This is a genomic window from Dactylosporangium maewongense (assembly GCF_039531485.1).
Classification (GTDB): domain Bacteria; phylum Actinomycetota; class Actinomycetes; order Mycobacteriales; family Micromonosporaceae; genus Dactylosporangium; species Dactylosporangium maewongense.
The window spans coordinates 1-111,849 of the sequence record NZ_BAAAQD010000014.1 but is presented as its reverse complement, the minus strand read 5'-3'; the positions used below and the strand labels follow the sequence as shown (position 1 = coordinate 111,849).

At 71.7% G+C, this 111,849-nt stretch carries 107 protein-coding genes, 2 tRNA genes and 1 pseudogene (1 of these 110 only partly in view); 62 read left to right on the top strand and 48 right to left on the bottom strand.

What is annotated here, in order from left to right:
• The 3 genes from ABD332_RS32380 to ABD332_RS32370 form a co-directional block, all read left to right on the top strand.
• Window positions 1–762, top strand: the 3' portion of a protein-coding gene (locus tag ABD332_RS32380; protein WP_344506139.1) for an ABC transporter permease. The gene continues 204 nt to the left of window position 1, outside the view; only the last 762 of its 966 coding nucleotides appear in the window; the start codon falls outside the window, past its left edge; it ends in the stop codon at window positions 760–762.
• On the top strand, window positions 759–1,766 hold the full coding sequence (locus ABD332_RS32375) for an ABC transporter permease (protein WP_344506138.1): 1,008 nt from the start codon (window positions 759–761) through the stop codon (window positions 1,764–1,766). Before ABD332_RS32380 ends, ABD332_RS32375 begins: the two co-directional genes overlap by 4 nt.
• Window positions 1,767–1,958: 192 nt before the next feature.
• A complete protein-coding gene (locus tag ABD332_RS32370; protein WP_344506137.1) occupies window positions 1,959–3,236 on the top strand; it encodes a nitric oxide synthase oxygenase in 1,278 nt (425 codons plus the stop codon).
• A gap of 1,215 nt (window positions 3,237–4,451) precedes the next feature.
• On the opposite strand, the gene rocD is transcribed toward ABD332_RS32370, so the two are convergent.
• The 3 genes from rocD to ABD332_RS32355 form a co-directional block, all read right to left on the bottom strand.
• Entirely contained in the window at window positions 4,452–5,663 is a 1,212-nt protein-coding gene (gene rocD, locus ABD332_RS32365; RefSeq protein ID WP_344506136.1) for an ornithine--oxo-acid transaminase, read from the bottom strand.
• Entirely contained in the window at window positions 5,660–6,451 is a 792-nt protein-coding gene (gene ddaH / locus ABD332_RS32360) for a dimethylargininase (RefSeq protein WP_425552322.1), read from the bottom strand. The genes rocD and ddaH overlap by 4 nt, the downstream gene beginning before the upstream one ends.
• Before the next feature lie 248 nt (window positions 6,452–6,699).
• Window positions 6,700–6,915, bottom strand: a complete 216-nt coding sequence (locus tag ABD332_RS32355; protein ID WP_344506134.1) for a hypothetical protein — start codon at window positions 6,913–6,915, stop codon at window positions 6,700–6,702.
• Window positions 6,916–7,057: 142 nt separating this feature from the next.
• Here ABD332_RS32355 and ABD332_RS32350 point away from each other — a divergent pair, with 142 nt between their 5' ends.
• Genes ABD332_RS32350 through ABD332_RS32335 form a run of 4 tightly spaced genes read left to right on the top strand, consistent with a single transcriptional unit; the run spans window position 7,058 to window position 9,068 of the window.
• The gene (locus ABD332_RS32350) at window positions 7,058–7,432 is read left to right on the top strand and encodes a hemerythrin domain-containing protein (RefSeq protein ID WP_344506133.1); all 375 of its coding nucleotides are present in this window, start codon (window positions 7,058–7,060) and stop codon (window positions 7,430–7,432) included.
• Between the two features lie 22 nt (window positions 7,433–7,454).
• The gene (locus tag ABD332_RS32345) at window positions 7,455–8,054 is read left to right on the top strand and encodes a nucleotidyltransferase family protein (RefSeq protein ID WP_344506132.1); all 600 of its coding nucleotides are present in this window, start codon (window positions 7,455–7,457) and stop codon (window positions 8,052–8,054) included.
• 10 nt (window positions 8,055–8,064) lie between these two features.
• Window positions 8,065–8,310 carry a hypothetical protein gene (locus tag ABD332_RS32340; RefSeq protein ID WP_344506131.1) on the top strand — a complete coding sequence of 82 codons (246 nt, stop codon included), beginning with the start codon at window positions 8,065–8,067 and terminating at the stop codon, window positions 8,308–8,310.
• Complete coding sequence (locus tag ABD332_RS32335) at window positions 8,307–9,068, top strand: metallophosphoesterase family protein (protein ID WP_344506130.1); 762 nt, start codon at window positions 8,307–8,309, stop codon at window positions 9,066–9,068. Before ABD332_RS32340 ends, ABD332_RS32335 begins: the two co-directional genes overlap by 4 nt.
• A 15-nt stretch (window positions 9,069–9,083) precedes the next feature.
• Here the strand turns inward: ABD332_RS32335 and ABD332_RS32330 are convergent, their stop codons facing one another.
• Window positions 9,084–9,902 (bottom strand): RNA polymerase sigma factor SigF, encoded by an 819-nt coding sequence (locus ABD332_RS32330; RefSeq protein WP_344506129.1) that lies wholly within the window; start codon window positions 9,900–9,902, stop codon window positions 9,084–9,086.
• A gap of 212 nt (window positions 9,903–10,114) precedes the next feature.
• On the bottom strand, window positions 10,115–11,374 hold the full coding sequence (locus ABD332_RS32325; RefSeq protein WP_425552321.1) for a glycosyltransferase: 1,260 nt from the start codon (window positions 11,372–11,374) through the stop codon (window positions 10,115–10,117).
• Window positions 11,375–11,618: 244 nt separating this feature from the next.
• Here ABD332_RS32325 and ABD332_RS32320 point away from each other — a divergent pair, with 244 nt between their 5' ends.
• Entirely contained in the window at window positions 11,619–14,129 is a 2,511-nt protein-coding gene (locus tag ABD332_RS32320; RefSeq protein ID WP_344506127.1) for a SpoIIE family protein phosphatase, read from the top strand.
• A gap of 1,082 nt (window positions 14,130–15,211) precedes the next feature.
• On the opposite strand, the gene ABD332_RS32315 is transcribed toward ABD332_RS32320, so the two are convergent.
• Window positions 15,212–15,820, bottom strand: a complete 609-nt coding sequence (locus ABD332_RS32315) for a hypothetical protein (RefSeq protein ID WP_344506126.1) — start codon at window positions 15,818–15,820, stop codon at window positions 15,212–15,214.
• A 169-nt stretch (window positions 15,821–15,989) separates the two neighbouring features.
• On the opposite strand from ABD332_RS32315, the gene ABD332_RS32310 reads away from it, so the two are divergent.
• Together ABD332_RS32310 and ABD332_RS32305 are read left to right on the top strand one after the other, a co-directional pair.
• Entirely contained in the window at window positions 15,990–16,223 is a 234-nt protein-coding gene (locus ABD332_RS32310) for a hypothetical protein (RefSeq protein ID WP_344506125.1), read from the top strand.
• On the top strand, window positions 16,220–16,459 hold the full coding sequence (locus ABD332_RS32305) for a hypothetical protein (RefSeq protein WP_344506124.1): 240 nt from the start codon (window positions 16,220–16,222) through the stop codon (window positions 16,457–16,459). Before ABD332_RS32310 ends, ABD332_RS32305 begins: the two co-directional genes overlap by 4 nt.
• Here ABD332_RS32305 and ABD332_RS32300 read toward each other — a convergent pair.
• Together ABD332_RS32300 and ABD332_RS32295 are read right to left on the bottom strand one after the other, a co-directional pair.
• A complete protein-coding gene (locus ABD332_RS32300; protein WP_344506123.1) occupies window positions 16,428–16,835 on the bottom strand; it encodes a hypothetical protein in 408 nt (135 codons plus the stop codon). The genes ABD332_RS32305 and ABD332_RS32300 overlap by 32 nt on opposite strands.
• Window positions 16,836–16,993: 158 nt before the next feature.
• Window positions 16,994–17,635, bottom strand: a complete 642-nt coding sequence (locus ABD332_RS32295) for a hypothetical protein (RefSeq protein WP_344506122.1) — start codon at window positions 17,633–17,635, stop codon at window positions 16,994–16,996.
• Between the two features lie 60 nt (window positions 17,636–17,695).
• On the opposite strand from ABD332_RS32295, the gene ABD332_RS32290 reads away from it, so the two are divergent.
• From ABD332_RS32290 to ABD332_RS32280, 3 genes are all read left to right on the top strand, one after another.
• On the top strand, window positions 17,696–18,484 hold the full coding sequence (locus tag ABD332_RS32290; protein ID WP_344506121.1) for a phosphatase: 789 nt from the start codon (window positions 17,696–17,698) through the stop codon (window positions 18,482–18,484).
• Between the two features lie 115 nt (window positions 18,485–18,599).
• On the top strand, window positions 18,600–19,634 hold the full coding sequence (locus ABD332_RS32285; RefSeq protein ID WP_344506120.1) for a S1 family peptidase: 1,035 nt from the start codon (window positions 18,600–18,602) through the stop codon (window positions 19,632–19,634).
• A 58-nt stretch (window positions 19,635–19,692) separates the two neighbouring features.
• Window positions 19,693–22,794 carry an AfsR/SARP family transcriptional regulator gene (locus ABD332_RS32280; RefSeq protein WP_344506119.1) on the top strand — a complete coding sequence of 1,034 codons (3,102 nt, stop codon included), beginning with the start codon at window positions 19,693–19,695 and terminating at the stop codon, window positions 22,792–22,794.
• On the opposite strand, the gene ABD332_RS32275 is transcribed toward ABD332_RS32280, so the two are convergent.
• Window positions 22,776–23,567 carry an ABC transporter permease gene (locus ABD332_RS32275; RefSeq protein ID WP_344506118.1) on the bottom strand — a complete coding sequence of 264 codons (792 nt, stop codon included), beginning with the start codon at window positions 23,565–23,567 and terminating at the stop codon, window positions 22,776–22,778. The two genes, ABD332_RS32280 and ABD332_RS32275, sit on opposite strands and share 19 nt — an antisense overlap.
• On the bottom strand, window positions 23,564–24,517 hold the full coding sequence (locus tag ABD332_RS32270) for an ATP-binding cassette domain-containing protein (protein ID WP_344506117.1): 954 nt from the start codon (window positions 24,515–24,517) through the stop codon (window positions 23,564–23,566). The genes ABD332_RS32275 and ABD332_RS32270 overlap by 4 nt, the downstream gene beginning before the upstream one ends.
• A gap of 144 nt (window positions 24,518–24,661) precedes the next feature.
• On the opposite strand from ABD332_RS32270, the gene ABD332_RS32265 reads away from it, so the two are divergent.
• From ABD332_RS32265 to ABD332_RS32255, 3 genes are read left to right on the top strand one after another with little or no spacing between them, the layout of a single operon-like run.
• On the top strand, window positions 24,662–25,117 hold the full coding sequence (locus ABD332_RS32265) for a cysteine dioxygenase (RefSeq protein WP_344506116.1): 456 nt from the start codon (window positions 24,662–24,664) through the stop codon (window positions 25,115–25,117).
• On the top strand, window positions 25,114–25,500 hold the full coding sequence (locus ABD332_RS32260; RefSeq protein ID WP_344506115.1) for a rhodanese-like domain-containing protein: 387 nt from the start codon (window positions 25,114–25,116) through the stop codon (window positions 25,498–25,500). The genes ABD332_RS32265 and ABD332_RS32260 overlap by 4 nt, the downstream gene beginning before the upstream one ends.
• Window positions 25,501–25,504: 4 nt before the next feature.
• On the top strand, window positions 25,505–25,783 hold the full coding sequence (locus ABD332_RS32255) for a Smr/MutS family protein (RefSeq protein WP_344506114.1): 279 nt from the start codon (window positions 25,505–25,507) through the stop codon (window positions 25,781–25,783).
• Here ABD332_RS32255 and ABD332_RS32250 read toward each other — a convergent pair.
• Window positions 25,780–26,376, bottom strand: coding sequence for an AMIN-like domain-containing (lipo)protein (locus tag ABD332_RS32250; RefSeq protein ID WP_344506113.1), 597 nt, complete (start codon window positions 26,374–26,376; stop codon window positions 25,780–25,782). The two genes, ABD332_RS32255 and ABD332_RS32250, sit on opposite strands and share 4 nt — an antisense overlap.
• Before the next feature lie 126 nt (window positions 26,377–26,502).
• Window positions 26,503–26,883, bottom strand: a complete 381-nt coding sequence (locus ABD332_RS32245) for a DUF6401 family natural product biosynthesis protein (RefSeq protein WP_344506112.1) — start codon at window positions 26,881–26,883, stop codon at window positions 26,503–26,505.
• A 152-nt stretch (window positions 26,884–27,035) separates the two neighbouring features.
• Here ABD332_RS32245 and ABD332_RS32240 point away from each other — a divergent pair, with 152 nt between their 5' ends.
• On the top strand, window positions 27,036–29,360 hold the full coding sequence (locus tag ABD332_RS32240) for a M28 family peptidase (RefSeq protein ID WP_344506111.1): 2,325 nt from the start codon (window positions 27,036–27,038) through the stop codon (window positions 29,358–29,360).
• A 1,333-nt stretch (window positions 29,361–30,693) separates the two neighbouring features.
• On the opposite strand, the gene ABD332_RS32235 is transcribed toward ABD332_RS32240, so the two are convergent.
• The 3 genes from ABD332_RS32235 to ABD332_RS32225 all read right to left on the bottom strand — a co-directional run bounded on the left by ABD332_RS32235 (window position 30,694) and on the right by ABD332_RS32225 (window position 33,193).
• Window positions 30,694–31,917: an LCP family protein gene (locus ABD332_RS32235; RefSeq protein WP_344506110.1), complete on the bottom strand. Its 1,224-nt coding sequence runs from the start codon at window positions 31,915–31,917 to the stop codon at window positions 30,694–30,696.
• A gap of 62 nt (window positions 31,918–31,979) precedes the next feature.
• Window positions 31,980–32,105, bottom strand: a complete 126-nt coding sequence (locus tag ABD332_RS32230) for a hypothetical protein (RefSeq protein ID WP_344506109.1) — start codon at window positions 32,103–32,105, stop codon at window positions 31,980–31,982.
• A 110-nt stretch (window positions 32,106–32,215) separates the two neighbouring features.
• Entirely contained in the window at window positions 32,216–33,193 is a 978-nt protein-coding gene (locus ABD332_RS32225; protein WP_344506108.1) for an isopenicillin N synthase family dioxygenase, read from the bottom strand.
• Window positions 33,194–33,255: 62 nt separating this feature from the next.
• Here ABD332_RS32225 and ABD332_RS32220 point away from each other — a divergent pair, with 62 nt between their 5' ends.
• The 3 genes from ABD332_RS32220 to ABD332_RS32210 all read left to right on the top strand — a co-directional run bounded on the left by ABD332_RS32220 (window position 33,256) and on the right by ABD332_RS32210 (window position 35,158).
• Entirely contained in the window at window positions 33,256–33,498 is a 243-nt protein-coding gene (locus tag ABD332_RS32220; protein WP_344506107.1) for a helix-turn-helix domain-containing protein, read from the top strand.
• Window positions 33,498–34,046, top strand: a complete 549-nt coding sequence (locus ABD332_RS32215) for a Clp protease N-terminal domain-containing protein (RefSeq protein ID WP_344506106.1) — start codon at window positions 33,498–33,500, stop codon at window positions 34,044–34,046. The genes ABD332_RS32220 and ABD332_RS32215 overlap by 1 nt, the downstream gene beginning before the upstream one ends.
• 134 nt (window positions 34,047–34,180) lie before the next feature.
• Window positions 34,181–35,158, top strand: a complete 978-nt coding sequence (locus ABD332_RS32210; protein ID WP_344506105.1) for a winged helix DNA-binding domain-containing protein — start codon at window positions 34,181–34,183, stop codon at window positions 35,156–35,158.
• Between the two features lie 1,294 nt (window positions 35,159–36,452).
• Here ABD332_RS32210 and ABD332_RS32205 read toward each other — a convergent pair.
• Window positions 36,453–37,583 (bottom strand): FAD-dependent oxidoreductase, encoded by a 1,131-nt coding sequence (locus tag ABD332_RS32205; RefSeq protein WP_344506104.1) that lies wholly within the window; start codon window positions 37,581–37,583, stop codon window positions 36,453–36,455.
• Between the two features lie 88 nt (window positions 37,584–37,671).
• Between ABD332_RS32205 and ABD332_RS32200 the strand changes: the two genes are divergently transcribed.
• Both ABD332_RS32200 and ABD332_RS32195 read left to right on the top strand, forming a co-directional pair.
• Entirely contained in the window at window positions 37,672–38,262 is a 591-nt protein-coding gene (locus ABD332_RS32200; protein ID WP_344506103.1) for a TetR/AcrR family transcriptional regulator, read from the top strand.
• A gap of 10 nt (window positions 38,263–38,272) precedes the next feature.
• Window positions 38,273–39,121, top strand: a complete 849-nt coding sequence (locus ABD332_RS32195) for an NAD-dependent epimerase/dehydratase family protein (protein ID WP_344506102.1) — start codon at window positions 38,273–38,275, stop codon at window positions 39,119–39,121.
• 94 nt (window positions 39,122–39,215) lie between these two features.
• Here ABD332_RS32195 and ABD332_RS32190 read toward each other — a convergent pair whose 3' ends face one another.
• Window positions 39,216–40,376 (bottom strand): hypothetical protein, encoded by a 1,161-nt coding sequence (locus ABD332_RS32190; protein WP_344506101.1) that lies wholly within the window; start codon window positions 40,374–40,376, stop codon window positions 39,216–39,218.
• Window positions 40,377–40,565: 189 nt separating this feature from the next.
• On the opposite strand from ABD332_RS32190, the gene ABD332_RS32185 reads away from it, so the two are divergent.
• From ABD332_RS32185 to ABD332_RS32120, 14 genes are all read left to right on the top strand, one after another.
• The gene (locus ABD332_RS32185; protein WP_344506100.1) at window positions 40,566–42,236 is read left to right on the top strand and encodes a GspE/PulE family protein; all 1,671 of its coding nucleotides are present in this window, start codon (window positions 40,566–40,568) and stop codon (window positions 42,234–42,236) included.
• A 46-nt stretch (window positions 42,237–42,282) separates the two neighbouring features.
• Window positions 42,283–43,368: a type IV pilus twitching motility protein PilT gene (locus tag ABD332_RS32180; protein ID WP_344506336.1), complete on the top strand. Its 1,086-nt coding sequence runs from the start codon at window positions 42,283–42,285 to the stop codon at window positions 43,366–43,368.
• Window positions 43,369–43,532: 164 nt separating this feature from the next.
• On the top strand, window positions 43,533–44,612 hold the full coding sequence (locus ABD332_RS32175; RefSeq protein ID WP_344506099.1) for a type II secretion system F family protein: 1,080 nt from the start codon (window positions 43,533–43,535) through the stop codon (window positions 44,610–44,612).
• Window positions 44,613–44,711: 99 nt separating this feature from the next.
• The gene (locus ABD332_RS32170) at window positions 44,712–45,212 is read left to right on the top strand and encodes a prepilin-type N-terminal cleavage/methylation domain-containing protein (protein WP_344506098.1); all 501 of its coding nucleotides are present in this window, start codon (window positions 44,712–44,714) and stop codon (window positions 45,210–45,212) included.
• A gap of 107 nt (window positions 45,213–45,319) precedes the next feature.
• Entirely contained in the window at window positions 45,320–46,096 is a 777-nt protein-coding gene (locus ABD332_RS32165; RefSeq protein ID WP_344506097.1) for a prepilin peptidase, read from the top strand.
• A 20-nt stretch (window positions 46,097–46,116) separates the two neighbouring features.
• Window positions 46,117–47,142 (top strand): type IV pilus assembly protein PilM, encoded by a 1,026-nt coding sequence (gene pilM, locus ABD332_RS32160; RefSeq protein WP_344506096.1) that lies wholly within the window; start codon window positions 46,117–46,119, stop codon window positions 47,140–47,142.
• The gene (locus tag ABD332_RS32155; RefSeq protein WP_344506095.1) at window positions 47,139–49,298 is read left to right on the top strand and encodes a PilN domain-containing protein; all 2,160 of its coding nucleotides are present in this window, start codon (window positions 47,139–47,141) and stop codon (window positions 49,296–49,298) included. Before pilM ends, ABD332_RS32155 begins: the two co-directional genes overlap by 4 nt.
• Window positions 49,298–49,843 carry a type 4a pilus biogenesis protein PilO gene (gene pilO / locus ABD332_RS32150; RefSeq protein ID WP_344506094.1) on the top strand — a complete coding sequence of 182 codons (546 nt, stop codon included), beginning with the start codon at window positions 49,298–49,300 and terminating at the stop codon, window positions 49,841–49,843. The genes ABD332_RS32155 and pilO overlap by 1 nt, the downstream gene beginning before the upstream one ends.
• Before the next feature lie 7 nt (window positions 49,844–49,850).
• Complete coding sequence (locus ABD332_RS32145; protein ID WP_344506093.1) at window positions 49,851–51,545, top strand: putative Ig domain-containing protein; 1,695 nt, start codon at window positions 49,851–49,853, stop codon at window positions 51,543–51,545.
• Complete coding sequence (locus ABD332_RS32140) at window positions 51,542–52,141, top strand: hypothetical protein (protein ID WP_344506092.1); 600 nt, start codon at window positions 51,542–51,544, stop codon at window positions 52,139–52,141. Before ABD332_RS32145 ends, ABD332_RS32140 begins: the two co-directional genes overlap by 4 nt.
• The gene (locus tag ABD332_RS32135; protein ID WP_344506091.1) at window positions 52,138–53,655 is read left to right on the top strand and encodes a ricin-type beta-trefoil lectin domain protein; all 1,518 of its coding nucleotides are present in this window, start codon (window positions 52,138–52,140) and stop codon (window positions 53,653–53,655) included. Before ABD332_RS32140 ends, ABD332_RS32135 begins: the two co-directional genes overlap by 4 nt.
• A 105-nt stretch (window positions 53,656–53,760) precedes the next feature.
• On the top strand, window positions 53,761–54,510 hold the full coding sequence (locus tag ABD332_RS32130) for a phosphatase PAP2 family protein (RefSeq protein ID WP_344506090.1): 750 nt from the start codon (window positions 53,761–53,763) through the stop codon (window positions 54,508–54,510).
• 16 nt (window positions 54,511–54,526) lie between these two features.
• Entirely contained in the window at window positions 54,527–55,414 is an 888-nt protein-coding gene (locus ABD332_RS32125; protein WP_344506089.1) for a methyltransferase domain-containing protein, read from the top strand.
• A complete protein-coding gene (locus ABD332_RS32120) occupies window positions 55,414–55,959 on the top strand; it encodes a VanZ family protein (protein WP_344506088.1) in 546 nt (181 codons plus the stop codon). Before ABD332_RS32125 ends, ABD332_RS32120 begins: the two co-directional genes overlap by 1 nt.
• Here the strand turns inward: ABD332_RS32120 and ABD332_RS32115 are convergent.
• Both ABD332_RS32115 and ABD332_RS32110 read right to left on the bottom strand, forming a co-directional pair.
• Window positions 55,891–56,784 carry a hypothetical protein gene (locus ABD332_RS32115; RefSeq protein ID WP_344506087.1) on the bottom strand — a complete coding sequence of 298 codons (894 nt, stop codon included), beginning with the start codon at window positions 56,782–56,784 and terminating at the stop codon, window positions 55,891–55,893. The two genes, ABD332_RS32120 and ABD332_RS32115, sit on opposite strands and share 69 nt — an antisense overlap.
• Window positions 56,781–57,293, bottom strand: coding sequence for a SigE family RNA polymerase sigma factor (locus ABD332_RS32110; protein ID WP_344506086.1), 513 nt, complete (start codon window positions 57,291–57,293; stop codon window positions 56,781–56,783). Before ABD332_RS32110 ends, ABD332_RS32115 begins: the two co-directional genes overlap by 4 nt.
• Window positions 57,294–57,368: 75 nt before the next feature.
• On the opposite strand from ABD332_RS32110, the gene ABD332_RS32105 reads away from it, so the two are divergent.
• The 5 genes from ABD332_RS32105 (at window position 57,369) to ABD332_RS32085 (ending at window position 62,369) form a co-directional block, all read left to right on the top strand.
• Window positions 57,369–59,420: a M3 family metallopeptidase gene (locus ABD332_RS32105; RefSeq protein ID WP_344506085.1), complete on the top strand. Its 2,052-nt coding sequence runs from the start codon at window positions 57,369–57,371 to the stop codon at window positions 59,418–59,420.
• A gap of 112 nt (window positions 59,421–59,532) precedes the next feature.
• On the top strand, window positions 59,533–60,162 hold the full coding sequence (locus ABD332_RS32100) for a hypothetical protein (protein ID WP_344506084.1): 630 nt from the start codon (window positions 59,533–59,535) through the stop codon (window positions 60,160–60,162).
• Window positions 60,163–60,229: 67 nt separating this feature from the next.
• Window positions 60,230–60,931 (top strand): FadR/GntR family transcriptional regulator, encoded by a 702-nt coding sequence (locus tag ABD332_RS32095; RefSeq protein WP_344506083.1) that lies wholly within the window; start codon window positions 60,230–60,232, stop codon window positions 60,929–60,931.
• Window positions 60,928–61,755: a sterol desaturase family protein gene (locus tag ABD332_RS32090; protein ID WP_344506082.1), complete on the top strand. Its 828-nt coding sequence runs from the start codon at window positions 60,928–60,930 to the stop codon at window positions 61,753–61,755. The genes ABD332_RS32095 and ABD332_RS32090 overlap by 4 nt, the downstream gene beginning before the upstream one ends.
• Window positions 61,752–62,369 carry a lysoplasmalogenase gene (locus tag ABD332_RS32085; RefSeq protein ID WP_344506081.1) on the top strand — a complete coding sequence of 206 codons (618 nt, stop codon included), beginning with the start codon at window positions 61,752–61,754 and terminating at the stop codon, window positions 62,367–62,369. The genes ABD332_RS32090 and ABD332_RS32085 overlap by 4 nt, the downstream gene beginning before the upstream one ends.
• 8 nt (window positions 62,370–62,377) lie before the next feature.
• Here the strand turns inward: ABD332_RS32085 and ABD332_RS32080 are convergent, their stop codons facing one another.
• Complete coding sequence (locus ABD332_RS32080) at window positions 62,378–62,569, bottom strand: hypothetical protein (protein ID WP_344506080.1); 192 nt, start codon at window positions 62,567–62,569, stop codon at window positions 62,378–62,380.
• 128 nt (window positions 62,570–62,697) lie between these two features.
• On the opposite strand from ABD332_RS32080, the gene ABD332_RS32075 reads away from it, so the two are divergent.
• Both ABD332_RS32075 and ABD332_RS32070 read left to right on the top strand, forming a co-directional pair.
• A complete protein-coding gene (locus ABD332_RS32075; protein WP_344506079.1) occupies window positions 62,698–63,732 on the top strand; it encodes a sensor histidine kinase in 1,035 nt (344 codons plus the stop codon).
• On the top strand, window positions 63,729–64,391 hold the full coding sequence (locus ABD332_RS32070; protein ID WP_344506078.1) for a response regulator: 663 nt from the start codon (window positions 63,729–63,731) through the stop codon (window positions 64,389–64,391). The genes ABD332_RS32075 and ABD332_RS32070 overlap by 4 nt, the downstream gene beginning before the upstream one ends.
• 25 nt (window positions 64,392–64,416) lie before the next feature.
• On the opposite strand, the gene ABD332_RS32065 is transcribed toward ABD332_RS32070, so the two are convergent.
• The 4 genes from ABD332_RS32065 to ABD332_RS32050 form a co-directional block, all read right to left on the bottom strand.
• Window positions 64,417–65,397 carry a DUF1996 domain-containing protein gene (locus ABD332_RS32065; RefSeq protein WP_344506077.1) on the bottom strand — a complete coding sequence of 327 codons (981 nt, stop codon included), beginning with the start codon at window positions 65,395–65,397 and terminating at the stop codon, window positions 64,417–64,419.
• Window positions 65,398–65,464: 67 nt separating this feature from the next.
• Complete coding sequence (locus tag ABD332_RS32060) at window positions 65,465–66,103, bottom strand: LuxR C-terminal-related transcriptional regulator (protein ID WP_344506076.1); 639 nt, start codon at window positions 66,101–66,103, stop codon at window positions 65,465–65,467.
• Window positions 66,100–67,272 (bottom strand): sensor histidine kinase, encoded by a 1,173-nt coding sequence (locus ABD332_RS32055; protein WP_344506075.1) that lies wholly within the window; start codon window positions 67,270–67,272, stop codon window positions 66,100–66,102. Before ABD332_RS32055 ends, ABD332_RS32060 begins: the two co-directional genes overlap by 4 nt.
• Complete coding sequence (locus tag ABD332_RS32050) at window positions 67,272–67,931, bottom strand: hypothetical protein (protein ID WP_344506074.1); 660 nt, start codon at window positions 67,929–67,931, stop codon at window positions 67,272–67,274. The genes ABD332_RS32055 and ABD332_RS32050 overlap by 1 nt, the downstream gene beginning before the upstream one ends.
• Before the next feature lie 165 nt (window positions 67,932–68,096).
• On the opposite strand from ABD332_RS32050, the gene argS reads away from it, so the two are divergent.
• Window positions 68,097–69,815 carry an arginine--tRNA ligase gene (gene argS, locus ABD332_RS32045; protein ID WP_344506073.1) on the top strand — a complete coding sequence of 573 codons (1,719 nt, stop codon included), beginning with the start codon at window positions 68,097–68,099 and terminating at the stop codon, window positions 69,813–69,815.
• Window positions 69,816–70,053: 238 nt separating this feature from the next.
• Here the strand turns inward: argS and ABD332_RS32040 are convergent, their stop codons facing one another.
• Both ABD332_RS32040 and ABD332_RS32035 read right to left on the bottom strand, forming a co-directional pair.
• A complete protein-coding gene (locus ABD332_RS32040) occupies window positions 70,054–71,649 on the bottom strand; it encodes a glycosyltransferase (protein ID WP_344506072.1) in 1,596 nt (531 codons plus the stop codon).
• Entirely contained in the window at window positions 71,646–72,803 is a 1,158-nt protein-coding gene (locus ABD332_RS32035; RefSeq protein WP_344506071.1) for a glycosyltransferase family 4 protein, read from the bottom strand. Before ABD332_RS32035 ends, ABD332_RS32040 begins: the two co-directional genes overlap by 4 nt.
• A gap of 411 nt (window positions 72,804–73,214) precedes the next feature.
• Between ABD332_RS32035 and ABD332_RS32030 the strand changes: the two genes are divergently transcribed.
• From ABD332_RS32030 to ABD332_RS32015, 4 genes are all read left to right on the top strand, one after another.
• A complete protein-coding gene (locus ABD332_RS32030) occupies window positions 73,215–74,561 on the top strand; it encodes a DUF1996 domain-containing protein (RefSeq protein WP_425552330.1) in 1,347 nt (448 codons plus the stop codon).
• Between the two features lie 91 nt (window positions 74,562–74,652).
• Entirely contained in the window at window positions 74,653–75,813 is a 1,161-nt protein-coding gene (locus ABD332_RS32025) for a sensor histidine kinase (RefSeq protein WP_344506069.1), read from the top strand.
• Complete coding sequence (locus ABD332_RS32020; RefSeq protein ID WP_344506068.1) at window positions 75,810–76,457, top strand: response regulator; 648 nt, start codon at window positions 75,810–75,812, stop codon at window positions 76,455–76,457. The genes ABD332_RS32025 and ABD332_RS32020 overlap by 4 nt, the downstream gene beginning before the upstream one ends.
• 161 nt (window positions 76,458–76,618) lie before the next feature.
• A complete protein-coding gene (locus tag ABD332_RS32015; RefSeq protein WP_344506067.1) occupies window positions 76,619–77,287 on the top strand; it encodes a carbohydrate-binding protein in 669 nt (222 codons plus the stop codon).
• Between the two features lie 867 nt (window positions 77,288–78,154).
• Here ABD332_RS32015 and ABD332_RS32010 read toward each other — a convergent pair.
• From ABD332_RS32010 to ABD332_RS32000, 3 genes and pseudogenes are all read right to left on the bottom strand, one after another.
• Window positions 78,155–79,519 carry a DUF1996 domain-containing protein gene (locus tag ABD332_RS32010; protein ID WP_344506066.1) on the bottom strand — a complete coding sequence of 455 codons (1,365 nt, stop codon included), beginning with the start codon at window positions 79,517–79,519 and terminating at the stop codon, window positions 78,155–78,157.
• Window positions 79,520–79,633: 114 nt separating this feature from the next.
• Window positions 79,634–80,280, bottom strand: a pseudogene (locus ABD332_RS32005) (response regulator).
• Between the two features lie 11 nt (window positions 80,281–80,291).
• Window positions 80,292–81,512 carry a sensor histidine kinase gene (locus tag ABD332_RS32000; protein ID WP_344506065.1) on the bottom strand — a complete coding sequence of 407 codons (1,221 nt, stop codon included), beginning with the start codon at window positions 81,510–81,512 and terminating at the stop codon, window positions 80,292–80,294.
• An 85-nt stretch (window positions 81,513–81,597) separates the two neighbouring features.
• Here ABD332_RS32000 and ABD332_RS31995 point away from each other — a divergent pair, with 85 nt between their 5' ends.
• From ABD332_RS31995 to ABD332_RS31985, 3 genes are all read left to right on the top strand, one after another.
• Window positions 81,598–82,302 (top strand): helix-turn-helix transcriptional regulator, encoded by a 705-nt coding sequence (locus tag ABD332_RS31995; RefSeq protein ID WP_344506064.1) that lies wholly within the window; start codon window positions 81,598–81,600, stop codon window positions 82,300–82,302.
• 1,187 nt (window positions 82,303–83,489) lie between these two features.
• On the top strand, window positions 83,490–83,828 hold the full coding sequence (locus ABD332_RS31990; RefSeq protein ID WP_344506063.1) for a VOC family protein: 339 nt from the start codon (window positions 83,490–83,492) through the stop codon (window positions 83,826–83,828).
• A 126-nt stretch (window positions 83,829–83,954) separates the two neighbouring features.
• A complete protein-coding gene (locus ABD332_RS31985) occupies window positions 83,955–85,334 on the top strand; it encodes a UDP-glucose dehydrogenase family protein (RefSeq protein WP_344506062.1) in 1,380 nt (459 codons plus the stop codon).
• A 48-nt stretch (window positions 85,335–85,382) separates the two neighbouring features.
• Here the strand turns inward: ABD332_RS31985 and ABD332_RS31980 are convergent, their stop codons facing one another.
• The 5 genes from ABD332_RS31980 to ABD332_RS31960 all read right to left on the bottom strand — a co-directional run bounded on the left by ABD332_RS31980 (window position 85,383) and on the right by ABD332_RS31960 (window position 88,058).
• Entirely contained in the window at window positions 85,383–85,940 is a 558-nt protein-coding gene (locus ABD332_RS31980) for an RICIN domain-containing protein (protein ID WP_344506061.1), read from the bottom strand.
• A gap of 138 nt (window positions 85,941–86,078) precedes the next feature.
• Complete coding sequence (locus tag ABD332_RS31975) at window positions 86,079–86,606, bottom strand: hypothetical protein (RefSeq protein WP_344506060.1); 528 nt, start codon at window positions 86,604–86,606, stop codon at window positions 86,079–86,081.
• Between the two features lie 2 nt (window positions 86,607–86,608).
• A complete protein-coding gene (locus ABD332_RS31970; protein ID WP_344506059.1) occupies window positions 86,609–87,034 on the bottom strand; it encodes a YbaB/EbfC family nucleoid-associated protein in 426 nt (141 codons plus the stop codon).
• A gap of 14 nt (window positions 87,035–87,048) precedes the next feature.
• Entirely contained in the window at window positions 87,049–87,750 is a 702-nt protein-coding gene (locus ABD332_RS31965; protein ID WP_344506058.1) for a hypothetical protein, read from the bottom strand.
• Window positions 87,751–87,758: 8 nt separating this feature from the next.
• Complete coding sequence (locus ABD332_RS31960; RefSeq protein WP_344506057.1) at window positions 87,759–88,058, bottom strand: hypothetical protein; 300 nt, start codon at window positions 88,056–88,058, stop codon at window positions 87,759–87,761.
• Window positions 88,059–88,132: 74 nt separating this feature from the next.
• Here ABD332_RS31960 and ABD332_RS31955 point away from each other — a divergent pair, with 74 nt between their 5' ends.
• Window positions 88,133–88,486 (top strand): hypothetical protein, encoded by a 354-nt coding sequence (locus ABD332_RS31955; protein ID WP_344506056.1) that lies wholly within the window; start codon window positions 88,133–88,135, stop codon window positions 88,484–88,486.
• Between the two features lie 5 nt (window positions 88,487–88,491).
• Here the strand turns inward: ABD332_RS31955 and ABD332_RS31950 are convergent, their stop codons facing one another.
• On the bottom strand, window positions 88,492–89,004 hold the full coding sequence (locus ABD332_RS31950; protein ID WP_344506055.1) for a hypothetical protein: 513 nt from the start codon (window positions 89,002–89,004) through the stop codon (window positions 88,492–88,494).
• Between the two features lie 152 nt (window positions 89,005–89,156).
• Here ABD332_RS31950 and ABD332_RS31945 point away from each other — a divergent pair, with 152 nt between their 5' ends.
• The 4 genes from ABD332_RS31945 (at window position 89,157) to ABD332_RS31930 (ending at window position 92,265) form a co-directional block, all read left to right on the top strand.
• Window positions 89,157–89,864, top strand: a complete 708-nt coding sequence (locus ABD332_RS31945) for an SDR family NAD(P)-dependent oxidoreductase (protein ID WP_344506054.1) — start codon at window positions 89,157–89,159, stop codon at window positions 89,862–89,864.
• Between the two features lie 15 nt (window positions 89,865–89,879).
• Window positions 89,880–90,239 carry a YybH family protein gene (locus tag ABD332_RS31940; protein ID WP_344506053.1) on the top strand — a complete coding sequence of 120 codons (360 nt, stop codon included), beginning with the start codon at window positions 89,880–89,882 and terminating at the stop codon, window positions 90,237–90,239.
• A 109-nt stretch (window positions 90,240–90,348) separates the two neighbouring features.
• Window positions 90,349–91,149 (top strand): proprotein convertase P-domain-containing protein, encoded by an 801-nt coding sequence (locus tag ABD332_RS31935; RefSeq protein ID WP_425552320.1) that lies wholly within the window; start codon window positions 90,349–90,351, stop codon window positions 91,147–91,149.
• A 207-nt stretch (window positions 91,150–91,356) separates the two neighbouring features.
• Window positions 91,357–92,265: a carbohydrate binding domain-containing protein gene (locus ABD332_RS31930; RefSeq protein ID WP_344506052.1), complete on the top strand. Its 909-nt coding sequence runs from the start codon at window positions 91,357–91,359 to the stop codon at window positions 92,263–92,265.
• Between the two features lie 57 nt (window positions 92,266–92,322).
• On the opposite strand, the gene ABD332_RS31925 is transcribed toward ABD332_RS31930, so the two are convergent.
• Window positions 92,323–93,324, bottom strand: coding sequence for a hypothetical protein (locus ABD332_RS31925; RefSeq protein ID WP_344506051.1), 1,002 nt, complete (start codon window positions 93,322–93,324; stop codon window positions 92,323–92,325).
• The gene (locus tag ABD332_RS31920) at window positions 93,324–93,839 is read right to left on the bottom strand and encodes an RNA polymerase sigma factor (protein ID WP_344506050.1); all 516 of its coding nucleotides are present in this window, start codon (window positions 93,837–93,839) and stop codon (window positions 93,324–93,326) included. The genes ABD332_RS31925 and ABD332_RS31920 overlap by 1 nt, the downstream gene beginning before the upstream one ends.
• 254 nt (window positions 93,840–94,093) lie before the next feature.
• Here ABD332_RS31920 and ABD332_RS31915 point away from each other — a divergent pair, with 254 nt between their 5' ends.
• Window positions 94,094–94,426 carry a hypothetical protein gene (locus ABD332_RS31915; protein ID WP_344506049.1) on the top strand — a complete coding sequence of 111 codons (333 nt, stop codon included), beginning with the start codon at window positions 94,094–94,096 and terminating at the stop codon, window positions 94,424–94,426.
• 265 nt (window positions 94,427–94,691) lie between these two features.
• On the opposite strand, the gene ABD332_RS31910 is transcribed toward ABD332_RS31915, so the two are convergent.
• Complete coding sequence (locus tag ABD332_RS31910; protein WP_344506048.1) at window positions 94,692–95,027, bottom strand: hypothetical protein; 336 nt, start codon at window positions 95,025–95,027, stop codon at window positions 94,692–94,694.
• Here ABD332_RS31910 and ABD332_RS31905 point away from each other — a divergent pair.
• From ABD332_RS31905 to ABD332_RS31890, 4 genes are all read left to right on the top strand, one after another.
• Window positions 95,017–95,298 (top strand): hypothetical protein, encoded by a 282-nt coding sequence (locus ABD332_RS31905; protein ID WP_344506047.1) that lies wholly within the window; start codon window positions 95,017–95,019, stop codon window positions 95,296–95,298. The two genes, ABD332_RS31910 and ABD332_RS31905, sit on opposite strands and share 11 nt — an antisense overlap.
• A 534-nt stretch (window positions 95,299–95,832) precedes the next feature.
• On the top strand, window positions 95,833–96,981 hold the full coding sequence (locus tag ABD332_RS31900) for a Fic family protein (protein WP_344506046.1): 1,149 nt from the start codon (window positions 95,833–95,835) through the stop codon (window positions 96,979–96,981).
• Between the two features lie 204 nt (window positions 96,982–97,185).
• On the top strand, window positions 97,186–98,454 hold the full coding sequence (locus tag ABD332_RS31895) for an IS256 family transposase (RefSeq protein WP_425552319.1): 1,269 nt from the start codon (window positions 97,186–97,188) through the stop codon (window positions 98,452–98,454).
• Window positions 98,451–98,984, top strand: coding sequence for a GNAT family N-acetyltransferase (locus tag ABD332_RS31890; protein ID WP_344506045.1), 534 nt, complete (start codon window positions 98,451–98,453; stop codon window positions 98,982–98,984). The genes ABD332_RS31895 and ABD332_RS31890 overlap by 4 nt, the downstream gene beginning before the upstream one ends.
• 257 nt (window positions 98,985–99,241) lie before the next feature.
• Here the strand turns inward: ABD332_RS31890 and ABD332_RS31885 are convergent.
• Window positions 99,242–99,315 (bottom strand) — tRNA-Ile (locus tag ABD332_RS31885).
• Window positions 99,316–99,407: 92 nt separating this feature from the next.
• Window positions 99,408–99,480: transfer RNA gene (locus ABD332_RS31880), tRNA-Asn, on the bottom strand.
• Window positions 99,481–99,726: 246 nt separating this feature from the next.
• Between ABD332_RS31880 and ABD332_RS31875 the strand changes: the two genes are divergently transcribed.
• Window positions 99,727–100,074, top strand: a complete 348-nt coding sequence (locus ABD332_RS31875) for a hypothetical protein (RefSeq protein WP_344506044.1) — start codon at window positions 99,727–99,729, stop codon at window positions 100,072–100,074.
• 71 nt (window positions 100,075–100,145) lie between these two features.
• On the opposite strand, the gene ABD332_RS31870 is transcribed toward ABD332_RS31875, so the two are convergent.
• The 8 genes from ABD332_RS31870 to ABD332_RS31835 form a co-directional block, all read right to left on the bottom strand.
• Window positions 100,146–101,153, bottom strand: coding sequence for a sugar phosphate isomerase/epimerase family protein (locus tag ABD332_RS31870; protein WP_344506043.1), 1,008 nt, complete (start codon window positions 101,151–101,153; stop codon window positions 100,146–100,148).
• 357 nt (window positions 101,154–101,510) lie between these two features.
• Window positions 101,511–103,061, bottom strand: a complete 1,551-nt coding sequence (locus ABD332_RS31865) for a ThuA domain-containing protein (protein ID WP_344506042.1) — start codon at window positions 103,059–103,061, stop codon at window positions 101,511–101,513.
• Between the two features lie 196 nt (window positions 103,062–103,257).
• Window positions 103,258–104,436, bottom strand: coding sequence for a xylose isomerase (gene xylA, locus ABD332_RS31860; protein ID WP_344506041.1), 1,179 nt, complete (start codon window positions 104,434–104,436; stop codon window positions 103,258–103,260).
• Window positions 104,433–105,569, bottom strand: coding sequence for a Gfo/Idh/MocA family protein (locus ABD332_RS31855; RefSeq protein WP_344506335.1), 1,137 nt, complete (start codon window positions 105,567–105,569; stop codon window positions 104,433–104,435). Before ABD332_RS31855 ends, xylA begins: the two co-directional genes overlap by 4 nt.
• Window positions 105,570–105,650: 81 nt before the next feature.
• Window positions 105,651–106,706, bottom strand: a complete 1,056-nt coding sequence (locus ABD332_RS31850) for a substrate-binding domain-containing protein (protein WP_344506040.1) — start codon at window positions 106,704–106,706, stop codon at window positions 105,651–105,653.
• Window positions 106,707–106,844: 138 nt separating this feature from the next.
• Window positions 106,845–107,900 carry an ABC transporter permease gene (locus tag ABD332_RS31845; RefSeq protein WP_344506039.1) on the bottom strand — a complete coding sequence of 352 codons (1,056 nt, stop codon included), beginning with the start codon at window positions 107,898–107,900 and terminating at the stop codon, window positions 106,845–106,847.
• Entirely contained in the window at window positions 107,897–109,471 is a 1,575-nt protein-coding gene (locus ABD332_RS31840; RefSeq protein ID WP_344506038.1) for a sugar ABC transporter ATP-binding protein, read from the bottom strand. The genes ABD332_RS31845 and ABD332_RS31840 overlap by 4 nt, the downstream gene beginning before the upstream one ends.
• Complete coding sequence (locus ABD332_RS31835) at window positions 109,468–110,586, bottom strand: ROK family protein (RefSeq protein ID WP_425552318.1); 1,119 nt, start codon at window positions 110,584–110,586, stop codon at window positions 109,468–109,470. Before ABD332_RS31835 ends, ABD332_RS31840 begins: the two co-directional genes overlap by 4 nt.
• Between the last annotated feature and the right edge of the window lie 1,263 nt (window positions 110,587–111,849).

The window sequence follows — 111,849 nt, the reverse complement described above, 5'->3', positions numbered from 1 at the left end:
GTCATCGGCACCGAGGGCATCGACCTGTCGGTCGGGTCCGTGATGGCGCTCGGCGCCGCCCTCATCCCGCTGTACCTCGGGTACGGGATGGTCCCGGCGATCGTGCTCGCCCTCGTCGGCGGCGTGGTCGTGGGGCTCATCAACGGCGGCCTCGTCGCGTTCGTCGGCCTCCAGCCGATCGTGGCGACCCTCGCCATGCTCGTCGCCGGCCGCGGCGTCGCCCTGGTCGTGTCCAACGGCAAGTACAAGGACATCCGCGACAAGGACTTCCTCGCCATCGGCACCGACGCGTTCCTCGGCGTGCCCTACACGGTGTGGATCGCCGCCGTCCTCGCCGTCGTCGTCGGGTTCGTCGTCCGGCGGACCGTGTTCGGCCGGCGGCTGCTCGCCATCGGCGACAACCGGGCCGCCGCGCAGCTCGCCGGCGTCCCCGTCAAGCGGGTCCTGGTCGGCGTGTACATGATCGCCGCGGTCCTCGCCGCCGTCGCCGGCGTGATCCAGGTGTCCCGGATCGGCTCCGCCGACGCGTCCCGCATCGGCCTGCTCATCGAGCTGTCCGCGATCACCGCCGTCGTCGTCGGCGGCACGCCGCTGACCGGCGGGAAGGTCCGCGTCCTCGGCACCGTCGCCGGCGCGTTCCTCATGCAGCTGCTGACCGCGACGATGATCGCCAACAACCTGAAGGACTCGACCGCCCAGATGGTCCAGGCGGTCATCATCCTGGTCGCGGTCTACACGGCCCGCGAACGGAGGACCCGATGACCCTCGTCGCCGAACCCCAGCTCGAGAAGGCCGAGGCGGCCTCGCTGCGCACCGAGCGGATCGTCGAGCTCGTCCAGCGCCAGGGCGCCCTCGCCGTCCTCGGCATCGTGCTCGTCGTCGGTCTCGTCGCGTACGACAACTTCCGCAGCTTCGACAACGCCGCCACCATCCTCGTCTCGGCGGCGCCGGCGGCCCTCATCGCGCTCGGCATGACCTTCGTGATCATCACCGGCGGGATCGACCTGTCCGTCGGCTCCCTCTACGTGCTCGGCGGGGTCCTCGCCGCGTGGGCGTCGCAGTACGGCGTCGCCGCCGCGTTCGCCGTGCCGCTCGCCGTGTGCGGGGTGTTCGGGCTCGTGCAAGGGCTCGTCATCGCGTACGCGAGGCTGGCGCCGTTCATCGTCACCCTCGCCGGGCTGCTCGGCGCACGCGGGCTCATGCTCGCCCTGTCCAACGAGGGCGGCACCACGTACCTCGTGGACCCCGGCGCCTTCAAGGACTTCGGCAAGGGCGAGCTGCTCGGCGTCAAATACTCCGTCTACCTGGTCGTGGTGCTCTTCGTGATCGGCATGATCACGCTGTACCGCACCCGCTTCGGCCAGTCCGTCTACGCCCTCGGCGGCAGCGAGGACGCGGCCCGGCTGATGGGCGTGCGGATCCGCGGCACCCAGATCAAGGTCTACGTCCTGTCGGGGCTGCTCGCCGGCCTCGCCGGGGCGATCAACGCCGCGCGGCTCGGCTCCGGCGTCACCGTGCTGGGCACCGGCATGGAGCTCGACGCGATCGCCGCCGTCGTCGTCGGCGGGACCCTGCTGACCGGCGGCGCCGGCACCCTCGGCGGCACGATCGCCGGCGTCCTGCTGCTCCAGGTGATCCAGAACCTGATCAACCAGGACGGCAAGATCACGTCGGCGTGGCAGACGGTGATCAGCGGGGCGTTCATCGCGCTCGTCGTCGTCGCGCAGACCTACCTGGCCCGGCTGCGGCGGGTCGCGTCAGGCTAGCGTCCCGGCGCTGCACGGCGTCTCCGCATGGCACTCCGGTCGTCCTTTCGGCCGGGGTGCCATGCCGTTTTGCACCTTGCATTGCTGACTGCCCGACATGTTGCGCACACGGTGTGCGACTCTCACGATGGCCCGGCACACAACATGAACTCCTTGCCGCGTCGGGACCCCCGTCGGCGTTGGGAGGCCAGTATGAGTGTGCCTGGATACCGTGACATGCCAGGTCAGCAGTGGGATCCGCGGCAGCCCGTGGATACCCGCGAGGCCGAGGACTTCCTCGACCTGTTCCACCGGGAGAACCCGCAGCGCGGCGACGTCCGGGAGCGCCTCGCCCGCGTCGTCGACGAGATCGCCGAGACGGGCACGTACACCCACACGTACGCCGAGCTGGTCTTCGGCTGCCGGGTGGCGTGGCGCAACGCGAGCCGCTGCATCGGCCGGCTCTACTGGCGCAGCCTCGTCGTGCGCGACCTGCGCAAGGTCGGCGCCCCCGACGAGATCTTCGAGGAGCTCGTCCGCCACCTCCGCCTCGCCGGCCAGCGCGAACGCAACGTGATCCGCCCCGTGATCTCCGTCTTCGCGCAGCACGTCCCCGGCCGCGCCTCCGCCCGGCTGTGGAACGAGCAGCTCATCCGGTACGCCGGCCATCGCGAGCCCGACGGCCTGATCACCGGCGACCCGCGCAACACCCAGTTCACCGAGACCCTGCAGCAGTACGGCTGGCGGGGCAAACCGGACAACCCCTTCGACGTGCTCCCCCTCGCCATCGAGGGCCCCGGCGGCGACGTCAACCTGTACGACCTGCCCGAGCACGCGGTCTGGGAGGTGCCGATCGAGCACCCGACGCTGCGCTGGTTCGCCGAGCTGGGCCTGCGCTGGCACGCCGTCCCGGCGATCGCCAACATGCGCCTCACCATCGGCGGCGTCGACTACCCCCTGGCCCCCTTCAACGGCTGGTACATGGGCACCGAGATCGGCGCCCGCAACCTCGCCGACCCCGACCGCTACAACCTGCTGCCGGTCATCGCCGAACGGATGGGCCTGGACACCAGCACCGAACGCTCCCTCTGGCGCGACGGCGCCCTCCTCGAACTCAACCGCGCCGTCCTGTGGTCCTTCGACCAGGCGGGCGCCCGCATCAGCGACCACCACTCCGAGTCGGAGCGCTTCCTCGCCCACATCGCCAGCGAGGAACGCGCCGGCCGCGAGGTCCCCGCCGACTGGTCCTGGATCGTCCCCCCGATGAGCGGCTCCACCACCGGCGTCTTCCACCGCTACTACCACGAGGCCGACCAGCGACCCGCCTTCTACCTGGACTCCGAGGCCCGCGACCTCGGCCGCCGCGGCCGCTCCCCGAACACCGCCGAGCCTTCTGAAGCCCCACCCTCATGCCCGTTCCACGAACCCACCCCACCCGCCACACCCCCCGAACCCCGCGGCTGGTTCGGCCGCCTCTTCCACCGCCCCTGATTCCCTATCGGGGATCGGCTGTCAAGGCCCGGCGTGACCGGGCTGGTTTCCGGTCGGAGGATCGTTGGTGGGGAAGGTTGCCTCGTTTGTCCGCGCCTTGTGCGCGTGACCTGTCATGCCCTGTGTGGGCTTGCTGAGGGGCCTTCCCCGCCTTGGTCTTGCTGCTGCGGCGTCGGCGTCGGACGTCCTCGGTCACGGTCCACTGCTCGGCGATGATGCTCTTGGCCTGCCTGGTCGGGGGTGACCGGTCGGCCGTCGGTGTCGCAGATGACATAGGGCATGCCGCGGTGCATGACGGTCCAGAGCCGTTCAACGAGCCGCCCGGCGACGACGCAGAGGGCTTTGAGGCATGACGTGAGCGGCAGCGCGGCGTGGGCGGCAGGATCAGGCGGCGTGACGCGCGTAAGACAGCCGCTGATGACGGCGCAGCCCGGCCGGCCGGAGGCGTCGCCCACCACTCCCCGTTGCACGGGCCCGACACGCCGGCCACCCCCACGCCAACACCGCGGCTGATTCGGTTGCCTCTTCCACCGCTCCTGACACCTGCAGCAGCGCCTCGCGCGGACGAGCAGCGCGACGCGGCCGAGCGACGCGGCCGAGCGACGCGGCCGAGCGACGCGGCCGAGCGACGCGGCATGACATGGGCGGCATGACATGGGCAAGACGCCTGACGACGGCTCGGCCCTGGCCAGGCTGGCGACGTCGTCCACCGCCCGCCCGCACCACGAGCCCGAACCGCCGGCCGCTGTGTCGCTGTGGCCGAACGGCGCCCTCGTCGGTGGTGCGGGACCCACTGCCAGTCCTGCACTGCGGCGGCAGGCACTCCGCATCGCGGCTGGGCCGGGCGTCGCTTCCGCCGCACCCGACCGCCTGCACCTTCCGCCGCACCTTCCGCCGCACCCGATCGCCCGCAGCGGTGCGTTGCGCCGTGGCGAGCAGCGCGCCGGGCTATCGCGCGACACGCGCGCGATACGCGTGAGGCGGCCGACGAGTGCTGCGGCGAGCCGCGGGGCGTCGTCCACTGCAGGCGGCGAAGTCGACGTGACGGCTCGACGGTCCCGGTGACTGCTTCCTAGACCGTACCAACAGCCACCTAATCGATCTCCAATCCGGTAAGCAGAACAGTACCCTCCGCAACAAGAAGGCCGCCCCAGGTCAGATGCGGACCGGGGGCGGCCTTGAAACAGCGCAGGAAAGCGCAGGGAAGCGCGGGTGTCAGGACTTCAGGACGGCGTGGAGGGCGTCGACGGCGACGTCCACGTCCTCCGCGGTCACGTGCAGCGGCGGGGCCAGGCGCAGGGTCGAGCCGTGGGTGTCCTTGGCCAGGACGCCGCGGGCCATGAGGGCCTCGCAGGCCTGGCGGCCGGTCATCAGGGCGGGGTCGATGTCGATGCCGGCCCACAGGCCGCGGCCGCGGACGGCGGTCAGGCCGTGGCCGACCAGGGCGTTGAGCCGCTCGTGCAGGTGGGCGCCGACGGTCCGCGCGTTCGCCTGGAACTCGCCGGTGTTCAGCAGCGCGATGACGGCACGGGCGACGGCGCACGCGAGGGGGTTGCCGCCGAACGTGGAGCCGTGCTCGCCGGGGCGCAGCACGCCCAGGATGTCGTGCGAGGCGGCGACCGCCGACACGGGCACGATGCCGCCGCCGAGGGCCTTGCCCAGCACGTACATGTCGGGGACGACCGGCGACGAGGCGAAGGTCGAACCGGTCCGGCCCAGGCCCGACTGGACCTCGTCCGCGATGAACAGCACGTTCTTCACGGTGCACACGTCGCGCACGCCGGGCAGGTAGTCCGGTGGCGGGACGAGGACGCCGGCCTCGCCCTGGATGGGTTCGATGAGCACGGCGACGGTGGTGTCGTCGATCGCCGACGTGAGGGCGTCCAGGTCGCCGTACGGCACGATCCGGAACCCGGGCGTGTAGGGGCCGTAGTCGGCGCGCGCGTCGGGGTCGGTGGAGAAGCTGATGATCGTGGTGGTGCGGCCGTGGAAGTTGTCGGCGGCCACGACGATGGTGGCCTGGCCGTCGGGGACGCCCTTGACCTTGTAGCCCCACTTGCGGGCCACCTTGATCGCGGTCTCGACGGCCTCGGCGCCGGTGTTCATCGGCAGGACGAGGTCCTTGCCGCACAGCGCGGCCAGCTCCTCGCAGAAGGGGCCGAACTGGTCGTGCACGAACGCGCGGCTGGTCAGCGTGATCCGGTCCAGCTGGGCGTGTGCGGCGGCGATGAGCGCCGGGTGGCGGTGGCCGAAGTTGAGCGCGGAGTAGCCGGCGAGGCAGTCCAGGTAGCGGCGGCCGTCGACGTCGGTGACCCAGGCGCCCTCACCGGAGGCGATGACGACGGGCAGCGGGTGGTAGTTGTGCGCGGTCCAGCGCTCGGCCTGGTCCAGGAAGGGGCCGGTCGACGAGGAAACAGCGGTGGTCATGCGCGCACCTCCAACGTGCAGCACTTCGGGCCGCCGCCGGCCTTGTGCAGTTCGGACACGTCGACTGGCACCGGCTGGAACCCTTTCGACGCTAGCTCCCGCGCGAGGCGGGTGGCGGCGGATGGCAGGACGACCCGGTGGCCGTCGCTGACGGCGTTCAGGCCGAGGACGGCGGCGTCGTCGGCGGTCGCGATGACGGCTTCGGGGTACAGGCGGCGCAGCACCGCCTGGCTGCCCGGCGAGAACGCGCCCGGGTAGTAGGCGACATTGGTCGGCGACAGGACGGTCAGCGCCGTGTCGAGGTGGTAGTAGCGCGGGTCGACGAGCTGCAGGGTGATCACCGGCCGCCCGAAGAGTTCCTGCGCCTCGGCATGCGCGGCGAGCTCGGTGCGCAGGCCGGTGCCGGCGAGGAGGTGCTCGCCGGCGAGGAGGATGTCGCCTTCGCCCTCGTTGATGCTCTTCGCCGGGTGGACCTGGAACCCGTTGCGCTCGAACCAGGCGAGGTAGGCGGGGCCTTCGTCGGCGCGCTCCGGGTGGCGGAACTGCGCGCCGTAGACGACCCCGTCGACGACGGTGGCGCCGTTGGCGGCGAAGACCATGTCGGGCAGGCCGGGCACCGGGTCGATGAGGTCGACGGTGTGGCCGAGCGACAGGTAGAGCTCGTGCAGCCGGGTCCATTGCGCGACGGCGAGGTCGGCGTCGACGGGCGCGGTCGGGTCCATCCAGGGATTGATCGCGTAGTCAACGGCGAAGTGCGTAGGTCGACACATCAGGTAGCGACGGCTCATGCGATCCAACGTAGGCGCCGCCCGCCCGGCGTTCCATTGCGGAAAGCTGCTTCTTGCCGGCGTTTTCCTGTCTTGTACCGCGATCAGACGGCGATTCGTTGCGCCCAGAACCAAGCGGGACCCGAACGGGACCCGTGCCGGGTGGCCGGGACGGGCAGCCGGCACGCAACCGCGCAGCCGCGCAGCCGCCGCCCCGCACCCGGCGCGCAACCGCGCAGCCACCGCCCCACACCCGGCACGCAACCGGCTCAGCGCAGCTCGCGCCAGTCGCCGGGCTGGGCGAGCAGGCCGGAGACGCAGTCCATCGCCGGCTCTTCGGCGTCGAACTCGTAGGTGCGGGAGCGTCCGTCGGCGCCGCCTTCCCGCGACTCGACCCACCAGTGGCCGGCGTCCTCGAAGAGATAGACGTCGCGGCGGGCGAGCCGCCCCCAGGTGCCGTTCCACCAGTGCTTCCTGCGCTCCATGAGGAGACATTCGAACACACGTACCAAGGCAGATGGAAGCCCGCCCCGCTGAAATCGATCAGGTCTGCTTCGTGACGGTTAGCCGGGTGGCGGGCAGGGTACGCCAACGCATGCCTGTGCCACGGAATCTGGGGAGCTGACCATGGAGCAGGACCTCATCGGCCTGCTGGTCGGCGAACACCGCCGGCTCGAGTCGCTGTTCGCCGAGATCGAGACCGCGCGGTCGCCGGCCGCCCGCCGGAGCGCGCTGGACGCCGCCGTCACGATGCTGGCCTCCCACACGGCGACCGAGGAGCGGCTGCTGCACGCGCACCTGCCGGCGGAGCTCGCCGACTACGAGGCGGCCGAGCACCGGCGCATCGGCGAGCTCGTGGCGCGACTGACGGAGCTCAACGACGTGGATCCCGCGTTCGGGATGCTGCTGGCGGCGCTCCTGGAGGCGGTGCGGGAGCACGTACAGGAGGAGGAGACCGAACTCTTCCCGCGGCTGCCGCAATCGGTGCGTGTGACGGAATGACCAGACGGGTAAGCCGTTCTGCATGGCAGTTCCGGAGGACAGGCAGCCGCTGATCGCGACGCTGAAACGTGCGGCGTTCCACTTGAAGGACGCCGGCATCCCGTTCTGCCTGGCCGGCAGTTTCGCCGTGTACGCGCGGGGAGGCGAGTCCGTCGACCACGACATCGACTTCCTCATCAAGGCCGAGGACGCGGAGCGGGTCCTGACGGCGCTGGCGGAGGTCGGGTTCCGCGGCGAGGTGCCGCCCGAGGGCTGGCTGGTGAAGGCCTGGGACTCGGTGGAGAACGAGGACAACCTCATCGACTTCATCTTCTGCCCGGTGCAGCGGCCGGTCACCGACGCGACGCTCGCCGACACCGACGTGATCGCCGTCAACGCGTGCCACATGCCGGTGCTGTCCGCGACCGAGCTGATGATCCACAAGGTTCTGACGTGGTCGGCGCACTACTGCGACTACGCGCGCGGGCTGCCGGTCGCGCGGTCGCTGCGGGAGCAGATCGACTGGCCGCGGGTGTACCGGGAAACGGCCCACTCGCCGTACGCGCATGCTTTCCTGTTCTTGATCGACCGCCTCGGCGTCATGTCGCTGGACGAGACCAGCGCCCTCGCCGCTTCCCTGTGAGGAGGCACTCGTGATCATCGACCAGCACGTCGAGAGCGAGCTGCACCAGCTGCTCATCGAGGACGCCCGCATCGCCGAGCAGGGCATCCGGGTGGTCCGCACCGAGGACGGGGTCAGCCTCGTCGGTGAGGTGGAGAGCGCCGAACGCCGCGACCTGATCTGCCAGGTCGTCCACGAGACGTTCCCGGACCTGCCGGTGCACTGCAACATCGGGCTCACCAGGGTCAACGAGCCGCAGGACGTGGAGGAGCTATGACGTTCGACGAAGGCAGTGTCAATGGCAGTGTCAGAGTCGCCGCGGTCGGCGACGTCCACCTCGACGCGGACGTCCTCGGCCGGTACCGGCCAGCGCTGGAGCACATCGGCGACAAGGCCGACATGCTGCTGCTCGCCGGTGACCTGACCCGGCATGGCACCGCCGACGAGGCGCACTGCGTCGCGGAGGAGTTCGGCGGCCTGGCCGTGCCGGTGATCGCGATCCTCGGCAACCACGACCACCACTGCGACCAGCCGGCCGAGGTGACGAAGGTCCTGGAGGACGGCGGGATCACCGTCCTGGAGTGCTCCGGCACGGTCCTGGACGTGGACGGCGTGCGGGTCGGGGTCGCCGGCACGAAGGGCTTCGGCGGCGGGTTCGCGGGCGCGTGCGCCAGCGAGTTCGGCGAGCCCGAGATGAAGGCGTTCACCCGGCACAGCCGCGAGCTGGCCGAGCGGTTCGGAGCCGCACTGTCGGCGTTGGACGCTGATGTACGGATAGCGCTCACCCACTATTCGCCGGTCCCCGAGACACTGCTGGGTGAGCCGCTGGAGATCTACCCGTTCCTCGGGTCGTACCTGCTCGCGCAGGCGATCGACGCGACACCTGGGGTCGGGCTGGCCGTGCACGGGCACGCGCACGCGGGGTCGGAGCGGGGGACGACGCCAGGCGGGGTGCCCGTCCGCAACGTCGCCCACCCGGTCATCAAGCAGGCCTACAACGTGTACCAGCTGTCGTCGGTACTGACGCCCGCCTAGCTCCCGGGAGGGGCGTCACAGCGGCGTGACCAGTGCGCCCCTCAGGTGGGCCAGGGCGTGGGCGAGCAGGCGCGACACGTGCATCTGCGAGATGCCGAGCCGGTCGGCGATCTGCGTCTGTGTCATGTTGCCGAAGAACCGCATCGCGATGATCTTCTGCTCGCGCTCCGGCAGCTCCGCGATCAGCGGCCGCAGCGACTCGCGGTCGTCGACGGCCTCCAGGTCGCGGTCCATGCCGCCGAGCAGGTCGGCGAGCTCGGGGCCGGCCTCCTCGTTGCCGGTCGGCGCGTTGATGGACAGCGCTCGGTACGCGTGCCCGGACTCGATGCCCTCGATGACGTCCTCCTCGCTGACGCCGAGCTTCTCCGCGAGGTCCGCGACGGTCGGCGAGCGGCCGAGCCGTTGCGCGAGGTCACCGGACACCTTGGAGATCTCCAGCCGCAGCTCCTGCAGCCGGCGGGGCACCCGGACGTCCCAGCCCTTGTCGCGGAAGTGCCGCTTGAGCTCACCGACGATCATCGGGATGGCGTAGCTGGTGAACACGACGCCACGCGTCGGGTCGTAGCCGTCGACGGACTTGATGAGCCCGACGTTGGCGACCTGGGTCAGGTCGTCGAGGGGTTCGCCGCGGTTGCGGAACCGGCGGGCGAGGTACTCGGCGAGCGGCAGGTGCAGCTCGATGACCCTGGCCCGGATCCGGTCGTGGTCGGCGCCGCCGGCGGGCAGCTCGCTCAGCAGCGCGAGCAGTGCGCGCGCTTCGGTCTCGAGGTCCTTGTGGTTGGCGCGGTGGCGGGCGCGGGGCCGCGGGGCGGGGCGGTGGACGGTGGCGGTCATGGGGGAACCCCCTGCCTGCTGCCGCGATCCGTCCGCCCTTGGGTGCGGGCAGCGGTCACGGGAGAGATTTCGCCGGCAGACGCCCTGGTCTCGAACGTCCGGCGCGCAACCCGGCACGGCGACCGCGACTGGTTTGACGGTCGAGCCAATCAGCCGTTCAGCTGATGTTGCGGGTCATACAAACGTACGCCTGTCGCCCTGTGATGACAAGGCTACGAAGAGACGTCGGTGAGGGCCTCGTCGTCGGCGTCCGCGTCGCTGTCGGCGTCGCCGGTGCCGCTCTGCCCGGTCACCGCCCGGTAGATCCGCTCGACGTCGGTCGCGGTGCGTTCCCAGGTGTACCGGGAGCGAACCCGGTCGATCGCGGCGCTGGCGTAGCTCATCCGGCGCACCTCGTCGCCGAGGAGCCCGCGCAGCGCGGACGCCATCGCCGGCACGTCCCGCGCCGGCACCAGCAGCCCGGTGACGTTGTCGATGACGCTCTCGCCGATGCCGCCGACCTCGTACGCGACGACCGGCACACCGCAGGACATCGCCTCCAGGGGCGTGAGGCCGAACGGCTCGTACCACGGCGCGCAGGCGAGCACGTCGGCGGAGCGGTACCAGCTGGGCAGGTCCTGTTGAGCGACGGCACCGATGAGCCTGACCCGGTCGCCGACCCCGAACCGGTCGGCGAGCTCCATCAGGCGGCGGGCCTCGGGGTCGCGGTGGATCCGGTCCGGTGCGGGCCCGCCGACGACGACGAGCTCCGCGCCGGGGACCCGGCGCAGCGCCTCGACCAGGTCCGCGAAGCCCTTGCGCGGCACGAGCGGCCCGACGCTGAGGATGCGGCGCATGCCGGGGCGCAGGTGGTCGGCGCGGGGACCGCTCGGCGCGAACACCTCCCCGTCGACGCCGGACGGCACGACCACGGTGTCGGACCGGCGGATGCCCATCCGGCCGAGCTCGACGACCTCGTCCTCGCACTGCGCGACGACCCGGTCGACCATCGTGCCGAGGGTCCGCTCCAGGCCGATCCGCGCCTCGGGGCTGGCGTCGCGGTCCTTCAGCATGCGCCGCTTGACCGTGCCGAGCCCGTGGTACGTCTGCACGACCGGGATCCGGTGCTCCGCCGTCGCGGTCAGGGCGGCCAGGCCGCTGAGCCAGAAGTGGGCGTGGATCACGTCGGGGCGGGTCGCGTCGCCGCGCCAGTGGGCGGCGAGCCATCGCCCGAAGTCGCCGACGTGCGGCAGCAGCGCGTCCGCCGGCAGCTCCTCGACGGGGCCGGCCGGCACGTGCTCCACGGTGAACCCGGCGCCCGTCATGACGACGTCGTCGGGGGCGGCGGCGTCCCGGCGGGTGTAGACCCGCACGTCGTGCCCGCGGCGCCCGAGGGCCTCGGCGAGGGCGGTGACGTGGGTGTGCTGGCCGCCCGTGCCCGAGGTACCGAGCGCCAGGGGGCTCGCGTGTACGGACACGATCGCGATCCTCAAGCCGCACCCGCCCGCGGCGAAGACGCCTGTTGCACTGCGCGCACCTCCACGTGGCCGACCGTGCTGACCTGCCAACGCCCCTACCCTGGCCGGTTGGTGGTAAACATCAACGGTCGAGTCGCAACCGGCTCGGGTGACTTCTAGGTCGGCTGCACGTTCAACTGCACAGGACCGGGATGTGGAGGGCATGGTGGCCAAGCCGTCGGGCACAGGTCGGCCGGGTGCGTCGACGCCGTCTGACGGCGTGGGCACCTCGACGCCTGAGGACACCGCGCCGTCTCGGGCGGCCTCGGCGCCGGCCGGTGGTGCTGATGGTGGCAGTGCCGAGCCGGCGGAGGCCCTCGCCGCGCTCGTCGCCAAGCTGCGGGCCGAGCTCACCGGCGTCCGCACCGCCATGCGGAACCGGGCCGTCATCGAGCAGGCCAAGGGGGTGCTCGTAGAGCGGCTCGGCGTCAGCCCCGACCAGGGGTTCGACCAGCTGGTCCGGCTGTCGCAGCGCACCAACATCAAGCTGATCGAGGTCGCCGCCGCGATCGTCGGCACCACCTCGCCCGACCCGGACGCCCCCGATGTGGTGAATCTCATCGACGACGAGCTGCGTCAGCACGTCGCGCGCAGCCGTACCCGTACCGCGGCACCCTCCGGCGTCCCCGCACCGGCCGCGGAGAAGCCCCGCCGGCGGGCCAGCCGCTCCCCCGAGGTCGAGGCGCTGCAGTCCCAGCACCAGCTGCTCAGCGCCCGGATCGCGGCCGCCCGCGGCTACGACGAGATCGCCGAGGTCCTCGGCACCGCGCCGACCGCGTGGCCCGCCCCCACCTCGATCATGATCACGCTGCTCGACCCGGACGGCGCGCAACGCGGCGTCGGTGCGTTCGGCATCCCCGGCGAGGTCCGCAGCCGCTGGTCCCGGATCCCCCCGGACCCGGCGCTGCCGCTCGTCGTCGCCGTCCAGGACGTCGAGACGATCTGGCTCGTCGGCGGCGAGGAGGTCACCCGCCGGTTCCCGGTGATGGACCAGCTGCCGTTCAACGGCGACACCGTCCTCGCCTCGCCGCTCATCTCCGGCGAGCGGGTGCTCGGCGCCATCATCATGAGCTGGGCCGAGGGCCTCCCCGACGGCGACGAGCTGCGGCGGTACGTGGCGGCCCTGCTCGAACCCGTCGCGCGGCAGGTCGACGCGCTCATCGGCGACGAGATCGCCAGCGCCTGGTTCCACGTCGAGGGCGAGGAGAGCGCGCAGGCCGCCCCGGCGCAGGTGTGGCTGCCGACCGTCGTCGACGTCCTGCACAACCCCGCCGCACTGCTGTCCCCGGTGACCGTCGACGGCCAGCTGGTGGACTTCCGCGTCGAGTACGCCAACGTCATGGCCAGGCAGGTCCTCGCCACCGCCCGGGTCGACCCCGACGAGGCGACGCTGCTCGCCGCCTACCCGACGCTCGGCAGCGCCACCCTGCTGCCGGAGTTCGCCCGCATGCTCCAGGACGGCCAGCCCCGCCGGCTGGAAGGCCTGCGGGCCGACCCGCGGGCGGACGGCGTGCCGACCACACAGTCGATCTCCATGCACGCCGTGCGCCTGTGGGACCGGGTGTTCGCGGTGTGGCGGATCGCGACCGAGGCCGACCTCCTGTACGACCAGCTCCTGCAGGCCGAGCGGATCGCCGGCGTCGGCTCGTTCTGCTGGGAGCTGCGCGACCCCGAGCCGCGCTGCTCACCGGAGCTGATCCGGCTCTTCCACGGCGGCCGTGACGCCGCCCGCGTCCCCGTCGACGAGCTCACCGCCAGCGTGCACGCCGACGACCTCCTGGCCGTCCAGGACGCCGTCCGCCGCACCGTCGTGGAGGGCAAGCACCTGCTCGCCGAGGTCCGCGGCGCCGGCCGGGTCAACGGCCGCCGCCTGCGCCTCACCGCCGAGCCGCTCTTCGACGACACCGGCAACGTCACCGCCGTGCGCGGCACCGTCCAGGACGTCACCGAGGAGCGCGCCATCGAGGCCCGCCTCCGCCGCGCCGAGGAGGCCCTGGCCGCGCAGCGGCACCGGGTCGCCGACGAGCGCCGCGCCGCCCAGGCCCTGCAGAAGGCGCTCCTGCCCACCGACCCCGAGCTCGGCCACATGGAAGGCGTCGAGATCTGCGGCCACTGCCGCTCCCCCGAACGCGTCGGCACCGTCGACGGCGACTGGTTCGACGCCACCTCCCTCCCCGACGGCGGCACGATCCTCGTCCTCGGCGACGTCGACGACCGCGGCCTGTCCTCCATGACGACGGCGGCGAGGCTCCGGTACGCGGTACGCGCCTACGCGGCCCTGGACATGACCCCCGGCGACATCCTCAGCGCCGTCAACGGGATGCTCTGCGCGATGGAGGTCGAGCACACCGCCTGCCTCGTCGTGGCCCGCTACTCCCCCACGACCCGCGAGCTCCGCTGGGCCGCCGCGGGCCAGGTCGCCCCCATCCGCTACACCGCCACCGGCCAGGGCACCGTGCTGTCAGGCCCCCTCGGCCTCCCCCTGGGCGAGGTCACCGAGATGCGCTACTCCGACACGACCGTGACGCTCGAGCCGGGCGACCGCGTCCTGCTCTACACCGGCGGCCAGGCCCGCGTCGACCGCCGCCGCGGCGGCGGCCTCGACCTCGTCCGCCGAGCCGGCGAACACATCGACCTGTCCAACTTCGACGCCGTCGTCACCCACCTCGTCACCAGCCTCAACATCCCCGACGACGAAGACGTCTGCGCCATGCTCGTGCACGTCCCCTGACCCACCTGGGACGCTTGTGCTCACATGGTGATACTGCGCTGGACGGGGGTTTGGGCGGGCGGGAGAATGTGGGAGGCGGCTATCGGGGGGAGGCAGCCTGTGCCACGACCATGTTTTTCGCTGGAAGCACCGGGCGCGGGGTCGTTGTGCCCGACCACCCGCGTCCCCACGCAGGCCGCACTGCTCGCCGCCCAGGCCGCCCGCCTCGCCACGCGGGCCTGTGAGTCCGCCCGCCGCCGCACGGACCGCCACCGCGCCAAGGCGGAGTTCGCGGCGGCTCGCGCACACGGCCTGGCCGCCCGCCACACCACGAAGCTGACCCGCCTGCGCAACGCCCGCGAGCCGGCCGCCGCAACCCCCTCCCCGACCATCCCGCCGCCGACAAGCCGCCCAACCGCGCCGCCCCCAGCACCTCCCACCACCCCGGACCCGCCAGCCACCACGCCGACAAGCAGCCCCCAGCCCCAATCCCCGCCGCCGCAACTGCCGCAGCCCATCCAGCACGCCCGAAGCCACCACCCACCGGACCGACACCACCGCCAACGAGTCGCCCGACCACGCCGCCCCTCAGCGCCAATCCGCCGGCCACCACGTCAACCCCAACAACAAGCAGCCGCGCCGTGCGCTACCGCACCACCCCAGCGCCTCCCGCCGCCCCGAACCCGCCGACCGCCGCGCTCACACCATGGACAAGCAGCCGCCCAGCTCCAAACCCCGCCGCCGCGACAGCCGCAGTCCTTCCCGCGCCTCCGAAGCCACCACCCACCGGGCCGACGCCACCGCCGACAAGTCGCCCGACCGCACCTCCCACCACCCCGAATCCGCCGGCCGCCACGCCCACGCCGCCGACGAGCGGGCGCCCGGCTCCGATCTCCACCAACTTCCCGGCTGTCCCGGGACTCCCAAAGCCGCCACTACCCAGCGCCGGGTCTCGGTCGTCCGGGAGTCGCGGCACCCATCCACACCTCGAGCCGCTGACGTCCGCCGGCGGCCGCGTGCTCCGCCATGCGTGGCGGGGGCCGCTGCTTGCCTCCGTCTCAGGTCGCGGGGGTGGCTCGTCCGCGTCGTGGTCTGGGGCGGGGTCAGGGGGTTCGGGAGTCCCAGGTCCAGGGGAGGTTGAGGTTGTCGAAGCGGCCCAGGGCGTCTCGGTGGCGGGCGGAGATGACGATGCGGTCGGGGCCGAGGTGGGCGAGGAGGTCGTCGTCGCCGTAGTAGCGGGTGTCCGGGGACGGCCAGTGCCACAGCGGGTCGTCCAGTTCGCGGAGGCGGAGCTGGACCTGGCGGAGGCCGTCGGGGTCCGGGGACAGGCAGACGAAGCCGTGCAGCGGGGTGTACGTGGCCTCGTAGACAGCGGCGTACACGAGAAATCTCGACAACGGCAGGCCGGTCTCGATCGTGTCGCTCTCCACGACGAGCGGGTCGGTGGGGCCGGGGGCGTACGAGTACCAGTCGTCGGTGCCGGACCAGAAGCGGACCAGGCCGGCGGACTCCGTGAGGTCGGCGGGGGCGAGCATCACGTGGTCGCGGCTCAACGGCAGGGAGTAGCGGGACGCGACGCGGTGCCAGTCGGCGAGCGCGGCGGGCAGGCCGGGCGGCAGGTCGAGGTCGCGGCGGGGGCGGTCGGGCAGGCCGTACCAGCGGGAGACGAAGCGGCCGAGGCTGTCGTCGGCGATCACGTCGAGCTCGTACACGCCCCAAATCATGCCCTGTGACCCACCGTTGCCCGTTCGCGACCAAAGCCCGGACGGCGGCTCGGCGGGGCGGTCGAGGCCGGGGCCGGGGCCGGGGCCGGGGCCGGCAGGACGCGAACACGAAGGCGACCGACACGGCGGCGGCGACCTGGGCAAGACCACCGAGGCGATGAAGACCGGCGCGATCGACGCCTTCTTCTTCTCCGGCGGCCTGCCCACCGGCGGCGTCACCGACCTGTCCACCACCAGCGCCGACAAGGTCCAGCTGCGCGGCCTTCCTCCGGAGCGGGATGCACGATGCCGGCGCGGACGCCCGCGGTGCGCGGCCGAGTGGGTGGGAACGCCCTCGACGGGCGCTGGTCCATGCGAGAGCGGCGCAGCGGACGGCGCGGTCAGGGAATGAGGGTTGTGGCGGGGCGTCAACGGGCAGCAGCGTCAACGGGCAGCAGCGTCAACGGGCAGCAGCTCGCCGACCTGCCGGCGGCGGGCCGCCGCGTCAACAGCGGCGGCGTCAACAGCGGCGGCGTCAACAGCGGCGGCGTCAACAGCGGCGGCGTCAACAGCGTCAACGGGCAGCGGCGTCAACGGGCGGCGGCGGGCGGGGGCGTCAACGGGCGGCGGCGCGGTGGTGGGCGATGATCGTGGACAGGGCGGTCTGGATCTCGCGGGCGGCCAGCTCGGCGCGGCGGAGGGACGCCAGGTCCTCGGCGTCCGCGGGGTAGAACGTCAGGCGGCCGTCCTCGTGCAGGGTCATCGGCACGTCGAGCCGGTCCAGGATCGCGGTGAGCAGCTCCTGGCCGTGGCGCAGCGTCGCGGCGGACCGGCGCAGGGCATCGGCGGTCGCGGCGGCAGCGGTCGGTGCGGCGCCGGTCGCGTCGGCGGTCGCGCGGCGGGAGTCATGCAGCCGCAGCGCCGCCTCGCGCATCGCCCGCCAGTCGCCGCGGACCCGCCACACGTCGTCGACCGTGACCGCAGCGGCCGTCGCGCCGCCGGCCGGAAGAGCCGTGACCGTCACCGCCGCACCTCCAACCGGAAGAGCCACCACAACCGCCGCCGACCGGAAGCCACCAGCTGGAGACCGCCGGACGCCGGGCAGCGCCGTCATGGCACCAACCGTAAGAGCCGCCCGGCACCCACCGGAAGCAAGATCTTCTTCCTGTGGATAAACCCCGGCTACTCGGCCCGGTCCTGCATCTCCCACAGGTGGTCCAGCACGTGCCAGGCGTAGCGGCGGGTGGCGTAGCGGCTGGTCCAGCCGTTGTCGGTGAGCGCCGAGCCGTCACTGGGGCGGCCCAGGACGGTGAGGATGTCCTCACGGAGCGCGGCGATCGCCTCCGTGTCGGTGATCGCCGGCTGCGGATGCTTGATGCCGATCTTGCGACCGTACCCGGCCTCGGCGCCGACGACGTGGTCGATCATCTTGTCGCGGTCCCGGCCGCCGCCGCGCGGGCCCTTGCGCAGCGAGGCGGGGGCGGTCGCGGAGAACGCCCCGAACGCCGCCCACGCGGCGGTGAGCAGCTTCTTCTGCCGGGTCGCGACGGCCCGGGAGACCGCGCGGCCGTCGGCGTCGGGGTGGGCGTCGGGGACGCCGAACTGGGTGGCGGAGGTCCCCGGGCACCGTTCGACGACCTTGAACGTCGGCGAGGCGGGGAACGAGTAGCCGGCCGCCGTCGCGATCGGCTCGTACCGCGCGCCGTACGCCGCGAGGGCCTCCAGCGCGTCGTCCTCGGTCTTCGCGAAGCGGCCCCAGCCCGGCCAGTCCAGGCAAGCCGCGAACACCTTCTTGTCGGTCACCTCGAGATACACGTCGGCCATGACTGTGACCTTAAGCCGCATTCCTCGGCGCCGCAGGGGTGCTTGCATACCATGGGTCACATGCCTGAGCTCGTGAGTTATCTTCGTGACGCACTTCTTGCCGGCGATGTCGAGACCACCCGGGCATCCAACCACGGCAACGCCGCGGCGTTCGCCGACGGACACGAGGGCTACCTGTTCGGCCTGCCGCCGCTGAAGACCTGGACGCTCGCCGAGGTGCTCGGCGTGATGGCCGAGCGGGTCGGCATCGACCCGGACCCGGAGCGGTCGACGGGCACGGACGTGATCGACCCGTACAAGACGGTGGCCGCGCTGGACAGGATGCGTGACCGGTTGCGGGAGGCGGCGCACCGCAAGGAACGCGTCCTGGTGGCGTCCGGCCACCCGGCCGGGATCGTCGAGGTGCACCTGGCGGTCGTGGTGGCGCTGCGCGCCGCGGGGTGCGAGATCCTGACCCCGGCGGCGGGCGCCCCGTTCGCGAGGCCGGGCCGGTATGACGGCCGCGAGTTCCCCCTCGCCGTGCGGTACATCGGCGGCGTGGCCATGGGCGCGGAGCGGGGCATCGCGATGTGGCACACGCACTCCCCGGACGGGATGCGGGAGATGCTGGGCGAGCTGGAGCGCACCGGACAACCCATGCCGGACCTGGTGTTCGCCGACCACGGGTTCGCCGGCGCGGCCGCCGCGGCGGGGCTCGACGTGGTGTCGTTCGCCGACAGCAACGACCCGGCGCTGTTCGTGGGCGAGGCCGAGGGGCGGGTCTCGGTGACGGTGCCCATCGACGACAACGTCCAGCCGCACCTATATGGGCCAATCAGCGCATACCTGCTAGAAGGGATAGCCGCTTAGTGATATGACACGGGTGCTATGGGGCAATTTGGACGAGATTCTTGTGCGCCTCCCCTGCCGATGACAGCATCGGTCGCGGCCGATATTCATCGGTACCGATACAGGGGAGGCTCACGTGAGACTCACAAGGTCCAGACTCCGTAGCGCCGCGGTCATCGCCGCGGGCACCGCCCTCGTCGCAGGCTCGGTCCTCATGCCGTCGCCGGCCCAGGCCGCGCCGCTCGGCAGCACCGACGCGCTCGTCTCGCAGCTCGGGCTCGCCACCGCCGGCTCGTACTGGGACGCCCAGCTCGGCAAGATGGTCGTCACCGTCACCGACGCCAACACCGCCAAGAGCGTCGAGGCGACCGGCGCCGTCGCCCGCAAGGTGAAGCACAGCGGCGTCGAACTGGCCCGCATCACCTCGACGCTCGACGCGAAGGTCTCCATCCCGGGCACCGCCTGGGCCGTCGACCCGGTCGCCAACCAGGTGGTCGTCTCCATCGACCCGACGGTGTCGCCCGAGCACGTCAAGACGATCGAGGCGACCGTCGCGTCGCTCGGCAGCGGCGCGAAGATCGAGCGGCTCCCCGGTGAGCTGCGGCCGACCATCTCCGGCGGCCAGGCGATCTACGCCGGCGGCTCCCGGTGCTCGCTCGGCTTCAACGTGGTCAGCGGCAGCACGTACTACTTCCTGACCGCGGGCCACTGCACCAACATCGGCGCGACCTGGACGACCAGCAGCGGCTCCGTCCTGGGCACCCGGACCGGCACCAGCTTCCCCGGCAACGACTACGGCATCGTCCGGTACGCCGCGGGTGTCGCCCACCCCGGCAACGTGTCGCTGTACAACGGCTCGTTCCAGGACATCACGGCCGCGGGCAACGCGACCGTCGGCCAGTCGGTGCGCCGCAGCGGCTCCACCACCGGCGTGCGCAGCGGGTCCGTGACGCAGCTCAACGCGACCGTCACGTACTCGCAGGGCCAGGTCAGCGGCCTGATCCGCACCACGGTCTGCGCCGAGCCCGGTGACAGCGGCGGCTCGCTGTTCGCGGGATCGATCGCGCTGGGTCTCACGTCCGGCGGCAGCGGCAACTGCAGCAGCGGCGGCGTCACGTACTTCCAGCCGGTCACCGAGCCGCTGAGCGTGTACGGCGTCAGCGTGTACTAAAGCACCCCGGGAAAAGCCCTGTGCCGCCCTCCACCCGGAGGGTGGCACAGTGGTGCGCATGCGGGTGGGCATGCGGGTCGGCATTCTGGGGCCGTTGACGGTCGACGTCGGCGGGCAGCCGGTCGACGTCGGCGGCGCCAGGCTCCGGACGCTGCTGATCCGGCTCGCCTGCGAGCCCGGCCGGCTCGTGTCCGTGGAGCAGATCGCGGTCGCGCTGTGGCCCGACGCCACCCCCACCGACCCCGCGAACGCCGTGCAGTCCCTCGTGTCGCGGCTGCGCAAGACCCTCGGCGGCGACCCGGCGCTGGTGTCCGGCACCGGCGGGTACAAGCTGGACCTCGCCCTCGACGACGTCGACGCCTACCGGTTCGAGCGGCTCGCCGCGGCCGGCAAGGCGCAGCTGCGTGACGGCGACCCGGCCGGCGCCGCGACGCTGCTCGCCGAGGCCCTCGACCTGTGGCGGGGCCCGCCGGCCGTCGACGACGCGCTCGCCGCCCGCTGGGAGGAGCTTCGGCTCGCCGCGACCGAGGACCACGTCGAGGCCGCCGGCCCGCGCGCACCCGGGCTGGTGGCGCGGCTGCGGGAGCTCACCGCCGCCCACCCGCTGCGGGAACGGCTCGCCGCCCACCTGGTCGAGGCGCTGCACGCCGAGGGCCGCCGCGCGGAGGCCCTCGCCGCGTTCGAGGAGTGCCGGCACCACCTCGCCGAGGAGCTCGGCGTCGACCCGTCGCCGCGGCTGCGCCGGGCGCACCTGCGGGCCCTCACCGACCGCCCCGCCGGCAACCTCCGCACCCCGTTGACCAGCTTCGTCGGCCGCGACGACGACGTCGACCGGCTGGGCACGCAGGTCCTCGACCGCCGGCTCGTCACGCTGGTCGGGCCCGGCGGCGCCGGCAAGACCCGGCTGGCGACGACGGTCGCCGCCCAGGACCCGCACGCCGCGTGGCTGGTCGAGCTCGCGCCCGTCGCCGAGGCCGCCGACGTGCCGGCCGCGGTCCTGCGCGCCCTGGACACCGGCGGGCAGCTCGAGCCGCCGCAGGTCGCCCGCCGCCTCGACGTCCCCGGCCGGATCGCGGAGCTGCTCGCGCCGACCGACGCGCTGCTCGTGCTCGACAACTGCGAGCACGTCGTGGCGGCCGCCGCCGCGCTCACCGAGGACCTGCTCGGCCGCTGCCCGAAGCTGCGCGTCCTGGCGACCAGCCGCGAGCCGCTCGGCATCCTCGGCGAGTCGCTGTTCCCCGTCGGGCCCCTCGCGGCGGACGCGGCGGTGCGGCTGCTGCGGGACCGTGCCGAGGCGGTGCGGCCCGGGTTCGAGGTGACACCGGCCGCGGCGGAGATCTGCCGCCGGCTCGACGGGCTGCCCCTCGCGATCGAGCTCGCCGCCGCCAGGCTGCGGTCGTTCACCGCGGAGCAGCTCGCCGCCCGCCTCGACGACCGGTTCCGGCTGCTGACCGGCGGTAGCCGCACCGCGCTGCCGCGGCACCGGACCCTGCACGCGGTCGTGGCCTGGAGCTGGGACCTCCTGGAGGAGCCGGAGCGCGAGTTCAGCGCCGCCATCGCGGTGTTCCCCGGCACGTTCGACGCCGAGGCCGCAGCGGCGGCGGCAGGTGTACCGGATGCCGAGCCGCTCCTGGACGCCCTGGTCGACCGTTCGCTGCTCCAGGTCCTCAACGACGGCACGGCGGGCGACACCGTCCGGTACCGGATGCTGGAGACGATCCGGGAGTTCGCGCTCGACGAGCTGGCCCGGGCCGGCCGGGCCGGACAGGTCAGGTCGGCGCACGCCGCGCACTTCCTCGCGCTCGCCGAGCGGGCCGAGCCGCACCTGAGGACAGCGGCGCAGGTCGACTGGCTGGCCCGGCTCCGCCCGGAGCGGGCGAACCTGCACGCGGCCGTCACCCACGTCTGCGACAGCGGCGACGCCGTCACCGCGTTCCGGCTCGGGGCGGCGTGCGCCTGGTTCTGGACGTTCGAGGACAACCACGCGGAGGCCGCGGCCCTGCTCGGCCGGATCCTCGCCGTCCCGGGCCAGGACCCGGCCGAGGTGCCGCTGGACGCGCGCACCGTCGTCTTCGCCGTGTACGTCATCAACAGCGGCTTCGCCGGGGACTTCCAGTACGCCGAAGGGCTCCTCGACGACCTCATCGCCCTGGCCGCGCGGGTGCCGCCGGGCACCGGCCACCCGTTCGTGTCCCTCGTCGAGCCGGTCGTGATGATGTTCCGCGACGACAGCGGCAACGGCGAGGCCGCGATCCAGCGCCGCCTCGCCGCGCCGGTCGAGCCGTGGTCGCGGGGCATGCTGCTGTCGATCCTCGGCCACCTGCGGGAGAACGACGGCGACATCGCCGGCATGCTCACCGCGCAGGAGGCGGCGGCGGTCGCGTTCCGGGAGGTCGGCGAGCGGTGGGGGCTGTCGATGACGCTCGCGTCGATCGCCGACGCGCGGGCCCGCCGCGGCGACCACCCGACCGCCGCGGCGCTGTTCGCCGAGTCGATCGAGCTGCATCACCAGCTCGGCGTGCACACCAGCGAGGCGTACCAGCGGATCCGGCTCGCCGCGCTGCGCCGCCACATCGACGGCCCCGCCGCGGCCCGCGCCGAGCTGCTCCGCTTCACCGAGGACCCGACGGTGCTGCCCCGGGACGCGTCCCACGCGCTGCTGGAGCTCGGCCACCTGGCCCGCCACGACGGGGACCTCGACGAGGCGGAGCGCTGCTACACGACCGCGTGGCGCAAGCAGGAGCACTCGCCGCTGGTCGCACCGCAGTACCAGGCGATCCTGCTGATCGGCCGGGCGCGGCTCGACCTGGCGCGCGGGGACCTGCCGGCGGCCCGGGAACGGCTGTCGGAGGCCCTTTCGCTGGCCGTACCGGCGAGAGACATGCCTGTCGTGGCACAGGTCGCGATCGGGTGCTCGGCGCTCGCCGCCGCCGCGGGGCTGCCGGTGACCGCCGCCGAGCTGCTCGGGGTGGCCCGCGCGATCGGCGGCGGCGACGACCTGTCCAACGCGGACCTGCCGCTGCAGGCGGCGGCGCTGCGCGAGGCCCTCGGCGACGCCGCGTTCGACGACGCCGTGCGCCGCGGCGCGGAGATGGACCGCGCCGCGGCGATGTCGCTGATCTCGGACCCCGCGCCGGCGGTTCAGGCCTTGCGGCGGTAGGCGCGGACGGCGAGCGGCGCGAAGACCGCCAGGATGCCCACCGACCACAGCAGGGTCTTGACCACGGCGTCGAGCACCGGCCCGCCGACCATCAGCCCGCGGGCCGCCTGCATCGCGTCGGCGACCGGGTTGACCTTCACCCACGCCTGCAGCCAGCCGGGGAGCGTGTTCGTCGGCACGAGCACGTTGGTGCCGAAGGTCAGCGGGAACATGATCACGAAGCCGAGGCCCTGTACCGCGCCGGGCTCCCTGACCAGCATGCCGAGCAGCACGAACATCCAGCTGAAGCTGAACGCCATGAACATCACCAGCAGGCACCCGGCCAGGACGGCCAGGGCGTTGGTCCCGAAGCGGAAGCCCAGGGCGTACCCGAAGCCGAGCATCACCACGATCGACACCACGAACCGGATCATGTCGCCGAGCACGCCGCCGATGAGGGGCGCGGACCGCCCGATCGGCAGGCTGCGGAACCGGTCGAACACGCCGGTCTTGATGTCGGTGTTGAGGCTGACGCCGGTCGGCGCCGACGCGAAGAGCACGTTCTGCACCAGCAGCGCCGGCAGCAGGAACTGCAGGTAGTCGTGCCGGGAGCCGGCGATGGCGCCGCCCAGCAGGTACACGAACAGGACGATGAAGATGATCGGCTGGAGCGTCACGTCGAGCAGCTGCTCAGGGGTGCGCATCGTCTTGATGAGGCTGCGCCGCGCCATCACCAGGCTGTGCCTGACCAGGCCGAACGGCCGTCCCGGCACCGCGGCCGTGAGCGTCGTCATGCCGCCACCTCCTGCTTCCTGTCCGTGCCCCGGGTGAGCGTGAAGAAGACCTCGTCGAGGCTCGGCAGGTGCAGGGACAGCTCGATGACGTCGATGCCGGCCTCCTCCAGCCGGCGGACCACGGTGCCGAGCGCTTTGGCGTCGTCGACCGGCACCGACAGCACGCCGCGCCCCCGCGACTCGACCCGGCCCTTCGAGATCGCCCCGAGGACCGCCTCGACCGTGTCGAGGTGCGCCGGGTCGGCCGGGCGGACGCTGATCGTCTGGCCGCCGACGATGTGCTTGAGCTGCGCCGGCGTGCCGTGCGCGATGACCTTGCCGTGGTCGATCACGGAGATCTCGTCGGCGAGCGCGTCGGCCTCCTCCAGGTACTGCGTGGTCAGCAGCACCGTGGTGCCCTCCCGCACCTGCGCCCGGACCATGTTCCACACGTCCTCGCGCTTCGCCGGGTCGAGGCCGGTGGTCGGCTCGTCCAGGTAGACGATCGCCGGCCGGCCCACCAGGCTCGCGGCCAGGTCGAGCCGGCGCCGCATGCCACCGGAGTACGTCTTGACCGGCCGGTCGGCGGCCTCGCTGAGGTCGAACTCGGCGAGCAGGTGGGCCGCGCGGCTCTTCGCGTCGCGTCGGCGCAGGTCCAGCAGCTGGCCGATGAGGACCAGGTTCTCGGTCCCGGTCAGGTCCTCGTCGACGGAGGCGAACTGCCCGGTCAGCCCGCTGATGCGGCGGACCTCGGCGGGGCGCTTGACGACGTCGTGCCCGCCGACGACCGCGGTGCCCGCGTCGGGGCGCAGCAGGGTGGCGAGGATGCGCACGGCGGTGGTCTTGCCGGCGCCGTTGGGTCCGAGGACCCCGAGCACGGTGCCCGGCTCGGCGGCGAGGTCCACGCCCGCGAGGGCGGTGGTGCTGCCGAAGCGCTTGACCAGGCCGGTGGCCTGGAAAGCGAAGGTCATGGTGGTGTTCCCCCTTTGGTGTGTCCTCCGCCAGGGTGCCTGACGCCGCTGTCATTTCGCGCACATCCGCCTGTCCCGTCGCGCACGGCGATCAGGTGTGGTACTAATTCCTACTAAGTAGATGCGAATACTGGAGAATCTGCGATGACTGTCGCTACCCGGACGGACCTGCTCTCCGTCGCACGCTGGCACGCTTCGGATCCTGCGGACTGGCCGATCGAGCCTCGTTACGATCCGCGCACGCGCTGGTACGGCAAGCTGTACGCCGCCGACGACCACGAGGTGTGGCTGCTCACCTGGCTGCCCGGCCAGGCCACCGACCTGCACGACCACGGCGGGTCGTCCGGCGCGTTCACCGTCGTGTCCGGCGAGGTCGTCGAGCAGACGGTGCAGGACGGGTCCCTGCTCAACACCACGATGTCCGCCGGGTCCGGGCGGCGCTTCGGCGCGCACCACGTGCACCGGGTCGTCAACGCCGGGGCACGGCCCGCGATCACCGTCCACGCGTACAGCCCGGCGCTCACGGTGATGACCCGCTACCGGTTGCACGAGGGGCGGCTTAGTGTGGAGGCCATCCAACAGGCGGGGGCGGACTGGTGAGCGGGCGTTCCATCGACGAGATCCTGGCGTCCGCCCGGTCGCGGCTGACCCGGGTGACGCCGGCCGAGGTGCCCGGGGACGCGGTCCTCGTCGACATCCGCCCAGCCGCGCAGCGGGCGCTCGAAGGGGAGATCCCCGGCGCGCTGATCGTCGAGCGCAACGTCCTGGAGTGGCGCTTCGACCCCCGCAGCGACGCGCGGCTGCCCATCGCCGACCGGTTCGACCTGCCCGTCGTCGTCTTCTGCTCCGAGGGCTACACGTCCTCGCTGGCCGCGGCCTCACTGCAGGACCTGGGCCTGCACCGGGCGACCGACCTCGCCGGCGGCTTCCAGGCGTGGAAGCGTGCTGGGCTGCCGGTGTCCGGCGGGCCGGTGTCAGACTAGGGGCGTGAAGCTCAAGCTGGACCTCCACGACATCTTCAACCGCCGCGGCGACATCGACCGCGCGTTGAAGGGGATCATCGACGAGGCGGTGGCCAAGCGGGCCACCCTCGTCGAGATCATCCCCGGGAAGGGGTCGGGGGCGCTGAAGAAGCGGGTCCTGCGCTTCCTCGACCAGCGCGAGATCAAGGCGCTGTACCACCGGGTGGAGAAGGACTCCGACAACTTCGGCCGGCTCTTCGTCCACTTCCGGTGGAACGAGTCCTCGGGTCGCGGCCGCCGCTAGACCCGTATGTCCAGTGCGACCACGTTCGTCCCGTCCGGGCGGGTGCTCTCCCCGTACCGGACCTGCGCGGTGCCCTCGACGCCGAGGCCGTAGCTGACGTAGCCCTCGTAGTCGCCGACCTGCTCGTAGCCCCGCAGGCGGCGGTAGCCGACGTCGCGCGGGCCGGTGCCGGCCTCGCTGCGCGCCGGGGTGAAGACGATGCTCAGCTTCGTGGTGCCGGGCAGGGTGACGGGGTCTCCGGAGCCGTCCCGCACCACCTGGCGCACGATCTGGAAGCTGTACGAGGGAAGCGGGCCCCTGAACGCGAACGTGATCCGCTCGTAGCCGTCGCCGGTGTGGTCACCGGCGCGCACCTCGACCAGGACCGGCACCAGGGGGACGGCCGGGTTGTGCGGGACGGTGACCTTCTGCGTCGGCTCCGTCCAGCTTCCGTCGGCCTTCTTGGTCGTGGAGGCGTTCGGCGTGGGGTTCGAGCGCTCCGTTGCGCTGGCGGTCGCGGCATTTGTGGGGCTTTTGTTCGCTCCTGTACCGGTGGCCTCCGGGGTACAGGCGGCGAGCAGGACGATCAGTGCGAGGGACGGCAGGCGTGTCATGGCACATCGACGCGCGTGCGGGTGGTTCGGTTGTCCGCTGCTGGTGGTTCGGTTGTCCGCTGCTGGTGGTTCGGTTGTCCGCTGCTGGTGGTTCGGTTGTCCGCTGCTGGTGGTTCGGTTGTCCGCTCAGAAAGCGTCCACCGCGTCCGCGAGGGAGCAGACCGCCACCAGGCGCAGGACGGTCCAGTCGGCGTCCTGCCAGTCGATGGTCTCCGGGGTCGGCAGCGGGCGGCCGTGCCGCTGGTGGACGGCGATGACGCTCCGGGCGTACCCGGCGAGGGAGATCGAGTCGACGGCCTTCCCGGCGGCGGTGATGCTCTGCCGGACCGCGGCGGCGTGCTGGTCGACCTTCGCCAGCAGGAACGGCTGCGCCAGGGCCGCCACCAGGCCGTCGACGCCGACCATCGCCATGACCTGGTCGAGGTGGAAGCGGGCGTCGAGCTCGGCGGTGGCGAGGTAGCTCGCGTCGAAGGCGGTCGGGGCGGCGGGGGTGAGTTCGTTGTTCATGGACGATGACGCTAGGCAGTCCGGAGGGCTTCCGGGCCCCCAACAACCATCCGGCACCCGTTCATGACCCACTGCACTCCGTTCGGGTCGTCGGACGCGGGTTTTTGTCGGTGGGGGCGTGCAGAATGTGCTCACCCCACAGGAGGCACACCTTGTCCGACCGAAGCTTCGCCGCACCGTCGCGGCGACCCCTTACGGCCGCGGCGGCCCTCGCGGTCCTGGCCCTGCTCGCCGTCCTCGGCATCGCCGACGTCCAGCCGCCGGCGCCCCGGTCCGCCTCCGCACCCGCCGGTGAGTTCTCCGCCGCCCGCGCGTTCACCCACGTCGAGCGGATCGGCCAGGAGGTGCACGTCACCGGCAGCCCCGCCGCCGACCGGGTCCGCGAGCACATCGTCGCGACCCTCACCGGCTATGGTCTGCGCCCCGAGGTCCAGGACACCGTGGGGGTCAATGCCGGCAAGTTCGGCGACGGCGGCATGGCCCGCGTGCGCAACGTCGTCGCGGTCCTGCCCGGCTCCGCCTCCACCGGCCAGGTCGTCCTCATGGCGCACTACGACTCCGTCCAGGTCAGCTTCGGCGCCAACGACGACGGCGCGGGCAGCAGCACCCTGCTCGAGGTCGCCCGGGCCCTGACGACCGGCGCCCCGCCGCGCAACGACGTCGTGTTCCTGTTCACCGACGCCGAGGAGGCCTGCCTGTGCGGCGCCGAGGCGTTCGTCAGCCGGCACCCCCTCGGCCAGAAGCCGTCCGTCGTGCTCAACTTCGAGGCCCGCGGCAGCAGCGGTCCCGCCGTCATGTTCCAGACCTCCGTGGGCAACGCCGACCTCATCGACGTCTATGCCCGCACCCCGCACCCGGTCGGCACCAGCCTCGCCGTCGAGGTCTACCGGCTGCTGTCCAACGACACCGACTTCACCCCGTTCCTGGCGCAGTCGCGGTTCACCGGCCTCAACACGGCCTACATCGACGGCTCCAGCGTCTACCACAGCCCGTTCGACCGGCCCTCGACGATGAACCGGGCCAGCCTCCAGCACCACGGCGACAACGCGCTCGCCCTCGCCCTCGCCCTCGGCGCCGCGGACCTCCCGCCGCTGCTGCGCCCCGCCGCCGGCGACGCGGTGTATTTCCCGTTCGCGGGCCTGCTGGTGCGCTACCCGGCCGCGCTCACCTGGCCGATCGCCGTCCTCGCCCTGCTCGCCGTCGCCGCCCTGGTGTTCCTGGCCCGCCGCCGCGGCCTCACTTCGGTCCCCCGCAGCCTCGCCGGCCTCGGCCTCGCCCTCGTGCCGCTCATCGCGGTCGCGGTCGCCGCCCAGTTGCTGTGGACGCTGCTGGTCGCGCTGCGCCCCGGCTATGGCGAGCTGCTCGACCCGGCCCGGCCCACCTGGTTCCGCTTCGGCGTCGTCGCGCTCACCGCCGCCGTCCTGCTCGGCTGGTATGCGCTGAGCCGCCGCCGGCTGGGCCCCGTCCCGCTGTTCACCGGCGCCCTCGGTCTGCTCGCCGTGCTCGGCCTGGTCTTCGCCGCGGCGATCCCCGGCGGCTCCTACCTGGTGGCGCTGCCCGCCCTGTTCGGCGCCCTCGCGGGGATCGCCGCGCTGTACGTGCCGCGCCCGTGGCTCGCCACTGCCGTCCTCACCGCCGGCGCGGGCGTCGCCGTGCTGATCCTCGCCCCGACCGTCGCCCTCTTCTTCCCCGCCCTGGGCCTCGCGACCGGCGCCGCCCCCGGGCTCTTCGCCGCCCTGCTCGGCCTCGCCGCCCTGCCCGCCCTGGAGCCCCTCTTCCGCCCCGCCGGCGCCGACCGGCACCGCCTGCTCGGCGCCACCCCCGCGCTCGCGGCGCTCGTGGTCGCGCTCGTCTGCACCACGACCGGGATGGTCACCGACCGTTTCGACGCGACGCATCCCGAGCCGACCCACCTCATGTACGCCCTGGACCGCGACACCGGCACCGCCCAGTGGGTCAGCCTGGAGCAGTCCCCGGGCGCCTGGACCTCGCGGTATGTCCGCGACCACCGCTCCCTCGACGAGCTCTTCCCCGTCCTGCCCGCCGGCGAGCTGTCCACCGGCCCGGCGGAGGCCGCCCCGCTGCCCGCCCCCACCGCCACCGTCCTGTCCGACACGACCACCGGCGACCGCCGCACCGTCACTTTCCGCCTCGCCTCCCAGCGCCCCGTCCGCTTCGTCTCCTTCTACGCCGAGCCGGGCTCCCACCGCGTCCAGCAGGCCACGGTCGCCGGCCGCGACGCCGTCCCGTTCCTCCCCGACCAGAACCGCTTCGGCGTCGTCTTCCACGGCCCACCCACCGACGGCATCGAGGTCACCCTCGTCCTGCAGGGCTCAGGCCCTCTGAAGCTCCGCCTGGTCGACGGCAGCGACGGCCTCGACACCCTGCCCGGCTTCACCCCCCGCCCACCGACCGTCGGCATCTTCGGCAGCCACTCCAGCGAACTCACCGCCGTCGCCGCCACCACCACCATCTGACCCACCCCCGTGGCCGCCCTTCTTTTTCCGGGGGGCGGCCCACCTCCCACCAACCTCGCCAACCGCCACTCCATCGCCCACGCCCGTCGCCGCCCCGACGGTCTGCCCTCCACCGCCGGCCGGGGCCGTCCTGTCCGACACGAACCCCCGCCCGGTCCCACAGGGGCCCGCTCCACTGAACCCGCCCTGCTCGATGGCAGGCCTCGACCCCGCCCGCCTTCACCCAGCCCGCCCACGCCCGGCACCACTCCGGCAAGGGCGGTAACGCCACCGCCATGGAGGCCACCCGCTCTCCTCGGAGACCTGACGCACCACGCGATCGACACCAGCTACGCCCTCAACACCCTGCCCGGCGCCACCGCCACGTCCCCCAGCATCGTTCGGCGGCCACTCCACCACTCGCTCCGTCGCCACCACGACCTGACCTCCACCGCCACGAACCCCGCCCGCCCCTCACTACCTGGCAAACCCCGGCTCCCCTGACACCCCGCCGGCTCGATGGCAGCGACGAGGCCTCGACACCCTGCCGGCTTCACCCATGCCGCCCACCGTCGGCAGCCTTCTGCAACCGCTTCAACGAACAGACAGCCACCGCCATCACGGTCCCGCTTCCTGGTCGCCCGTGTTCCCTCAGGTGCTGCCAGCTACCGCCCGCATCGTCGGCAGCCACCCAGCAAGCCCGCAGCGGCCATCACCACGTCCGACCCTCCGGCCGCTCTCGCTCTCTTGTCCCCGGCAGCCCGCCCGCGCCCTCGGGAGGGCTATCTCCTCGGCCGGCGTCGTCGGCAGCCAGTCCGGGACGGAAGGTGACACCGCCACCACCGCGATCTGGCCCCGTCCGCCACGCAGCCACTCCCCCGGTGCCACCTCGCGCATCGAGCCGCAGCCCGCCCCAAGGTCAGTGCTGCATCTCTCGACCGGATCACCAACTTCGCTCGACCGCCGTCCTCCGGGAGGAGCCGTCCGCGCTCGCCCGCCATCTGTGCGGCAGAGGCGTACACCTGCCATGCAGCACCAACTCCGCAGTTGAGGCCGCATCTGGTCCGTGTTCCGCCCCGAGCTCCGCCATCGCCACGCTTCGGTTGTCAAGCCGCCGGGCGGACGGGGCGTCGCGCTCCGGATGCCGGTCTTCGCGGACCCAGCTTGATCAAAGGACGGTTCTGGCCGTCGGCGTCGCCGGATCCGTCCTTTGATCATGAGCCCGGGCCCGGGCGCCGTCCGTGGGTGCTGGTTTCCGTGAACGGCCCGCACCCGCAAGGCCGGCCACCGGCTGCGGTGCGCACGCGCGATTCCCGCCGGGACCCGCCGCGTCAGTGGTGGGGCGGCAGGACGGTCAGCTGGAGATCAGGGCGGTGTGCTGGGACATGAAGTCCTGGACGGTGTTGGTGCGGATCGCGTCGAGCAGGGCGAGGGTGGTGGGGTCCAGGGCTTCGGCGGCCGGGTTCTGCGGGGACGAGAAGAAGGTGCCGTTGTTCGTCTTGATGGTCAGCAGGTTGTCGCCGGTGATGCCCTTCATGGCGAAGATCCAGTCGTCGAGGCCGATGCCGCCGGAGTCGATGGTCATGGACTGGCCGATGACGTCCAGGATCTTCTTGAGTTTCACGGGGTCGGTGAGGACGTCCTTGCTGAGGATCTGCTTGAACAGGGCCTTGATGAACTGCTGCTGGTGCCGCTGGCGGTCGTAGTCGCTGTTCGGGAGGGTCTCGCGCTGGCGGACGTAGTCGAGCGCCTGCCAGGGCTCCAGGTGCTGGAAGCCGACGTGGTACGTCTGCGGGGTGACACCGGAGATCGGGATGAGGGTGGTGCCGCCGGTGCCGTTGTCGCGCTGGAGGTAGGGGACCTTGGTCTCGCCCTTGGCGTCGTGACCGATGTGGACCGACTTGACCTCCTGATCGACGTACATGTCGACGCCGCCAAGGACTTTGACGACGTTCTGGAAGCCGGTGAAGTCGATGATGGCGGCGGCGTCGAAGGTGACGCCCCAGTTCTCCTTGATCGTGTTGGCGAGGAGAGTGACGCCGAACTTGCGCTGCTCCTTGCCCGTGGTGTCGAGGCCACCGATGGCGAAGGCGCCATTGATCTTGTCGTGGCCGCCGGCGTACGAATGCTTGCCGTTGTCGAACTTGGGGATCTTCACCCAGGTGTCGCGCGGGATCGAGACCAGGTAGGCGGAGTCGTGCGAGGCCGGGATGTGCAGGATGATGATCGAGTCGGAGCGGATCGCCTCGGACTCGTCCTGGCCGGGGCGGGGGTCGATGCCCATGAGCAGGATGTTCTTCTCACCGCTGATCGTGACGTGGCGGCCCTGCTGCTCGGCGGCCGAGACGATCAGGTCCTCCTGCTTGACGTTGCTCGTGGCGTAGCCGATCACGGCGTCCTTCGCCACGAACGCGCCGCCCGCGACGATCATCATGAGCGCGCCCGCCACCACCAGCGAGCGCGCCCACCACGGATCCTTGCGGGAACGCCGCAGCAAGAAGGCCGGGTCGTCGGCGAGATGCTCGTGGCGTTGGAACACGTCCCGCAGCTCCTGTTCGAGCGAGGCGTCGGAGGTCATACCCCCATGACGGAATGAAGGGCCCCGCTGATTGCGGTTTCTACGAAAAGACAGGAACCCGGTCAGCCGCCGACGACGAACACGCCGATCACGCTGAGCAGCACGAGCGCGGCGAGGAACACGAGCATGCCCTGCTCGCTGTCGAGGTTGGTGAGCTTGCGGGTCGTGGTCGGCGTCGGGGTGGTCATCGGGGGCCTCCTGTTGCGGTGTGGTGACTCAAACGGTAGGTACACCGTGAACAGGTTTGCTCCCGTCATCGTGCCAGCCCTCTGACCTGCGTTTACAAGCTTGCAAGGGTCTAACCGATGCGGGGTACCCCCTGGTGACGGGTATCCGCGAACAGCTCTGGAAACACCTTGCCCACCTTTGCTACCAGATACTCGCCGTACGTCCCGGTGAATGCCCGCAAATCCTGCCCGTCCCAGCGCGGGCCACCCTCGGAGCCGCCGGAGCTCGGCAGCGGCGGCACCTGCTGGGTGAAGTCGGGATCGAAGAAGAAGGGGAACGACAGCCGTTCGTTGCCACTGACGTTGCGGACCCGGTGGGGTGTCGAGCGGTACCACCCGCCGGTCATCCGGTCGAGCATGTCGCCGATGTTGCACACGAACGTGCCGGGGATCGGCGGGGCGTCGAGCCAGCCGTCGGGCGTGCGCACCTGGAGGCCGCCGTTGCCGTCCTGCAGCAGCAGCGTCAGCAGCCCGTAGTCGGTGTGCTCGCCGACTCCCCACTCGTCGCTGTCCGGCGGGGACGGCGGGTAGTGGAAGATCCGGAACAGGACGGTGGGGTCGGCGGTGTACGACTCCGCGAAGTACCCGGCCGGCAGCCCGAGGCTCAGCGCGACGCCTCGCAGCACGGTCTGCGCGACCGTGGTCATTCGCGTGACGTACGACAGCACCGCCGGACGCAGGTCGGGCACCTGCTCCGGGAAGAGGTTCGCGCCGTGCAGCGGCAGCCCGGCGCGGACCTGCGGGGCGTCGGGGCCGAGCTCGGTGCCGAAGTAGAGCCCTTCCTTGCGGTCCGGGACGCCGGAGGTCAGCTCGGCGCCGACGGGGAAGAACCCGCGCCACGCCCGGCCGCCGTGGGCCATCGCGATCTCCATCTTGGCGGGCAGCGGCAGGTCGAAGAACGTCCGCGCCGCCGCGTCGAGCCGGTCGGTCAGCGACGACGGCACGCCGTGCCCGGTGACGTAGAAGAAGCCGTTGTCGCGGCAGGCCGTCTCGATGCCGCGGGCGGCGGAGTCCAGGTCGGAGATGTCGATGACCGGCAGCGCGTCCATGCCAGGAGCGTAGTTGTCAACCGTGGTTGACACGCACCGAAGCTGTCAACTACGGTTGACACATGACGGAAGCAGGCGATCTCGCCGACGCCGCGGCCAGCCCCGATCCCAGAGTCGGGCTGCGGGCGGCGGTGGCGCTGCGCCGCCTCGCCGACGCGCTCGAGGTGCTCCAGGTCGACAACGCCCGCCGGCAAGGCTGGTCGTGGCAGGAGATCGCGGACGCCCTCGACGTGACGCGCCAGGCGGTCCACAAGAAGCACGCGAGCCGGGCAGTGACACCGGTACAAGAGACAGGAGCACAGTGATGTTCGAACGGTTCACCCAGCGCGCCCGCACCGCGGTCCAGAACGCGCACGAGGAGGCCAACGCGCTCGGCCACCGGACGGTCGGCACGGAGCACCTGGTCCTCGCCATGTTCACCACCGGCGGGATCGCCGCCGACGTGCTGCAGGCGTGCGCCGTGGAACGCGAAGGGTTCGTCGCCACCCTCACCGGCACCGACGACGCGGCCGCGCTGCGCTCGATCGGCATCGACCTCGATGCGGTCCGCAGCAGCGTCGAGCAGACGTTCGGCCCCGGCGCCCTCGAGCAGGCCGAGCTGCCCCGGCGCGGCGGCTTCCTGTTCCGGCGCAGCAAGCTGCCCAACCGCTTCGGCAACGACGCGAAGAAGGCGCTGGAGCTGTCGCTGCGGGTCGCGCTGTCCATGAAGCACAACTACATCGGCACCGAGCACCTCCTGCTCGGCATCCTGCGCGAGGAGCGCGGCACCGGCGGCCGGCTCCTGCGCGAGCAGGGCATGAGCTACGACCGCACCATGGAGCTCGTCAAGGCCGCCCTGCGCAACGTCGCCTGATTCTTGTCATACCCCTGTGCTTGAGTGTCTGCATGGAACGGACACTGACGTGGCGACACCTCAACCGCGCTTTGCTGGCCCGGCAGTCGTTGGCGTCTCGTGTACGAGCTGACGCCCCCACCGTCCTGGAGACGATGGCTGGGCTCCAGGCGCAGTATGCCCCGTCCATGTACATCGGGCTGTGGACCCGGATCGAAGGCTTCGAGCGCGAGTCGCTGACCCGGCTCCTGGAGGCCCGCGAGGTCGTCCAGGCGACCATCCTGCGCGCCACCATCCACCTCGTCTCACGGGCCGACTTCTGGCCGTTCCTGATCGCGATCCGGGATGCCCGGCGCGACTGGTATCACCGCGTCACCCGCAACAGCGTCGGCCCCGCGGAGCTCACCGAGGCCGCGCAGAGCCTGCGCGAGCTCCTGCGGGAGCGGCCGGTCAAGCGGGCCGAGATCGACCAGCTCTACGGCCCGGAGGTCCGCGGCGGCGTCGGCATGCATCTCGACATGGTCCGCGTGCCCCCGACCGGCACCTGGGCCCGCCGCCGCGCGGACCTGTTCGGCTTAGCGGAGGGCTGGGTCAGCCCGCCCGAGATCACCGTCGAAGCAGCCCGGGAGCTGCTGGTGCGCCGGTATCTCGGCGGGTTCGGCCCGGCGCACCGCTCCGAGATCGCCGACTGGGCCGGCCTGAGCGTCACCGACGTCGCCAAGGTCCTGGCGACGATGGAGCTGCGCCGGTTCCGTGACGAGCGCGGACGGGAGCTCGTCGACCTGCCCGACCAGCCGCTGCCGGACCCGGAGACACCGGCGCCGGTGCGGTTCCTGCCCACCTACGACGCGACGCTGCTCGCGCACGCCCGGCGGACTCTGATCCTGCCGGAGGAGCACCGCACCAAGGTGTTCCACGTGCGGATGCCCCAGTCGATCGGCACGTTCCTCGTCGACGGCCAGGTCGCCGGCACCTGGACGGTGAGCAAGACCGGCGTCGTGTCGTGGGAGCCGTTCGACAAGCTACCGGCATCGGTCCGCCGCCAGGTCGACACCGAAGCCGAGGCCCTGACCGCCTTCCACACAACACCGCCCCCACCCCGCACCACGCCGCCACCAAAGCCAAGGCCCTGACCACGTCCCACTCAACACCGCCGCCACACACACCCACGCGTTGCCCATCACCGCAACGGCCGAGACGGGTGCCGCGCGGGAAGCCGCCAGCACCGGTCCCCCGCCACGTCAACACTGAAGCCGAGCCCCTGACCGCGCTCCACTCAACACCGTCGTCACACGTCCCACGGCCCCCATCCCCGCAAACCACCGAAGCGGAAGCCGCCAGCGCCGATCCACCGACACGTCAACGCCGAAGCCACGACGCTGCCGGCATTCCACCCAACACCGCCCCATCCTGGCGCCACACCGACACCGAACCCACGGCACGGACCGAACACTGCACCCATGCATCAACGCACCGCCCATCACCGCAAACCACCAGAACAGAAGCCGCCAGCACCGCTCCACCGACACGTCAACACCGACGCCGCGACGCTGAAGGCATTCCACCCAGCACCGCACCCGCCCGCCGTCACGTCGCCACCGAACCACAGCGCTGACCGTGTCCCACTCGACGACGCCGTCACCCATCCACGCGCCGCCCATCACGCAAACCACCGGGACAGAAGCCGCCAGCGCCGATCCGCCGTCTTGTCAACGCCGAAACCAAACGCTGACCACGTCTCAGTCGACACCGCCCCTACCCCGCGTCACGCCGACACCGCACCCACGGCACGGACCGAACACCGCACCCGTGCACCAACACGCAGCCATCGCCGCGAACCACCAGAATGGAAGCCCGCCGAGAAGCCACCGGCGCCGATCCACCGTCATGTCGCCACCAAAGCCGCGACGCTGACGGCATTCCACTCAACACCGCACCCGACCGCTGTCACGTCGACGCCGACGCCGGAGCGCTGACCGCAGTCCACTCGACACCGCAACCGTCATCCACGCGCCGCCCACCACCGCAAACCGCCAGAACGGAAGCCGGCCGAGAAGCCGCCGGCGCCGGTCCACCAACACGTCAAACACCGGAGTGGCGACGCTGACGGCCCTCCTGCCAACGCCGCACCCGCCCCGCATCAACACCGACACCGCGGCACTGACCGCGTCCGACTCGACACCGCACCGTGCGCCAACGCGCCGCTCATCTCCGCAACCGCCGGAACAGGAGCCGTCGAGAAGCCACCGGCATCGGTCCGCCGCCACGTCAACGCCGAAGCCGAGGTGTTGGCCGCTTCCACTCAACGCCGCACCCGCCCCGCGTCACGCCGGATCCGAAACCGAAACTGCGGCACTGACCGCGGTCCGCTCGATGGCGCAACCGTGCATCCACGCGTCGGACTTCTGTGGGAGCGGGCGGCTGGCGTCAGGTTGACGACGGGGGCAGGGTGCTGGCCTTGTTCCATTCGACGTCGTAGTCGTGCATCCAGGCGCTGGACTTCGCTGCGAATCGGCGAAAGAAGAAGGGCATTGTCAGGTCGCGGATGCGGGCGGTGACGGGGCCGGAGATCTTTGCGTCGCGGTTGGCGCCGGCGAACTTCAGCATCTGGGTGGTCCGGGGGCGGCGCAGGGTTTCGTAGTGGGTGAGGGCCGTGTCCATGTCGGGGGTGTCGCGTAGGCAGCGGGCGAGGACGACCGCGTCCTCGACGGCAAGGTTGGCGCCCTGGCCGGCGCCCATCGGGTGGGCCGCGTCGCCGAGGACGACCATGCCGTCGCGGTGCCAGCGTGGTACGCCGGCCGGCAACGCCTGCATCACGGTGCGGGGGTGCCAGTGGTCGGTGGTGCGGACCAGGGTGGCCGCCGGGCCGTGGTCGGCGTCGAACAGAGCCGCCAGCGCGGCGTGGTCCAGCGGGCCGGTGGGTGGTGCGGGCGAGGGGACCTGCGCCGCCCACAGGGTGCCGGCGGGGGTCGGGGCACACACCATCGTCGCCCTCGCGCCGAACGTGATCGTGAACGCGTCGGGGTCGACCGGGTGTGGTGAGCGGCCGCCGGCCGTCCACAGGCCCGCGTAGTGCGCGGCGGGTGCGGCCGGGTCGATGACGGTCCGCAGCCGTGAGTGGATGCCGTCGGCGCCGACGATGAGGTCGGCGGTCGCGGTGGTGCCGTCGGCGAACACGGCCGTGCGCCCGTGGCCGACGCCGGTCAGCCGGCGGCCGGTGACGATCCGCGCGCCCGACTCCAGGGCCAGGGCGCGCAGCGTCTCGACCAGGTGCCCGCGCATGAGCGTCACCCGTCCGCGGGCGGCCTCGCCGAGCAGCTTGCCGCGGCCACTGCGCAGCCGTAGCAGCGGCAGCCGCGTGCCGCGGGCGGCTACCGCGTCCCGGCAACCGATCGCGTCGAGGGCCCGCAGCCCGTTGTCGCCGAGGCTGACGAACGACCCGACGTCGCCCGCCGGGTCCGCGTATGCCTCGTGCACCGTCACGTCCCACCCGATCCGTCGCAGCGCGATCGCCGCGACCGGCCCCGCGACCCCGCCCCCGATGACCATGGCCTCCATGCCCGCCTCCAAAACTGAATCTTCATTCGGTGAACTACGATTCAGTTTTACCGACTGCTACGGTCGACCGTCAAGAGGGGAGGTCGCGATGGCTACGCGCAGGGAGAAGGCGGCCCAGACCTCCGCCGCCCTCAAGGAGGCGGCCCGGCAGCTCTTCGCCACCCGTGGCTACCTGAACACGAAGATCAGCGACATCACGGCCGAGGCCGGGCGGGCGGTCGGCTCGTTCTACGACCACTTCGCGAGCAAGGAGGAGCTGCTGCGGGCGCTCCTGGCCGACATGCAGGCCACCGCCGGCGAGGCACTCCCCGACCACGACCCGGACCACGACCTGTCCGACGAGGCGCAGCTGCGCTTCCACGTCGCCGCGGCCTGGCACACGTTCAAGACCCACCTGCCGGTGATGGTCGCCCTCTTCCAGTCCTCGATGCTGGAGGCGCCGTTCAGCGGGCAGGCCCGCACCCGCCTCGCCGAGGACACGGAGATCCTCCGGCAGCACCTGGAGCTCCTCGCGTCACGCGGCCACCAGCTGCCGGGCCGCCCCGCCGTGGTCGCCGAGGCGATGGGGGCGATGCTGGCGATGTTCGCCTACGCGCACCTCACCGCGCCCGAGCCGCGCCTGCCGGACGACGAGGCGATCGACACCCTCACCGCACTGCTGCATCGAGGCCTGCGGTAGAAACGTAGGCATGGCACGGATCGTCGTCACCGGAGCACACGGCAAGACCGGACGGGCGGTCGTCGCCGACCTGCTCGCCCACGGCCACCACGTCGTCGCCACCGACGCCGTCGGCAAGGCCGGCCACCTCAGCGAGCTCGGCACCCCCATGATGGTCGCCGACCTGACCGACTACGGCCAGGCGGTCGAGGTCGTGCAGGACGCCGACGCCGTCGTGCACCTCGCCAACATCCCGGCGCCGGGCATGTATCCGCCGGCGGTGACGTTCAACCGCAACTCGGCGATGAACTTCAACGTGTTCCACGCCGCGCAGAACGCCGGCGTCGGCCGGGTCGTGTGGTCCTCCAGCGAGACGACGCTGGGCCTGCCGTTCGACACTCCCCCGCGCTACGCGCCGGTCGACGAGGAGCACTACCCGTTCCCGACGACGACCTACGCGCTGTCGAAGGTCGTCGGCGAGACCCTGGCCCGGGAGATCTCCGGGTGGAGCGGCATCCCGTTCGTCGGCCTGCGGCTGTCCAACGTCCACGCGCCCGAGGACTATGCCGCCGTCCCCGGCTACTGGAGCGACCCGCACTCGCGGAAGTGGAACCTGTGGGGGTACGTCGACGTGCGCGACGTGGCCGCCGCCTGCCGGCTCGCGCTCGACGCGCCGGTCGAGGGCGCGAGCTCGTACGTGATCGCCGCCGCCGACACGATCATGGACCGGTCGTCGGCGGAGCTGATGCGCGAGGTGTTCCCGGAGGTGCCGCTGACCCGCGAGCTCGGCGAGTTCGAGACGCTGCTCTGCATCGACCGGGCCCGCGAGGTCCTCGGCTACGACCCGCGACACACCTGGCGCACCGAACTGCGCCACTGAACGCGAACTGCAACGCGAAGCTCGCCACAGCAAACCCGAAGCACGCCAGTGAAACCCGAAGCGCGCCAGTGAAGCCAGGAAAGCCAGGAAAACGCTAGCTGGACAGCAGCGCCAGGAGCTCTGGCAGGGCGGTCGGCGAGACCGCCAGCTCGTGCAGATTGCACTCCATGCCCGACTCCGAGGCCAGGACGCCGGGCGTGGCGGGGTGGACGCGGCGCCAGCCGCGGGAGGTGAGCGCCGCCTCCATCACCACGACCACGGACGGGGTCGCGTCGAGGTCCTCGGGCTCGGTCGGGGGTTCGGGCTGCGCCGGCCAGTTCGCGGCGACCAGCTCGTCGAGGCGGGTCAGCAGCACCTCGACGACCTCAGCGTCGCCGTTCGCCGGACGGCCCAGCAGGGTGGCGACCTGGTCGTGCACGGCGCGCGCCTGCCGGACGACCCAGCCGGGCCAGGCGGTGGCCGGCACCGCGGCGAACGTGGTCCACTCCGCCGGCGAGCGGCGCAGGACGTGCCGGGCCAGGGCGCGCTCGTCGGCGGCCGGGAGCGGGTCGAGGGGCACGAGGTCCGCGGCCCGCAGCGCCAGGTGTGCGGCGGTCAGCGGCGCGATGGCGCCGGCGAGGTTCGGGTGCCGGTTCATCAGGGTCGTCCGGGTGTCGTCGTCGACGGACGCGAGGATCGCGCCGACGCGGATCGCGGCACGCCAGCCGTCATGGACGTCCTGGATCGCCGCCGACGCGTGCTGCCACACCTGCTCCTCCAGGTCGAAGGCGAGGTCGGCGAACTCGAACTCGGCCAGGTCGGCCTTCACGACCGCACGGGCCGCGGTGTGCAGCCCGGAGGCACTGCTGGCGGCCTGGTCGGCCTTGCGCTCCAGGGCGGTGGCGAACTCGCGGGTGGCGCGCAGCACCGCCGCCGCCCGCGGGGGCAGCTCGACACGCGACGGGTCGGCGGCCTCCTCGTACAGGTCCCGCAGGCGCGCGACGAGGTGGGCGCGGCGGTGGTCGACGACGGCGAGCTCGTGCGCGACCAGCGCGCGGATCTCGTCGATGGTCAGGCAGTACAGCAGCGGCAGCCCGACCAGCAGGACCCGCCGGCGGCGGCTGGCCCAGGCGCGGACGACGCCGTGGCCGGTGAGCAGGACCGCGTCGGGGGCGGCCACCCCGACCCGGGCGGCGACCTCGGTGACCAGGGCCAACAGCGTTCCGGTCGCGGCGACTCCCTCCGGTGGGGCCCCTGGGGGGCGTCCGTAGCGCATCAGGACCCATCTCGCGCGCCACACACTGATTTTGCCGGGCAACGGATCTTCGACGACGGCAACCGACACAGCGAAGCATCCTCATGACGGGGACGCGGCGCGTCAACGCGCACCGACCATCCGGCGGGGGTGAATCCCGAAAGTCACCCGGATCGGTGCCGATGATGCCGTTGAGGACCCGGGGGTGAGATGTACCAGACGTTCAGTCCGTTGCTGGACGCGCTGAAGGAACGTGGAGCGGATCCGCAGGCGGTCGACCGGGCGGCGGAGGAGGCGGAGCGCACGGGGCGGTCGATCCGCGCCGTGCTCATCAACGACCACATCGTCACCGAGGATCAGCTCACCGAGGCGTCCGCCGATGCGTACGGGATCCAGACGCTGGACCTGGTCGGTTACCCGATCGATCCGGCGGCGATCACGAAGATCCCGATGGCGCTCGTCCTGAAGCACCGGGTTCTCGGCATCGCCCTCAACGATCTCGAAATCACCGTCGGCATCACCGACCCGGGTGACGTCCTGGCGCTGGATGACGTCCGCGCCGCGACGGGCCTCACGGTCCGCCCGGTCGTGGTGGCCCGCTCCGAGCTGCGCAAGATCATCGACCGGTTGAAGCGGGAGGAGAACGACCTCGGCGACGTCGCGGAGAGCCTGCGGGCGGAGTCGACGCCGGCCGTCTCGGCCCTGACGACGCTCAACGAGGACGCGCCGATCGTCCGGTACGTCAACTCGCTGCTCGAACAGGCGATCGTGAACCGCGCGTCCGACCTGCACCTGGAGCCCGGCGAGCACAACATGCGGGTGCGGTACCGCATCGACGGCGTCCTGCACGAGGTCGACACCGTGCCCAAGCACGTCCAGTCGGCGCTGATCTCCCGGTTGAAGATCATGTCGAACGTCGACATCACCGAGCGGCGCGTACCGCAGAACGGCCGGATCACCGTCGAGATCAACCAGCGGGCGGTCGACCTGCGGACCGCGACGCTGCCGACGGTGTGGGGCGAGAAGATCGTGCTGCGCGTCCTGGACACCAGCGGCATGGACCTGAAGCTGGCGAAGCTCGGCTTCAGCAAGGCCAACGCGGAGCGCTTCGCGGCGTCCTACCACAAGCCGCACGGCATGCTGCTGGTCACCGGCCCGACCGGCTCGGGCAAGTCGACGACGCTCTACGCGACCCTCGCCGAGATCAGCAAGCCGACGGTCAACATCATCACCGTGGAGGACCCGGTCGAGTACCGGCTGCCCGGCGTCAACCAGGTGCAGGTGGACCACAAGGCGGGCCTGACGTTCGCGGCGGTGCTGCCCGCGATCCTGCGCTCCGACCCCGACGTGGTGCTCATCGGCGAGATCCGGGACCGCACCACCGCGCAGCTGGCGGTCGAGGCGGCGCTCACCGGCCACCTGGTGCTGTCGACCCTGCACACCAACGACGCGCCGAGCGCGGTCACCCGGCTCGTCGAGATGGGCATCGAGCCGTTCCTGGTCGGCTCGTCGGTCGACTGCGTGCTCGCGCAGCGGCTCGCGCGCCGGCTGTGCGACTGGTGCCGCACCGAGTACGAGCCGAACGAGGCGGAACTGGTCAGCGCGCGGTGGCCGTACGAGATCCTCGGCGCCCCCAGCACGCTGTGGCGACCTGTCGGGTGCCGCTCGTGCGCCAACACCGGCTACCGGGGCCGGATCGCGCTGCACGAGGTCATGCCGGTCTCCGCGGAGATCGAGAAGCTGGCGATCGACCGGGCCTCGGCGCACGAGATCCAGGCCGTCGCCCGCCAGGAGGGGCTCATCGACCTGCGCCTCGACGGCCTGGCGAAGGCCGCGGAGGGGCAGACCTCGATCCCGGAGGTGGTCCGGGTCGCCGTGTAACCCTCAACACAGCCGGGGCACTGCCGATGGGCCGCGTGTGGAGACCATGGTGACCAGCGACGAGCGCGCCTCGCTCGACGCGATGCTGGTGTCGCTCGTCCGCGTCGGCGGCTCCGACCTGCACCTGACCGTCGGGGCGCCGCCGACGGTGCGGATCAACGGCGGGCTGCGGTACCTGCCGGGCTACGACGACCTCACGCCCGCCGACACGGAGATGCTGGTCCGCGCCGCCGTGCTCAACGAGAGCCAGTGGAAGCACTTCGAGCAGATCCAGGAGCTGGACTTCGCCTACGCGATCGAGGGCGTGTCGCGCTTCCGGGTCAACCTGTACGCGCAGCGCGGCTCGTTCGGTGCGGCGTTCCGGGCGATCCCGCACAACATCAAGCCCCTCGACCAGCTCGGCGTGCCGGAGCAGGTGGCCCGGTTCGCGCACCTGCACCGCGGGCTGGTGCTGGTGACCGGACCGACCGGCTCGGGCAAGACGACGACCCTGGCCGCGATCCTGGACCTGGCGAACCGCACCCGCTCCTCGCACATCGTGACGATCGAGGACCCGATCGAGTTCCTGCACGAACACAAGCGCTGCCTGGTGAACCAGCGGGAGGTGGGCGCGGACACGACGTCGTTCTCGATGGCGCTGAAGCACGCGCTGCGCCAGGACCCCGACATCATCCTCGTCGGCGAGCTGCGCGACCTGGAGACGACGTCGACGGCGCTGACCGCGGCCGAGACCGGCCACCTGGTCCTGGCGACGCTGCACACGCAGAGCGCGGCGCAGACCGTCGACCGGGTCATCGACATCTTCCCGCCGCACCAGCAGCAGCAGGTGCGGGCGCAGATGTCCAACGCGCTGCAGGGCGTCGTCACGCAAGCCCTCGCGCCGCGCGCCGACGGGCAGGGCCGCACGATCGTCGCGGAGATCATGTTCGCCACGCCGGCGATCCGGAACCTGATCCGCGAGGGCAAGAACCACCAGATCCCGTCGTTCATGCAGTCCAGCGGCAACGACGGGATGCTCTCGTTCGACCAGCACCTGGCCGAGCGGGTCCGCCAGCAGCTCGTCACGTACGAGACGGCGCTGGAGATGTGCCACTCGGCGGAGGAGTTCCGCCGTCTCGCCGGCCGGATGTGATGTGAGTCGTCATGACAGCGACGAAGACGTACGACTACCAGTCGATCGACCACGACGGGAAACGCGCCAAGGGCAAGATCGAGGCGTCCAACGAGCTCGCCGCCGCGCAGCTGCTGCGCCAGCAGGGCCTGACGCCGCTCGCCATCACCAGCGCCGACACGCTGATGAAGCGCGACATCACCATCCCCGGGCTCGGCGACCGGACGACGCTCAAGGACCTGTCGGTGTTCTCCCGGCAGTTCGCGACGATGACGCAGTCCGGCATGTCGCTGCTGCGCTCCCTGTCGGTGCTGGAGGAGCAGGCGCAGAAGCCGTCGCTGAAGAAGGCCGTCGGCGAGGTCCGGCTCGACATCGAGGGCGGCATGTCGCTGTCCGGCGCGCTCGGCAAGCACCCGAAGGTCTTCCCGACGCTGATGGTGGCGATGATCCGGGCCGGCGAGACCGGCGGCTTCCTCGACAGCGCCCTGGACCGCATCGCCACGAACTTCGAGAAGGACGCCCAGCTGCGCGGGAAGATCAAGAGCGCGCTCACGTACCCCGTGATCGTGCTCCTCTTCACCGTCGTGATGATCAGCGCGGTGCTCATCTTCATCGTGCCGATCTTCGAGAAGATGTTCAAACAGCTCGGCGGCGAGCTCCCGCTCCCCACGAAGATCATCGTGAACGCCAGTCACACGCTCTTCTGGCTGGGCCCGCTCATCATCGCCGTGTTCATCGTGGTCACGGTGACGCTACGGAAGATGATGGCGGTGAACCCGGCGGTACGGCTGCGGGTGGACAAGATCAAGCTGAAGCTGCCGGTCTTCGGGCCGCTGTTCACGAAGATCGCGCTGAGCCGTTTCTCGCGCAATCTCGGCACCCTGCTCGGCGTCGGCGTGCCGGTGCTGCAGGCCCTGGATGTGGTCGGCGCCACCACCGGAAACGCTGTGATCAGCAACGCCATGGCCGATCTCCAGAACGCGGTGCGCGAGGGCCAGCCGATGTCCTCGCAGCTCGGCAACCACAAGATTTTTCCATCGATGGTCGTGCAAATGGTGGAAGTCGGCGAAGAAAGCGGCCAAATCAGTCAGATGTTGGAGAAGGTTGCCGATTTCTACGACCGAGAGGTGGACAGCGCGGCAGACGCACTCACCGCGTCCATCGAACCGATCATGGTGCTCGTCATGGGTGGCGTGGTCGGCGGGATGATCATCTGCCTCTACCTGCCGATGTTCTCGATCTACCAGAACATCCAGAGCAACTGAGAACAGCACCCGAGAACCACCGAAAACGAACGGCGCGCCAGGCAGCGGAGCCTCGCCGCAACCACCACCACACCCCATGCAGGAGCAGGAGGCTCACCCATGAAGGAAACGCTGCGCAGGATGCAGAAGAAGCGTGCCGCCGGAGACGGCGGATTCACGCTCGTCGAACTCCTCGTCGTTGTCGTGATCATCGGCGTCCTTGTCGCGATCGCCGTCCCCATGTACCTCAACTACCGCAAGGGCGCGGCGAACAAGTCCGCCGAGTCCGACGTGCGCGCCGCGGTCAGCGCCGCCGAGCAGTTCTACACCGAGAACGGCAACGAGTACCCGGCCGACGTGCAGAGCGCGGCCGAGGGCGCCGGGATCGACATGTACCTCGACGCCGCCGCCAAGACCGGCGTGAAGCAGACCGCCAACGCGTCGCCCGGCAACAAGCTGTATTTCCACAACTTCAAGGACGGCACGTACCGTATCTGCGGCCAGAACGCGGACGGCAAGACGTTCTACACGTACTTCAGCGGCACCGGCGGCTCGGTGAAGAAGTCGTCCAAGACGGACCTCAAGACCTGCGCCGAGGAAGGCGCCCCGGCCACGCCCTGACCGGTTCCCTGCGTCCGAGGCTTCGGTGGCGGCTCGCGGTGACGCGGGCCGCCACGCCGGTCTCTTCACGCATCTCTTCACGGATCTTCACGGGAAGGAGCACGCTGATGCTGCTCGCGCTCGTCGGCGTGCTCGGCCTCGCGATCGGGTCGTTCCTCAACGTCGTCATCCACCGCGTCCCCCGCGGCGAGTCGCTGCTCCGGCCGGCCTCGCACTGTCCACAGTGCACGGCGCCGGTCCGGCCCTGGCACAACGTCCCCCTGCTCGGCTGGCTGCTGCTGCGCGGTCGCTGCGCCGACTGCGAGGCCCCGATCAGCGCCCGCTACCCCCTGGTGGAGCTCGGCACGGCCGCGCTGTTCGTCGCCGTCACCGCCCGCCTGGGCTGGTCGGCGGCGCTGCCCGCCTGGCTGTACCTCGCGGCGATCGCGGTCGCCCTGGCCCTCATCGACCTCGATGTGCTGCGCCTGCCCAACGCGATCGTCCTGCCGTCCTACCTGGTGGTGCCGGCGCTGTTCCTGCCCGCCGTGGTGCTGGAGGGGGACTGGTCCGCGGGGCTGCGTGGCCTGGTGGGCATGGCGGTGCTCTTCGCCTTCTATCTGCTGCTGTCCCTGGTGTACCCGGGCGGCATGGGCTTCGGCGACGTCAAGCTCGCCGGCGTGCTGGGCCTGTACCTCGGCTGGCTGGGCTGGGCGCCGCTCGCCGTAGGAACCCTGGCGGCGTTCCTCCTCGGCGGGATCGCCGGGATCGCGCTGATGGCCGGCGGCCGCGCCGGGCGCAAGACCGCGGTGCCCTTCGGCCCGTCGATGCTCGCCGGGGCGCTGGTCGCGCTCTTCGCGGCCGCGCCGATCGCCGACTGGTACACCTCCATCCTCCTGCCCGCCTGACGGTTTTTCTAAGGAGCACGATGGCTGCCGTCAACCTCATCGGACTGGACATCGGCACGACGTCCATCCGTGCGGCGGAGACCAGCAACAGCAAGGACGGGCCGGTCATCAGCAACTTCGGCCACATCCTGCTGGGCCCCGGCGTGGTGCAGAGCGGTGCCGTCCAGGACGAGCACGCCGTCACCACGGCGCTGAAGCAGCTGTGGTCGACGTTCAAATTCCGCAGCCGCAAGGTCGCGCTCGGCGTCACCCACCAGCAGGTCGTGGTCCGCGAGACCTCCGTCGCCAACCTGCCGGCGAAGCAGATGCGCAAGGCGCTGCCCTTCCAGGTCCGCGACGCGCTGCCGCTGCCGCCGGAGAAGTCGCTCATCGACTTCTACCCCCTGGAGGATCCCGGCTCCGCCGACACCGTCCGCGGGCTGCTCATCGCCGCGCCCAAGGAGCCGGTCCTCGCCGCGATCCGCGCCGTCGAGGCCGCCAAGCTGCACGTCGCGCGCGTCGACCTGGCGTCCTTCGCCCTGCTGCGGGCCGCCTCCCGGCTCGACGAGCAGGTCGAGGCGCTCGTCGACATCGGCGCGCACGCGACCAGCGTCGTCGTGCACCACGACGGCGAGCCGCTCATCGTGCGGACCATCCCCCGCGGCGGCAACGAGATCACCCGGACCGTCGCCGACCGGCTCGACCTGCCCCTCGAGCAGGCCGAGGAGGTCAAGTGCCGGGTCGGGCTGCGCACCGACACCGACGGGCAGACCGCCTCGGCGCTCAAGGACGCGGTCCGGCCGCTCATCAACGAGATCGGCAGCTCGTTCGCGTACCTCACGGCCGCCGGCCGGCAGGCCCGGGTCAGCCGGCTCGCGCTCACCGGCGGCGGCTCGATGCTGCCCGGCCTCCTCGAGGCCCTGCACGCCCAGCTGCACGTGGAGGTGATCGCCGTCGACCCGGTCATGCGGGTCCGCGGGCTGCGCCGGGTCCGTCACGGCAGCCTCGAGCACGTCCGCGCCTCGGCGGCCGTGTCCGTCGGCCTGACCCTGGGAGCGTCGTCGTGACCGAGCCGTGGTGGAAGGACGAGCCGGAGCGCAAGCTCACCGGCATCGTCCTGCCGTCCTGGGACGACGACCAGCCCGGCGACCAGCCCGACGACCAGCCCGACGACGAGCCCGGCCCGCGGGCCCGCCCCGCCGACCGGCCGCGCACCCGCCCCGCCGACCCGCTGTCCGCCGCCCCCTCCCCCACCGGCCCGCCGCGCACCCGTGACGCCGGCCCGCCGCCCGGCTGGCCGGCCGACCCGCCACGCACCCATGACGCCGGCCCGTTGACCGCTGACCAACGGTCCGCCGACCCGCGACCCACCCGCGCCGCCGACCCGCTGACCGATCCGCTGACGGGCCCGCTCGACGCGTTGACCGGTCCGCTCGACGCGTTGACCGGTCCGCTCGACGCGTTGACCGGTCCGCGCGGCGCCTGGCAGGACGAGGCGCCGGCCGCGGACGGGCAGCGCCTGGTGCCGCTGGTGCCGCTCGTGCCGTCCGGACCGCCGCCGGTGTGGCCGCCCGCGGACTTCGCGTCACCGGCCGGCGACGCACCGGACGCGCCGCGGGCAGCGGTGCGGCTGCCGTCCCTGGGCGAGCCGCTCGACGCCCCCCACGGCAGCGGCCCGCTCGAACCGCACCGCGACGACACCCTGGTCGGTTCGCGGTCGCCGCAGGCCACCCGGGCGGCGGCCACGGAGACGGCCGCCCCGCGGCGGGAGTTCCCCCGGTACATCGCCGGCGAGCTCGTCCTCCCCGGCACCGCCCCGCAGCCGCAGGCAGCACCGCAGCCCACGCAGTTCACCGACGCGCCCACGGCACCGCTCCCCGCGACCCTGCCCACGACCCTGCCCACGACCCTGCCCACGACCCTGCCCACGACCCTGCCCACGACCCTGCCCACGACTCAGTCCACGACGCTGCCGACGGCCACCATGCCCACGGCGACGCCGCCGCCCTCGACCTGGGCGCCGCAGCCGACGTCGTCCCCGCCGCCCGCCGAGCGGACCCCCACGCTGTCCCCGCAGGCCTCCGCCCCCACCACCCAGGAACCCGGACAGGACGCGGGGAAGGCCGCGCCGGTGCTGCCGGGCGTCCAGTTCACCGCGCCCGCCAGGTCCCCGCTGGCCCGCCCCCTGCAGGAAGCACGGCCGGAGGAGCGGCCGGACGGACGGCCGTCGGGTCAGGCCGGCGCGGCCCAGGATCCGGCGCTCAAGGCGCCCCCGCACCACCCGCCGGCGCCGGCCCCCACCCCCACCGGGCTGCCGCAGGCCGACGTGCCCCCGCCACCCCGCCCGACACCGCCGTCGGTCCCGCCGGCGCCGGCGGGATCACCGGCGGCGGGGCCGCAGCCGGGACCGCAGCGCGCGCCCGTGGCCGGACCCGGTGACGCGGCGACCGTGACCCAGCCCGCCGTGCCGGCCGCCGTCCACGCGGCGCAGCAGGGCGCCCCGGTCGCGCAGCAGGACGGGGAGGCGCCGGCGCGGAAGGCCCGGGAAGGGGCACCGCACCCCGCGTTTCCGGAGGCGACGGCCCGCTCCATGCGGATCCTGCCGATCGCGGCGGACCTGCTGCCCATGGAGATCACCGACCGGCGCCGGCTCAGCACGGTCCGGCGGCTCGTCGTCACGGGGCTGGCCGTGTTCGCGCTGCTGCTCGCCGGCTGGTTCGTGGTCGCCTACCAGCACACCCAGCAGGCGTACGACGAGGTCGACCGGATCAACGACTCGAAGGTCGACCTGCTGCGCGAGAAGGCGAAGTACACCGAGGTCGACAGCATCCAGAAGCAGCGCAAGGCGATCGCCGACCAGCTGCGGCTCGTGATGGCGCGGGACCTGTCGTGGTCGGCGCTGCTGACGTCGCTGCAGCAGGCGGCGCCGAAGGGCGTCGCGGTGCAGAGCGTCACCGGCTCGCTCGCCCAGACGGACAGCACCGCCGACCCCGACGTGGTCGGCCTGATCACGCTGACCGGCACGGCGCCGTCGAAGGCGGCGATCGCCGCGTACGTCGACACCCTCGGCAAGGTCACCGGGATCGGCAACCCGTTCCCGACGGACGCGACCGAGAGCGACGAGGGTCTCACGTTCACGATCCGCGTCGACATCACCCCGGCGGCGCTCGGCGGCCGGTTCACGTCGCCGAGCGCGGCACCGAGCGCCTCAGGAGGCAAGTGATGCGACCGGAGCGCCTGTGGCTGCTCGGCGGCGCGTTCGGCGCGCTGCTCCTGCTGGTCTTCACCTACTTCTTCGTCATCCAGCCGAAGTACCAGAAGGCCGACGACCTGCGGGGCATCGCCGACGACACCACGACCGAGGTGACCAGGCTGCGCAGCGTGATCGCCGGCCTCGACGAGCAGAACCAGCACATCGCCGAGTACCGCAAGGAGCAGGCCGCCAACCTCGCCGCGCTGCCGCAGACCGACTCGGTCGCGGCCCTGCTGCGGGAGCTGCAGACGGCCGGCGAGCTGACCGGCGTCACGGTGAGCGGGGTCAGCGTCGGCGGCGCGGCGGAGGTCACCGTCGGCGGGCAGAAGGTGCAGGCGCTGCCGATCAGCCTGACCGCCGCCGGACCGGCCGCGAAGGTCAACCCGTTCCTGGACCAGCTGCAGAAGGTGCAGCCGCGGGCGCTGCTCATCGGCAGCCTGAACGTCGCCACGACGTCCGCCGGCAAGGCGACGCTGACCCTGACGGTCCAGGCGTTCTACGCCGGTGGGAAGTAGCGCCGGGATGCGACGGACTCCCCCCTCCGACGCCGGGTTCACCCTGGTCGAGACCCTCACGTCGATCGCGATCATCGGCGTGGTGATGACGGCGCTGACGACGTTCTTCGTCTCCACGACGGCGACGCTCAACAAGCAGCGCGGCCTGCAGATGGCGATCCGGCTCGCCCACGACGGTGTCGAGCTGGTCAAGTCGATGCCCGGCCCGTCGCTCGTCACCGGGCGCAGCGCGAAGGACGTGACCGCGCAGTTCGGCAAGCTCAAGAACGGCCAGATCCCCGGGCTGGCCGGCTTGGACGTGGCCGGCCTGCTCAAGGCGATGACACCGGCCTTCGACACCAACCTCGGCCCGCTCGCGGACAGCGTCACGCCGGTCCTGCCGATCGTGCCGGAGGTCATGAAGGTCAACAACACGGCGTTCGACCGGCAGTGGTTCGTCGGCTCGTGCCAGATGCCGCTCGGCAGCGACGTGTGCGGCCTGCTGTCGCTGCCGGGCACGCTGCTGCCGTTCTACCGCGTCGTCGTCGCCGTCACCTGGCCCAACGACCGGGCCTGCAAGAGCACCGGCGGGGTCTGCTCCTACGTGACGCAGACCCTCGTCAGCGCCTCCGTCGCGGACCCGATCTTCAACCCGCTCGTCACCGTCACCGCGCCGCTGCCGGACAACCCCGGCAACCAGACCGACGAGGTGTCGGTGCCGATGGCGAAGGCGATGACGCTCACCGCGACGACGGCCTACCCGCCGCTGAGCTGGACGGTGGAGAACCTGCCGCCGGGCCTGGCCTACACGCCGGCCGGGGTGATCACCGGCACGCCGACGGTCGCCGGCACCTACGTGGTCAGGGTCGTGGTCACCGACAAGGCGTCCAGCAACGACGCGTCGTTCAACTGGACGGTGGTGCCGACGCCGACCGCCGCGCCGGTCGACCAGACCTGGGACGCCGGCTCCGCGGCGACCTACACGCTGCCGGTCACCGGCGGCATCGCCCCCTACACGTGGGCGGCGACGGGCCTGCCGGCCGGCTTGACGCTCAACGCGGCGACCGGGGTCGTGTCCGGCACCAGCACGGTGAGCGGCGCGGCGGCCGCGGCCACCGTGAGCGTGACGGTGACCGACAAGAACGCCAAGAAGCACACCGCGTCGTTCAAGTGGAACACGAAGGTCGCGGTGCAGTTCCCGACCGCCAACACGCCGATCGCCCTGACGAAAGGCTCCGGATACACCGGCAACGTCGGCGCGGCCGGCGGGTCCGGCGGCTACACGTGGACGGCGACCAACATGCCGCCCGGGCTGACGCTGTCCGCGTCGGGCGCGCTCACCGGCACGGTGACCGGCTCGACCCGCTACCTGGTGACGCTGACGGTGAAGGACAGCAACGGCGTGACGAACTCGGCCGTCGTCCCGGTCAACGTGACCACGCCCGTCGCCACCGACCTCCGGATCACCACGCCGACGACCGCGGCGCCGGACAAGACCGGGACGAAGGGCACCGCGATCGCCTCGCAGGCGTCGGCGGCGGCCGGCGGCACGACGCCCTACACGTGGACGGCGACCGGCCTGCCGGCGGGGCTGTCCATCAACGCCAGCACCGGCGCGATCACCGGCACGCCCACCACCGCCGGGACCTCGACGGTGACGCTGACGGTCACCGACAAGGTCGGCGCCACGTCCGTCTTCATGTTCGCCTGGAAGATCACGTGAACGCCTTCCTGTCGCGGCTGCGCCGCGAGGACGCCGGGGTCACCCTCGCCGAGATGGCGGTGACGACCAGCATCATGTCCGCGGTCATGGCCATCTTCACCACCGGGGTCATCCAGCTGTTCCAGGCCGGCAACAACAACGAGCTGGTGGCGCTGACCGAGTCGCAGCTCAACACCGCGTTCCTGCGGCTGGACCGCAACCTGCGCTACGCGGCCGGGATCGGGCCGGTGCACGCCGACGCGGCCGGCAACCAGTTCGTCGAGTACCTCAACACCGAGGTCAGCGGCAAGCCCGAGTGCGCGCAGCTGGAGATGAACGTGGCGGCCAAGGTGCTGCGCCGCCGGGTGTGGCCGCAGACGACGACGCCGACGGCGAAGTGGGTCGTGCTGGCCAACGAGGTCGACGTCGCGAAGAGCTCGTTCACGCTGGTGCCGTCCGGCAAGTACACCGGGTTCCAGCGGCTGCGGATCGTCCTGTCGGTGACGACGAACCCGGGCCGCGGCCACACGGAGGCGCTCACCGACCTGACGTTCACCGCGCTCAACAGCAGCTTGAAGGACGACCCGAACAAGTTCTGCCCGGAGGCCCGAAAATGAGCCTGTTCCGACGGTTCAGAGTGCGCGACGACCGGGGGTCGCTGCCGCTCGCCATGATGCTGACGCTGGTGGGCACGTCCCTGTCGACGCTCATGGTGCCGGTGGTGATCGGGCAGGTGCGCGACACCGCGTCCACGATCGAGCGGGCCAAGGCGCTGCACGCCGCCGAGGCCGGCATCGACGTCGTCATGGGCGGCATCCGCGCCTCCCTGGGCAGCATCGCCAACCTCGTCTGCCTGCCGGTCGTCTCGCCGCTGCTGGGCGTCGTCGGCTCGGGCCTGCCGGGCCGCTACCAGGTGTCGGTGGAGTACCAGGACGCGGTCGGCACCCCGCTGTCGTGCGCGTCGAAGACCTCGCACCTGCTGACGGTGCCGGCGTTCGCGGTGATCACGTCGACGGGCACGGCGAAGGGCGACCCCGGCGACCCGTTCCCGGCCGGTGACTCGCGGACGCTGACCGCCACGTACGTCTTCCGCACCACCAACGCCAACGTCGAGGGCGGCCTGGTGCGCTTCTACGGCGGCGCGTTCTGCCTGGACGCCGGGTCCGGCTCGCCGGCCGTCGGCACGAGCGTCACCACCCAGCCGTGCAACCCGGGCAGCTCGCGGCAGACCTTCACGTACACGACGGACCTGACGCTGCAGCTGGTCTCGTCGAAGACCGCGGCCAACCCGTCCGGCATGTGCGTCGACTCGGGGCCCAGCCCGGTGTCGGGCGCGCTGCTGCAGTTCCAGGTGTGCGGGAAGGTGACCGTCCCGTACTACCAGCGGTGGAGCCTCAACGACAGCTCCAACTTCCAGAGCACCTCGTCGACCGGCGGGCTCGGCTCGTTCTGCATGCACGCGAAGGCCGGCAGCACCGCCGGCGCGTTCATGGAGCTGATCGGGTGCGGCGGGGCGTCGGACAACACCCGCACGTTCGCGCCGGAGGCGAGCGTCGGCGCCGGCAACGCGGGCGCCCCCAACAACCTGGTGAACTTCAAGCAGTTCGGGCGGTGCGTCGACGTCACCAACTTCGACACCACCCTCGGCTTCCTCATCGTGTGGCCGTGCAAGCAGGCGCCGAACCCGCTCAGCGTGGCGTGGAACCAGCGCTTCACGGTGCCGCTGTCGGCCAACGGGAAGGACACGGTCAGCGGGCGGATCACCACGTACGACAACACCAAGACGAACACGCTCTACTGCCTCACGACCTTCAAGCCCGGTGGCAGCACCCACTTCGTGACGATGCAGAAGTGCCCGGCCGCGGGCAAGGACCCGAACGTCGAGTGGGACGTGTCGTACCAGATCGACAACTCCTACCCGACGAGCTACGTCATCAAGGACGCCTACGGCCAGTGCCTGTCCCCGGCGAACCTGGACGACCCGAAGCTGCCCCCCGGCGACATCTTCAAGGGCAGCACCGTCGTCAGCAAGCTCACCACCGCCGTGTGCGACGGCAGCAAGCTGCAGAAATGGAACGCGCCGGCGAACATCGAAGATCCGACACCCCTGAAGAACATCGGGGAGAAGTGACGATCCCGTAAGGGACCTCCTGACGCCCGGCCGCGCCGGAGATCAGGGTGCGGTCCGTGCATCGCCTGGATGGCTTCCGGCCTCGCGGTGACGAGGCTGGACGCCATGACCATCACCTGGGAGAAACCGGCGCTGCGGCCGGTCGGCCTCGGCCGGCAGGTCGGCATCGTGACGGCGGCGGTGGCCGCGTACTTCGGGGTCCGCGGCGCCACGGAGGCCGCCACGGACCAGGCCCTCGCCAACGCGGCGAAGGTCGTCGACTTCGAGAAGTCGGTGGGGCTGTTCCACGAGTCGTGGCTGCAGTCGACGCTCGCCGGCAGCCCCGCCGTGGCGACGTTCTTCAACTGGATCTACATCTACGGGCACTGGCCGGTCATCGTCGCGACGCTGATCTGGCTCGCGCGGACCAACCCGGCGATCTACTACCGCACCCGCAACGCGATGCTGCTGTCCGGCGGGATCGGCCTGGTCGTCTTCATGCTCTTCCCGCTCGCCCCGCCGCGCCTGGCGGAGCTCGGCCTGGTCGACACGGTGACGCAGTCGGACGGCGCGTACCGGGTGCTGCAGCCGACGATGTTCACCAACCAGTACGCCGCGATGCCGAGCCTGCACGTCGGCTGGGACCTGCTCATCGGCCTGGCGATCCTGGCCGCGGCGCGCGGGCCGCTGCTGCGGGCGTTCGGCGCGGCGATGCCCGTGCTGATGGTGGCCGCCGTCGTGCTGACCGCGAACCACTACATCGTCGACGCGATCGCCGGCGCCGCGCTCACCACCACCTGCTGGCTCGTCCTGCGGGCCCGGGAGCGGCGCAGTCCCCGCGGCTATGCCGGATGGGACGGTCTGGCCCTGCGTTAGGGCCTACGCTTTGCACATGGAACACCTGGAGCTGGAGCACCTCGGGTTCCCGGCGGACGTGATCCCGTTGCAGTACCAGGCGCTGCTGCTGTCCGACGACCGCCGGATGGAAGCCTTCGCCGGCGCGATCGCCCACACCGTCCAGCCCGGGTCCAGGGTCCTCGACCTCGGCTGCGGGACCGGCGTCCTGTCCTTCTTCGCCGCCCGGCAGGGCGCCACCGTGACCGCGATCGAGCGCGAGCCGCGGGTCTTCGCGACCGCCCGGGCGGCGCTGCGGGCGGCGGTCGGCGACGCCGTCACCGTCGTGCACGCCGACGCCCGCGACTACCTGCCCGAGGAGCCGGTCGACGTGGTGCTGTGCGAGATGCTGCACGTGGGCCTGCTCCGCGAGCGGCAGATCGAGGTCATCAACAGCTTCAAGCGCCGCTACCTGCGGCACATCGGCGGGCCGCTGCCGCGCTTCGTGCCCGAGGCGTGCGTGCAGGCGGCGCAGCCGGTCGAGCAGGACTTCACGTACTTCGGCTACACGGTGCCGGCCCCGGTGTTCCAGCTGCCGGAGAACCTCCAGCCGCGCACCGTCGAGGCCGCCCCGCCGCAGGTGTTCCAGCAGTTCTTCTACACCGACCCGCTGCCGCACGACTGCGTCGGCGACCTGACCTTCGTCGCGGAGCGGCCGGCCGTGGTCAACGCGGTGCGGGTCATCACCAAGAACCTGTTGTCGCTGCTGTACGAGCCGCCCGGCTCCGTCGACTGGACCATGAACTACCTGGTCGTGCCGATGCGCGAGCCGGTCGAGGTGCTCCCCGGCGACGAGGTGCGGATCCGGTTCGACTACTGCCCCGGCGACGAGATCACCGTCCTCGCCGACAGCCTGACGGCCAGCGTCCCCGCCCACGCGCACTGATGCTCCGCTGGCTCACGGTCCTCGCGGTCTTCCTGGTCCTCGGCGGGCTGTGGTGGCTCGTCGCCCGGCGCCGCTCCCCCGACCGGCGGCGGACGTTCGGCCTGGTCGCGTCGGTGTCGGGGACGCTGCCGTGGATCTGGATGATCCTCACGCCGTCGTCGCACGCGCGTCGGGTGCACCTGGACCCGGTCAGCGGCCTCGGCGGGATCCTCGCGTCCGGGTTCGCCGAGGCCGCCGTGCAGATCGTCGGCAACCTGCTCGTCTTCGCGGCGTTCGGCGCGTTCGCCCCGCTGCGCTGGCCGCGGCTCACCCTGGGCCCGGTGCTCCTGCTGGCGGCCGCCGGCTCGGCGACCGTCGAGCTGCTCCAGTACGTCCTGGACCTGGGCCGGGTCACCGCCACCGACGACGTGCTGGTCAACACCCTCGGCGCGGGTCTCGCGTACGGGGCCGGGCGGCTGCTGCCACCCGGCCCTGTGTCACGAGGCCTTGATGTGGAACCGCTCGTCGGCCACGAGGGCGGCGAGCCGGTCCTCGGGCAGCGGTAGCGCGGCGAGGCTCTTGTCGCCGCCGCCGGGCCGGTCGTCCGACTTCGCCTGGGCCAGGAAGACCACCGTGCCGTCGGGGTACCGGTAGGCCGCCCACTGGTCGAAGTCGCGGCCAGGGGCGCCGGTCGCGACGCCGACGGTCACCCCGGCCGTCGTCGTCACCAGCTTGCAGCTCGCCGGGGCGGTCCAGAACCCGCCCGCGACCGCGCAGGCGTCCCCGGTCGCGGCGACCAGGCCCGGCTCGTACACGGTGACCAGCAGCTGACCGACGCCGCCGTCCTTGCCGAGCTGGGTGCTGGCCAGGTAGGACCAGGCGTCCTTGCCGCCGATCTTCCCCTCGTACTGGGCCTGCGACATGCGTGACGAGACCAGCTGGTCGGTGCCCGGGTTGTCCAGCGCCGTGTACGCCGCGGGCACGATCGCGAGGAGGTCCCGCATGAGCTGCTCGCCCTGGTCGAACTTGTGGCCGGCGCCGGCGGTGCGGTCCTGCTGCGGCTGCCCGTCGGGGCCGGTCGGCCAGACCTCCTTGGTCTCGGTGCCCGCCCCGGGCGCGGTGACGGTCCCGGACGCGTTGGCGGGCGGCGGCGTCTGCCCCGGCGCCCCCATCTGCAGCGGCGCGCCCGCACCGGGCCCGCCGCCGGCGACCGCGACCGCCACGGCGGCGACGACCGCGGTCACCCCGAGGCCGGCACCGCCGGCAACCAGGTTGCGACGGCGGACCGCCCGGCGGCCGGTGGTGACGGCCACCGCCGGCGACATCGGCGGCGGCGGGGTGGAGCTGTCGAGGGCGTCGCGTAGCGACACCCGGAAGTCGTCCTCGTTCATGTCTGCGTCCTCGTCGCTTGCGAGTGGCTGCTGGTCTGCAAGTGCGTGCGAAGGGTCTGCAGCCCCCGCGCGGCCTGGCTCTTCACGGTGCCGGTGGTGCAGCTGAGCAGGGCCGCCGTCTCCTCGACGGACAGGTCCTCCCAGTACCGCAGGATCAGGACCGCCCGCTGCCTGGCCGGCACGGTGGCGAGGGCGGCGAGCAGCGCGATCCGGTCGTCGGGCTCCCGGTCGTGGCTGACGGCGTCCAGCGGCCGGTCGGTGACCCGCACCCGGTGCCACCAGCCGAGCCGGCGATCGTCCAGGAACACCCGGAAGAGCGTCTGCCGCAGGTACCCGTCGAGGGCCTCGTGCCGGCTGACCCGGTCCCACACCACGTACAACTTGGTGAACGCCACCTGCGTCAGGTCCTCGGCCCGGTGCCAGTCGCCGCACAGCAGGTACGCCGTGCCGCGCATCGCGTCCGACCGCGCGGCGAAGTACTCGGCGAACGCCGTGTCCCGATCCGTCATGCGTAACTCACGGGTCCGGCTGTCCGATCGGTTGCACGGACCGCCGGAAAACATCCGTCCCGATACAGTCGGTACGTGACCACGGACAACCCGTTCTTCGCCGCGAGTGACCTGCCATACCAGCTGCCGCCCTTCGACCGCATCGAGACCGGGCACTACCTGCCCGCGTTCGAGCGGGGCATGGCCGAGCAGCGGGCCGAGGTCGAAGCCATCGCCAGCCTGCCGGAGCCGCCGACGTTCGACAACACCCTCGTCGCGCTGGAGCGCTCCGGGCGCGTCCTGCAGCGCGTGTCGGCCGCGTTCTTCAACGTCACCAGCTCAGACACCAGCCCCGAGCTGCAGGAGATCGAGTCGCGGGTGGTGCCGCTGCTGTCCGCGCACGGCGACGCGATCATGCTGGACCGCCGGCTCTTCGAGCGCATCGAGCAGCTGTACGCCCAGCGCGACGCCCTCGCCCTCGACGCCGAGCCGGCCTGGCTGCTGGAGCGGTACCACACCGAGTTCGTCCGGGCCGGGGCGCGGCTGTCCGAGCAGGAGCACGTGCGGCTCCGGGAGCTCAACGCGGAGCTGGCGGCCCTCGCGACCGAGTTCGGCAACAAGGTCCGCGACGGCATGAAGGCCGCCGCCGTCGTCGTCGAGGACGCCGCCGACCTGGCCGGGCTGTCCGCCGACGCGATCGCCGCCGCCGAGGTCGCCGCCCGCGACCGGGGCCTGACCGGCGGGTATGCGCTGAACCTGATCCTGCCGACGGCCCAGCCGGCGCTCGCGTCGCTGCACAACCGCGAGGTCCGGGAGCGGCTGCACACCGCCTCCGTCGGCCGCGGCTCCGCGGGTGGGGACCACGACACCACCGGCCTGGTGCTGCGCATCGTGCGGCTGCGGGCGGAGCGGGCGCGGCTGCTCGGCTTCGAGCACCACGCGGCCTACAACATCGCCGACAACACCGCCCGCAGCGTCGACGCGGTCCAGGAGATGCTGGCGAAGCTCGCCCCGGCCGCGGTCGCCAACGCCCGGATCGAGGCCGAGGATCTGCAGGAGGCGATCGGCGACGAGTTCACCCTGCAGCCGTGGGACTGGGCGTACTACACCGAGCAGATCCGCCGGGACCGCTACGCGATCGACGAGGCGGAGCTGCGGCCGTACTTCGAGCTGGAGCGGGTGCTGCGCGACGGCGTCTTCCACGCCGCCGGCCGGCTGTACGGCATCCGGTTCCAGGAGCGGCCGGACCTTCCCGCGTACCACGGCGACGCCCGCGTCTTCGAGGTCTTCGACCGCGACGGCGGGCCGCTCGGGCTGTTCATCGGCGACTTCTTCACCCGGCCGTCGAAGCGCGGCGGGGCGTGGGCCAACGCGCTCGTGCCGCAGTCGCGGCTGTTCGGCACCGCGCCGGTCGTCGTCAACAACCTCAACATCAACCGGGCGCCGGAGGGCGAGCCGACGCTGCTGACGCTCGACGAGGTCCGCACCCTGTTCCACGAGTTCGGCCACGCGCTGCACACGCTCTTCTCGCAGGTGCACTTCCCGAAGTTCGCCGGCACGCGGGTGCCGCGCGACTTCGTCGAGTACCCGTCGCAGGTCAACGAGGTGTGGATGCTGTGGCCGGAGGTCCTGGCCAACTACGCCACGCACCACCGGACCGGCGAGCCGCTGCCGCAGCCGGTGGTGGAGCGGCTGCAGGCCGCGGAGCAGTTCAACAAGGGCTTCGCGACCACCGAGTACCTGGCCGCCACGCTGCTCGACCTGGCCTGGCACACGCTGACCGTCGAGAAGGCCGAGGCGGTCACCGACGTGCTCGCCTTCGAGGCGGCGGCGCTGGAGCGGGCCGGCGTCGCGGTGCCGTTCGTGCCGCCGCGCTACCGGACCGCGTACTTCGCGCACATCTTCAGCGGCGCCGCGTACAGCGCCGGCTACTACTCCTACATCTGGAGCGAGGTCCTCGACGCCGACACCGTCGACTGGCTCACCGAGCAGGGCGGCCTGCGCCGCGAGCTCGGGGACGCGTTCCGTGACGGGCTGCTCGCCAAGGGTGGCAGCGCGGACTCGATGGAGGTCTACCGGGCGTTCCGCGGTCGCGATCCGTTGATCGAGCCGCTACTCAAGCGTCGCGGACTGATCAGCGTTCCTTAGGTTTTGTTAAGACGACTACCGGATGGGGCGCCGCGTTCCCTAAGCTTGCGCGGTGCGTGGCGCCACCCCCCGGCGTAGGCCCGCCGCCGCACGCCGCCTGCATTTCAGCAGGATGGCGCTGCTTGCTGCGGTCGCTCTCGTCGCCTCACTGGTCAGCGTCGGTGTCTCCTGGGCGATCTTCCCGGAGGAGCCGGCGGCGGTCACCGACGACACCTCCTTCGATGCCGCCAAGTTCTACGAGACGAACGCCCGGGCCAACGCGGCCCGCGGGGTCGAGCTGGCCTCCGCCCCGGGCGCGTCCCTGGTGCCGAAGCCGGTCGCCGGGCTGACCCAGGCGGCGACCAACAACGCGTTCATCGTCATCGAGGTCGGCCGGCAGATGGGGCTGCCCGAGCGCGCGTACGTCGTGGCGATCGCGACCGCGCTGCAGGAGACGTACCTGAAGAACATGGCCAACCCGAAGGTCCCCGCGTCGCTGAAGCTCCCGCACGAGGGCAGCGGCACCAACTACGACTCGATCGGCATCTTCCAGCAGCGGGTCAGCATCTGGGGCACCGTCGAGCAGCTGATGGACCCGGCGATCGCGTCGGCGAAGTTCTACACGAGGCTGATGAAGGTCTCCGGCTGGCAGTCGATGAGTGTCACCGGCGCCGCCCAGGCCGTGCAGCGCAGCGCCTTCGCCAGCGCGTACGCCAAGCACGCCACCACCGCGCAGAAGATCGTCGACCAGCTCACGCAGTAGCGGCTCCCGGCTTTCTGCTGTTGTGGCACCACTGGTCCAACCAGTTGATGTGTGAGACAGTCACCGCGTGACATTGACGCCGGCCCCGCGCAGCTCCGTGTCCGACCACGTGTTCGCGCAGCTGCGCGACGCGATCCTCAGCGGCGCCTACGCACCCGAGTCCGCGCTCCCCAGCGAGCGGGACCTGGCGGCGACGTTCGAGGTGAACCGGCACGCCGTCCGGGAGGCGCTGCGGCGGTTGCAGCAGCTCGGCCTGGTGAAGGTCAGCCAGGGCGGCGCGACCCGGGTCCTCGACTGGCGGGCGCACGCCGGCCTCGACCTCGCCATGTCCAGCGGCGACATCCTGCCGGTCGGCACCCTCGTGCGCGACATGATGGAGATGCGCGCCTGCCTGGGCGCCGACGCCGCCAGGTTGTGCGCGCTGCGCGGTACACCAGCCGCGAAGGAACACGTGACCGCCTGCGTCGACGCGGTCGCCGCCGCCGCGCCCGACCTGGACCGCATGGGCGAGGCGAACATCGCGCTGTGGCGGGCGATCGTGGCCGGCAGCGGCAACGTCGCGTACCTCCTCGCGTTCAACAGCCTCGTCAGCGGCGCGCTCGCCGTCGGGCACGTCCCGCCCACGCTGCGCACCGCCGAGCTGCTCGACGTCGCCGGGCACCGCCGGCTCGGCGCGCACATCACCGCCGGCGCCGCCGGCTCGGCCTTCGCCGAGGCCCAGGCCCTGCTCACCGCCCCGCTCTCGGATCGCAAGGAGACCCGAGCATGATCCCCGCCGTGCTCTACGCCGTGCCCGCGTTCCTGCTGCTGATCGTCATGGAGGCGGTCTCGTACCGCTTCCTGCCCGACGACGAGGAGCGCGGCTACGAGGTCCGCGACACCACCACCAGCCTGTCCATGGGCCTCGGCAGCCAGATCATCGGCGTGCCGTGGAAGATCCTGGTCGCGCTCGCGTTCGCCGGCCTCTACGTCCTCACCCCGCTCAAGCTCGACCCGACCAGCCCGTGGACGTGGGTGCTGCTGTTCTTCGCCGACGACTTCGCGTACTACTGGTTCCACCGGCTGCACCACGAGGTCCGCGTCTTCTGGGCCGGCCACGTCGTGCACCACTCGAGCGTCTTCTTCAACCTGTCCACGGCGCTGCGGCAGAGCTGGACGCCGATGACCGCCACCCCGTTCTGGCTGTTCCTGCCGCTGCTGGGCATCCCGCCGTGGATGGTGTTCCTGCAGCAGTCGATCAGCCTCGCCTACCAGTTCTTCCTGCACAGCGAGCGGGTCGGCCGCCTGCCGGCGTTCATCGAGTGGTTCTGGAACACCCCCTCGCACCACCGGGTCCACCATGGCGCCAACCCCGAGTACCTGGACCGCAACTACGGCGGCATCCTCATCATCTGGGACCGGCTCTTCGGCACGTTCGAGCCGGAAGAGGCCCGCGTCGTCTACGGCCTGACGAAGAACATCGGCACCTACAACCCGCTGCGTGTCGCCACCCACGAGTACCGCGACATCTGGCGCGACGTGCGGACGGCGGCCACGTGGCGGCAGCGGCTGCGGTTCGTGTTCGGCCGTCCCGGCTGGCAGCCGGCCGCATGAAGCTCTGGCTCTTCTTCGCCGCCGCGGCGGTGGAGCTCACGGGCGTCGCGCTGTCGTGGGAGCCGCTGCAGTGGGTCGCCAAGCCGCTCCTCGCGCCGCTGCTGCTCTGGCACCTCGGACGCTTCTGCCTCGTCGGGTGGGGGCTGGTCTTCGCGACCGCGGGCGACGTGGCGCTCCTCGTGCCGGGCACCGTGCCCTTCCTGCTGGGCATGGCGTGCTTCCTCGGCACGCAGATCTGCTTCCTGGTCGCCTTCCTGCGGCACGGCCGTCCCCGCCGGCTCGTCGCGCTCGGCTACGGGATCCTGTGGGCCGTGCTGAACGCCGTGCTCTGGCCGTCGCTGGGCGATCTACGGGTGCCGATCCTGGTGTACAGCCTGGCGTTGAGCGCGATGGCGGCCGCGGCGTGGTCGGTCTCCCCCGTCGTCGCCGCCGGCGGCTTCCTGTTCCTGCTCTCCGACCTGCTGATCGGCCTGGGCGCCGCCGGTCTGGGCTTCCCGGGTCGCAACCTGGTCGTCATGGTGACCTACATCGCCGCGCTGTTCCTCATCGTCACGGGCGTCCTGTCACGCGACGGGACCGGCGACAGGGCCGGCGGACGGGCGGCGCGGGCGTAGCGCCGGCCTCAGAGCATGCCGTGTTCGATGATCCAGGAGAGGTTGGCGGTCTCCTCGTAGGAGAAGTCCAGGCTCACGATGACGGCGAAGCGGCGGTCGATCTGGTACGGGGTGTAGCGGTGGACGGCGCACTCCATCCAGATCGGGATGCGCGACGCCGGGTTGGCCAGGACGGCATGCTTGCCACAGCGGTGCTCCATGGCCCGAAACGCTAACCAGAGACGGCGGGCATGCGTCAGCCTGCTGCCTGATACTCCAAATGGTGTACGGGACGGTGCCTCCACGCGGACGACGACCTGGCGACGCCGCGCTCATAGCGTTCGGCACCATGACGAAGAGGAAGATGGTCGCCGCGTTCGCCGCGGTCACGTTCATCGCCGTGCTCAGCGGGTCCGGCGAGCACCTCGCGGAGGGGTCGCTGCCGCTCGCCACGGCCCTGGCCGCGCTGCTCTGGGCGCAGCTGCGGTGGCCGATCACCGGGCTGGTGACGGGCATCTGCAGCGTCGTGGCGATGCGCGTGGCGGAGCTGACGACGGGCGGCTGGCTGTGGCCGGTGACGCTGCTGTACGTGTCGGCGACGCTGGCCCCCAAGCCGCGCCTGCGGGTCGTCGTCGCGATCGGGGCCGTCCACGCGGTCACGGCGTTCAATCTGGAGTGGACGGTGCTGCAGCACGGCGCGGCGCGGACGCTGCAGCACGTCGGGCCGGACGCGCTGTGGCTGACGGCGGCGCTCGCCGTGACCGTCGCGGCCGGCAGCTGGCAGCGCTGGACGCGGACGGCGATCGAGCAGCAGCGGGCCGAGGAGCGGCTGCGGGTCGCGCGGGAGGTGCACGACACGGTGGCGCACACGCTGACCGTCGTCGGGGTGCACCTGAACGTGGCCGCGGACGCCCTGGACAGCGCGCCGGACGAGGCCCGGGAGGCGCTGCGGCTGGCCCAGGACGTGCGCCGCAAGGCGATGGGCGACCTGTCCTCGCTGGTCGGGGTGCTCCGCGACGACCGCCGGCCGCCCGCCGAGCCGCTGGACCTCGCGGCGCTGGTGTCGCAGGTACGCGAGGCGGGGCTCGACGCGCGGCTCACCGTCGCCGGCGGGGACGCGCCGCTGCCGGTCCGCACGGCGGTCGGCCTGGTGGTGCGGGAGGCACTGACGAACACGGTCCGGCACGCCGGCGCGCGGACCGTCACCGTCGACGTCCGCTACGGGCCGGTGACGGAGGTGACGGTCACCGACGACGGCGCGGGCTCCCGGCGGGCCGAAGGGCACGGGCTGACCGGCATGCGCGAGCGCGTCGAGGCGCTCGGCGGGTCGCTCACCACGCGGGGCGACGGGGGTTTCACCGTACACGCGACAATTCCCGCATGACGGTCAACGTGCTGCTCGCCGACGACCAGGCCCTCGTGCGCGCCGGGTTCAGCAGCCTGCTGCGGCGCACGAGGGACATCACGGTCGTCGGCGAGGCGTCCACCGGCGACGAGGCGGTCCGGGAGGCCCGGCGGCTGCGGCCCGACGTGGTGCTGATGGACATCCGGATGCCCGGCCTCGACGGGATCGCCGCGACCGGGCGGATCGTCGCGGACCGGGAGCTCGCCGGGACGAGAGTCGTGATCCTGACGACGTTCGAGACGGACGAGAACGTGTTCGCGGCGCTGCGGGCCGGCGCGAGCGGCTTCCTCACCAAGGAGGTCGAGCCCGACGAGCTGCGCCGCGCGGTCCGGGTCGTGGCGGCCGGCGAGGCGCTGCTGTCGCCGAGCGTCACGGCCCGGGTGATCGGGCAGTTCGCGCACCGTCCGGCCGGGCCGTCGGGGGTGCCCGACGACCGGCTCGCCGGGCTGACCCCGCGGGAGGTCGAGGTGGTCCGGCTGGTCGCCGCCGGGCTGTCCAACGAGGAGATCGCGCGGGAGCTGTTCATCAGCCCGCTGACCGCGAAGACCCACGTGACCCGGGCGATCGCGAAGGCCGGCGTCCGCGACCGGGTGCAGCTGGTGATCCTCGCCTACGCCACCGGGCTCGCCCCGTCCTGAGCGGCCGCCGGGCCCGTCGCGCCGATTACGGTTTGTGCTGGTCGATGCCGTAGCCGTTGCACTGGCGGCCGCCGTTGATGCAGTGGGCGACGAGCGCGGCCTGGCGGGCGGCGTCCCAGCCGTTCATGAAGTCGTAGTGGAACGAGGAGCCGTTGCCGGAGGAGTACTGCAGGCCCGAGGTGTCGCCGCCGGGCAGCTTGTAGGGCACCTTCATCTCGAACATGGGCAGCGGCACCGGGTTGCCCGCGGGGCACACGCCCTGCACCGGCCAGACGACGTGCGACTTGTGGTCGGCGCTGTCGAGGCTGCGCCCGTCCCAGCAGCTCGGCGCCTGCATCCGGACGATCAGCGACGACCCCGGCGGGCACGACGGCGGGATGGCCTTGCCGAGGTAGCTCCCGCAGTTCCAGGTGCCGGTGAACTGCCCGGCGTCCTGCAGCCGCATGTCGCCGACGATGAGCCGGAACCCGGCGGGGAACGGCTGCACGGTCCGGTAGTCCTTGACGCCGGACTTGTAGTAGATCGTGACCTTCTCGGGCTGCACGACGGCGCCGTTGCGGGTCAGCGTCGGGAACCAGTAGGACGACGCGTCGAGCGTGTCCTCGCAGGACGTCCTGCCCTTCAGCAGGGTCTGCGGGGTGGAGGTCGCGTTCGCGGCGGGGTTGCCGACGAACGTGTGGTTGTGCGCGGCGCCGGCGAGCCCGGGGAAGACGATCGGGTCGTCGCTGAGCCGGTGGGTCTCGGTGCAGTTGGCGTGGAACTCGCGGTACTGCGCCTGCGGTGGCTTGTCGGTGAACGTCTTGACCGGCGAGGCGGTGGCCGTCGGCACCGGCGCCGCGGACCCGGTCCCGGACGCTGACGGACTTACCGGATTTGTCGGATTCGCCGGTACGGACGACGAAGGCGACGAAGGCGCCGGCTGACCGGTCACGATCGGGCCCTGGTCGGGGTCGCAGGCGGCGAGCAGCAGGCCCGCCGCCAGGAGAAGCCCGAGTTGTCTGCGCACGGTTGTGGTGCCTTTCGGTTCGACGGTGCCACCCGCCGCCGAACCTATGACCGGCCCGCCCCGGCGGTCATGAGTCGAAAGTCCCAGTGCTCCAGCGGACCACCGCCTCGGTGCGGCTGCCGACCTGGAGCTTGGCGAAGATGTTGTACAGGTGGTTCTTCACCGTCTTCTCGGTCAGCCGCAGCCGGTCGGCGATCGCCGCGTTGGACAGCCCGTCGCAGAGCAGGTCGAGGACGTCGCGCTCGCGGTCGGTGAGGCCGAACCGGTCCCGGGCCGCCCGCCGGCTGCCCTGCTCGCGCAGCGCGGACGTGGCGACGGACGCGGCGACCGGCGACAGCCAGCCCTGCCCGGCGGCGACGGCGTGGACGGCGCGGAGCAGGTCGGGCGGGTCGAAGTGGCCGTGGACCAGGTAGCCGCGGGCGCCGCCGCGCAGCATCGAGGCGATCACCCCGGGCGTGGCGTCGCTGGTGAGGGCGAGCACCGCGGTGTGCCGGGCCAGCTCGTCCACGATGGACAGTCCGTCGGCGATCGGCATGCGGTGGTCCAGGAGCGTCACGTCGGGCCGGTGCCGCAGCGCGAGGGCGAGCGCGTCGCGGCCGTTGCCGGCCTCCCCCACGACCCGGACGTCGTCGCTGAGGTCGAGCACGCCCCGCAGCGCCTCCCGCACGACCGGGTTGTCGTCCACCACGAGCACGCGGATCGTCACGGCAGGGCCTCCAGCGGGACGGCGGCGATGATCTCGGTGCCCCGGCCGGGTACGGAGGACACGCGCAGCGACCCGCCGACGGTGCGCGCCCGCTCCGCCATGCCGACGATGCCGAGGTGGCCGTCGGCCTGCAGCACGGCGAGGTCCCGCGGGACGAAGCCACGGCCGTCGTCCCTGACCCTGAGCTCGAGGCGGTCGCCGCCCAGGCGGACCGCGACGTCGACCCGCCACGCGCCGGCGTGCCGGGCGACGTTCTGCAGCGCCTCGGCCAGGATGCGCACCAGCTCGTAGCGCACCTCGACGCCGGGCTCCGCCGGCTCCGCGTCGACGCGGACCGGGACCCCGGACCGGTCCGACCAGTCGCCGGCGGTCGCCCTGACCGTGTCGGCGAAGCTGAGGTCGAGGTGGTCGATCCGCAGCCCCTCGAGGAGCTCGCGGGCCTCGCGGGCGGCGGCCTCCGCGCCGCGCGAGACGGTGCCGGCGAGCCGCTCGGCCAGGTCCGGGTGGCGGCGCAGCGACTGCGGCAGGGCGAGCGCGGCGAACGACACCCCGCGCAGCGTCTTGGCGACCGAGTCGTGCAGCTCCCGGGCCAGCCTGGCCCGCTCGGAGGCGGCCGCGGAGCGCTGCGCGGCGGCGACCACATCGACGGCCAGGTCCAGGTGGCGCTGCAGGGCTCCGGCCGCGGCGGCCGCCCCGATCCCGGCGAGCACGCTGATCATCGGGAACGCGACGACGAACGCGGCCACGTCCGGCGGCGGGTCGTTGGCGCGCAGGACCGCCCCGGCGGCGGCGAACCCGAGAGCGGCCTGCACCACCCACAGCAGCAGCGCCCGCATCCCGAGCAGCGCCCCGCCGAGCGCGGCCGACCCGGCGACGTAGCAGAAGAACGCCATCCCGCCCCGGCTGAGCGCCAGCACCGCCACGGCGACCGCCAGGTCAACGGCGAGCACCGGCCACGGGTGCCGGGTCACCGCGGGCCACCGCGTCAGGGCGCTCACCTCCGCGACGGTGCCGGCCGCGACCGTCGCGATCACCGCCACGATCCGCCACCAGTCGTCGACGAGCAGCAGCCCGGCCGCCGCCGCGGTCGCCGCGATCGCCGCCCGCCCGAGCAGCACCGCCCGCGCGATCGCCGCGGGCGCCGCTGGTTGGACCGGATGTGGAGTCATCAGCGCAGCTGGAGGTCGTCGACGAAGAACCGGTAGGCGTTGGGCAGCATGTCGGTCGCGACGACCAGGTCGATGCGGCGGACCGGGCGGCCGGGCGCGAGTTCGCGCAGGTCGACGTCGAACGGGGTCCACACGTCGACAGGGGCGGTGAGCACGAGCGGTGGCGTGCCGGCCGGGTCGGGTGTCGCGGACACCGTGACGCGCAGGACCGTGCCGTGGACGCGGCCGCCGTAGACGCGGAACGTGAGGCGGGTCGCGGCCACCGGGGTGGCGGCGACGAGGGCGACGGCGGCGGTCTTCTCCTTCGGCTCGACCCGCAGCGCCACCTGGTCGGTGCCGGGCACGACGCCGTCGGTGACGACCTTCACCCCGACGCTGCGGACGCTCCATCCGGTGCCGACGGCGGCGCCGTAGACGGTGCAGGCTGGCCTGGCGCTGCCGGCGGTGCCGCACGGGGACGCCGCTGGAGCAACCGGGGACGCGGGCTGCGACTGCGCCGCAGACCCACCCGAGTTGCCGACCGCGGACGGCGAGGCGCCGGCCGCCGGTACAGGCGGAGCAACCGCTGCGGGAGCGGCTGAGGACGGAGAGTTGCGGTCGCGCGGCAGCAGCAGCGGTGGCACACCGACCGTGACCAGGCCGATGGCGACCGCCAGCATGCCGAGCCTGACCCGTCGCGAGAATATGCGGCGACCCTACTGGAATCCGCGGCTATGGTGGACGCACCATGACGACGACGAGCGCGGCCACGCGACGACGACGGTAACCACACCGCCGTCCGTCCCTGCCGCCCGCCTTTCGCCGTTCTCGTTTGGAGCCTCACGATGGTCGTGCCGTCGTTCGCCGCGCTGCTCGCCGCCCGGATCACCGCCGCCCTCCCGTCCGTCCCGGCCGGCTTCGACCCTCAGGTCCGCCTGTCGGAGCACGCCGACCTGCAGGCCGACGGCGTCCTGGCGCTCGCCCGGACGCTGCGGCGGCCACCGCGGCAGCTCGCCGCTGAGGTCGCCGCTGAGGTCGCCACTGGGGTCGCCACTGGGGTCGCCGCCGCGCTGCCCGGCGGCATCGTCGCGGACGTGCGGGTCGCCGGGCCCGGCTTCCTCAACGTCACGCTGACCGGGGAGGCGCTGCTCGGCCGGGTCGCGGAGCGGCTCGCCGACCCGCGGCTCGGGGTCGGGCTGCCGGAGACCGGCGTCCGGACGGTGCTGGACTATTCGCATCCGAACGTGGCCAGGGAGATGCACGTCGGGCACCTCCGGTCGACGATCATCGGCGACGCCCTCGCCCGGGTCCTGACCCACCTCGGCGGCACTGTCGTGCGGCAGAACCACATCGGCGACTGGGGCACCCAGTACGGGATGCTCATCCAGTACCTGGCGGAGCACCCGGCCGACACGGCGGCGCTCACGCAGCGGTACAAGACGGCGTACGCGCTGTTCCAGGCCGACCCCGCGTTCGCGGCGCGGTCGCGGGCGCGGGTCGTGGCGCTGCAGGGCGGCGACCCGGACAGCCTCGCCGTCTGGCACGCGATGGTCGAGGAGTCGACGCGCTACTTCTCCGACGTGTACGAGCGGCTCGGCGTCCTGCTCACCGCCGCCGACATCGCCGGGGAGAGCAGCTACAACCCGATGCTGGCCGGCGTCGCCGGGGACCTTGCCGCCGCGGGCGTGGCCCGGGTCAGCGACGGGGCGCTGTGCGTGTTCGCCGACGGCGCCGACGCGCCGCTCATCGTGCGCAAGAGCGACGGCGGGTTCGGGTACCCCGCCACCGACCTGGCCGCCGTCCGGCACCGGGTCACGACCCTGCGGGCCGACCGGATCGTCTACGTCGTCGACGCCCGGCAGGCGCCGCACTTCCGGATGGTGTTCGACACGGCACGGCGGGCCGGCTGGCTGCCGCCGGAGGTCGAGGCGGTGCACGCCGCGTTCGGGGTGGTGCTGGGCGCGGACGGGCGGCCGTTCAAGACCCGGTCCGGCGACACGGCCCCGCTCGTCGGGCTGCTCGGCGAGGCGGTCGAGCGGGCCACGGCGGTCGTCGCGGCGAAGAACCCTTCGCTGCCCGCCCCGGAGCTCGCCGAGCGGGGCCGGGAGGTCGGGATCGGCGCGGTGAAGTACGCCGACCTGTCCACCAGCCGGACCCGCGACTACCTGTACGACCCGGACCGGATGATGGCGCTGACCGGCAACACGAGCGTGTACCTGCAGTACGCGCACGCACGGCTGCGGTCGGTGCTGGCGAAGGCCGGCTCCGCCGTGCCACCGGTGCGGGCCGACGCGCCGCTGGAGGACGTGGAGCGGGCGCTGATCCTGCGGCTGGACGGCTTCGGCGACGTCGTCGCGGGCGTCGCGGCCGGCTGCGAGCCGCACCGGCTCTGCACGTACCTGTTCGAGCTCGCACAGGCGGTGACCGCCTTCTACGAACGGTGCCCCGTGCTCAGGTCACCCGAACCCTTGCGGGGCAACCGGATCGCGCTGTGCGCACTGACCGCCTCGACGCTGGCGACCGGGCTCGGACTGCTCGGGATCGCGGCTCCTCCGCAACTCTGAGCCCGCCCTCCGTCACCTTCCGCCACTCTTGCCGCCCTTTCCGCAACGGTACGGCGGCCCGTCACGGCGCTGGACGGACAACACCCCGGTTCACAGCTCTCCGCCTACACATACGCTGATCAATGCCCGGGTTTGTGGCTTCTGCTCCCTGAACGCCGCAGCCCGTGGTGCGGACATTGATCGCTCCTGGCGTCAGTCGTGCCCGGTGTCAGCAGGGCATGATGCCAGCCGCACGGGATTAGTCGCGCTCGGCGTCGGCGAGGTCGCTCTCGCGCGGAACGCCCGGGTCGGCGCCGCCCGATTCGGCAGACACGGCACCGGCGGCCATCACATCGGAGGCCGGGTCAGACCCATCGGCCGAGTCGTGTGTCGCGCCGGCCGCGGGTGCCGGTCCGTCGGCAGGGACGGCTCGGGCGGCAGCGGCATCAGCCCCCTGCGCCGGGACGGCTGCCCGGCAGACGTCGACATCGCCCACCACCCGGACGGCGGCATCACCGACCGCCGGGACGTCGGCGCCGCCCACCACCCGGACGGCGGCATCACCGCCCGCCCGAACCGCGACATCGCCCACCGGCCGGACGTCGGCGTCGACGGCCACGCCGGCGCCGGCATCACCCACGACCCGGACGTCGGTGTCGCCCACCGCTTCGGCAGAGGCGGCGTTCTGGTCGGCGATGTCGTCGGGCGCCGGCTTCGAGACGGCGGCACACGGCGAGACCTGGTCGGCGGGGCCGGGCTGCGACGGGACGGTTGGCGTAGCGCTGACGGCGGCGGACGTGGTGCCGGCCGCGGCGAGCGTGACGCCGGCGGCGGACTGCAGGGCGGCTGCCTCGCCGCGCCACGGGCGGCCGAGGCGGGCGTGGCGGTGGCGGTCGGCGGCGCGGGCGGCACGGTAGAGCCGGACGTACAGCGCGGGGGCCGCCCTGATGAGCAGCACCGCCGCGGCGAGGACCACCTGCCGGTGCCGGAGCGCGGCCCAGGCGTCGCGGGGGCGCAGGCCACGGCGGGCGGCGCCGACCGCGTCCCAGGCGGCGGCGGACAGCTCCCCCGCCGACGAGCGGGCCGCGGCGCCCGCGACCGCCAGGGCGCCGGCCCGGAGGCGGAAGTGCTGCCGGGCGGCGGGCGAGCCGGAGCCGTCGAGGACGAACAGGGCCTCGTCGACGGCGGCGGCGCGCTCGGCGGTGCGCGGGTTGAAGCGGGACACGGGGCGGCTCAGGTGGAAGTACGCGGGGCCGGCGACGAACGCGACCGTCCGCGCCCGCAGCAGCAGCCAGGCCATGACGGCGACGTCCTCGTGGCGCGGCCCGTGCGGGAAGGTGAGCCCGTCGAGCAGGTCCCGGCGGACGAGCTTGTTCGTCACGCCGGAGCGGATGCGGCGGAAGAGGAACTCCTCGACGGCCTGCTGGCCGGTCCACACGGTGGCGGTGTCGCGGGACGGCAGCGGCGGGCCGGTGACGCCGTCCTCGGTGACGGGCACCGTGCCGGCCACGACGATGTCAGCACGGTCCTCGTCGCCGAGCACGGCGAGCACGGCCGACGTGAGCGAGGCGAGCAGCTCCGGGTCGACCCAGTCGTCGCCGCCGACGAACCAGACGTACTCGCCGGTCGCGGCGGCCAGTCCCGTGTTGCGGGCCGCGGCCAGCCCGCGCGGGGTGTCGTGCCGCAGGACCCGCACCGGGAACGGCGCGTCGGCAGGCACCGGCCCCAGCTCGTCGGTGTCGTCGACGACGACCAGGTCGACGGTGACGCCGTCGGGCACCCGGGTCGCGAGCAGTGAAGGCAGGGCGCGAGCGGTCCTGCAGACGGGCATGATGACGCTGACCGTGACACTCATCGCCTGGTCACCTCCACTTCGGTCAACGATCCAGCCGCGGGGTGCGACGCGCGCGGGACCGGGGCGGGGATCGCGCCCAGGGCGGTGGCGTAGGCGTCCGCGAGCGCGGCGGCCTGCGCCTGGGGCGTGTGCCGGGCGGCGAACGCCTCCTGCAGCCGCGGCCGCGACGGTCGCCCGGTGGCGAGGACGGTGGCGAGCTCGGCGGCGACGGCCTCGGCGGTGCCGAGGTCCGGGTCGAGGCCGAGGGAGTCCAGGGCGGGGATGCTGCGGGCGACGAGCGGCAGCCCGGCCGCGGCCGCCTCCAGCAGCGGCAGCGGGCAGCTGTCCCAGGCGGCCGTGTGCAGGTACGCGTCGGCGGCGGCGAGATGGTTGCGCACCTCCGCCGGCGACCGCCAGCCGGTGACCCGGACGCCGGCGGCGCGCAGGGCGGCCTCGCCGCGTGGGTCGCCGCCGCCGACCCACGTCCAGGTGACCCCCGGCGGGTCGGGCAGCAGGGCCTTGACCCGCAGGAGGAACTCGAAGTCCTTCTGCGCGCCGACCCGGCCGACGGTGACGACCGACCCCACGTGCCGGGTGCGGTCCGGGCGGGCGGTGCGGGCGCGGGTCGTGTTGGGCACGACGACGGCGGGGATGCCGAGCTCGGTGGCGAGGCCGGCCTCGCGCGGGCTGACGCAGACGGCGAGGTCGGTCGAGGCGGCGACGGCCCGCTCCGCGCCGCGCAGCAGGCGCAGCGCGACGGCCAGCAGGTCGGTGCGTTCGAAGCCGAAGCAGTGCGGCGTGTAGAGGATCGCGGGCCCGGTCGCGGACCGGGCGACCGCCGGGATCACGGTGCGCCCGACGAGGCCGGCCCGGCTGCCGTGCAGGTGCACGATGCGGGGCGCGACGGCGGGCAGGATCTCGCGCAGCGCCCGGCCGAGCGAGAGCAGACCACCACCCAGGCCGCCGCCGGCGTCGCGGCTGCCGGCGAACAGGTCCTCGAACCGGACCGGCAGGTCGGGGGCCACCGTGCGGGCGCGGCCTCCGCCGGCCCTGCCGCGGAAGAGCAGGTGGTGCTCGAACTGGGGCGTGGAGCGGACGAACTCGACGATCGCGGCGGCCGTGCCGCCGTTCATCGACTCGGTGACGTGCAGGATCCGCGGGGTCTCTCGCCGCATGGCAACCTCCCGTTCAGCCGTGCACGGAGAGTATCAGTCAAACCACGCTATGTAGGCGCAAATCGGGCACGCCACACGATCGACCGGAGAGCGCTCTCCATTCGCGCCTTAAGTTCCGCTGAGCTGTGCCCGGAATGTGCGCTTTCGCACCCGCCGAGCGTCGCCACGTATTGACGGACCGGCCACACGGGCGCAACATTTGGGAGAGCGCTCTCCAACGGGCGCTTCCCCGCCACCGGTACCACCGCCGGCACCGGCGACGCGCGCGACCGCCTCACGCGCGTCAGGCACCACCGGACCGGCGACGGCGCCCGCCCACACCCTGGGAGCTCGATGAGTACACGACCGAGTACGAGACGGCTCAGAAGAATCCTGGCCCCCATCGGGGTCACCACCGCGGTGGTCGCATCGATGGTCGTCGGCGCGTTCCAGCTGACCGCCGCCGACGCCGCCGACGCCACCCTGCTCTCGCTCAACAAGCCCTCGCTCGCCTCCTCGCAGGAGCTCGGTGAGTCGCCGCCGGCCGGCGCGTTCGACAACAACCCGAGCACCCGCTGGGGCAGCCAGTGGAGCGACCCGCAGTGGCTGCGCGTCGACCTCGGCGCCACCGCCACCATCACGCAGGTCGTCCTGCAGTGGGAGAACGCCTACGGCAAGGCGTTCCAGATCCAGACCTCGCCCGACGGCAACGCCTGGACGAGCATCTACAGCACCACCACCGGCACGGGCGGCACGCAGACGCTCAACGTCAACGGCTCCGGCCGCTACGTGCGGATGTACGGCACGCAGCGCGGCACCGGCTACGGCTACTCGCTGTGGGAGTTCAAGGTCTACGGCACGTCCACCGGCACCCCGCCGCCGACCAGCGGCCCCGGCTGGGTCGACGCGCCCAACCCGGTCACCGGCGTGACCCCGTCGACGGCGACCCCGCCGGCGACGAACCCGCCGACGACGCACCACGAGTTCCAGGCCAACTGCGAGGTGAGCCGCAGCAACCTCAACGACGACCCGATCGTGTTCTTCGGCCTGCCGGGCGCGTCGCACTCGCACACGTTCATGGGCAACAGGACCACCAACGCCAACACGACCCTGTCGTCGCTGCAGGCCGGCACCACCGCCTGCATCACGCCGGGCGACAAGACCGCGTACTGGATGCCGACCCTGCTCAACAACGGCGTCGCCGTGCAGCCCGTCGGCCGCCAGGTCATCTACTACAAGAGCGGCGTCCTCGACTGGCGCAGCGTCCGGCCGATGCCGGCCGGTCTGCGGTACGTCGTGGGCAGCCCGTCCTCCACGCTCGACCAGTTCAAGAACCACCCGGGCGCGGTCGAGGGCTTCGAGTGCGGTGACCTGACCCGTCAGTGGGACATTCCCGCCAACTGTGTCGCGGGCAGCCAGCTCAACGTCCGGTTCCAGGCCCCCAGCTGCTGGGACGGCCTGCACCTGGACTCGCCCGACCACAAGGCGCACATGGCCTACCCGGTCGTGGGTGTCTGCCCGTCGTCGCACCCGGTCGCCGTCAACATGATCGAGTTCAAGATGGCGTGGCCGGTCAGCGGCAACATGGCGAACGTGGCGTTCTCCAGCGGCCGTGGCTACTCGTTCCACTACGACGTGTACAACGCCTGGGACCCGCCGACCCTGGCCGCACTGACCACCCACTGCATCAACGGTGGTCTGCAGTGCAACCCGCGCGGCTTCGACCAGTACAAGCCGGAGCGCGGCGCGGCGCTCAACGAGAACTACATGCTGCCGTAACGCACGAACACCGGTCGGCGCCCCGTTCCGTCATGGCGGGGCGCCGATCGCTGTCTATGTGACCAGCGCCGGAACGCGTAGAGTCCCGGCCGTGGGGCAGCATGTCGACAGGGTCGTGGCACCGGCCGCCCTGGGACGTGCGGTGCTGCTCGCCCGGGCCGCCGCCACGCTCACCGCCGGCGCCGTCGGGGTCCGCCTCGTCGCCGACCCCCGCCCGCTCCTCGCGGCCCTGGCCGTCGTCGCCGGCACCACCGCCGCCGGGCTCGCCGTGCTCTCCCGCCACCCGCACGTCGCGGGCCACCCGGTCCCCGTCCTCGCCGCCGACGCGCTCGCTGTCGCCGGTGTGCTCGCCCTCGACGGCGGCGGGGTCGCCTTCCACTGCGGCGCCGTCGGCGCGTCCGCCCTCGCCGGGGTCCTCGCCGGCATGCGCGCGCTGCCGCTCGCCGCCGGCTACACCGCGCTCGGCTACACCGTCGCCGCCACGGTCCTGCCCGCCGGCGCCGACCCGGAGCTCGCCGGCTTCATGCTCACGTTCCCGATCGGCTGCGTCCTCGCCACCGCCGGCGCCGCCGTCGCGACCGCCGCCCTGCGCCGCCACATGGAGCTGTCGGTGCGGGTCGTCGCCTCGGCACAACGTACCGCCGCCGCGTCGGAACGCGCCCGCCTCGCCCGGGAACTGCACGACTCCGTCACCAAGACGCTGCGCGGGGTGAGCTTCGCCGCGCTCGCGCTGCCCCAGTCCCTGCGCCGCCACCCAGACCTCGCCGAGCAACTCGCCGGCACCGTCTCCCGCGGCGCGGAGGTGGCCGCCCAGGAGGCCCGCGAGCTCGTCGACGGCCTGCGCCTGGACACCCTCGACGGCGACTTCGCCGGCACCGTCCAGGCGATCTGCCGGCGTTGGTCGCAGGTGTACGGCATCCCGGTGCGACTCGTCACCGCCCCGGTCGACCCGCCGGTCGCGGTCCGCTACGAGCTGTGCCGCATCCTCCAGGAGGCCCTGCAGAACGTCGCCCAGCACGCGTCGGCGGCCGGGACCACCGTCAGCCTGCACCAGGGCCGCCGGCACCTGCTCCTGCGCATCCACGACGACGGCCGCGGGTTCGGGCTGCCCGCCGACCTCTCCGAGCTGCGCACCGCACAGCACTTCGGGCTGATCGGCATGTACGAGCGGGCGAGCACCATCCAGGGGAGCCTGCACGTCGCGTCCGCCCCCGGCCGCGGCACGACCGTCGAGGTGACGGTGCCGGCATGATCGAGCTCCTGATCGTCGACGACAACCCGATCGTCCGGGCGGCGCTGCGGGGTTACCTGAACGGCCTCGACGGCGTCCGGGTCGTCGCCGAGGCCGCGGACGGGCGCGAGGCCGTCACGCAGGCACAGGCGCACCGCCCGGCCGTGACGCTCCTCGACCACCGGATGCCGGTCGCCGACGGGCTGTCCGCCCTCGCCGAGCTGAGCCGGCTCAGCGGCGTCCTCGTCATCACCAGCGACGCCGACCCCGACCTCATCGGGCGGATGCTGCGCGGCGGCGCCCGCGGGTACCTGGTGCACGGCGCGTTCGACCCCGACGAGCTGCGCCGGGCCGTGCTCGCCGTGGCCGCCGGGCACGGGTGGCTGTCCCCGGTCGCGGCGGCCGTCGCGACGGCGACCGTCCGGGCGCAGGCGTCGCGGGAGGAGCTGGCGGAGCGGCAGGAGGAGACGCTCGGCCGGTACCGGCTGACCCGCCGCGAACGGGACGTCCTGGACCTGCTCGCGGAAGGGCTGTCCAACGCGGCGATCGCGCACCGGCTGCTGCTGACCGAGAAGACGGTGAAGAACCACCTCCACCACATCTTCGCGAAGCTGCACGTCCGCGGCCGCATGGAGGCGGTCCTGCTGTGGACCGGCCGCCGATGACCGCCCCGTCCCCCGCGCCCGACCCGTCCTCTGCATCCGTTGCGCCCGCCGCTTCTGGTGCGCCCGCTGCTTCTGGGGCTGGCTTTGGAGCGGCCGCTGCATCCGGCGGGTCGTCTGCGCCCGGTGTGCGCTCCACGTCTGCGGCGGCCGCCGGGTCCCTTGTGGATGGTCCGCGGCGGGAGTGGGCACGGCGGGCCGGCTGGGTGGCCCTCGCCGCCGCGGTCGTCGCCACGGCGACGGTCGTGCCGCCGCTGGTGCTGCCGGACGGTCGCGGCCACCCGCCGGCCGCGACCGCCTCGACACCCCCGCCGGGCGGGCCTTCGCCGACGCCGGTCCCGACGACGCCGACCCTCACCACACCCGCCCCGACGACGCCGCTCTCGGCGCTGCCACGCACCTCGGCGCCTGCCCCGGGAGCCTCGCCACCCCGTACACCTGCCGCGTCCTCGACCTTCGCGGCGATCAGCCTGCACGCGGCCGACGCGGCCAACCTGCGCAACGGCGCCCGCGTCATCGAGTGCCCGACCTGCATGGGCGGCAGCCGGGTCGGCTACATCGGCGGACCGAACACCCTCGCCATCCGGGTCACCGGCGTCACCGCGGCGGGCGAACGGACGATGACCGTCACGTACGAGACCGCCGAAACCCGCACGCTCCGCGTCGCCGTCAACGACGGCCCCACGCAGTCACTCACGCTGAGCGGCGCCGGCGACTGGCGCATCCCCGCCACCGTGACGCTCCGCGTGCACCTACCGGCCGGCACCAGCTGGATCCGGTTCTTCAACGACGAGGGCCCAGCCCCCGACGTCAACCAGATCCAGCTGCACTGACGACCCGCCGATGCCGCGCCCGCACCCACCCGGCGGGGTTGTGGACGTGCGCCCCCGCCGACCCCACCCCACCGAACCAGCACCGGACCAAGCCAGCACCAGCGTCCACCGGACCAGGCTCCCACTGACATCCACCGGACCAAGCTGCCGCCAGCGCCTCACCCCACCAGACCAAGCCGCCACCAGCGTCCAGCAGACCAAGCCAGCACCAGCGTCCACCGGACCAAGCTGCCGCCGGCACCCACCCCACAGGACCAAGCCGCCACCGCGTCCACCGGACCAAGCCACCACCGAACTCGCCGCCGCCTAACATCAACCACAACGGATCAGCGCTGACCGCCTCCTACACCACCAGCGCGGACATGACCTCCGCCGGACCAAGCCACCCCCAGCGTCCACCGGACCAAGCTGCCGCCGGCACCCACCCCACAGGACCGAGCCGCCACCGTGTCCACCAGACCAGGCCGCCACCAGCGTCCACCGGGAGGCCCGCCACTGGTGACCAACTCCACCGGACCGAGCCGCCACCGCGTCCAGCAGACCAAGCCACCACCAGCGTCCACCGGGACCAAGCCGCCACCGGCGACCACCCCGCCAGAACAGGCCGCCGCGCTGGCATCCACCCCACCGGACCAGGCGGCCGCTGGCGTCCAGCGGCTGCGACGAGCAGGTCGGACCCGTCGTCGGGCGGCACGGCCCGTCGTCGCGAGCCGGGCCGAGTCGTCGAGCCACCGGCGTGTGCCGGCCGGACGGCGCGGACGGCAGCGGGATCGGCCCGGCCGGCTGAGGCCCGCCCACCGGTGGGGAGTCGCCCGGCCGCACACCGCGGCGAACGAACCACACCGGTGAGCGCTCACGGTCACGGCATCAGAACGTCCCGGCCGTGTTGCACTTGGCCTTCTGGACGACGCAGTTCTTCACCCGGTGGCCCTGTGCGGCGTTGTCCCAGGCGAGGAACGCGTCACCGTGGAACGACGACGCCATCCCCGACGACAGCGTGAACCCGTCGATCGACCCGGGCGTCGGGTAGGCGATGACGAACGACACCGACGGGATCGCCACCGGGAACGCGCCACCGCACTTGCCGTCGTACGTGTAGGCGACGTGCCCCTTGTGCGTCGGGCTGTCCAGGTGGACGCCGTCCCAGCAGTCCTGGAACACGAGCTGGAACAGCAGCGAGGCGCCCGGCGCGCACCGCGGCCAGTTGCCGTCGGCGCTGCGGCCGATCTCGCCGCCGGGGCCCGCGCAGTAGAACTGGTTGACGGTGCCGGCCGGGGTCGGCGCCTGCAGCTTCGCGTCGCCGGCGATCATCCGGAAGCCCTGCGGGAACGGCACCGTCTTGCTGGAGTCCGTGAGCCTGGAGCCGTAGTACACGACGACGGCCTTCGGCTCGACCGGCTGGCCGTGCTCGTACAGCGTGGGCACCCAGTACGCGGAGAGGTCCGGCGCCGGCGCGCAACTGGTGCCGGCGTTGGCGAGCAGCGTGTCGGCGGTGCTGTTCGCGTCGGTGCTCCGGTTGCCGATGAAGCTGTGCATGTGCGACGCGCCCGGCAGGCCGGGGAAGACGATCGGGTCGTCCTTGCGGGAGTGGCTGTACGTGCAGGACGCGTTGAACTCCGGGACCCGGACGGCGCCGGCGGGCGCGGGGTCCATGGGCATCGCGTTGAACGCGGCGAGCTGCGCGCCCCACTTCGCCTGGTCGACGTCGACCCAGCCGGTCGCCGCCGGGCTGCTGCTGCTCGATGTGGCCGCGGTGAACGAGAACCAGTTGATGTTCACGAAGTCGCCGCCCGCGCCGCTGCGCAGGACCGCGAACACCGGCTGCGGGCCGGCGGTGGCGTGGGTGCCGGTCGCGGACAGCGTCGTCCACGCCTGCCAGCCGCCGGTCGCCGCGATCGGGAACTGCGCCAGCAGCGGCCCGGTCAGCGAACCCGTCCGCAGCTCGACGGTGCCGTTGCCGACGGCGGAGGCGACCCGGGCCGCGGCGGTGACGGTGCCGGCGGGGCCGAGATCGACGCCGTCGAACCGCATCCAGTCGCCGTTGGCGAGATACGCGACGTTCTGACCGCCGCCGGTGTCGACGGTGGTCTCCACCTGTACGCCGGACTGCGCGGCGAACGACTCGGCCTGCACGACGAGCGGGGTGGCGGCGTCGGCCATGTTGACGGCGGTGACGGTGACGGCGGCGAGCACGACGGCGATGACGCCGGCCGCGCGCCTGAGTCTTGACATGAGGCTCCTCCTGGCGGGGAAGGGGGATTGACCGCTTTCCACGCTAGGACCGGCACGACCGCGGCACCTGAGCCCGAAGACCCATTTTCGGGGTCCCAAATTTCGTTCTTTCGGTCAGGTGCGCAGGTACTTGAGAACGGCAAGGACGCGGCGGTGGCCGTCGTCGGGGCCGGGCAGGTCGAGCTTGGCGAAGATGTTGCCGATGTGCTTGGCGACGGCGGCGTCGCCGATGTGCAGGCGCGGGCGATCCACGCGTTGGACCGGCCCTCCGCCATCAGCCCCAGCACCTCGCGCTCCCGCGGGGTGAGCCGTGCCAGGGGGTCGGCGGCGCGCTGCCGCGTCAGCAGCTGCCGCACCACATCCGGGTCGATGACGGTCTCGCCCGCCGCGACCCGCGCGACCGCGTCGGCGAACTCGGTGATGTCCCCGACACGGTCCTTCAGCAGGTACCCGACGCCGGCCCGTCCGGCGGGCGCGAGCAGCTCTGCGGCGTAGGCGGTCGCGGTGTACTGCGACAGCACCAGCACCGCCGGCTGCGGGTCGTCCTCCCGCAGTGTGAGCGCCGCGCGGAGACCCTCGTCTGTGTGCGTCGGCGGCATCCGTACATCGGTGATGACGAGATCCGGTCGGTGTTCCCGTGCGGCGTCGAGCAGCGCCTCGGCGTCACCGACGGCGGCCGCGACCGTGTGGCCGAACCGTTCGAGCAGGCTGGCGAGCCCCTCCCGCAGCAGCACCGCGTCGTCGGCGAGCACGATCTTCATGCCGGCCGACCTTAGGTCAGGCCGCACGGCAGGTCCACCCGCAGCGTCGTCGGACCTCCCGCCGGGCTGGTGACGGTGAACGTGCCGTCCATGACCGCGGTCCGGTCGGCGAGGCCGCGCAGCCCGGTGCCGGTGGCGGGGTCGGCGCCACCGCGGCCGTCATCGGTGACCGTCAACGTGAGGACGTACCGCGTGATCCGGCCGCTGACCGTGATCCTGGACGCGCCGGCGTGGCGGACCGCGTTGGTCAGCGCCTCGCACACGACGAAGTACGCCGTCGTCTCCACCGCCGCCGGCAGCCGCCGGTCCAGGGGCAGGTCGATGACGACGGGCACCTGGCAGCGTTCGGCGAGCTCCCCGACTGCGGCCGGCAGGCCCAGGTCCGTGAGCACCTGCGGGTGGATGCCGTGGATCAGCTCCCGGATCGACGCCAGGGCCTGCCGCGCCTGCCGTTGCGCGTCCTCGAGCAGGTGGGCCGCCTTGCCGTCGCCGACCTCCAGCCTCGCCAGCCCGAGCGTCATCGCGAGCAGCACCAGGTGCTGCTGGGCGCCGTCGTGCAGGTCCCGCTCGATCCTGCGGCGCTCCGCCTCGAACGCGTCGACCAGCCTTTTCTGCGACTGGGACAGCTCCTCGACCCTGCGGTTGAGCTCGGCGTCGCGCGGCGCGAGCAGCCACCGGGCGAACGCGGCCTGCGTCGCGGCGACGGCGCTCAACGCGTACAGCCCGACCGCCGTCGCCGGCACCGCGAACGCCGTCGCCGCCAGTGCCTCCCCACGGGTGTCGACGACCAGGTCGCCGAACTGGAACGGCACCCCCGCCTGCACGAACACCGGCGCCGCGGCCACGATCAGGCAGTCGACGAGCAGGCCGAGGCTGACCAGGTCGACGAGCAGCAGTACCGACGCCAGCGCCAGGACATAGATGAGCTCCCGCCACGTCGCACCCTCACCCAGCCGCGACCGGAACCACCCACCGAGCCCCGGCTTCGGCACCGGATGCGGGCTGGGCATCGGCACCCGGTCCAGGATCCGCAGCCGCCGCCGCTCCAGCGCCCCGACCGGCAACCCCAGGAACACCACGGCCGGCGGGAACAGGATGCCGGCGATGAGCGCCATCAGCAGACCCACCGCGACGACGACGCTGCCCAGCAGGTACAGCAGACACCGCAGCGGCCAGCCCGACAGCAGGAACCGGTGCGGTGCCCTCGCCATCGCCTGCCACACACCGCTCACGGCACCGACCATACGGACGCCACCGGCACCGTTCGGTAGACCTGGCTCCACCATTTTTGTCGTACCTGGTGGATAGTCTGGCGGCGTGAATCGGACGGATCGGTTGTATGCGCTGGTCGAGGAGCTGCGCGCGGTGGCGCCCCGCCCCCGCAGCGCCCGCTGGCTCGCCACCCGGTTCGAGGTCTCCACCCGCACCATCGAGCGCGACATCAGCGCCCTGCAGCAGTCCGGCGTCCCGATCTGGGTCTCCCTCGGCCGCACCGGCGGCTATGCCCTCGACCGCACCCACACCCTGCCCCCGCTCAACATGACCCCCGCCGAAGCGGTCGCGATCGCCGTGGCCCTGCACCGCCTCCACGGCACCCCCTTCCACGCCCCGGCCCGCACCGCCCTGCACAAGCTCCTCGCCGTCATGTCCCCCGCCGACGTCCACCGCGCCACCGAGCTCGCCGCCCGCATCCACCTCGTCGACGGCGCCGACCCCGGCCCGGCCCCCGTCTCCCCCGCGGTCGTCGAAGCCTTCACCACCGGCCGCGTCCTCGACATCGCCTATGCCGACCGCTTCGGCACCACCACCCGCCGCCACATCGAACCCGTCGGCTATCTCGGCGGCCCCACCGGCTGGTATCTGCTGGCCTGGTGCCGCCTCCGCGACGCGGTCCGCTCGTTCCGCGTCGACCGCATCCACGACGTCACCCCCACCCCCGAGCTCACCACCCCACGCCCGCTGCCACCCAACGCCCTCGACATCCCCGGCAAGCTCATCACCCGGATCGCCATCGCCGCCTGACCCACCTCCCGCCACACCCCCGACCGACCTTCCCGGTCGCCACGCCTCTTCGGCGCCGGCCGATTCCAGGTCGTGGCGTGGGCCGCGGTGGTGTTCGCCGTCCTCACACCGTGAAGCGCGTCGCCTGGTGCTTCTTCCACAACCAGCGCAACGCACTCCGCCCTGGTGGTTGCTGTCCGCGTACGGGTTCGCCGACCCGTCTGGTCGCAGGTCAGGCCAGCGCGGAGGTGGGGTTCTTCCCGCCAGGCCGGAGGCCGGGCGCCAGGTGGCGTGGTAACCCTCCGTGCCGTGGTCGCGGTGATGTTCCCCGGCCGCCGTCCTCGCATGGTCCAGCGCCGTCGAGGGCGTCGTTCGGTGCTTCCACACCGTCGTTGGCTTTCACAACCCACCCACATCCCACCGACCGGCGGAATCGCACCCTCTGCCGTGGTTCACAATCAGCGAAGCGCACCCGGCTGCGGACTTGACCTCCGCCGTCGCGGCTGTCTCTGCGGGTCGGTCGTGGCCGTGGTCGGCATGATCGAAGTCGCTCGGTGGCTGCCCGGACGGCCAGGGGTGTCCTTCGATCACGGTGGGGGTCTGCCCTCGTGGTCACCGTCCGCGCCGTGGTCGCAGCGATGTGCCCCGGTCGCCGTCCTCGCATTCCCCATGGGGCGGTCGGGGCCGTGGTTGGCGTGATCGAAGTCGCCGGGCGGCTGCCCGGGCGGCCAGGGCTGTCCTTCGATCACGGTGACGGTCAGCTCTCGTCGTCACCGACCGTGCCGCGGGCGCGGTGATGTGGCCCGGCCACCGTCCTCACAGTCCCTGCGGATTGGCCGTGGCCGTGGTTGGCGTGATCGAAGTCGCTCGGTGGCTGCCTGGGCGGCCAGGGGTGTCCTTCGATCACGGTGGCGGTCTGCCCTCGTGGTCGCCGTCCGCGCCGCGGTCGCAGTGATGTGGCCCGGCCGCCGTTCTCACATTCCCTGTGGGGCGGCCGGGGGCGTGATCGGCGTGATCGAAGTCGCGGGGTGGCTGTCTGGGCGGCCAGGGGTGTCCTTTGATCACGGTGGGGGTTCGGCTGGCGCCTCGCTGGTTGTGAGGTGAAGGGAAATGCCGACAGGACGGTGTCGTGGGAGGGGGTGAAGGTGGTGGCAAGTGGCCGGGCGGGAGGACGTGCGGCTCCAGGACGACGGGGTTGAGGAGTGGGAATGAACGGCATCGGGTGGTTTCAGGTCGGGGTCAGTGACGCGGCGGTGGCGCGGCGGTTCTACGGGGAGTTGTTCGGGTGGACGTTCGGCGGGGACGGGGCGTACCAGATGATCACCACGCCGGACGAGAGGTCGGTCATGGGTGGGTTGGCGGTGGGGCAGCCGGGGCACGCGATCTTCTACGTCGTCGTCGAGGACGTGCCGGGGGTGTGTGAGCGGGTCGAGGCGGCCGGGGGCAAGGTGCTCGTGCCGCCGACGCAGACCGAGGACGGACCGGTGTTCGCCAGCATCACCGATCCGGAGGGCAACCACTTCGGGATCTTCAAGCCGCGGGGGTAGCGCGGCCGCGACGCCGGCGGGGGGCACGCAGCGGCCCCCGCCGGCACGGTCCGGAAGCGGACTGAGCGGCCGAATTGTCCAATATGTGGAATCAGTCGCAGATGACGGCTGTGTATCATCGCCCGGGTGAAGGTATGCGTCGTGGGCACCGGTTACGTCGGCCTCACCACCGGCATCTGCCTGGCCTATCTCGGGCACGAGGTCACCTGCGTCGACCTCAGCCAGGAGAAGGTCGACCTGCTGCGGGCGGGGCGTTCGCCGATCTACGAGCCGTTCCTCGACGAGCTCATGCATGAGGCCGCGCACAACCTGACGTTCACCACCGACTACGCCGAGGGTGTCCCGGGCGCCGAGGTCGTGTTCGTCGCGGTGCAGACGCCGTCGCTGCCGGACGGGCAGCCCGACCTGCGGTTCCTGCGGATGGCCGCGGAGAGCATCGGCAAGACCATCGACGGCGAGTTCACCGTCGTGGTCAACAAGTCGACGGTGCCGATCGGCAGCGGAAACTGGGTCGAGTCGATCCTGCGGGAGTCGTTCGAGGGGTTCCACTCGCGGCGGGCCGCGGGCGAGTTCGCGGTGGCGTCCAACCCGGAGTTCCTGCGCGAGGGGTCGGCGATCCACGACACGCTGTTCCCGGACCGGATCGTCATCGGGTCGGACAACCCGCGCAGCCTCGACGTGCTCAACCGGCTCTACCGGGCGGTGCTCAACCAGTCGTTCACGGCGCCGACGTTCCTGCCGCGCCCCGAGGAGGTCGGCGCGGTCCCGCTCGTCTCGACGGACCTCGCTTCGGCGGAGCTCATCAAGTACGCGGCGAACGCGTTCCTCGCCCTGAAGATCAGCTACATCAACGAGATCGGCAAGCTGGCGAACAAGGTCGGCGCCGACATCAACCAGGTCGCGCGGGGCACCGGGCTCGACGCGCGGATCGGTTCGCGGTTCCTGCAGCCGGGCGTCGGCTGGGGCGGGTCGTGCTTCGGCAAGGACACCGCGGCGCTGATCGCGACCGCCGCCGAGTACAGCTACGACATGCCGATCGTGTCCGCCGCCCGCGAGGTCAACCAGCGCCAGCGCGAGGAGGCGGTCAACAAGCTCCTCGACGAGCTGCGCATCCTCAAGGGCCGCAAGATCGGCCTGCTCGGCCTGGCGTTCAAGCCCAACACCGACGACCTGCGCGACTCTCCCGCGATCGACATCGCCAAGCTGATGATCGCCCGGGGCGCCCGGGTCAAGCTGCACGACCCGGTCGCCGCCGAGCGGTTCCGGGCCGAGCAGCCGGAGCTCGCCGCGAGCCTCTGCGAGAGCGTCGACGAGGTCTTCGACGACAGCGACGCCGTCGTGCTCGTCACCGAGTGGCCGCAGTACCTGGAGCTCGACTGGGGCAAGTACGTCGGCCTCATGCGCACCCCCGTCGTCCTCGACGGCCGCAACGTGCTCGACCCGCAGCGGCTGAGCAGGCTCGGCTACACGTACCTCACCATCGCCGGACGACCCGTCGGCCTCTGAGGAGACGGGCGGCGGAAGAAGCCGCCGCCCGCCCGTACCACTCGGAAACTAGGCGAACCCGACGACCCAGCGCTGCGCGAGGGTGCCGTTGCAGCGGTAGATCTGCATCGCGAGGCCGGCGGCCGCCGACCCGCCGGGCACGTCGACGCAGTAGCCCGTGTCACGGAACCCGACCCGCGACTGGATCTGCACCACGTTCGGCAGCGTCGAGCCGGTGTTGAACTCCTCGTTGCTGATCGCCACGCACGTCCCCTGCAGCAGCCGCGCGTTGTTGAGCGCCCCGTCGAAGGCGTCGAAGCAGTACCCGCTGAGCTGGTTGAGGAAGCGGTACTTGGTGCCGCCGAGGCTGACCGTCTGCCAGCCCTGCGCGATGCTGCCCGCGACGCACGGCTGCTGCACGATCGCCGCGAACTCCGCGGTCGACGCCGGCTGGAGGCACATCCCGTTGCCGACGTTCTTGATCGGCCGGAACACGCCCGCCGCCAGCGGCGCCGCCTTCTCCGCCGGGGCGGCCGCCGCCGGTGCCCCGCTCAGCACCAGCGTCATCCCCATCAGCGCCACGGTGGCCGCGAGACCACCGAGCACCTTCCGCAAACTGAGCCGCATGTCCGCTCTGCTCCCTTCGACAGTCCTTCCCGGCGGAACCCCGCCGGCCTGCCGAAAGCGTCGTCCCCGGCCCTGATCCGCCGTTGACGCGCCGCTGACGCGGCCCTGCAAAGCTGACGCGTCCTGCAAAAAGGAAGGTCAGCGGGGTGGCGGCTGGTACTTGACGCCGAGGTGGGGACGGGCGATGGCCGCCACCGCGGTGTCGGCGCCGGGGTGCCAGCCGAGCCAGGCCTCGCGGCGGCCCTGGAGGCCGAGGCGTGGCGGGCGGGGCATCGGGACGGTGGTGCGCAGGTGGTACAGGTGGCCGCCGGCGGACGGGACGGCACGCAGCTCGTCGATGTCGAACCAGCCGATCGTCGCCTCGTGCCGGCCCGACCGCAGGACGACGCCCCGGTCGGTCAGGGTGGTCGTGCCCGTCAGCCAGCCGAGCTCGGCGGCGACCAGCAGCAGCGCCATCGCGGCCCAGAGCACGGCGAGGACCGTCCAGCCCCAGCGCAGGCCGAACGTGAGCGCCGACAGGAACGCGGGCAGGTCGTGGTCGCGGCTGTCGATCACCGCAACGGCGACGCTGAACGCGGTCATGAGGACGAGGAACGCCAGCACGAGCAGGCTGACCCGGTGGCTGCGGTGCAGCGCCCGGGCCCGCCGCAGCACGACCGGGGACATGATCAGAATCCGCCCTGGCGGCGGAGCCGTTCGAGGGTCTCCATCGCCTCGTCGGCGGAGGCCTGGAAGCGCTGCTCGGCCTCGGCGACCAGCTTGCTGGGGTCGCCGGTACCGTCGACGACGCCCATCACGTCGTCGCCCAGGATCTCGCGCATGGCCTCCATCGTCTGGCGCCGCAGGTCCTCCAGGGCGCCCTGGGCGGCCCGGAGGGTCGCGTCGCCGAGGTCCTGCGCGGGGCTGCGCATCGCCCGCGGGTCGATGGTGATCCGGGAGAGCCCGGCGTCGCCGCGCGCCTCCGCGGTGACGAGGCCGTCGAGGGCCTCGCCACGGCCGACCATCGCCGCCGACCGGCGCTGGAAGTCCTCGACCTGCCGCATCTGCCGCAGCGACTCCTCGACCAGCCGGTCGGGGTCCATGTTCGGGTCCACGTGCTGTTCCTATCTCATTTCGCCGGGCCGGGCAGCTCGCGCCGGGGCGCGACGTACCCGTTGCCGCCGGTCAGCGGGGAGTAGTCGATCGTGATCACCTTGAAGTCGGCGCCCTTGACGCCGCCGGGCTGCGACTGGAAGGCCTTCGACAGCGCCACGCCCGCGAGCAGGATGGCGGTGGCGCCGCCGGCGATCGCCGTGATGGTCTTCGCGGCCGCGCCCGCGGTCATCGCGACCGCCGACACCGCCGTCTCGGCCGCCGCGCGCACCGCGGGGAACGCCGGCGTGGCCATCGCGAGGCCGACGGCGACGGCGCAGGCGAACGCGAACGTCCCCGCCACGATCGCCATCACCGCGAACGCGTAGTAGGCCGCGGCGACCGTCTGCAGGCCGGTCCCGACGTTCTCCAGGTACTTCTTCAGGTCTTCGACCTCCTGGTTGTACACCGTGACGGCGTTGAGGTAGGCGTCCTTGTCCTCCGCGATCCACTGCGGGCCGACCTTGGCGTTCGCGTTGACCATCCGGGACTTGACCACCTCGAGCGCGGTGGCCGCCTGTTTCCACTCGTCGCCGGCCTGCCAGATCGAGCCGGGGTTGGAGATGCCCAGGCCGACGGCGAGGCCCAGCCGGATGGCGCTGGACACGAACGGTGCCGCCCCGAACGACGAACCCAGCGCGAACCGCAGCATGATGACACCAGAGGTGAACGGGTTCATGACGCCTCCTAGCGGTACATGACCTGGTTGGTCGACTCGGCCTGCTCCCACGTGGTCGCGATGCCGTCGAGCTTGCCGCGGAACGTGCCCAGCTGGTCACGGCCCGCCTTGACGTAGTCGGCGAGGTAGGCCTGGGCCTGCTCGTACGCGTGCTGCAACGGGAACCCGACCAGCCCGAACCCGGGCGACTCGATCACCGCCTCCGCCACCTGCCGGGCCACCGGGTCGAACGCGGGTGCGACGTCCTCCACCAGGTCCTTGCCGAGCTGCCGGATCGCGTTGGACGTGACGTGGATGTCCTGTGCCATCGACCCTCCCCGAATCGTCGTCGAAGATGCGACTGTAGCGGAACCAGGTGGCCGCCGGACGCGTCGGACCTGGCATGGAAGCACCCGGCGACATCCCGCCGCACTGGGATCCGAACAGCCGCAGCCGCGTCGGGCCGGCGGTCGTGACCCTCGCCGCGCTCGCGGGTGCGGGATGGCTGACGCTCGGGTTGGTCTGGCTCGCGTACCGCGACGCCCTCAACGATCCGGAAGGGATGGCGGCGATGGGCGCCGGCTTCGCCGGCCTGGCCCTCTCGCTGGTCGTCATGCCGCTGACCGCGCTCGCCACGGGGTTCGCCGCCTACCACCGCGCCGTCACCGAGGAGCGCTGGCCCCTGGTGGTCGCCCTGGCCGGGACGGTGCTGACGCTCGGGCTGTGCGGCTGGTGGAGCGTGGTGTTCGCGACCTGAGAGGGCTACACCACGGCGAGCATCAGGTCGTGAGTACGGCAGAACTCGAGCTGGTCGAGCAGCTCCGCGGCGTCGTCGGCGGCGTAGTCGTAATCGCCGCGGTCGATCTCCGCCAGCACCTCGCGCATCCGCGAGACGACCGGCTCGATCGGCGTGTAGTACCAGCCGTCGACCGGTGACCCCGGCGCCTCGACGTTGCCGGCCTCGGGCGCGGTGCAGTTGGGCACGAACAGGTCGTGATCCATCGCCGCCGGCCAGTCACGGTCGGCGTCTCCGAAGCACGTGCCGGCCGCCAGGATCGGCGCCGCCTCGTCGCCGGGCAGCCACCGCCACCCGACCCGCCCGTCGTCGTAGGTGAACTCGGCGACCCGCTCGTGGACGGCGACCCGGAACCGCCGGCTCAGCCCGATCGCGGCGAGCTCCAGCAGCCACGCGACCCCGTCCCCGCCGGTCGGGTCGCCCTCCAGGACGTCAGCGTCGGGGATCAGATCGAGCAGGCCCGGCCCGTACGAGGTCACCCGCACACCCTAGAACCGGCCGTCAATCCGTCGCCTCACCCCGAGCGGCATGGCGGCCCGCACCGCGGATAGCGGGGCTCCGGGTGGGTAGGAGGCCTCGCCTGCGCGCACCGCTGCCAGTCACGCGGGTCCCGACCACAGAACGGAAACCCATGAGCAATCCCCCGGTCGCCGTCGTCACCGGCGCCTCCCAGGGCATCGGCGCGGCCGTCGCCGCCGCGTACCGCAAGCTCGGCTACGCCGTCGTCGCCACCTCCCGCTCGATCGGACCGTCCGGCGACCCGCTGCTGCTGACCGTCGCCGGCGACATCGCCGACCCTGCCGTCGGCGCCCGCGTCGTCGAGGAGGCACTGCGCGCGTACGGCCGCGTCGACACCCTCGTCAACAACGCCGGCGTGTTCGTCGCCAAGCCGTTCACCGGCTACACGTCCGCCGACTTCGACCTCATGACCGGCGTCAACCTGCGCGGGTTCTTCGACGTGACGCAGCGGGCGATCGCGGCGATGCTCACCCAGGGCGGCGGCCACGTCGTCAACATCACGGCCAGCATCGTCGACCACCCCACCTCCGGGGCGCCGGCGGCGCTCGCCTCACTCACCAAGGGCGGCCTCAACGCCGTCACGAAGTCCCTGGCCATCGAGTACGCGGCGCGCGGCATCCGGGTCAACGCCGTCTCGCCCGGCGTCATCCGCACCCCGATGCACCCGCCGGAGACCCACGACGCCCTGGCGGGCCAGTCCCCCGTCGGCCGCATCGGCGACCCCTCCGACATCGTCGACGCCATCCTGTACCTGGAGACCGCCGGCTTCGTCACGGGCGAGATCCTGCACGTCGACGGCGGCCAGAGCGCCGGCCACTGAAGAGAGGTGACGCTCATGTCCGACGAAAGCGTGCTCCGCGACGTCCTGGACGGCTGGAAGTCCGCCGTGGACGCCCACGACCCCGACCGCGTCGCGACGCTCTTCACCGACGACGCGATCTTCCAGGGCGTGCACCCGTACGGCGTCGGCCCGGCCGCCGTCGTCGCGTACTACGCGCCGCAGCCGATCGGCCTCACCGCCGCCTACGACCTCCGGGAGACCCGCCACCTGTCCGACGACCTCATCCTCGGCTACGCGGCGGTCGAGTTCACGTTCACCGAACGCCCACCGGTACGCGGCTTCCTGGGCGTGCTCGTCCGCCGCTCCGGCGACACGTGGCGGATCGCGCACTACCAGTTCTCGCGTCCCGCCTGATACGTCAAAAAACTGACGTCCGGACCGCCGCCGACCGCCGTCCTCGTTACGACCTTCCGTTCAGGACCCCTCAGGGCCCTGCGGGATACCGGTTCAACGAGGAGAAGTAATGCGTACTGCGGGAACATCGGCAACGCGGTGGCTCGGCGCGGGCCTGCTGGCGATCTCGGCCGCGGTGGCGGTGAGCGGCTCCCCCGCCGCCGCGGCCGGGACCTGCACCGGCACCAACCCCGCCGACGTGACGATCGTCGACCTGGCGACGGTGGAGAGCACGATCACCCTCGCCGGCTGCACGGGTAACGCGTCGGCCACGAGCACCGTCGAGGTCCACATCGTCCACACGTACCGCGGCGACCTGGTCGTGTCGCTCGTCGCGCCCGACGGCAGCGTGTACATCCTGAGCAACCGCCAAGGGGGCAGCGCCGACAACATCGACCAGACCTACAACCTGAACCTCTCCTCCGAGCCCCTCAACGGCACCTGGCGGCTGCGCGTGCAGGACGCCGCGAACGGCGACAACGGCTACATCAACACCTGGACCCTCAACCCCGTAGCGACGAACGGCACCGCCTGCACCGCCACCAACCCCACCGACGTGTCCACCGTCGACCTGTCCACGGTCGAGAGCAGGGTGACCATCGCCGGCTGCGCGGGTAACGCGTCGGCCACGAGCACCGTCGAGGTCCACATCGTCCACACGTACCGCGGCGACCTGGTCGTGTCGCTCGTCGCGCCCGACGGCAGCGTGTACATCCTGAGCAACCGCCAAGGGGCCAGCGCCGACAACATCGACCAGACCTACACCCTGAACCTGTCCTCCGAGGCCCGCAACGGCACCTGGCGGCTGCGCGTGCAGGACGCCGCCGCGTCCGACAGCGGGTTCATCAACGTCTGGACCCTTTCCGTCTGACGCACCGCCGGACGGGGCACTCCCGGTGCCCCGTCCGTTCGCAGCATTGACAGCAATGATTCAGGAAGCTTTCCTTACAGAATCGCGGCCGACGGGCCGGTCCGGTTCCGGGAAAGGGGCCACGCTGTGCGCCGGCTGACCACTGTCGCTCTCGCGACCTGCCTTTGTATCGGCCCGTTCGCTCCCTCCGCGGCCGCGGCCGGCGAGGTGAACCTGCTGGCGAACCCGGGGTTCGAGTCGGCGGCCGCCCGATGGACCTGCGGGGCCGGCACCGCCACCACCTGGGGCGGGCACTCGGGCCAGTACGCGCTGACCGGCACCCCGACGCTCGCGTCGACCGCCGAGTGCGCGCAGGTCGTGCCGGTGCGGCCGGGTTCGTCGTACACCGTCTCCGGGTGGGTCCGCGGCGGGTACGCCTTCCTCGGCACCGAGCTCGGCGGGACCTGGTCGCCGCCGAGCGGCCAGTGGACCCGGCTGTCGGTCCCCTTCACCACCGGCCCGACGACCACGACCGTCCGGGTGTACGTGCACGGCTGGTACGCCCAGGCCGCGTTCGAGGCCGACGACCTCGTGCTCTCCGGCCCGGACAGCCCCAGCACCGTCCCGGCGCCCCCGACCGACCTGAGCCCGTCCGAGACCACCAGCCACTCGGTGCGGCTGACCTGGACCGGCTCGCCGGGCGCCGGCCAGTACCGCGTCTACGAGGACGGCACGCTGCGGGCCACCACCGGCTCCGAACCGTCCGTCACGCTGACCGGGCTCGCCCCCGGCACCTCGCACACGTACGCGGTGTCGGCGGTCACCACGGCCGGCGAATCGGCCCTGTCGCAGCCCGTCACCACGAACATCATGCCCGCCCAGGCCACCCCGCCGTACGCTCCCCGCTCAGTCGCCACCTCCATCCCCGCCCCGGGCCAGGTGTGGCTCGCCTGGGAAGCGGTCCAGACCGCCACCGACGGCTACAACGTGTACCGCGACGGGGTGCGGATCGCCTGGAGCTACGGCCCGGCGTACCTGGTGACGAGCGTCCCGCCGGGCGCGCACACGTACGAGGTGACCGCCCTGAACTCCGCCGGCGAGTCCCCCCGCTCCCACCCGGTCACCGTCACCACCTGACCACCCCGCGCGGCAGCGCCGCCCCGGCCGGTTCGGCCCGGGGCGGCGTCCGGGGCGCTACTGCGTGTCGCCGGGGCGGTCGACGATGGCCATCTTCGAGTAGATGACCTGGCGGTACACATCGCCGCGATGGCTGACGTGGTCGCCGTCGTCGCCGTGGCTCACGTGGTCCTTGACGGCGACCAGCCGCTCGCCGATGAACTGGTACGTCTGCTGGTCGAACAGCAGCTCCTGCGACAGGTAGCCCTCGACGATCCGGCCGAGCCCGACCGCCGGGCGGCCGTCGATGTTGACCGCGTCGGGGTTGATCGTCATCCCGGGCGCCTGCGCCAGGTGCCGGAAGATCGCCGCCTGTACGTTCGGCGGCACGACGTACTGGCCGATGAACGCGTCCAGCTCGATGCCCATCGAACCGGGTCCGGGCACGGCGTCCGGAACCTTGTCCGGGCGGGTCATCGACGTGATCGTCGACCACGCGATCCGGTCCCAGTACTCGCCGCCCTGCCCACGCCTGGTCACCACGAGCCGGCCGTCCTTGTAGCCCGCCCTGGTCTGCCCGTCGATGCTGTTCCACTCCTGGATCTTGCGGTTCTCGCCCATGCCGGTCCTGATCGGATCGTTCGGGTGCTCGTTCTCGTAGGCCGGCTTGTTGCGCAGCTCCAGCGTCTCGATGTACATGAACTGGTCGGGCCGCGGGTCCTTCCACGGCTTGCGCTCGGCCGTCCAGGCGGCGTTCTCCAGGTACTCGGCGGCGCTGGCCGGGCGGGCGAACGGCAGCACCCCCTTGGCGGCCGGTGCGTTCAGCGTCGGCGCGGCGTCCGGCACCGGCGCGTGGCCGCCGCCTCCCCGCACCACCATGACCGCGGTGACGGCGACCGCGGCGGCGGCCGCCACGACGACCCCGGCCGTGATGGCGACACGCTTCCGGCTCATGCTGGTCACTCGCTGCTCCTTCGACGACATCCGCTGGTGGAGGGCCGCGCGGGCCCGGTTCTCGGCTGCCTGGCCGGGGACCTCGTCGCCCCCGAACGCCTCGCGCAGCGCGCCGATCTCGTCCATCACTCGCTCACCTCGATCTCGGCGCCGAGCGCCTGCCGCATCTCCTGACGCGCCCGGTGCAACCGGGACCTGGCCGTGCCGGCGGGAATGTCGAGCGCCGCCGCGACCTCCTGCTGGCTGAGCCCCGCCCACGCCACGAGCAGCAGCACCGCCCGGGCCGGCTCGGGCAGCCGTCGTAACGCCTCCGCGAGGCGGCCACGCACGGCCGTCGCGTCGAGCCGCCCGGCGACGGCGTCGGCGTGGTCGCCCGTTTCCTGCGCGTCGACAGCCTTGGCGAGGGCCTTGTACCGCCGCGTCTCGGCCCGCGCGTGACGGGCGATGAGATTGGAGGCGATGCCGTACAGCCATGGCCGCACCCCGGCCCGCGCACTGTCGTAACTGTGCCGGCGGTCGAACGCGACCAGGAACGTCTCCGACGCCACGTCCTCGGCCAGGTCGGGACCGAGCCGCCGGGCCGCGTACGCGTAGATCTGCCGGTAGTGCTGGTCGAACACGGCGGTAAACCGCTCAGGCACGCGTTTCGCCTGTTCAACGAGGTCGGCGCCAGCGTCCTGTCCCTGCGCTGCGCCGGGCTGCGTCATCACGACCAAGTCCGCCTCCCCCACGTCGTCCACAGTTGCATCACACCTGTAGTTCGCCGGAGGCACGGAAAGTGTTCAGCCTCACCGGGCGCCCGTGACACTGATAGCGGTCAAGGAGCGCGGTGATAGCGGTCAATGAAATCCTCGCCTTCGTCAGTTGCACTGCGTCACCTGCCCGAAGGAGCAAGATGAAGAACCCGAAAACGCGGATGCGAGTCGTTCGCGGCGTCGTGGCGCTCACGGCTGCGGCCGGTGCGGCGTTCGTCGCTCCCGCCGCGGCAATGGCCGAGCCCACTGACTGCACGTACAGCTGGAGCGACGCCCAGCGGGCCGGCGATGCCGCGGTCCGCTGCGAACAGGGAACGGGCCGGTACAGGATCGCCATCTCCTGCTCGTACGGGCTCAACGACAATCTCCGATACCTCTACTACGGTGGGTGGCTGTATGCGGGTGGCGGCTGGTCGGCCAGGGGCTGCCCGAACGACATGTACCGCAGGTCATTCGGCAAGCAGGTGGGATAGCGACTCCGGGGTCTGAGTGACCGGCGACGGCCGTGCGTCGGGGCCGCACGGATAGCGCGAGGGCTCTTCAGCGGTGACCACTCACAGCGGTGGTGCCCTCACCGGTGCCAGGTTCTTGTGATGGCGGCGGGGAGGGTGTCACCGCACCGCAAGTTCCGCTCAGACCTGCGGCTGGTGACGCATGGCACGAGAACGGCTTGGTGATGACGACCAGGTTCGGCACCCTGATCGAGCCGCGAAACTTCCTCCGCTTGAACCGCGTCGTTCAGGCGCAGTAGTTGTGGAACGTGACGCGGTTCGACTCCTTGCTCGTCGGCTTCGTCACCCGGAGCCAGAACGTCACCGTCTCGGGTCGGCCGGGCCCGACCTTCACGACTGTCGACTCGGAGCCCGTGGCAACACCATCCTGCGTGGGGGTGCCGTAGTACGTGCCACTGCGGACCAGGCCGGCGCTGGACTCCACGTCGAACTTCACCTCGCTGCGCGCGGTGGAACTGACCTGGATGGTGAAGTCGAGCCGGACCGTCTGATCCCACTGGATGCACGGCAGGACGCCATACGACTCAGGGCTCATCTTCAGGGTCGCGCTGGTGACCGTCATCGCGGGCGGCGCAGCACTGGACGGCTTCGGCGCAGGCTTCGTCGTCGTCGTGGTGGTCCGCGTGCCGGAGGGACGCACGCTGACGCTCACCTGTGGTGACCCGCCGGTCGGCGCGCTGACGGGCATGGAACTGCCCGGCGCCGCACTCCCCCGCGACAGTGGTGCCGCAGCACCGCTCGCAACCGGCGCGCCGCCGCAACCGGCGGCGCCGATGACGATCAGCAGACACGTCGCGGCAAGGCGAAACCGGATGCGCATCGCTGGATCGTAGAGGGATTCATCAGCGCCCACCGCCCCGCCACGAAGGGGCACCGTCAAACGCCTCCGGCAACTTCGCCAACCGGAGCGCACCGCCCATCCGGCGAGCAGCGAGTCACAGTGATGCTCGCGCAGCGCGAGCAGGGATCGACCCAAACCGAACCGGACGACCGACATCGAACGCCAGTACCCACCACGCACCCGGCTGGCCGAACGCACGAAGTCGGCGCAGCGACGGTCCTGAGGGGGCGCGGGTGGAGCGCAGCTCCCCCGATGGGGAGCAGCCTGAGGCTGCGCGGGAAATCCCGCCGACCGCCGGCGAGCGGTCCCGGAGGGAGCACGAGCAGGTCTACCCAGGTCGGTGGAGCGCACGACGCATTATGCGAACCGGACAATGACAGCTCTTGGCACCGCAATGAGCACTCGCATCGCCATTCGGGGCCGAAGCCATGCGTGAGGCAGCGCCGAGTCTGCCAGAGTGTCACTATGTAGTTATCTAAGCAACATCTACGATAGAATGTTGCTATGTTAACAACATTGAGCTTCCATGATCTACGTTAGCCCTCCGCTAAGTAGCGAGGATCAGGCAGTCCTGGCGGAGATCCACGAGATGCGACGACAGCTTGCCAGCGTCCTTCGTGCACCACGCCGCTGGCAAGGCGGCCTGCGGCGCACCATGCTCGCGCGCGCGATCCGTGGCTCCAACAGCATCGAGGGATACGTGGTGGCCGAGGATGACGCCGCAGCAGCACTGGACGACGAAGAACCGTTGAGCGCCGACGATCGGACCTGGGCGGAGATCCGGGGCTACCGCCAAGCGCTCGGCTACGTCCTGCAGATGGCGAACGACCCTCATTTCAAAATCGACATCTCGGCGATGCGTGGCATGCACTACATGATGCTCGCGCACGACCTGAGCAAGAGCCCAGGCCAATACCGGACCGGCCCGATCTACGTCCATGACGAAAAACAGGATCTCGTGGTCTACGAGGGCCCCGACCCCGGCAGAGTCCCAGCACTCATGGAGGAGCTCGCTGCCAGCCTCCAAGCAGACCTCGACATCGACCCGCTGGTGCGCGGTGCGATGGCACACCTCAACCTGGTCATGATCCATCCGTACCGCGACGGGAGCGGCCGAATGGCCCGCGCTCTGCAGACCTTGACGATCTCGCGACAGACGATCGTCGAACCGGCCTTCTCAAGCATCGAGGAATGGCTGGGACACAACACGGACGACTATTACCAGGTACTCGCGGTCACCGGCCAAGGCTCCTGGCGTCCGCGGCCCGACGCACACCTCTGGGCAACCTTCAACATCCGCGCCCACCACATGCAAGCGCAGACGGTGGCTCAGCGGGTCAACGACGCATCCGAAATCTGGGGAGAGCTCGATTCGCTGGTCAGTACCAGTCAACTGCCTGAACGGGTGACCGGGATCCTGTACGAAGCGGTCCTCGGCTACCGGGTTCGCCGCTCCGGCTACATGAAGATGACCGAGGTCGAGAAGCACACAGCAACACGGGATCTCGGCCGGCTCACCGATCTGGGACTGCTGCTTCCTCAGGGAGAAACCCGCGGGCGGCACTATCTGGCCGGAGACCGGCTACGCGAGCTGCGAGAGGAGTGCCGACGACGGCGCCGACCCCTCATGGATCCGTATCCCTGGATGCGCGCAAGACTCACTGAGAATCGCTGAGTCTGCCCCTCGGCCAACCAAGCATCTCGTCCAGCCCACCGTGGCAGGTCTCGGTGCGCTACAGGACTGTGAGCGGCACCGGGTGTGAAGGAGAGCAATGCTTGAAACCTGTGGATGGGCCTTGGGAGGCGTGCCTTCCCAATGAATCCGAATCAAGGGATCAAGCAAGGCCCGCGCGCCAACGCGGGTCGGGAAGGTACGCCTGTGCTCACCGTAGTCACCTCCAACGAGCCGACGCCAGCCGCCACGACGACCGGCGGGTCATTGATCGACGAGATCGTGCGTGACGGTGCCCGACGGATGCTCGCCGCACCGTTGGAGGCCGAGGTCGCTGCGTACATCGCGGCGCATACCGACCAGGTCGACGCCGACGGCCGCCGTCTGGTCGTGCGGAACGGCCACGCCGTGCCGCGGCAGGTGCTGACCTCGTCCGGGGCGGTCGAGGTGGTCGCGCCGCGGGTCAACGACAAACGCGTCGACGAAGCCGGTGCCCGGCGGCGGTTCTCCTCGGTGATCCTGCCGGCGTGGTGCCGCAAGTCGCCGAAGATCACCAAGGTATTACCGCTGCTGTACCTGCACGGCCTGTCATCCCAGGACTTCGTGCCCGCTCTGGAAGGGTTCCTGGGCAGCGGATCCGGGCTGTCCGCGCCGACCATCACCCGGCTGACCACCCAATGGCAGGACGACGCGAGGATGTTCGGCAAACGCGACCTGTCCACGGTGGACTACGTGTACGTGTGGGCGGACGGTATCCACGTCAACATCCGCCTCGACGAGGAGAAGCTGTGCCTGCTCGTGATGGTCGGCGTGCGGGTCGATGGCACGAAGGAACTCATCGCACTGGCCGACGGGTATCGGGAGTCGACCGGGTCGTGGGCGGACCTGCTGCGCGACTGCGCCCGGCGCGGGATGCGCGCCCCGGTCCTCCCGGCCGGTGACGGCGCGCTGGGGTTCTGGGCGGCGCTGCGGAAGGTGTTCCCGACGACCCGGGAGCAGCGCCGCTGGTTCCACAAGATCGGTAACGTGCTCTCGGCGCTGCCCAAGTCCGCCCACCCCGGCGCGAAGAAGGCCCTCGCCGAAATCTGGAACGCCGAGGACCGCGAGCACGCCCGCCGCGCCGTGGCGGCGTTCAAGCTGGCCTACGGCGCCAAGTTCGGCAAGGCCGTCGCGAAGGTCACCGATGACCTCGACGAGCTGCTCGCGTTCTACGACTTCCCCGCCGAGCACTGGGTCCATCTGCGTACCACCAACCCGATCGAATCGACCTTCGCGACGGTTCGGCACCGGACCAAGGTCACCAAAGGCCCAGGCTCGAAGGCCGCCGGTCTGGCCATGGCGTTCAAACTCATCGAGGCCGCCCAGGCCCGGTGGCGCGCGGTCAACGCACCGCAGCTCGTCGCCCTCGTGCGTGCCGGCGCCCGCTTCGAACGCGGCCGGCTCGTCGAACGCCCCGTCAAAGCTGCCGCCGCGTGACTACCCAGCCACCGTCAGCCGGCGCCAGACAACTGGACACCACGAACGCGGGCCTCGTCCTCAAGGAACTGACCGTCGCGGACGCCCGGACCTACTACCACATCCTCGACCGCAACCGGGCCCACCTCAGCCGCTACGGCGACTACCAGGACGAGGCCGACGCCACCCCAGCATGGGCCACCGACCACCTCAGCCGCCCCGCCCCGGACCGGTTCGGCATCTGGCTCGACCATCACCTCATCGGCCGAGTCGACCTCGTCCACGCCGCCCCGCCCCGCTACGGCCTCGGCTACTGGCTCAGCCACGACGCGGTCGGGCGCGGCTACGCCACAACCGCTTGCTCGACCCTCATCGACTACGCCCGGACCCAACACGGCGCCACCGACATCTACGCCGGCGTCACCCACGGCAACCATCGCAGCGTGGCCCTGCTCCAACGTCTCGGCTTCCAACCCGTCGCCGACTTCGACACCTACACCCGGTTCCACCTCGGGCTCGACCCGAAAGCATCACCTATCCACAAGTCTTGACAATTCTCTGCGAAGGAGCGTCGCCGTCGATGACCCGAGTTTTCGCAGGCTACGCAGTTCCCCCGGTGGAGCGCACAATGCGCCACACGAGCCACACGAGCCACACGAGCCACACGACCAAGTCGAAGGTCAACCGCTCGCCGCGCACGCGCCGAGCAACTGCTGCGACACGTCCAGCCCGCGACGGTGTTGAGGGGGTGTGGGTGGAGCGCAGCTCCCCCACTGGGGAGCACGGCGCAGCCGTGCGCGGAGCACTGTGGGGCGGGCGGGACTCGAACCCGCGACCGAGGGATTATGAGTCCCCTGCTCTAACCCGCTGAGCTACCGCCCCGAGCGATGGCAAGCTTACCGACCTGCGCAAGCGGGACGCCGCCCGGAAAGGGTCCGGGCAGTAAAATGGCCCCGGTAAGGGGCCGTTTGGAGCTCCCGCGATAGGACTCGAACCTATAACCTGCCGGTTAACAGCCGGCTGCTCTGCCAATTGAGCTACGCGGGATTGCAGCGCTCAGACCCCCAGGAAACCCGGTGAATCAGGGCGACCGGCAAAGAGTACAGCACGCACCCCGGGGTCGCGCCAGCGGGTTGTGCGCGGCGCGGCGGAGACCATCCCATCGTGTGCCAGATCTCGGCAAACGGGTACATGATCGATGTGTCGGAACGAGGATGGACGGGTAACTCAGGACCAGGACGGCGCTGAAGACGTAACGATGACCGGGCGCCGCTCAGAAGGAGGTTCGTCGCTATGCGCGGCAAGCTACTGTTCCTCGGCGGACTGGCCGCGGGCTTCGTGCTCGGCGCCCGGGCCGGTCGGGAGAAGTACGAAGAGCTCAAGGCGACTGCCCTGAAGATCAAGGAGAGCCCGACGGTGCAGGAAGCCGCCGGGGTCGTTCAGGAGCAGGCGACGCGGCTCTACAGCGAGGGCAAGACCATGGTGACCGACAAGCTGGCCAACAGCCGGTTCGCCGAGAGCGATCTCGGGCAGCGGCTGATGGGCTCCTCGGAGACGACCACCACGCCGGCCATCGAGCGGGACGTGCTGGCGACCACGGGTCCGTCCAAGACGACCCCCAGCGGCGGCACCAGCTACTAAGCGGAAGAAGCGAAAGAAGCGACAAAGACACGAAAGGCCGGCCGCGAGGCCGGCCTTTCGTCTGTGCAGGATCAGGACGAGGACGAGAACGCCGCGTCGAAGGCGGCCGCCGGGGCGTCGAACGCCAGCCGGCGCACGAACGAGAGGGCCTCGGGCGCGCCGATGAGGCGGTCCATGCCCGCGTCCTCCCATTCGATGGAGATCGGGCCGTTGTAGCCGATCGCGTTGAGCGCCCGGAAGCAGTCCTCCCACGGTACGTCGCCGTGGCCGGTCGAGACGAAGTCCCAGCCGCGGCGCATGTCGGCCCACGGCAGGTGCGAGGCGAGCCGCCCGCGGCGCCCGTCGCCGGTGCGGACCTTCGCGTCCTTGCAGTCGACGTGGTAGATCCGGTCGGCGAAGTCGAAGATGAAGTTCACCGGGTCGAGCTCCTGCCACACGAAGTGCGACGGGTCCCAGTTGAGGCCGAACGCGGGCCGGTTGCCGATCGCCTCGAGGGTGCGCTTGGTGGTCCAGTAGTCGTAGGCGATCTCGCTGGGGTGCACCTCGTGCGCGAAGCGGACGCCGACCTCGTCGAAGACGTCGAGGATCGGGTTCCACCGGTCGGCGAAGTCCTGGTAGCCGTCCTCGATCATCTGCGGCGGCACGGGCGGGAACATGGCCAGGGTGTGCCAGATGGACGAGCCGGTGAAGCCGACCACCACGTCGACGCCGAGCTTGCGGGCGGCGCGGGCGGTGTCGGCGATCTCGGCGGCGGCCCGCTGGCGGACGCCTTCCGGCGACCCGTCGCCCCAGATGCGGGCGGGCAGGATGCCCTGGTGCCGCTGGTCGATCGGGTGGTCACAGACGGCCTGGCCGACCAGGTGGTTGGAGATCGCGTAGACCTTCAGGTTGTGCTTGGCCAGGGTCTCCAGCTTGCGGTCCACGTAGGACTCGTCGGAGAGCGCCTTGTCGACCTCGAAGTGATCACCCCAGCAGGCGATCTCGAGGCCGTCGTAGCCCCATTCCGAGGCCAGCCGGCAGACCTCCTCGAAGGGCAGGTCGGCCCACTGGCCGGTAAACAGCGTGATCGGACGCGCCATGAGAGTTCCTCCGGTGTAACGGCGGTGATGAGGGCGCGAGGGAGAGACCTGAAAAGAGGCCGATGAACGCAAACAGCGGCGCGGGTGGGTTGCGCCTCCCACCCGCACCTGTCCAAGGGCCGACCAGGTGCAACACCCAGTTTAGGAACCAGGCGATGCCAGTACAACAGCCAAAAAAAGGCGACCCGTCCGCCCGGATCGCACCTGCCCGGCCACGGGGGGAGTCGGCGTCACCACCCGGGACGTTGTGCAGGTGCTGTGGTGCATCCGAGCGGACGGGGCCCGGACAGCGGGGCCGGTCGGCGTCGCGACCCCGCCACCCGTCTGTCCGGTCGCGGGAGAACCCGCGACCGAAGTTCAGGCGCTGAACACCGTGAATTCGTCGACGTCGAAGAGCGATCCGCTGCCGCCGCGGAACACCAGGCACAGCGTGGTCGACGCGTTCGGGACCAGAGCGACCGAGGCCGTGCGGAACGTGTCCCAGCTGCCCGTGTTGGCGACCGCGAGCGTGCCGAGCAGCGCGCCGGTCGCCGAGCCGGCCCGGAGCTCGATCGTGCCGCCGGGGCCGGCCGAGGACCACTTGACGCGGACGCCGGCGGCGGTGCCCAGCGACAGTCCGGTGTACGCGGCCCAGTCGTTGTTGTCGATGAACCCGGCGGTCTGCCCACCGGTGGCGGGGGCGTGCCCGGCGACCTGCAGGCCGCTCATCGACGACCACGCCTCGCCCTGGCGGGTCGTGGCGGAGCGCGTCAGGGTGAGCTGGTCGAGGTCGAACAGGGAGCTGCCGGTGCCCCGGAAGACCAGGAACAACGAGGTGCTGGCGTTGGTCGACAGCGGCGTGAACACGTCGCGGAAGGTCTCCCAGCTGCCGGTGTTGGCGATCGCGGCGCTGCCGAGCAGGGTGCCGGTGGTGCTTCCGGCGCGCAGTTCGACGGTACCGCCCGCGCCGGCCGACGACGAGCGCAGGCTGACGCCGGTGACGTTGGACAGGTTCACGCCGGTGAACGAGATCCAGTCGTTGTTGTCGATGTAGCCGGCGGTCTTGCCGCCGACGGCGGCCGCGTGGTTCGCGACCTGGACGCCGCCGGTCGCCGACCACGCCTCGGCCTGGTAGACGCTGCCGGACGGCTGGACCGGCGCCGCGCAGTCGCCGTCGACGCGCTTCGCCGTGTACCGGATGGCACCGAGCAGCAGGTTGCGGAAGTTGGTGTCGGCGTAGCTCTCCTCGGTGTGCCCGAAGCCGGTGTAGAACGACCGGCCGCTGTCAATGGTCTTGCACCAGGTGATCGGGTGGTCGCCGCTCATCGATCCACCCGAGTACGACGACTCGTTGAGCGAGGCCAGGACGTGCGCCGTGGCCCGCGGGTTGGTCTGGTAGTTGTACCACTCGTCGGTGCGGGTCCAGGTGGCGCCGAGGTGGGCCGTGGCCGGGTGGCTGCGGTCCTCGACGTTCACGCTCGCCTGCTGGATCGCCGGGTGCGACGCGAACCAGGCACCGGCGAGCGTGCCGTAGAACGGCCAGCTGTACTCGGTGTCGGCCGCGGCGTGCACGCCGACGTACCCGCCGCCACCACGGATGTAGGCCTCGAACGCGGTCTGCTGGGCGTCGTTGAGCACGTCCCCGGTCGTCGACATGAAGACGACCGTCTGGTACTGGGCCAGGTTGGCGGCGGTGAACGCGGCGGCGTCCTCGGTGGCGGTGACGGTGAAGTTGTTGGTGGAGCCGAGCGACTGGACGGCGGCGATGCCGTTGGGGATCGACGAGTGGCGGAAGCCCGCGGTCTTCGAGAAGACCAGGACCTTGTACGGGGCGTCGGCGGCGCTGGCGGGCACCGGGTTCAGTGTGGCCGCGGCGAGCAGGCCCGCCGTAGCGGCGGCGAACCAGTTCCGGGCTGTGCTTCTGGGCATGACAGATCCTTCACGATGGGCGTGAGCGCGCGCCGTCGCGCCGTCATGATGTCGTCTTCAGTTGTTGCCCGTCCGCCGGCGCGGCACACGTGCCGCGCCGGCCCGACGGACCCTTCCCCGCCGGCTACCCTGCCGCGGGGCGCAACCGCGGCAAGGCCCTCGCTGCCGGCGAGGAAAAGCTTCGTTTATGCGGTGCTCATCCCCTGATCCCCAGGAGGTGTTCCATGGCGAGCTGGTCGAGGCGTTCGAAGGCCATCCCGCGGGCGGCCACCGCTTCGACGTCGATCTCCTCGGCCCGCAGCGCCGAGAGCGACTCCCCCGGCATCAGCGTCGGTACCGAAAGCTCGTCGACGCGGGCCGTCGCGAGCGCCGCCGACACCTCGGGGTCGTCACGGAACGTACGGACCTTGTCCTTGAGGATCAGGTAGTTGCGCATGCACGCCGCGGCGGTGACCCACACCCCCGCGGCGTCCTCGGTACGTGGTGGCTTGTAGTCGAAGTGGCGGGGTCCCGCGTAGGCCGTCGGGTAGCCGGAGCTGTTCTCCAGCACGTCGACGGTCCAGAAGGCGCCGCGGAGGTTGCCGGCGCCGAACCGCAGGTCCTGGTCGAACCGCGGGCCGTGCTGGCCGTTGAGGTCGACGTGGAAGAGCTTGCCGTGCCACAGCGCCTGGGCGATGCCGTGGGCGAAGTTGAGCCCGGCCATCTCCTCGTGCCCCACCTCGGGGTTGAGCCCCACCCGCGACGGCTCATCCAGGGTCGAGATCAGTGCGAGGGCGTGGCCGATCGTCGGCAGCAGGATGTCGCCGCGGGGCTCGTTGGGCTTCGGTTCGATGGCGAGGCGGATGTCGTAGCCACGCTCGCGGATGTACGCGCACAGGGCGTTGATGGCCTCGCGGTACCGGTCGAGCGCCGCCCGCATCTGCTTGCCGGCACCGGACTCGGCGCCCTCGCGACCGCCCCACAGCACGTAGGTCGGCGCGCCGAGCTCGGCGGCGAGGTCGATGTTGCGCAGCACCTTCTGCAGCGCGAACCGGCGGACGGCACGGTCGTTGGCGGTGAACGCGCCGTCCTTGAAGATCGGGTGGCCGAACAGGTTGGTGGTGGCCATCGACACCACCATGCCGCTGGTGTCGAGGGCCTCGCGGAAGCGGCCGATCAGCTTGTCCCGGACGGTCTCGTCGCTGCCGAACGGGATCAGGTCGTCGTCGTGGAAGCTCACCCCGTACGCCCCCAGCTCCGCGAGCCGGTGCACGGACTCGACCGGGTCGAGCGCCGCGCGGGACGCCGAGCCGAAGACGTCCTGGGCCTGCCAGCCCACCGTCCAGAGCCCGAACGAGAACCGGTCCGCCGGAGTGGGAGCGTAGGGATCGTTCATGCCAGCACGCTGACCCAGGAGGCGTCGGACTTCTCCACGGCGTCGAGCACGAGTTGTACCTGCAGCGCGTCCTCGAACGACGGCGTCGGGTCCTGCCCGGTGGCCACCGCCTCGATGAAGTCCCGCATCTCGTGGGTGAACGAGTGCTCGTAGCCGATGATGTGGCCCGGCGGCCACCAGGCGGAGAGATACGGGTGCTCGCCCTCGGTCACCAGGATGCGGCTGAAGCCCTGCTCGGCGGCCGGCTTCGTGGCGTCGTAGTACTCGAGCTCGTTGAGCCGCTCCAGGTCGAAGACGAGCGAGCCGAGCTCGCCGTTGATCTCGACCTTGAGCCCGTTCTTGCGGCCGGTCGCGAAGCGGGTCGCCTCGTAGGTGGCCAGGCCGCCGCCGGAGAGCCGGGCGACGAAGACCGCGGCGTCGTCGACGGTGACCTCACCCGTCGTGGCGCCCGCGCTCGCGGAGAGCCCGCTGGACGCCTCCGGCAGCGGGCGCTCCTTGATGAACGTCTCGGTGATGCCGGTGACGCCGGTGATCTGCTGGCCCGTGACGAACTGGGTCAGGTCGATGATGTGCGCGCCGATGTCGCCGAGCGCGCCCGAGCCGGCCTTGTCCTTCTGGAGCCGCCAGACGAGCGGGAAGTTGGGATCGGTGATCCAGTCCTGCAGGTAGACGGCTCTGACGTGCCGGATGGCGCCGAGCCGGCCGTCGGCGATGAGGTTGCGCATCAACGAGACGGCGGGGACCCGGCGGTAGTTGAACCCGCAGGCGGACCGGACGCCGAGCGCCCGGGCCTTCGCCGCCGCCGCGACCATCGCGCGCGCCTCCTCGACCGTGTTGGCGAGCGGCTTCTCGCACAGCACGTGCTTGCCCGCTTCGAGCGCGGCGATGGCGATCTCGGCGTGGCTGTCGCCCGGGGTACAGACGTCGATGACGTCGATGTCGTCCCGGGCGATCAGCTCGCGCCAGTCGGTCACCGCTTCGGCCCACCCGAGCCGGCTGGCGGCGTCCGCCACCTTCGCCCCATCGCGGCCGCAGACGGCGACCATGGTCGCCCGCACCGGCAGGTCGAAGACCCGGTTCACGGTGCGCCACGCCTGTGAGTGCGCGGCGCCCATGAATGCGTATCCGACCATGCCGACGCGCAGCTCCCCGCTGCTGCCCTGAGTGGACACTGGCGGTTTCCTTTCTGGTGGTTGGCTCTACCTGACGACCTGCTAGGACTTGAAGCCGAGCGGCAGGTACTTGTCGACGTTGTCCTTCGTGATCGTCTCGGACTGCAGGACGATCAGCTTCGGCACCTGCAGCTCGACCAGGTCGCCCATGCCCTTGCCCTGGGCGGCGAGGCGGGCCAGGATGATCGCCGAGGACGCCATCGACGGCGGGTAGGTGACCGTCGCGGTCAGCACCGAGTCGCCGGCCTTGATGTGGTCCATCGCGTCGCGGGAGCCGGCGCCGCCGACCATGAAGAACTCCTTGCGGCCCGCCTGCTGGATCGCGGCGAGGACGCCGACGCCCTGGTCGTCGTCGTGGTTCCACACGGCGTCGAGCTTCGGCGCGGCCTGCAGCAGGTTCGCCGCGGCCTTCTGCCCGGACTCGACGGTGAAGCCCGCCGCGACCCGGTGCTTGACGGTCAGGCCGTAGGTCTTGAGCGCGTCGGCGAAGCCCTTCGACCGGTCCTTGGTCAGCTGGAGCTCGTCGATGCCCGGGATCTCGCCGATGACGGCGTCGGTCTTGCCCTTGAGCTTCTCGCCGATGTACTTGCCGGCGGCGATGCCCATGCCGTAGTTGTCGCCCTTGATCAGCGAGAACGAGGCGGCCGAGTCGGAGAACTCCCGGTCGAGGTTGATGACGATGATGCCGGCCGCGGTGGCCTTCTTGCCGATCTCGGTGAGCTGCGCGCCGTCCTGCGGCAGCAGCACGATCGCGTCGGGCTTCGAGCCGATCAGGGTGTCCAGCGCCGCGATCTGCGCGGGGGCGTCCTTACCGGCGTCGACGACCTTCAGGGTCACGTCGGAGAACTTGGCGGCCTGCGCCTTGGCGTTCGCGGTGATGGCGCCGATCCAGCCGTGGTCGGCGGCCGGGGCCGAGAAGCCGATGGTGACGGCCTTGCCGGGCGCCTCCGAGGCGGCGGCGTTCACCTTCGTGTTGGTGCCGGCGTCGTCGTCCTTCTTGTCGTTGGACGTGCAACCGGCGAGCAGTGCACCGGCGCCGAGGGCGGCCCCGCCGAGGAGAAGCTTGCGGCGGGACATGTCACCCGAGGATGCGCTCATCACGACCTCCTGGTCGTCTGTGGGATGGGGGGCGGGTAGGTTTTGCTGCATTTTGGGCGTGTTGATCCACACTGCCGTCGCGACGGCGGTGCTGGGTGTTCGGTGGCGATGCGCCCTATCGAGGTGGGACCGAGGTGCCTATCTGTTGAGGCGGGTCCGGAAGAAGGAGCCGACCCGGAACTGCTGGATCAGGACCGCGGCGACGATGATGCCGCCGTTGATGATCCGCTGGACGTCCAGCTGCAGGTTGTTGACGATGAACAGGTTCGTGATCTGGGTGAAGATCAGCACGCCGAGGAGCGAGCCGACGATGGTGCCGCGGCCGCCGGTGAGGGCGGTGCCGCCGATGATCGCGGCGGCGATCGCGTTGAGCTCGTACAGGTCGCCGTGGGTGTTGCTGCCGGAGGTCGTCTGCGACACGATCATCAGCGCGGCGATGCCGCAGCAGAGGCCCGACAGCACGTACAGCAGCATCGTCTGCAACCGGACGTTGATGCCGGCCAGGCGGGCGGCCTCGGCGTTGCCGCCGATCGCGATGGTGCGGCGGCCGAAGGTGGTGCGGTTGAGCAGGACCCAGCCGAGCGCGGTGACCGCCACGAAGATGATGACCATGTACGGGACGCCGAGCAGCCGGTCGCCGGCGAGGCTCTTGATGAACGGGTCCGACGTGATCTGGGTGTGCGACCCGGAGATGTTCTGGGCGAGACCGCGGGCGGACAGCATCATGGCGAGCGTCGCGATGAAGGGCACCAGCTTGCCGTAGGCGATCAGGCCGCCGTTGACGAGGCCGGCGGCCGCACCGACGGCGAGCGCGGTGAAGACCATCGCGGCCGGCCCCATGTCCTGGGTCGCCACGGTGGTGCACCAGACGCTGGCGAGGGCCAGCAGCGCGCCGACCGACAGGTCGATGCCGCCGCTGATCATCACGAACGTCATGCCGACCACGATCACGCCGATGCTGGACGCCTGGGTCAGCACGGTCAGCTCGTTGGACCAGAGCCGGTCGAGGTCGAGGAAGATGTCGGGACGGGTGACGGCACCGATGATCAGCAGCAGCACCAGGACCCCGATGAGGGCGAGGTTGCGCTTGACGGAGTCGGCACCGTCCCGCTGCAACCAGCCCTGCCCGGCGGCGCTCGCCGCGCCCTTGCTCAGCTCCACGGAGTCGGCGGACGGTGTGGTCGCGGTGCTCATGCTGCGGTCCCTTCAGGGGCGGTGCTCGCCATATCGGCCCCGTCCAGCAGTGAGCCGGCCATCACGAGGTCGAGCACGGTGTCTTCGTCGAGTTCGTCCGCCGGAGCCTCCCGTACGAGCCGTCCCTCACGCATGACGAGCACGCGGTCGGACAGGCCCAGCACCTCGGGCACCTCGCTGGACACGAGCAGCACACCGACACCCTCGTCGGCGAGTCTGCGGATCACCTGGTAGAGCTCGGCGCGGGCGCCGACGTCGACGCCTCGGGTGGGCTCGTCGAGCAGGAGCAGCCGGGTGCCGCCCAGCAGCCACCGGCCGACGACGACCTTCTGCTGGTTGCCGCCGGAGAGGGTACGCACGGGGCGCCGGACGTCGTTCGGGCGCAGGTCGAGGCCCTGGGTGATCTTCTGGGCCTCGGAGCGCTCGCGCCCGGCGTCGGTGAAGCCGGCGCGGGCGAAGCGGGTGAACCCGGCGAGGGTGACGTTGCGGTAGATCGGCTCGCCGAGCAGCAGTGCCTGGCTCTTGCGCTCCTCGGGGGCCATGCCGATGCCGGCCTTCACGGCGGCGTTGACGCTGCCCTTGCGCAGCACCTTGCCCTCGATCGCGACCGTGCCGGCGGTGGCGCGGCGGGCGCCGAAGATGGTCTCCAGCACCTCAGACCGCCCGGAGCCGACCAGGCCGGTGATCCCGACGATCTCCCCCGCGTGGACGTTCAGCGAGATGTCGCTGAACCGCCCTTCCAGGCTCAAGCCATCGACGCTGAGCAGCAGCTCTTCCGCCGGCTTGTCCGACTTATTCGACTTATCCGATTTATCCGGGAAGACATACTCGATGGTGCGGCCGGTCATCTTGCTGACCAGCTCGCGGGTCGGCGTGGCCTTCGCGTCGAGGTTGGCCGCCGTGGTGCGGCCGTCCTTGAGCACCGTCACGCGGTCGCCGATCTCGCGGATCTCCTCCATACGGTGGGAGATGTAGATGACCGCGATGCCCTGCGCCGTCAGCGCGCGGACCATGCGGAACAGGTTCTGCACCTCGTCGTGGGCGAGCACGGCGCTCGGCTCGTCCATGATGAGCAGCCGCGCCTCGCGGGACAGCGCCCGGCCCATGCTCACGATCTGCTTCGCGGCGGCCGGCAGCTTGCCGACCTCCCGGCCCACGGGGATCTCCGCGTGGCCGAGCCGCGCGAGGATCTCCGCCGCGCCGTGGCGCATGGTGCGCCGGGCGACGAACCCGGCGCTGTGCGGCTCGTGACCGAGGTACATGTTCTCGGCGACGCTGAGGCCGTCGACGAGGTCGAGCTCCTGGTAGATGGTGGCGATGCCGGCCTTCATGGCCGTCTGCGGGCTGTTGAACGTGGCCGGCTGACCCAGCCACATGATCTCGCCGGAGTCCGGGGTGTGCGCGCCCGAGAGCACCTTGATCAGCGTGGACTTGCCGGCGCCGTTCTGCCCGAGGAGGCAGTGCACCTCCCCGGCCCGCACCTCCAGCTGGACCCCGTCGAGCGCACGGACGCCGGGGAAGGTCTTCACCACATCGGTAAGTTTCAGGACGATGTCGTCCGTAGTTGTCATGATGGCCGTCCATATGCGAGTTCGCTGGCCAGGACCGCGGCGCCAACAACGCCGGCGCGGGGGCCGAGCTCGGACAGGACGACCGGCAGATTGCCGGTCGCGAGGGGAAGCGAACGCCGGTAGACGACGCTACGAATCTCCGCCAGCAGGATGTGACCGAGGCCGGCGAGACCGCCGCCGATCACGATCATCGACGGGTTGATGAAGCTGACCAGGCCGGCCAGCACCCCACCCACCCGGCGCCCACCGTCACGGATCAGGCGGATGCACGTGACGTCACCCTCGGCGGCGCCGTCGGCGACGTCCTTGGCGGTCACGATGCCGTTGGCGTTCAGCCGGTCCGCGAGCGCCGGTGAGGCACCGCTGCGGGCCGCCGCCGTCGCGTCACGCGCCAGCGCGCCGCCACCGAACAAGGCCTCCAGGCAGCCGACGTTGCCGCACGAGCACACCGGCCCGTGACTGTCGACCTGGATGTGCCCGATGTCGCCGGCGCACCCGTCGGTGCCCCGGTACACCTCACCGTTGAGGTAGATGCCGCACCCGATGCCGGTCCCCACCTTGAGGAAGAGCAGGTTGTCCACCGAGTGCGCGACGCCGCCGTAGCGCTCGCCGATGCTCATGATGTTCACGTCGTTGTCGACGACGACCGGGCAGTTGAACTCGCGCCCGAGCACCTCCCGCACCGGGAACCTGTCCCAGCCGGGCATGATCGGTGGCGAGACCGGAACGCCGTCCCGGAAACTGACCGGCCCTGGCACGCCGATGCCGATCGCGTGCAACCGCTCGAACGAGCCATCCACACGGAACTTGTGCAGAATCTCGTTGACCCGTTGCAGTATTACTTTCGGTCCCGACCTGATGTCGGCGGGTTCCCCGTACGCCGCGACCGGCTCCAGCCGCCCATCGGTGATCTCGACGTCGATCGAGCTCGCCCCCAGGTCCACCGCGGCGAACCGCAGATCGGGGTTCAGCTCCACCAGCGTCGACCTGCGACCACCCCGGCTCGCCGCCGGGCCCGCCTCGCGGATGAGCCCGGTCGCGACGAGCGCGTCCAGGTCCGCAAGCAGCCGCGGCCGCGGCACCTCCAGGCGATCCGCCAGCTCCGCACGCGACAACGCACCGGTGTCCCGCAACAAGCGGAGCAGGCGCGACTGAACGGGGCCGTCTACCGCACTGACCGTGTTCACAATGGCACCTCCTCATCTGGTCGCAGGCAGGCGTCCGCGACACGCGGCTACACCACCACACCTCCGCTGAGGTGCCGGTTGCCGGGTCGTGTGCCATGCGTTACACCCGTGTTGCGTCGAGACTTTAGGCCCTCCGAAGCGCCGCGTCTAGGTCTTCTATCTCCCGTTACCAAACTTTTGCTGAATCCAACGGAAGTTGACCCTTTTCTGAACGTTACCGCGTTTCCCCAGCTCAAGCTGTAATTCCCCCCACCGCTGCCGCGGCGGACCCCTGCGGGGATCCCCACCCGCACCCCAATGCGCCGCTCCGCGACGCACTGCCCGCACCGAGGCGCGAGCCAGGCCAAGCGGCGCATGCGCGCCGCATCCGGTGGCCGTCCTCCGCAGTGACCAGGGCTCCCCATGCTCCGGAAGACCTTGCGCCACCTGGGCTGCACAAACCCTCCCGGATCACGGACCCCGTCAGCCCCGACCCGCACCCAGCGAACAGACGTTGACCAATACCCCGCATGCCCCCGCCTCGCGATGGACGTTGCGCGATCCACCCACAGCTCGATCACTCAACCCGCCCCGGATCCCACACCGCCTGTGGACAAAAGCCGCAAAGCCGGGCATTGATCAACGTCTGTGGCGGCTGGGCGAACAGCGTCTGCCCGCACCGCCAGATCCACCCCTGGACCAGGCAACAGCCCCGTCACCGAACGCACCACCGCACCCGGACCAGGGCAACGGCCCCGTTGAGCTTCCCCCGCCGGACTCGACCACATGATCCAAGGACAACCCTGGCCGCGCGCACGACCAGACCCGTCCTTGGATCAAGCCAGCACCCGCGACGGCCAGCCACCCGACACCGTGCACACACCGATCCCGAGCACCCGATCGAAGGACAACCCTGGCCACCCCCACCGCCACATCCGTCCTTGGATCAACCGGGCCGGCGCACACCGCAACAGCGCGGTCGCCGATCCCGAGCACTCGATCAAGTGCGGTCATGGCCACCCGCACCGCCAGATCCATCCCTTGGATCAACTGGTCCGGCGCACACCGCAGCTGCGCCGTCACTGTGAGCCACCCCCGCTTTCATGGAGCTTCTTGATCATGGTCTGATGGCCATGGGAAGGAAGATTCGTGCCAGCACCGAAGAAGTACTCACCTGATCTGCGGCAGCGTGCCGTGCGGTTGTATCGGGAG

Bases quoted from the DNA above. Each gene is read 5' to 3' on its own strand.
- ABD332_RS32165 (WP_344506097.1), top strand. From the start codon at position 45,320: ATGCTGCTCGCGCTCGTCGGCGTGCTCGGCCTCGCGATCGGGTCGTTC.
- ABD332_RS32185 (WP_344506100.1), top strand. From the start codon at position 40,566: ATGTACCAGACGTTCAGTCCGTTGCTGGACGCGCTGAAGGAACGTGGA.
- ABD332_RS32130 (WP_344506090.1), top strand. From the start codon at position 53,761: ATGACCATCACCTGGGAGAAACCGGCGCTGCGGCCGGTCGGCCTCGGC.
- ABD332_RS32175 (WP_344506099.1), top strand. From the start codon at position 43,533: ATGAAGCGCGACATCACCATCCCCGGGCTCGGCGACCGGACGACGCTC.
- ABD332_RS31935 (WP_425552320.1), top strand. From the start codon at position 90,349: ATGCGTACTGCGGGAACATCGGCAACGCGGTGGCTCGGCGCGGGCCTG.
- ABD332_RS32055 (WP_344506075.1), bottom strand. From the start codon at position 67,272: ATGACTCCACATCCGGTCCAACCAGCGGCGCCCGCGGCGATCGCGCGG.
- ABD332_RS31915 (WP_344506049.1), top strand. From the start codon at position 94,094: ATGAAGAACCCGAAAACGCGGATGCGAGTCGTTCGCGGCGTCGTGGCG.
- ABD332_RS32290 (WP_344506121.1), top strand. From the start codon at position 17,696: ATGCCTGAGCTCGTGAGTTATCTTCGTGACGCACTTCTTGCCGGCGAT.
- xylA (WP_344506041.1), bottom strand. From the start codon at position 104,436: ATGAACGATCCCTACGCTCCCACTCCGGCGGACCGGTTCTCGTTCGGG.
- ABD332_RS32125 (WP_344506089.1), top strand. From the start codon at position 54,527: ATGGAACACCTGGAGCTGGAGCACCTCGGGTTCCCGGCGGACGTGATC.
- argS (WP_344506073.1), top strand. From the start codon at position 68,097: ATGGTCGTGCCGTCGTTCGCCGCGCTGCTCGCCGCCCGGATCACCGCC.
- ABD332_RS32330 (WP_344506129.1), bottom strand. From the start codon at position 9,902: ATGACCGCCACCGTCCACCGCCCCGCCCCGCGGCCCCGCGCCCGCCAC.
- ABD332_RS31900 (WP_344506046.1), top strand. From the start codon at position 95,833: ATGATCTACGTTAGCCCTCCGCTAAGTAGCGAGGATCAGGCAGTCCTG.
- ABD332_RS32310 (WP_344506125.1), top strand. From the start codon at position 15,990: ATGAAGACCGGCGCGATCGACGCCTTCTTCTTCTCCGGCGGCCTGCCC.
- ABD332_RS31845 (WP_344506039.1), bottom strand. From the start codon at position 107,900: ATGAGCACCGCGACCACACCGTCCGCCGACTCCGTGGAGCTGAGCAAG.
- ABD332_RS32030 (WP_425552330.1), top strand. From the start codon at position 73,215: ATGGTCGTCGGCGCGTTCCAGCTGACCGCCGCCGACGCCGCCGACGCC.
- ABD332_RS32350 (WP_344506133.1), top strand. From the start codon at position 7,058: ATGGAGCAGGACCTCATCGGCCTGCTGGTCGGCGAACACCGCCGGCTC.
- ABD332_RS32215 (WP_344506106.1), top strand. From the start codon at position 33,498: ATGTTCGAACGGTTCACCCAGCGCGCCCGCACCGCGGTCCAGAACGCG.
- ABD332_RS31975 (WP_344506060.1), bottom strand. From the start codon at position 86,606: ATGTCCCCGGTCGTGCTGCGGCGGGCCCGGGCGCTGCACCGCAGCCAC.
- ABD332_RS32250 (WP_344506113.1), bottom strand. From the start codon at position 26,376: ATGACACGCCTGCCGTCCCTCGCACTGATCGTCCTGCTCGCCGCCTGT.
- ABD332_RS31855 (WP_344506335.1), bottom strand. From the start codon at position 105,569: ATGGTCGGATACGCATTCATGGGCGCCGCGCACTCACAGGCGTGGCGC.
- ABD332_RS32275 (WP_344506118.1), bottom strand. From the start codon at position 23,567: ATGACGACGCTCACGGCCGCGGTGCCGGGACGGCCGTTCGGCCTGGTC.
- ddaH (WP_425552322.1), bottom strand. From the start codon at position 6,451: ATGAGCCGTCGCTACCTGATGTGTCGACCTACGCACTTCGCCGTTGAC.
- ABD332_RS32225 (WP_344506108.1), bottom strand. From the start codon at position 33,193: ATGGACGCGCTGCCGGTCATCGACATCTCCGACCTGGACTCCGCCGCC.
- ABD332_RS32195 (WP_344506102.1), top strand. From the start codon at position 38,273: ATGGCACGGATCGTCGTCACCGGAGCACACGGCAAGACCGGACGGGCG.
- rocD (WP_344506136.1), bottom strand. From the start codon at position 5,663: ATGACCACCGCTGTTTCCTCGTCGACCGGCCCCTTCCTGGACCAGGCC.
- ABD332_RS32370 (WP_344506137.1), top strand. From the start codon at position 1,959: ATGAGTGTGCCTGGATACCGTGACATGCCAGGTCAGCAGTGGGATCCG.
- ABD332_RS32305 (WP_344506124.1), top strand. From the start codon at position 16,220: ATGAGGGTTGTGGCGGGGCGTCAACGGGCAGCAGCGTCAACGGGCAGC.
- ABD332_RS32245 (WP_344506112.1), bottom strand. From the start codon at position 26,883: ATGAACAACGAACTCACCCCCGCCGCCCCGACCGCCTTCGACGCGAGC.
- ABD332_RS32295 (WP_344506122.1), bottom strand. From the start codon at position 17,635: ATGGCCGACGTGTATCTCGAGGTGACCGACAAGAAGGTGTTCGCGGCT.
- ABD332_RS32190 (WP_344506101.1), bottom strand. From the start codon at position 40,376: ATGCGCTACGGACGCCCCCCAGGGGCCCCACCGGAGGGAGTCGCCGCG.
- ABD332_RS32110 (WP_344506086.1), bottom strand. From the start codon at position 57,293: ATGACGGATCGGGACACGGCGTTCGCCGAGTACTTCGCCGCGCGGTCG.
- ABD332_RS32265 (WP_344506116.1), top strand. From the start codon at position 24,662: ATGACTGTCGCTACCCGGACGGACCTGCTCTCCGTCGCACGCTGGCAC.
- ABD332_RS32205 (WP_344506104.1), bottom strand. From the start codon at position 37,583: ATGGAGGCCATGGTCATCGGGGGCGGGGTCGCGGGGCCGGTCGCGGCG.
- ABD332_RS32040 (WP_344506072.1), bottom strand. From the start codon at position 71,649: ATGAGTGTCACGGTCAGCGTCATCATGCCCGTCTGCAGGACCGCTCGC.
- ABD332_RS32200 (WP_344506103.1), top strand. From the start codon at position 37,672: ATGGCTACGCGCAGGGAGAAGGCGGCCCAGACCTCCGCCGCCCTCAAG.
- pilM (WP_344506096.1), top strand. From the start codon at position 46,117: ATGGCTGCCGTCAACCTCATCGGACTGGACATCGGCACGACGTCCATC.
- ABD332_RS32075 (WP_344506079.1), top strand. From the start codon at position 62,698: ATGACGAAGAGGAAGATGGTCGCCGCGTTCGCCGCGGTCACGTTCATC.
- ABD332_RS32210 (WP_344506105.1), top strand. From the start codon at position 34,181: ATGGCTGGGCTCCAGGCGCAGTATGCCCCGTCCATGTACATCGGGCTG.
- ABD332_RS32180 (WP_344506336.1), top strand. From the start codon at position 42,283: ATGGTGACCAGCGACGAGCGCGCCTCGCTCGACGCGATGCTGGTGTCG.
- ABD332_RS31945 (WP_344506054.1), top strand. From the start codon at position 89,157: ATGAGCAATCCCCCGGTCGCCGTCGTCACCGGCGCCTCCCAGGGCATC.
- ABD332_RS31965 (WP_344506058.1), bottom strand. From the start codon at position 87,750: ATGAACCCGTTCACCTCTGGTGTCATCATGCTGCGGTTCGCGCTGGGT.
- ABD332_RS31990 (WP_344506063.1), top strand. From the start codon at position 83,490: ATGAACGGCATCGGGTGGTTTCAGGTCGGGGTCAGTGACGCGGCGGTG.
- ABD332_RS32115 (WP_344506087.1), bottom strand. From the start codon at position 56,784: ATGAACGAGGACGACTTCCGGGTGTCGCTACGCGACGCCCTCGACAGC.
- ABD332_RS31870 (WP_344506043.1), bottom strand. From the start codon at position 101,153: ATGGCGCGTCCGATCACGCTGTTTACCGGCCAGTGGGCCGACCTGCCC.
- pilO (WP_344506094.1), top strand. From the start codon at position 49,298: ATGCGACCGGAGCGCCTGTGGCTGCTCGGCGGCGCGTTCGGCGCGCTG.
- ABD332_RS32355 (WP_344506134.1), bottom strand. From the start codon at position 6,915: ATGGAGCGCAGGAAGCACTGGTGGAACGGCACCTGGGGGCGGCTCGCC.
- ABD332_RS31850 (WP_344506040.1), bottom strand. From the start codon at position 106,706: ATGAGCGCATCCTCGGGTGACATGTCCCGCCGCAAGCTTCTCCTCGGC.
- ABD332_RS31910 (WP_344506048.1), bottom strand. From the start codon at position 95,027: ATGACGGTCACCAGCGCGACCCTGAAGATGAGCCCTGAGTCGTATGGC.
- ABD332_RS32100 (WP_344506084.1), top strand. From the start codon at position 59,533: ATGGCGCTGCTTGCTGCGGTCGCTCTCGTCGCCTCACTGGTCAGCGTC.
- ABD332_RS32010 (WP_344506066.1), bottom strand. From the start codon at position 79,519: ATGTCAAGACTCAGGCGCGCGGCCGGCGTCATCGCCGTCGTGCTCGCC.
- ABD332_RS31940 (WP_344506053.1), top strand. From the start codon at position 89,880: ATGTCCGACGAAAGCGTGCTCCGCGACGTCCTGGACGGCTGGAAGTCC.
- ABD332_RS32345 (WP_344506132.1), top strand. From the start codon at position 7,455: ATGGCAGTTCCGGAGGACAGGCAGCCGCTGATCGCGACGCTGAAACGT.
- ABD332_RS31980 (WP_344506061.1), bottom strand. From the start codon at position 85,940: ATGCGGCTCAGTTTGCGGAAGGTGCTCGGTGGTCTCGCGGCCACCGTG.
- ABD332_RS32070 (WP_344506078.1), top strand. From the start codon at position 63,729: ATGACGGTCAACGTGCTGCTCGCCGACGACCAGGCCCTCGTGCGCGCC.
- ABD332_RS32120 (WP_344506088.1), top strand. From the start codon at position 55,414: ATGCTCCGCTGGCTCACGGTCCTCGCGGTCTTCCTGGTCCTCGGCGGG.
- ABD332_RS31840 (WP_344506038.1), bottom strand. From the start codon at position 109,471: ATGACAACTACGGACGACATCGTCCTGAAACTTACCGATGTGGTGAAG.
- ABD332_RS31875 (WP_344506044.1), top strand. From the start codon at position 99,727: ATGCGCGGCAAGCTACTGTTCCTCGGCGGACTGGCCGCGGGCTTCGTG.
- ABD332_RS32090 (WP_344506082.1), top strand. From the start codon at position 60,928: ATGATCCCCGCCGTGCTCTACGCCGTGCCCGCGTTCCTGCTGCTGATC.
- ABD332_RS32035 (WP_344506071.1), bottom strand. From the start codon at position 72,803: ATGCGGCGAGAGACCCCGCGGATCCTGCACGTCACCGAGTCGATGAAC.
- ABD332_RS31925 (WP_344506051.1), bottom strand. From the start codon at position 93,324: ATGGACGAGATCGGCGCGCTGCGCGAGGCGTTCGGGGGCGACGAGGTC.
- ABD332_RS32080 (WP_344506080.1), bottom strand. From the start codon at position 62,569: ATGGAGCACCGCTGTGGCAAGCATGCCGTCCTGGCCAACCCGGCGTCG.
- ABD332_RS32135 (WP_344506091.1), top strand. From the start codon at position 52,138: ATGAGCCTGTTCCGACGGTTCAGAGTGCGCGACGACCGGGGGTCGCTG.
- ABD332_RS32235 (WP_344506110.1), bottom strand. From the start codon at position 31,917: ATGACCTCCGACGCCTCGCTCGAACAGGAGCTGCGGGACGTGTTCCAA.
- ABD332_RS32270 (WP_344506117.1), bottom strand. From the start codon at position 24,517: ATGACCTTCGCTTTCCAGGCCACCGGCCTGGTCAAGCGCTTCGGCAGC.
- ABD332_RS32375 (WP_344506138.1), top strand. From the start codon at position 759: ATGACCCTCGTCGCCGAACCCCAGCTCGAGAAGGCCGAGGCGGCCTCG.
- ABD332_RS32050 (WP_344506074.1), bottom strand. From the start codon at position 67,931: ATGCTGGCGGTCGCCATCGGCCTGGTCACGGTCGGTGTGCCACCGCTG.
- ABD332_RS32145 (WP_344506093.1), top strand. From the start codon at position 49,851: ATGCGACGGACTCCCCCCTCCGACGCCGGGTTCACCCTGGTCGAGACC.
- ABD332_RS32020 (WP_344506068.1), top strand. From the start codon at position 75,810: ATGATCGAGCTCCTGATCGTCGACGACAACCCGATCGTCCGGGCGGCG.
- ABD332_RS32170 (WP_344506098.1), top strand. From the start codon at position 44,712: ATGAAGGAAACGCTGCGCAGGATGCAGAAGAAGCGTGCCGCCGGAGAC.
- ABD332_RS32335 (WP_344506130.1), top strand. From the start codon at position 8,307: ATGACGTTCGACGAAGGCAGTGTCAATGGCAGTGTCAGAGTCGCCGCG.
- ABD332_RS32220 (WP_344506107.1), top strand. From the start codon at position 33,256: ATGACGGAAGCAGGCGATCTCGCCGACGCCGCGGCCAGCCCCGATCCC.
- ABD332_RS32230 (WP_344506109.1), bottom strand. From the start codon at position 32,105: ATGACCACCCCGACGCCGACCACGACCCGCAAGCTCACCAACCTCGAC.
- ABD332_RS31955 (WP_344506056.1), top strand. From the start codon at position 88,133: ATGGAAGCACCCGGCGACATCCCGCCGCACTGGGATCCGAACAGCCGC.
- ABD332_RS31865 (WP_344506042.1), bottom strand. From the start codon at position 103,061: ATGCCCAGAAGCACAGCCCGGAACTGGTTCGCCGCCGCTACGGCGGGC.
- ABD332_RS31960 (WP_344506057.1), bottom strand. From the start codon at position 88,058: ATGGCACAGGACATCCACGTCACGTCCAACGCGATCCGGCAGCTCGGC.
- ABD332_RS32280 (WP_344506119.1), top strand. From the start codon at position 19,693: ATGCGGGTGGGCATGCGGGTCGGCATTCTGGGGCCGTTGACGGTCGAC.
- ABD332_RS32085 (WP_344506081.1), top strand. From the start codon at position 61,752: ATGAAGCTCTGGCTCTTCTTCGCCGCCGCGGCGGTGGAGCTCACGGGC.